This window comes from Streptomyces arenae (genome assembly GCF_022343545.1).
GTDB classification, from domain to species: Bacteria; Actinomycetota; Actinomycetes; order Streptomycetales; family Streptomycetaceae; genus Streptomyces; species Streptomyces humi.
In genome coordinates this window covers 57,672-173,014 of record NZ_JAKQYH010000002.1, presented here as the reverse complement: position 1 = coordinate 173,014, position 115,343 = coordinate 57,672, and the positions used below count along the sequence as shown (strand labels likewise).

General features: G+C 68.3%; 85 protein-coding genes (1 of these 85 only partly in view). 45 read left to right on the top strand and 40 right to left on the bottom strand.

Annotation, left to right across the window (positions count from 1 at the left end):
• The 4 genes from MB828_RS00835 to MB828_RS00820 all read right to left on the bottom strand — a co-directional run.
• Positions 1-692, bottom strand: partial view of a carbohydrate ABC transporter permease gene (locus tag MB828_RS00835; protein WP_133028491.1) — the 5' portion only. 178 nt of this gene lie to the left of the window's left edge; the window shows 692 of its 870 coding nt (coding positions 1-692); the start codon lies at positions 690-692; its stop codon lies beyond the left edge, outside the window.
• A complete protein-coding gene (locus MB828_RS00830; RefSeq protein ID WP_301646681.1) occupies positions 689-1,609 on the bottom strand; it encodes a carbohydrate ABC transporter permease in 921 nt (306 codons plus the stop codon). Before MB828_RS00830 ends, MB828_RS00835 begins: the two co-directional genes overlap by 4 nt.
• Positions 1,610-1,697: 88 nt before the next feature.
• Positions 1,698-2,975 (bottom strand): ABC transporter substrate-binding protein, encoded by a 1,278-nt coding sequence (locus MB828_RS00825; RefSeq protein ID WP_301646481.1) that lies wholly within the window; start codon positions 2,973-2,975, stop codon positions 1,698-1,700.
• 113 nt (positions 2,976-3,088) lie between these two features.
• Positions 3,089-4,141 (bottom strand): carbohydrate kinase family protein, encoded by a 1,053-nt coding sequence (locus MB828_RS00820; protein ID WP_301646480.1) that lies wholly within the window; start codon positions 4,139-4,141, stop codon positions 3,089-3,091.
• 127 nt (positions 4,142-4,268) lie between these two features.
• Here MB828_RS00820 and MB828_RS00815 point away from each other — a divergent pair, with 127 nt between their 5' ends.
• The 4 genes from MB828_RS00815 to MB828_RS00800 are packed head-to-tail and all read left to right on the top strand — an operon-like array spanning position 4,269 to position 10,712.
• A complete protein-coding gene (locus MB828_RS00815; protein ID WP_046728450.1) occupies positions 4,269-5,033 on the top strand; it encodes a DeoR/GlpR family DNA-binding transcription regulator in 765 nt (254 codons plus the stop codon).
• A complete protein-coding gene (locus MB828_RS00810; protein ID WP_301646479.1) occupies positions 5,030-6,367 on the top strand; it encodes a 6-phospho-beta-glucosidase in 1,338 nt (445 codons plus the stop codon). Before MB828_RS00815 ends, MB828_RS00810 begins: the two co-directional genes overlap by 4 nt.
• Positions 6,368-6,412: 45 nt before the next feature.
• Positions 6,413-9,457 carry an alpha-mannosidase gene (locus MB828_RS00805; RefSeq protein WP_301646478.1) on the top strand — a complete coding sequence of 1,015 codons (3,045 nt, stop codon included), beginning with the start codon at positions 6,413-6,415 and terminating at the stop codon, positions 9,455-9,457.
• 4 nt (positions 9,458-9,461) lie between these two features.
• A complete protein-coding gene (locus MB828_RS00800; protein WP_301646477.1) occupies positions 9,462-10,712 on the top strand; it encodes an alpha-L-fucosidase in 1,251 nt (416 codons plus the stop codon).
• 57 nt (positions 10,713-10,769) lie between these two features.
• On the opposite strand, the gene MB828_RS00795 is transcribed toward MB828_RS00800, so the two are convergent.
• The gene (locus tag MB828_RS00795; protein ID WP_301646476.1) at positions 10,770-12,449 is read right to left on the bottom strand and encodes a carbohydrate binding domain-containing protein; all 1,680 of its coding nucleotides are present in this window, start codon (positions 12,447-12,449) and stop codon (positions 10,770-10,772) included.
• 195 nt (positions 12,450-12,644) lie between these two features.
• On the bottom strand, positions 12,645-13,766 hold the full coding sequence (locus tag MB828_RS00790) for an ATP-grasp domain-containing protein (RefSeq protein WP_301646475.1): 1,122 nt from the start codon (positions 13,764-13,766) through the stop codon (positions 12,645-12,647).
• 312 nt (positions 13,767-14,078) lie between these two features.
• Between MB828_RS00790 and MB828_RS00785 the strand changes: the two genes are divergently transcribed.
• Positions 14,079-14,984, top strand: a complete 906-nt coding sequence (locus tag MB828_RS00785; RefSeq protein ID WP_301646680.1) for a metallophosphoesterase family protein — start codon at positions 14,079-14,081, stop codon at positions 14,982-14,984.
• Positions 14,932-15,612 carry a 4'-phosphopantetheinyl transferase family protein gene (locus tag MB828_RS00780; protein WP_165941710.1) on the top strand — a complete coding sequence of 227 codons (681 nt, stop codon included), beginning with the start codon at positions 14,932-14,934 and terminating at the stop codon, positions 15,610-15,612. Before MB828_RS00785 ends, MB828_RS00780 begins: the two co-directional genes overlap by 53 nt.
• 13 nt (positions 15,613-15,625) lie before the next feature.
• Here the strand turns inward: MB828_RS00780 and MB828_RS00775 are convergent, their stop codons facing one another.
• Positions 15,626-15,853: a hypothetical protein gene (locus MB828_RS00775; protein ID WP_133028499.1), complete on the bottom strand. Its 228-nt coding sequence runs from the start codon at positions 15,851-15,853 to the stop codon at positions 15,626-15,628.
• A gap of 271 nt (positions 15,854-16,124) precedes the next feature.
• Positions 16,125-16,778 carry a helix-turn-helix domain-containing protein gene (locus MB828_RS00770; protein ID WP_133028500.1) on the bottom strand — a complete coding sequence of 218 codons (654 nt, stop codon included), beginning with the start codon at positions 16,776-16,778 and terminating at the stop codon, positions 16,125-16,127.
• A gap of 246 nt (positions 16,779-17,024) precedes the next feature.
• Here MB828_RS00770 and MB828_RS00765 point away from each other — a divergent pair, with 246 nt between their 5' ends.
• A complete protein-coding gene (locus tag MB828_RS00765; protein ID WP_133028501.1) occupies positions 17,025-17,693 on the top strand; it encodes a hypothetical protein in 669 nt (222 codons plus the stop codon).
• A gap of 63 nt (positions 17,694-17,756) precedes the next feature.
• Here MB828_RS00765 and MB828_RS00760 read toward each other — a convergent pair whose 3' ends face one another.
• Together MB828_RS00760 and MB828_RS00755 are read right to left on the bottom strand one after the other, a co-directional pair.
• Positions 17,757-18,656 (bottom strand): cache domain-containing protein, encoded by a 900-nt coding sequence (locus MB828_RS00760; protein ID WP_301646474.1) that lies wholly within the window; start codon positions 18,654-18,656, stop codon positions 17,757-17,759.
• A gap of 38 nt (positions 18,657-18,694) precedes the next feature.
• Positions 18,695-19,432: a FadR/GntR family transcriptional regulator gene (locus MB828_RS00755; protein ID WP_301646473.1), complete on the bottom strand. Its 738-nt coding sequence runs from the start codon at positions 19,430-19,432 to the stop codon at positions 18,695-18,697.
• A 122-nt stretch (positions 19,433-19,554) separates the two neighbouring features.
• Between MB828_RS00755 and MB828_RS00750 the strand changes: the two genes are divergently transcribed.
• The 10 genes from MB828_RS00750 (at position 19,555) to MB828_RS00705 (ending at position 31,854) form a co-directional block, all read left to right on the top strand.
• Positions 19,555-20,586 (top strand): ABC transporter ATP-binding protein, encoded by a 1,032-nt coding sequence (locus MB828_RS00750; RefSeq protein WP_301646472.1) that lies wholly within the window; start codon positions 19,555-19,557, stop codon positions 20,584-20,586.
• A gap of 71 nt (positions 20,587-20,657) precedes the next feature.
• A complete protein-coding gene (locus MB828_RS00745; RefSeq protein WP_430381312.1) occupies positions 20,658-21,860 on the top strand; it encodes an ABC transporter substrate-binding protein in 1,203 nt (400 codons plus the stop codon).
• A 3-nt stretch (positions 21,861-21,863) separates the two neighbouring features.
• Complete coding sequence (locus MB828_RS00740; RefSeq protein ID WP_301646470.1) at positions 21,864-22,727, top strand: ABC transporter permease; 864 nt, start codon at positions 21,864-21,866, stop codon at positions 22,725-22,727.
• 17 nt (positions 22,728-22,744) lie between these two features.
• The gene (locus MB828_RS00735; RefSeq protein ID WP_301646469.1) at positions 22,745-23,560 is read left to right on the top strand and encodes an ABC transporter permease; all 816 of its coding nucleotides are present in this window, start codon (positions 22,745-22,747) and stop codon (positions 23,558-23,560) included.
• A 76-nt stretch (positions 23,561-23,636) separates the two neighbouring features.
• On the top strand, positions 23,637-24,632 hold the full coding sequence (locus MB828_RS00730) for a LacI family DNA-binding transcriptional regulator (RefSeq protein WP_301646468.1): 996 nt from the start codon (positions 23,637-23,639) through the stop codon (positions 24,630-24,632).
• A 131-nt stretch (positions 24,633-24,763) separates the two neighbouring features.
• Entirely contained in the window at positions 24,764-26,116 is a 1,353-nt protein-coding gene (locus MB828_RS00725) for an ABC transporter substrate-binding protein (protein WP_301646467.1), read from the top strand.
• 5 nt (positions 26,117-26,121) lie between these two features.
• The gene (locus tag MB828_RS00720) at positions 26,122-27,078 is read left to right on the top strand and encodes a carbohydrate ABC transporter permease (RefSeq protein WP_133028510.1); all 957 of its coding nucleotides are present in this window, start codon (positions 26,122-26,124) and stop codon (positions 27,076-27,078) included.
• Complete coding sequence (locus tag MB828_RS00715; protein ID WP_301646466.1) at positions 27,075-27,956, top strand: carbohydrate ABC transporter permease; 882 nt, start codon at positions 27,075-27,077, stop codon at positions 27,954-27,956. The genes MB828_RS00720 and MB828_RS00715 overlap by 4 nt, the downstream gene beginning before the upstream one ends.
• Positions 27,957-27,986: 30 nt before the next feature.
• Positions 27,987-29,621, top strand: a complete 1,635-nt coding sequence (locus MB828_RS00710) for a glycoside hydrolase family 13 protein (protein ID WP_301646465.1) — start codon at positions 27,987-27,989, stop codon at positions 29,619-29,621.
• An 88-nt stretch (positions 29,622-29,709) separates the two neighbouring features.
• Entirely contained in the window at positions 29,710-31,854 is a 2,145-nt protein-coding gene (locus tag MB828_RS00705; protein ID WP_301646464.1) for a discoidin domain-containing protein, read from the top strand.
• On the opposite strand, the gene MB828_RS00700 is transcribed toward MB828_RS00705, so the two are convergent.
• From MB828_RS00700 to MB828_RS00660, 9 genes are all read right to left on the bottom strand, one after another.
• Positions 31,823-32,641 (bottom strand): ABC transporter ATP-binding protein, encoded by an 819-nt coding sequence (locus MB828_RS00700; protein ID WP_301646463.1) that lies wholly within the window; start codon positions 32,639-32,641, stop codon positions 31,823-31,825. The genes MB828_RS00705 and MB828_RS00700 overlap by 32 nt on opposite strands.
• 25 nt (positions 32,642-32,666) lie before the next feature.
• Positions 32,667-33,443: an ABC transporter permease gene (locus MB828_RS00695; protein ID WP_301646462.1), complete on the bottom strand. Its 777-nt coding sequence runs from the start codon at positions 33,441-33,443 to the stop codon at positions 32,667-32,669.
• On the bottom strand, positions 33,440-34,147 hold the full coding sequence (locus MB828_RS00690; protein WP_301646679.1) for an ABC transporter permease: 708 nt from the start codon (positions 34,145-34,147) through the stop codon (positions 33,440-33,442). The genes MB828_RS00695 and MB828_RS00690 overlap by 4 nt, the downstream gene beginning before the upstream one ends.
• A gap of 152 nt (positions 34,148-34,299) precedes the next feature.
• Positions 34,300-35,265, bottom strand: a complete 966-nt coding sequence (locus tag MB828_RS00685; protein WP_301646461.1) for an ABC transporter substrate-binding protein — start codon at positions 35,263-35,265, stop codon at positions 34,300-34,302.
• Positions 35,266-35,646: 381 nt separating this feature from the next.
• Complete coding sequence (locus MB828_RS00680; RefSeq protein ID WP_301646460.1) at positions 35,647-36,594, bottom strand: PDR/VanB family oxidoreductase; 948 nt, start codon at positions 36,592-36,594, stop codon at positions 35,647-35,649.
• Positions 36,591-36,761: a hypothetical protein gene (locus MB828_RS00675; protein ID WP_165939260.1), complete on the bottom strand. Its 171-nt coding sequence runs from the start codon at positions 36,759-36,761 to the stop codon at positions 36,591-36,593. The genes MB828_RS00680 and MB828_RS00675 overlap by 4 nt, the downstream gene beginning before the upstream one ends.
• A complete protein-coding gene (locus tag MB828_RS00670; RefSeq protein ID WP_301646459.1) occupies positions 36,758-37,822 on the bottom strand; it encodes an aromatic ring-hydroxylating dioxygenase subunit alpha in 1,065 nt (354 codons plus the stop codon). Before MB828_RS00670 ends, MB828_RS00675 begins: the two co-directional genes overlap by 4 nt.
• Before the next feature lie 331 nt (positions 37,823-38,153).
• Complete coding sequence (locus MB828_RS00665; protein WP_301646458.1) at positions 38,154-39,419, bottom strand: site-specific integrase; 1,266 nt, start codon at positions 39,417-39,419, stop codon at positions 38,154-38,156.
• A gap of 48 nt (positions 39,420-39,467) precedes the next feature.
• A complete protein-coding gene (locus tag MB828_RS00660) occupies positions 39,468-39,836 on the bottom strand; it encodes a helix-turn-helix domain-containing protein (RefSeq protein WP_301646457.1) in 369 nt (122 codons plus the stop codon).
• Between the two features lie 1,324 nt (positions 39,837-41,160).
• On the opposite strand from MB828_RS00660, the gene MB828_RS00655 reads away from it, so the two are divergent.
• From MB828_RS00655 to MB828_RS00615, 9 genes are all read left to right on the top strand, one after another.
• Entirely contained in the window at positions 41,161-42,363 is a 1,203-nt protein-coding gene (locus MB828_RS00655) for a helix-turn-helix domain-containing protein (protein ID WP_301646456.1), read from the top strand.
• A 292-nt stretch (positions 42,364-42,655) separates the two neighbouring features.
• Positions 42,656-43,069 (top strand): ATP-binding protein, encoded by a 414-nt coding sequence (locus MB828_RS00650; protein WP_301646455.1) that lies wholly within the window; start codon positions 42,656-42,658, stop codon positions 43,067-43,069.
• Between the two features lie 184 nt (positions 43,070-43,253).
• Positions 43,254-44,237 carry a hypothetical protein gene (locus MB828_RS00645; RefSeq protein WP_301646454.1) on the top strand — a complete coding sequence of 328 codons (984 nt, stop codon included), beginning with the start codon at positions 43,254-43,256 and terminating at the stop codon, positions 44,235-44,237.
• Between the two features lie 78 nt (positions 44,238-44,315).
• On the top strand, positions 44,316-45,830 hold the full coding sequence (locus MB828_RS00640; RefSeq protein ID WP_301646453.1) for an amino acid permease: 1,515 nt from the start codon (positions 44,316-44,318) through the stop codon (positions 45,828-45,830).
• A complete protein-coding gene (locus tag MB828_RS00635; protein WP_301646452.1) occupies positions 45,827-47,248 on the top strand; it encodes a glutamine synthetase family protein in 1,422 nt (473 codons plus the stop codon). Before MB828_RS00640 ends, MB828_RS00635 begins: the two co-directional genes overlap by 4 nt.
• Entirely contained in the window at positions 47,217-47,966 is a 750-nt protein-coding gene (locus tag MB828_RS00630; RefSeq protein WP_301646451.1) for a hypothetical protein, read from the top strand. The genes MB828_RS00635 and MB828_RS00630 overlap by 32 nt, the downstream gene beginning before the upstream one ends.
• 211 nt (positions 47,967-48,177) lie before the next feature.
• The gene (locus MB828_RS00625; protein WP_301646450.1) at positions 48,178-49,095 is read left to right on the top strand and encodes a TauD/TfdA family dioxygenase; all 918 of its coding nucleotides are present in this window, start codon (positions 48,178-48,180) and stop codon (positions 49,093-49,095) included.
• A complete protein-coding gene (locus MB828_RS00620; RefSeq protein WP_301646449.1) occupies positions 49,095-51,281 on the top strand; it encodes a B12-binding domain-containing radical SAM protein in 2,187 nt (728 codons plus the stop codon). Before MB828_RS00625 ends, MB828_RS00620 begins: the two co-directional genes overlap by 1 nt.
• A complete protein-coding gene (locus MB828_RS00615; RefSeq protein WP_301646448.1) occupies positions 51,278-52,489 on the top strand; it encodes a UDP-N-acetylglucosamine--N-acetylmuramyl-(pentapeptide) pyrophosphoryl-undecaprenol N-acetylglucosamine transferase in 1,212 nt (403 codons plus the stop codon). The genes MB828_RS00620 and MB828_RS00615 overlap by 4 nt, the downstream gene beginning before the upstream one ends.
• Before the next feature lie 520 nt (positions 52,490-53,009).
• Here the strand turns inward: MB828_RS00615 and MB828_RS00610 are convergent.
• Positions 53,010-53,723, bottom strand: a complete 714-nt coding sequence (locus tag MB828_RS00610) for a hypothetical protein (protein WP_301646447.1) — start codon at positions 53,721-53,723, stop codon at positions 53,010-53,012.
• Entirely contained in the window at positions 53,720-54,907 is a 1,188-nt protein-coding gene (locus MB828_RS00605) for a hypothetical protein (RefSeq protein WP_301646446.1), read from the bottom strand. Before MB828_RS00605 ends, MB828_RS00610 begins: the two co-directional genes overlap by 4 nt.
• 429 nt (positions 54,908-55,336) lie before the next feature.
• Here MB828_RS00605 and MB828_RS00600 point away from each other — a divergent pair, with 429 nt between their 5' ends.
• The 10 genes from MB828_RS00600 (at position 55,337) to MB828_RS00555 (ending at position 83,305) form a co-directional block, all read left to right on the top strand.
• Positions 55,337-55,660: a hypothetical protein gene (locus MB828_RS00600; RefSeq protein ID WP_301646445.1), complete on the top strand. Its 324-nt coding sequence runs from the start codon at positions 55,337-55,339 to the stop codon at positions 55,658-55,660.
• 92 nt (positions 55,661-55,752) lie between these two features.
• The gene (locus MB828_RS00595; protein ID WP_301646444.1) at positions 55,753-56,460 is read left to right on the top strand and encodes a hypothetical protein; all 708 of its coding nucleotides are present in this window, start codon (positions 55,753-55,755) and stop codon (positions 56,458-56,460) included.
• Positions 56,450-57,997: a hypothetical protein gene (locus MB828_RS00590; protein ID WP_301646443.1), complete on the top strand. Its 1,548-nt coding sequence runs from the start codon at positions 56,450-56,452 to the stop codon at positions 57,995-57,997. The genes MB828_RS00595 and MB828_RS00590 overlap by 11 nt, the downstream gene beginning before the upstream one ends.
• A 31-nt stretch (positions 57,998-58,028) precedes the next feature.
• On the top strand, positions 58,029-59,528 hold the full coding sequence (locus MB828_RS00585) for an SCO6880 family protein (RefSeq protein WP_301646442.1): 1,500 nt from the start codon (positions 58,029-58,031) through the stop codon (positions 59,526-59,528).
• A 2-nt stretch (positions 59,529-59,530) separates the two neighbouring features.
• Entirely contained in the window at positions 59,531-60,910 is a 1,380-nt protein-coding gene (locus tag MB828_RS00580; RefSeq protein ID WP_301646441.1) for an ATP/GTP-binding protein, read from the top strand.
• Positions 60,907-62,727, top strand: a complete 1,821-nt coding sequence (locus MB828_RS00575) for a type IV secretory system conjugative DNA transfer family protein (protein ID WP_301646440.1) — start codon at positions 60,907-60,909, stop codon at positions 62,725-62,727. The genes MB828_RS00580 and MB828_RS00575 overlap by 4 nt, the downstream gene beginning before the upstream one ends.
• The gene (locus MB828_RS00570; protein ID WP_301646439.1) at positions 62,720-63,325 is read left to right on the top strand and encodes a hypothetical protein; all 606 of its coding nucleotides are present in this window, start codon (positions 62,720-62,722) and stop codon (positions 63,323-63,325) included. The genes MB828_RS00575 and MB828_RS00570 overlap by 8 nt, the downstream gene beginning before the upstream one ends.
• Positions 63,326-63,354: 29 nt before the next feature.
• A complete protein-coding gene (locus MB828_RS00565; RefSeq protein WP_301646438.1) occupies positions 63,355-63,684 on the top strand; it encodes a hypothetical protein in 330 nt (109 codons plus the stop codon).
• Positions 63,685-63,947: 263 nt separating this feature from the next.
• On the top strand, positions 63,948-64,220 hold the full coding sequence (locus MB828_RS00560) for a hypothetical protein (RefSeq protein ID WP_301646437.1): 273 nt from the start codon (positions 63,948-63,950) through the stop codon (positions 64,218-64,220).
• A gap of 53 nt (positions 64,221-64,273) precedes the next feature.
• Entirely contained in the window at positions 64,274-83,305 is a 19,032-nt protein-coding gene (locus MB828_RS00555; RefSeq protein ID WP_301646436.1) for a UvrD-helicase domain-containing protein, read from the top strand.
• Positions 83,306-83,341: 36 nt separating this feature from the next.
• Here MB828_RS00555 and MB828_RS00550 read toward each other — a convergent pair whose 3' ends face one another.
• The gene (locus MB828_RS00550; RefSeq protein ID WP_301646435.1) at positions 83,342-84,754 is read right to left on the bottom strand and encodes a hypothetical protein; all 1,413 of its coding nucleotides are present in this window, start codon (positions 84,752-84,754) and stop codon (positions 83,342-83,344) included.
• 330 nt (positions 84,755-85,084) lie between these two features.
• Between MB828_RS00550 and MB828_RS00545 the strand changes: the two genes are divergently transcribed.
• The 3 genes from MB828_RS00545 to MB828_RS00535 are packed head-to-tail and all read left to right on the top strand — an operon-like array spanning position 85,085 to position 87,968.
• The gene (locus MB828_RS00545; RefSeq protein WP_301646434.1) at positions 85,085-85,525 is read left to right on the top strand and encodes a hypothetical protein; all 441 of its coding nucleotides are present in this window, start codon (positions 85,085-85,087) and stop codon (positions 85,523-85,525) included.
• Positions 85,522-86,730, top strand: coding sequence for a hypothetical protein (locus MB828_RS00540; protein ID WP_301646433.1), 1,209 nt, complete (start codon positions 85,522-85,524; stop codon positions 86,728-86,730). The genes MB828_RS00545 and MB828_RS00540 overlap by 4 nt, the downstream gene beginning before the upstream one ends.
• On the top strand, positions 86,727-87,968 hold the full coding sequence (locus MB828_RS00535; protein WP_301646432.1) for a DUF1173 family protein: 1,242 nt from the start codon (positions 86,727-86,729) through the stop codon (positions 87,966-87,968). Before MB828_RS00540 ends, MB828_RS00535 begins: the two co-directional genes overlap by 4 nt.
• Positions 87,969-88,097: 129 nt before the next feature.
• On the opposite strand, the gene MB828_RS00530 is transcribed toward MB828_RS00535, so the two are convergent.
• On the bottom strand, positions 88,098-88,499 hold the full coding sequence (locus tag MB828_RS00530) for a hypothetical protein (RefSeq protein WP_301646431.1): 402 nt from the start codon (positions 88,497-88,499) through the stop codon (positions 88,098-88,100).
• 194 nt (positions 88,500-88,693) lie between these two features.
• On the opposite strand from MB828_RS00530, the gene MB828_RS00525 reads away from it, so the two are divergent.
• Positions 88,694-89,224 carry a hypothetical protein gene (locus MB828_RS00525; RefSeq protein WP_301646430.1) on the top strand — a complete coding sequence of 177 codons (531 nt, stop codon included), beginning with the start codon at positions 88,694-88,696 and terminating at the stop codon, positions 89,222-89,224.
• A 36-nt stretch (positions 89,225-89,260) separates the two neighbouring features.
• Here MB828_RS00525 and MB828_RS00520 read toward each other — a convergent pair whose 3' ends face one another.
• The gene (locus MB828_RS00520) at positions 89,261-89,551 is read right to left on the bottom strand and encodes a hypothetical protein (protein WP_301646429.1); all 291 of its coding nucleotides are present in this window, start codon (positions 89,549-89,551) and stop codon (positions 89,261-89,263) included.
• A 16-nt stretch (positions 89,552-89,567) separates the two neighbouring features.
• Entirely contained in the window at positions 89,568-94,385 is a 4,818-nt protein-coding gene (gene mobF / locus MB828_RS00515; protein WP_301646428.1) for a MobF family relaxase, read from the bottom strand.
• 351 nt (positions 94,386-94,736) lie between these two features.
• Here mobF and MB828_RS00510 point away from each other — a divergent pair, with 351 nt between their 5' ends.
• Together MB828_RS00510 and MB828_RS00505 are read left to right on the top strand one after the other, a co-directional pair.
• Complete coding sequence (locus tag MB828_RS00510; protein ID WP_301646427.1) at positions 94,737-95,264, top strand: hypothetical protein; 528 nt, start codon at positions 94,737-94,739, stop codon at positions 95,262-95,264.
• Positions 95,261-95,641, top strand: coding sequence for a hypothetical protein (locus tag MB828_RS00505; RefSeq protein WP_301646426.1), 381 nt, complete (start codon positions 95,261-95,263; stop codon positions 95,639-95,641). The genes MB828_RS00510 and MB828_RS00505 overlap by 4 nt, the downstream gene beginning before the upstream one ends.
• 142 nt (positions 95,642-95,783) lie before the next feature.
• Here the strand turns inward: MB828_RS00505 and MB828_RS00500 are convergent, their stop codons facing one another.
• The 12 genes from MB828_RS00500 to MB828_RS00445 form a co-directional block, all read right to left on the bottom strand.
• A complete protein-coding gene (locus tag MB828_RS00500; RefSeq protein ID WP_301646425.1) occupies positions 95,784-96,320 on the bottom strand; it encodes a hypothetical protein in 537 nt (178 codons plus the stop codon).
• A gap of 85 nt (positions 96,321-96,405) precedes the next feature.
• Positions 96,406-97,155: a hypothetical protein gene (locus MB828_RS00495; protein WP_301646424.1), complete on the bottom strand. Its 750-nt coding sequence runs from the start codon at positions 97,153-97,155 to the stop codon at positions 96,406-96,408.
• 120 nt (positions 97,156-97,275) lie between these two features.
• Positions 97,276-97,893: a hypothetical protein gene (locus MB828_RS00490; protein WP_301646423.1), complete on the bottom strand. Its 618-nt coding sequence runs from the start codon at positions 97,891-97,893 to the stop codon at positions 97,276-97,278.
• A gap of 215 nt (positions 97,894-98,108) precedes the next feature.
• Complete coding sequence (locus MB828_RS00485; protein WP_301646422.1) at positions 98,109-98,375, bottom strand: hypothetical protein; 267 nt, start codon at positions 98,373-98,375, stop codon at positions 98,109-98,111.
• Positions 98,376-98,765: 390 nt separating this feature from the next.
• Complete coding sequence (locus tag MB828_RS00480) at positions 98,766-99,656, bottom strand: hypothetical protein (RefSeq protein ID WP_301646421.1); 891 nt, start codon at positions 99,654-99,656, stop codon at positions 98,766-98,768.
• 105 nt (positions 99,657-99,761) lie between these two features.
• The gene (locus MB828_RS00475) at positions 99,762-100,199 is read right to left on the bottom strand and encodes a hypothetical protein (RefSeq protein ID WP_301646420.1); all 438 of its coding nucleotides are present in this window, start codon (positions 100,197-100,199) and stop codon (positions 99,762-99,764) included.
• 422 nt (positions 100,200-100,621) lie between these two features.
• A complete protein-coding gene (locus MB828_RS00470) occupies positions 100,622-101,026 on the bottom strand; it encodes a hypothetical protein (protein ID WP_301646419.1) in 405 nt (134 codons plus the stop codon).
• A gap of 428 nt (positions 101,027-101,454) precedes the next feature.
• Positions 101,455-102,879, bottom strand: a complete 1,425-nt coding sequence (locus MB828_RS00465; protein WP_301646418.1) for a DNA cytosine methyltransferase — start codon at positions 102,877-102,879, stop codon at positions 101,455-101,457.
• A 119-nt stretch (positions 102,880-102,998) separates the two neighbouring features.
• The gene (locus tag MB828_RS00460; RefSeq protein ID WP_301646417.1) at positions 102,999-103,814 is read right to left on the bottom strand and encodes a hypothetical protein; all 816 of its coding nucleotides are present in this window, start codon (positions 103,812-103,814) and stop codon (positions 102,999-103,001) included.
• A 586-nt stretch (positions 103,815-104,400) separates the two neighbouring features.
• Positions 104,401-105,804, bottom strand: coding sequence for a hypothetical protein (locus tag MB828_RS00455; protein WP_301646416.1), 1,404 nt, complete (start codon positions 105,802-105,804; stop codon positions 104,401-104,403).
• Positions 105,805-106,288: 484 nt separating this feature from the next.
• Positions 106,289-106,618 (bottom strand): hypothetical protein, encoded by a 330-nt coding sequence (locus MB828_RS00450; RefSeq protein ID WP_301646415.1) that lies wholly within the window; start codon positions 106,616-106,618, stop codon positions 106,289-106,291.
• Between the two features lie 693 nt (positions 106,619-107,311).
• A complete protein-coding gene (locus MB828_RS00445; RefSeq protein ID WP_301646414.1) occupies positions 107,312-108,427 on the bottom strand; it encodes a hypothetical protein in 1,116 nt (371 codons plus the stop codon).
• Between the two features lie 242 nt (positions 108,428-108,669).
• Here MB828_RS00445 and MB828_RS00440 point away from each other — a divergent pair, with 242 nt between their 5' ends.
• On the top strand, positions 108,670-108,894 hold the full coding sequence (locus MB828_RS00440) for a hypothetical protein (RefSeq protein ID WP_301646413.1): 225 nt from the start codon (positions 108,670-108,672) through the stop codon (positions 108,892-108,894).
• Between the two features lie 19 nt (positions 108,895-108,913).
• Here MB828_RS00440 and MB828_RS00435 read toward each other — a convergent pair whose 3' ends face one another.
• Positions 108,914-109,417 carry a hypothetical protein gene (locus tag MB828_RS00435; protein WP_301646412.1) on the bottom strand — a complete coding sequence of 168 codons (504 nt, stop codon included), beginning with the start codon at positions 109,415-109,417 and terminating at the stop codon, positions 108,914-108,916.
• Between the two features lie 1,271 nt (positions 109,418-110,688).
• The gene (locus tag MB828_RS00430; protein WP_301646411.1) at positions 110,689-111,789 is read right to left on the bottom strand and encodes a type III polyketide synthase; all 1,101 of its coding nucleotides are present in this window, start codon (positions 111,787-111,789) and stop codon (positions 110,689-110,691) included.
• A 349-nt stretch (positions 111,790-112,138) separates the two neighbouring features.
• Between MB828_RS00430 and MB828_RS00425 the strand changes: the two genes are divergently transcribed.
• Positions 112,139-112,363 (top strand): hypothetical protein, encoded by a 225-nt coding sequence (locus MB828_RS00425; RefSeq protein WP_301646410.1) that lies wholly within the window; start codon positions 112,139-112,141, stop codon positions 112,361-112,363.
• A gap of 370 nt (positions 112,364-112,733) precedes the next feature.
• Here the strand turns inward: MB828_RS00425 and MB828_RS00420 are convergent, their stop codons facing one another.
• Positions 112,734-113,399 (bottom strand): XRE family transcriptional regulator, encoded by a 666-nt coding sequence (locus MB828_RS00420; protein ID WP_301646409.1) that lies wholly within the window; start codon positions 113,397-113,399, stop codon positions 112,734-112,736.
• A gap of 567 nt (positions 113,400-113,966) precedes the next feature.
• Here MB828_RS00420 and fabG point away from each other — a divergent pair.
• Positions 113,967-114,668, top strand: a complete 702-nt coding sequence (gene fabG, locus MB828_RS00415) for a 3-oxoacyl-ACP reductase FabG (protein WP_301646408.1) — start codon at positions 113,967-113,969, stop codon at positions 114,666-114,668.
• Positions 114,669-115,343 lie beyond the last annotated feature (675 nt).

The following is a 115,343-nucleotide window of genomic DNA, read 5'->3' as shown; positions in this document are numbered from 1 at the left end:
TCGGTGAGCACGATCAGCGGCCAGACGTAGTCGTTCCAGGCGCCGACGAAGGCGTAGATGGCGAGGAAGGACAGCGCCGGCCTGATCATCGGCAGCGCGATGTTCCAGTACTGGCGGAAGAACCCGGCGCCGTCGATGCGGGCGGCGTCGAGGAGTTCGTCGGGTACGCCGTTCTCGATGTACTGGCGCAGCCAGAAGATGCCGAAGGCGTTGGCGAGGGCGGGCGGGACCAGTGCCTGGAGGGTGCCGACCCAGCCGATCTTGGACATCAGGATGAACTGCGGCAGGACCGCCAGTTGCAGCGGCAGCATCATGAACAGCAGCAGCGTGCCGAAGAGCACCTTGCGCCCGGGGAAGTCGAACTTGGCGAAGGCGAAGGCCGCCAGCGAGTCCACGAACAGCACCAGGACGGTGGTGACGCAGGCGACGACGACCGTGTTCAGCATCGACCCGAAGAAGTCGATGGTGTTCAGCACGTGCCGGATGTTCTCCAGCAGATGGGAGCCGAAGGTGAACTTCGGCGGGCTCTTGTAGATGTCCTGCGTGGTGTTGGTCGCCATGACGATCGTCCACAGGAACGGGAAGACCGAGAGGACGACGGCCAGCATGAGCAGGATGTGGGCGGTGAGACCCTTGGGGCGGCGCGGCCCGCGCTTCCCGGCGGCCGGCCGGGTGGTGTCCGCGGTCGTCATGACTTCCTCCCTCGCTGCGTGATGCGCCAGTTGACGGCGACCAGCACGATGATCAGTACGAAGAAGGCCCACACGATGGCCGCGCCGTAGCCGTAGTCGTTGTTGAGGAAGGCCGACTGGTAGAAGTACAGCAAGGTGGTCAGACCGGCCTGGCCCGGACCGCCGAGGTTGGCGTTGGCGGCGTTGTTGGCGAACAGGACCTGGGGTTCGCTGAAGCTCTGCAGGCCGTTGATGGTCGAGATGACGACGGTGAACAGGATGATCGGCCGCAGGATCGGGACGGTGATCTGGAAGAAGGTACGGACGGGTCCGGCGCCGTCCATCTTCGCGGCCTCGTAGATCGACGTCGGGATCGCCTGGAGGCCGGCCAGGTAGATGATCATGTTGTAGCCGGTCCACATCCAGGTCATCAGCAGCGCGATGACCACCTTGATCAGCCACGGGTTGCTCAGCCACGGCACCGGCGAGATCCCGACCGTGCCCAGGATCGCGTTGACCAGACCGAAGTTGTTGCTGAACACCGCGCCGAAGAAGATCGCCACGGCCACGATCGAGGTGACGTTCGGAACGTAGAGGGCGATGCGGTAGAAGCCCTTGAAGCGGCGCACCGAGTGCAGCAGCGTCGCCAGCACCAGGGCGCCGAACAGAGTCGGGACGGTCGACAGCACCCAGATCACCAGGGTGTTGCGGATCGACAGCCAGAAGACCGGGTCCGACCAGAGGAACTTGAACTGCTGGAGGCCCACGAACTGCATGTCGCCCAGGCCGTCCCAGCGCTGGAAGGCCAGGTAGAGCGAGTAGAAGACGGGGAAGAACGAGAACGCTATGAAGATCAGGTAGAACGGCGAGATCGCCAGGTACTGGCGCCAGTACGACAGCGGTCCGCGGCGCCGGGGCCGGGTGTGGCCCGCGGGCACGGCGCGCCGCGGGCGGAACCGGGCCGGGGCCGGCCCGCCGCGGTGTTCGGGCACCGCGGCCGGACCGGTCACCGGAGGGGACGACACCTCAGCTCACCCCCTGCCGCCGGGCGATCTGCTTGGCCTGGCTGACCGCGTCCTTCCAGGCGTCGTCGGGCTTCTTGCCCTTCGCCTCGATGTTGGTCAGCTCCGTCATGTAGGGGGCCATGACGGCGGCGTCCGCGGGTGCCTCGTAGCTGTCCGGGATGGCCTTGGCGGCCGGGCCGAACACGTCGATGATCTTCTGGCCGCCGAAGAAGGCGTCGGGACCCGTCATCGCCGGCATGGCGTAGGCGGCCGGGGCGGCGGGGAAGATGGCGGCGTCGGTGAAGCCGCGGGCGTCGTTGGTGGGGCTGAGGATCCAGCTGATGATCTTGAACGCCTCTTCGGGGTTCCGGCACTGCTGGGGCAGGGCCAGGTAGGAACCGCCCTGGTTGGACGGGCCGACCGGGTTCGCGCAGACCCGCCACTTGCCCTTGGTCCCCGGGGCGGCCTGCTCGATGTCCAGCGCGTGCCAGGCCGCGCCGAGTTCGGTGAGCAGGTTCTTGCCGATGGCCGCGTTCCAGGTGTTGTCGTTGATCTTGGCGTCGATGCCCAGCGTGTACGGGCGGACCGCCGTGGTCCACGCGGCGCGGATGTGGTCCTGGTCGCCGATGAAGTGGTTGTCCTTGTCGATGAACCGCTGGGTGCCCTGACCGACCACGACCGTGAAGACGGCGCCGATGTTGTTGACCAGGTAGGTGCCGGGGTTCTTCTTCTGCAGCTCGGTGCCGAGCGTGAAGTAGTCCTCCCAGGTCTTGACCAGTTCGGCGACCTTGGCGGGGTCGGTGGCCACCCCGGCCTTGGCGAACAGGTCCTCGCGGTAGAAGAGCGCGGTGGGGCCGATGTCGATCGGGAAGCCGATCTGCTTGCCGTCCTTGGTCTGGGCGAGCTTGGTCTTCCAGTCCAGGTACTGCGAGGCGATCTTCTTGAAGCCCAGGTCGTTCAGGTCCAGGAAGCGGGAGGCGTTGGGCAGGAAGGACGCCATGTCCTCGCCCTTGATGCCGGTGATGTCGGGCACCGAGCTGCCCGCGGCGAGGGTGGTGGTGAGCTTCTGCTTGAAGTCGCCGCCGATGGAGGCGGTGGTCAGCTTGACCGAGCTGCTGAAGTGGGTCTTCGCCTCGGCCACCACCTTGTCGCTGAGCGCGCCACCCCAGTACCACAGGGTGAGGTCCTTGCCGTTCTTGGTGCCGCCCGATCCCGACGATCCGCCGCATGCGACGGTGAGACCGGACGCGGCCGCGGTGAGGACGGCGGCCTGGAGGAAGCCTCTACGTGAAAGGTCCACGGGTCACTCCTGTTGTTCCTGTTCGACGTGCCAAGGGGTTCGAGGTGCCAGGCGGTTCGAGGTGCCAAGCGGTTCGAGGTGCCAAGCGGTTGGAGGTGCCAAGGGTTCGGGAGTCAGTGCGGCCGTCCGGAGGCGCGCGGGCCGACGAGCGTGCGGGGGGCGGGCGGGGTCACGGGCGCGTACCGCACCGGCGGGCCGGGGTCGGCCGGCAGCCGGTCGGCCAGGAAGCCGTAGGCGCGCCCGAGGTCGGGGTCGGTCAGCTCGCGCCACCAGCGGTCGACGCCGTACCAGCCGGGGGCCGCCGGCGCCCCGCCGTGGTGGCCGACGGAGAGCCCGGCGGCCAGTACGGCGAACCGCAGCCGCTCCTCCAGGGGCCAGCCGCCGAGGGAGGCGGCCACGAAGCTCGCCCCGAAGACGTCACCGGCGCCCGTCGCGTCGAGCACGTCCACGGCGAGCGCCGGGACCTCGGCGTACTCGCCGGTGTTCTGGTCGACGGCCAGCGCGCCGGCGCCGCCGCGCGTCACCACCGCCACCGGGACGAGTTCGGCGAGCGTGCCGAGCGCGGCCCTGGCGCTGTCGGTCCGGGTGTAGGCCATCGCCTCGGCCTCGTTGGGGAGGAAGGCGTGGCAGAGCGCGAGCTGGTCGAGGAGGTCGCGGGACCACCGCTGGGTGGGGTCCCAGCCGACGTCGGCGTAGATGTGGGTGCCGTTCGCGGCCGCCTTGGCGATCCACTCGCGCGGTTCGGCCTCGATGTGCACCAGGGCCGTACGCGCCTCGGGCGGGTCGCCCATCAGCGCGTCCTGCGAGTACGGCGGTTCCGAGCCATGGGTGACCAGGGCGCGGTCGTCGCCCTGCGCGAGCGAGACGGTGACCGGGGTGGGCCAGTGGTCCGCGATCCGGGAGAGCGAGAGGTCGACGTTCTCCTGGTCGCACAGGATGTCCCGGCAGTACTCGCCGTAGAAGTCGTCGCCGAAGACCGTGGCCAGCGAGGTGCGCAGGCCGAACCGGGACGCGGCCACCGCGAGGTTCGCGATGCCGCCGGGGCCGCAGCCCATGCCGCCCGTCCAGATCTCCTCGCCCGGTGTCGGCGGCTTGCCGAGACCCGTGAGGACGAGGTCGTAGAAGAGCAGCCCGGTCAGCAGCACATCGGGCCTGTCGTCGTCCACGTGCGCAGCCTCTCGTCAAAACTCGTCATTTCGATGACCGGAATCGTGCGCCGCTCCGCGAGATTGGTCAATACCCGAGCAGAACTGAGCATGGATTTGATTGAAGATGACGAGTAGTGTTCGCCGCGTGCTGGCAGAACGACGACATCAACTCATCCTGCGGGCCCTGCGCTCGGGCGGTCCCGCTGCCGTGACCGATCTCTCCGAGCAACTGGGCGTGAGTCCCGCCACGATCCGGCGCGACCTGCTCAAACTGGAAGAGGACGGGCTGCTCACGCGGGTGCACGGCGGCGCCGTGGCGGAGGAGGGCGACCAGCCCTTCGCCGAGGTCGCCGAGGTGCGGGTGGCCGAGAAGGACGCCATCGCGGCGCGCGCGGCGGCCCTGGTCGCCGACGGCCAGTCGGTCCTCCTGGACATCGGCACGACCGCCTACCGGCTGGCCCGCCAGCTGCACGGCCGCCGCCTCACCGTGATCACCAGCAACCTGGTGGTCTACGAGGAGCTCGCCGACGACGAGGGCATAGAGCTGGTCCTGCTCGGCGGCATGCTGCGCCGCGAGTACCGGTCCCTGGTCGGCTTCCTCACCGAGGACAACCTGCGGCAGCTGCACGCCGACTGGCTGTTCCTCGGCACCAGCGGGGTCCGCCCGGGCGGCCAGGTGATGGACACGACGGTCGTGGAGGTACCGGTCAAGCGCGCCATGATCAAGGCGAGCGACAAGGTCGTCCTGCTCGCCGACGCGGCCAAGTTCCCGGGTACGGGCATGGCGAAGGTCTGCGGTCCCGAGGACCTGGACATGGTGGTGACCAACGCGCCGGTCGACCCGGCGACCCGTGCCGCCCTGGAGGAGGCCGGCGTCGAGATGGTCCTGGCAGGAAAGGCTCAAGCGTGAAACTGACGATTCTGGGTGGTGGCGGGTTCCGCGTCCCCCTCGTGTACGGCGCACTGCTCACCGACCGCGCGGAGGGGCGGGTCACCGAGGTCGTCCTGCACGATCTCGACGACCGGCGGCTGTCCGCGGTCGCCCGCGTCCTGGCGGAGCAGGCGGCCGCGGTCCCCGACGCCCCCGCGGTGACCGCCACCACCGACCTGGACGAGGCGCTGCGCGGCGCCGACTTCGTCTTCTCCGCGATCCGGGTGGGCGGTCTGGAGGGCCGCGCCGACGACGAGCGGGTGGCCCTCGGCGAAGGCGTCCTGGGCCAGGAGACGGTGGGCGCCGGCGGCATCGCCTACGGCCTGCGGACCGTCCCCGTCGCCGTGGACATCGCCCGCCGGGTGGCCCGGCTCGCCCCCGACGCCTGGGTCATCAACTTCACCAACCCCGCGGGACTCGTCACCGAGGCCATGTCCCGGCACCTCGGCGACCGCGTCATCGGCATCTGCGACTCCCCGGTCGGCCTCGGCCGCCGGATCGCCCGGGTGCTCGGCGCGAACCCGCGCGAGGCCTGGATCGACTATGTCGGCCTCAACCACCTCGGCTGGGTGCGCGGCCTGCACATCGCCGGCCGTGACGAACTCCCGCGCCTGCTCGCCGACCCCGACCTGCTCGGCTCCTTCGAGGAGGGCAAGCTCTTCGGCGTCGACTGGCTCCAGTCCCTCGGCGCGATCCCCAACGAGTACCTGCACTACTACTACTTCAACCGCGAGGCCGTCCGCGCCTACCAGCAGGCCGAGAAGACCCGCGGCGCCTTCCTGCGCGACCAGCAGGCGCGGTTCTACGAGGCGGTCGCGGCCCCCGGTGCGAACGCCCTGGACGTCTGGGACCGCACCCGCGCCGAGCGCGAGGCCACCTACATGGCCGAGAACCGGGAGACGGCCGGCGCCGGCGAACGCGACGCCGACGACCTCTCTGGCGGCTACGAGAAGGTCGCCCTGGCCCTGATGCGGGCCATCGCCCGCGACGAGCGCACCACCCTGATCCTGAACGTCCGCAACCGCGGCACCCTCTCGGTGCTCGACGGCGAGGCCGTCATCGAGGTGCCCTGCCTGGTCGACGCCAACGGCGCCCACCCGGTCGCCGTCGCCCCGCTGCCCGGCCACGCCACCGGCCTGGTCTGCGCGGTCAAGGCCGTCGAGCGCGAGGTGCTGGCCGCCGCCGAGTCCGGCTCCCGTGCGACGGCCGTGAAGGCGTTCGCCCTGCACCCCCTGGTGGACTCGGTGAACGTGGCCCGCCGGCTGGTCGAGGGGTACTCCGAGGTCCACCCGGGTCTCGCGTATCTTAAGTAGTCAGCCGCCCGGAAAGCGCTTTCCATCCCTCTTCTGGAGACTTCCATGCACGACGAACGCCGCCGGATCGAGGAGCGCGTAGAGCGCCTCCAGAACCAGCGCATCAGGCCCGCGATCTACGCGGCCACCGTCCCCTTCGAGGTGACCGCCTGGCAGGCCCCCGGCGAGCCGGTCTCCTTCGAGGAGGCCGCGGCCGCCCCCTACGAGCCGTTCGCCATGGACACCCCGTGGGGCCCGCCCTGGGGCACCACCTGGTTCCGGATGCGCGGCGAGGTGCCCGCGGAGTTCGCGGGCCGCCGGGTCGAGGCCGTCATCGACCTCGGCTTCGTCGGCGACTGGCCGGGCAACCAGGCCGAGGCCCTGGTCCACCTCGCCGACGGGACCCCGCTGAAGGCGGTCAACCCCCTCAACCAGTACGTGGCGATCGCCAACCCGGCGGCCGGCGGCGAGGTGATCGACTACCTGGTCGAGGCCGCCTCCAACCCGGACATCCTGGCCAACGACTTCCGCGAGCCCACGCCCCTGGGTGACGTGCTGACGGCCGGCGACGAGCCGCTCTACACCTTCAAGCGCGCCGACATCGCCGTCCTGGACGAGGACGTCTGGCACCTCGACCTCGACATCCAGGTGCTGCGCGAGCTGATGCTGGAGCTCGGCGAGCACGACCCGCGCCGGCACGAGATCGCCCACGCCCTCGACCACGCGATGGACCTGCTCGACCTGGACGACATCTCCGGGTCCGCGGCCGCCGTCCGCGAGGCCCTGAAGCCGGCCCTGTCGAAGCCCGCGCACGCCAGCGCGCACATCGTCTCCGGCGTCGGCCACGCGCACATCGACTCGGCCTGGCTGTGGCCGATCCGCGAGACCAAGCGCAAGACCTCCCGGACCTTCTCCAACGTGACGTCGTTGGCGGACGAGTACGAGGAGTTCGTCTTCGCCTGCTCGCAGGCCCAGCAGTACGAGTGGGTCCGCGACAACTACCCGCAGGTCTGGGCCCGGATCCAGGAGTCCGTGAAGAAGGGCCAGTGGGCCCCGGTCGGCGGCATGTGGGTCGAGTCCGACGGCAACCTCCCCGGCGGCGAGGCGATCGCCCGCCAGCTCGTGCACGGCAAGCGGTTCTTCATCGAGCACTTCGGCATCGAGACCAAGGGCGTCTGGCTGCCCGACTCCTTCGGCTACAACGCGGCCTACCCGCAGCTCGCCAAGCTGGCCGGCAACGAGTGGTTCCTCACCCAGAAGATCTCCTGGAACCAGACCAACACGTTCCCCCACCACACCTTCTGGTGGGAGGGCATCGACGGCACCCGCATCTTCACCCACTTCCCGCCCGTCGACACCTACAACGCCCGCTTCAGCGGCGAGGAGATGTCCCGCGCGGTCCGCAACTACGCCGAGAAGGGCGCCGCCACCCGCTCCCTGGCCCCCTTCGGCTGGGGCGACGGCGGTGGCGGCCCCACCCGCGAGATCATGGAGCGGGCCCGCCGCCTGAAGGACCTGGAGGGCTCCCCGCGCGTCGAGGTCGAGCACCCGGACGCCTTCTTCGCCAAGGCCCGCGCCGAGTACGAGGACGCCCCGGTCTGGGTCGGCGAGCTCTACCTGGAGCTGCACCGCGCCACCTACACCTCGCAGGCCCGCACCAAGCAGGGCAACCGGCGCAGCGAGCACAAGCTGCGCGAGGCCGAGCTGTGGGCGACCACGGCCGCGCTGCACGCGCCCGGCTACCGCTACCCGCACGAGAAGCTCGACCGGCTCTGGAAGACGGTCCTGCTGCACCAGTTCCACGACATCCTGCCGGGCTCCTCCATCGCCTGGGTGCACCGCGAGGCCGAGGCCGAGTACGCCCGCGTCGCGGAAGAGCTGGAGGTGCTGACCGCCGAGGCGGTCACCGCGCTGGGCGGCGGCACGGCCCGGGTCTTCAACACCAGCCCCTACGCCCGCGCCGAGGTCGTCCGCGACGCCGCCGGCACCCCGGTGTACGTAGAGGTCCCGGCGAACGGCAGCGCGCCGCTGACGGCCGCCGCCAAGGCCCCGTCGCCGGTCACCGTCGACGGCCGGGTCATCGACAACGGGCTCGTCCGGGTGGAGATCGCCGAGGACGGCACCCTGTCGTCCGTCCGCGACCTCCGCGCGAACCGCGAGGTCCTCGCCGGCCAGGGCAACCTGCTGCGCCTGCACACCGACCTCCCGAACTACTGGGACGCCTGGGACGTCGACAAGCACTACAAGAACCGCTACACCGACCTGCTGGACCCCTCGGAGATCACCGTCGTCGAGGCGGACCCGCTGCTCGGCTCGATCCGTGTCACGCGCCCCTTCGGCAACGGCTCGACGATCGTCCAGACGGTCACCGTGCGCGCCGGCAGCCCCCGCATCGACTTCGAGACGGACATCGACTGGCACGAGGCCGAGAAGTTCCTCAAGGCCGGTTTCCCGGTGGACGTCCGCGCCGCGCACTCCTCCGCCGAGATCCAGTTCGGCCACGTGCAGCGGCCCACGCACACCAACACCAGCTGGGAGGCGGCCCGTTTCGAGGTCTCAGGCCACCGCTGGGTGCACGTCGGCGAGCCCGGCTACGGCGTCGCCGTCATCAACGACTCGACGTACGGCCACGACGTCTCCCGCACGGTCCGCGAGGACGGAGGTACGACCACCACGGTCCGCCTCTCCCTGGTGCGCGCCCCGCGCATCCCGGACCCGGGCGCCGACCAGGGCCGGCACCGCATCACCTACTCCCTGCTGCCCGGCGCGGACATCGAGGACGCGGTCGCGGCCGGCTACGCCCTCAACCTCCCGCTGCGGGTGGCCGACGCGGCGGGTGAGCCGGAGCCGGTCGTCTCGGTGGACGGCGACGGCGTGACCGTCGAGGCGGTCAAGCTCGCCGACGACGCCTCCGGCGACGTGGTGGTCCGGCTGTACGAGTCCCGGGGCGGCCGCGGCCGGGGTGTGCTGCACACCGGTTTCGCGCTGGCCGGCGCCCAGGTCACCGACCTGCTGGAGCGCCCGCTGGAGGACGCGGCCGCCGACGGCGACTCCGTCACGGTGGAGCTGCGCCCCTTCCAGATCCTCACCCTCCGGCTGCGCAGGAGCTGACCGCATGGCCATGCAACCGTGGTTCACCGACGCCAAGTTGGGGATCTTCGTGCACTGGGGCATCTACGCCGTCGACGGGGTCCAGGAGTCCTGGTCCTTCTACGACGACATCGTGCCGCACGAGCAGTACATGTCCCAGCTGGGCCGGTTCACGGGCGCCGCGTACGACCCGAAGGCGTGGGCGGACCTGTTCGCCCGCGCCGGCGCCCGGTACGCCGTGCTGACCAGCCGTCACCATGACGGAGTGGCCCTGTGGGACACGGAGTTCGGCGACCTGAACCTCGGCACGGACTACGTCGGCCCGTACGCCGACGCCCTGCGCGAGAAGGGGCTGAAGGTCGGCCTGTACTACTCGCACTCCGACTGGAACCACCCCGACTACGCGTCCACGCGCAAGCCGGGCCGCCCGCCGGAGCAGGAGGACAACCGCTACTCCGAAGTGGCGGCCGAGGAGGAGGACCTGGCCGCCTGGGAACGCTTCGTCGCCTACCGGAACGGTCAGATCACCGAGTTGGCCTCCCGGTACCGGCCGGACCTGATGTGGTTCGACGGGGAGTGGGACCGCAGCGAGGAGCAGTGGCGGATCCCCGAACTCGCCGCGCTGATCCGCTCGTACGTGCCGCACGTCGTCTTCAACGCGCGCATGCTCAGCGAGGGCGACTACGCCACCCCCGAGCAGGGTGCCCCGGTCGTGCCACCGGACGGCCCCTGGGAGCTGTGCCTGACCATCAACGACTCGTGGGGGTACCAGCACCACGACCACAACCACAAGTCGCTCGCCCAGCTGATCCGCTACTTCACCGAGACCATCGGGGGCGGCGGCAACCTGCTGCTCGACGTCGGCCCCATGGAGGACGGCACCATCCCGCAGCCGCAGGTGGAGCGTCTGGAAGGGCTGGGGGAGTGGATCCGCCGGCACGCGGAGGCGGTGTACGGAACCGGCCGCGGGCTGCCGGCCGGGCACCACTACGGGCCCAGCACCCTCTCCGCCGACCGGCGCACCCTGTACCTCACCCTGTTCGACGCCCCGCGTGCCGAGATCGGCGTCCGCGGCCTCGCCACGAAGGTCAGGAGGGTCAGCGTGGTGGGCAGCGGCACCGAACTCGGCCACCGGGTGGTCGGCGGCCTGCACGAGGCCGTCGGCGTGCTCTGGATCGACCCGCCGGCCGCGGCCGACCTCGACCCGTACGCCACCGTCCTCGCCGTCGAACTGGACGGGGAACTGGAGCTGTACCGCGGATCCGGGCGGTTCTAGTCGGCTGAGGCGTGGGGGTACCCGGTCCAGGTACCCCCACACCACGGCTTTCGCTGCTCAGCCGGTGAAGCCGGCCGTGATCGAGGTGAACTGCCAGTTGCTCTGGCTGATCCCGGAGCAGTTGCTCACCACGCCGCCGCCCGCGCAGCCCCGGTCCCGGTTGACGGCCCAGAACGCGAGCCGGGCGATGTGGTGCGAGTTCCCCCAGTCCCGGATCTGGGTCCAGATCGCCGGGGTCGTGGTCTCCTGCTGGTCCGACAGGCCGTTCATGCCGGAGATCCCGATGTGCGCGTAGGCCGTCGCGTCGTCCCAGCCGAACGTGGACTTCAGCTTGGTCTTCAGACCCTCGGCCGCGGAGACCGTGTTGCCGTACATGTCGGAGCCGCCGCCGAAGTCGAACGGCATGATCGTGAAGACGTCTATGTCGGCGCCGATCGACTGGGCCTGCTCGATCAGCCGGTTGCCGTAGTACGTCGGACCGGTGGTGGACGTCCCGAAGGTGACGATCGTCCTCAGTCCGGGGTTGTTGGCCTTGACCGTCTTCAGCGCGGTGAGGATCCTCGCCTGCACGGCCTCGTTCTCGAACTCGTCCGTGTTCTCGATGTCCATGTCCACGGACTTGAGACCGTAGGCGCTGATCACCTTCTGGATCGCCCCGGCCAGCGCGCTCGCGGAGGAGCAGTTGGCGCCGAGCTTGCTGCCCTGCCAGCCGCCGAACGACGGGGTGATGTCACCGCCGGCCGCCCGGATCTGGTTGATCGCGGTCTGGTCGACACCGCCGGTGAGCGCCCTGCTGCCGTCCCAGGCCGGCGTGCAGCCGCCCGAGTCCAGCACGAAGGCCATGGTGAAGTTCTTGATGCCGGTCGCGCTCATCACGGTGGACGGGCTCGGCGGGTCGCCCCAGCCCTCGAAGAGGTAGGGCGCGGCCTGCTTGAAGCCGGTCCCGCCTCCGCTGCCCGCGTTCGTGGTCACGGACACCGCGTTGGAGGCGGCCGACACGTTCCCGGCCGCGTCCCGCGCCTTCACCGTGAAGGTGTACGCCGTGCTCGCGGCCAGCCCGCTCACCGTGGCGGAGGTCCCGGAGACGCTCGCCACCTGGTTCGACCCGCTGTAGACGTCGTACGCCGTCACGCCGACGTTGTCCGTCGCGGCCGACCACGAAAGGGACACGCTCGACGAGGTCTTCCCCGTCGAGGTGAGGTTCGCCGGCGCGGTGGGCGCCTGGGTGTCGGAGCTGCCGCCGGGTCCGTCGAGGCTGATGTCGTCGGCGTAGTAGGTGCCCTGCCCGTACCACCCGTGGAGGTAGATCTGGGCGCTGGTCTGGGAGGCGCCGGTGGTGAACGAGACGGTCAGCTGGCTGTACTGGGACGCCGACGTCGTCCAGGTGGAGGCACCGCCGGTCACCCCGAGGTAGACGTACGAGCCGCGCACCCAGCCGCTGAGCGAGTACGTCGTGTTGGGCTGCACCGCGACGGTCTGGGTGCATTGCGCGTTGTCGCTCGAACTCACGGCCCCCGCAAGGGCCTTGGAGCCGCCGTGCACCGGTGAGGAGACCACCGAACCGAGGTTCCCGGTGCAGGACCACGGTGACAGACTTCCCGATTCGAAGCCGGGGTTGGACAGGATGTTGGCCGCCTGCGCGGTACCGGGCAGCGCGATGGCCCCGGCGAGCGCGAGAGCGGCGGACCCGAGCAGGGCGAGTATCCGGTGTCTGGAACGTCTGAGTGAGTTGCGCACACGATCTCCCTGAAGGAATGGGGGCGTTCGGGAGTGCACGAAGGTGCGGGCACAGGGGTGCGCAACCAAGTTGGTATGGACCAATCCACCTGTCAAGGAGACAGACATGAATTGGTCCATACCGGTGAGATGATGTACTCAGGGGCGCGAGGAACTGCGCGACCAGCCACAGCGGACCCGCACCCGGCCGACGACCTAGAGCGGCAGCACCGCGGCCGCAGCCTCGACCGGCTCCACCTCCACGGGCAACGCCGGTGCCAGCACCACGTCGGCCTCCTCCCGTGCCACCGGCACGGACGGCAGGACGGGCTTCGGCCCCGAAACCACCGCGTAGTCCTGCCCCAGGAACGGCGGCTCGATCACCCCGGGGTCCTCACCCAGCGCCAGCTGCACAGCCGCCCACGGCGCGTTGACACCGCACAGCGACAGCTGGTGCAGCCCGCCCGCGGGGCGCGTGTTGACGTCGAGCAGCACCGGCTCGTCGCCGAACATGCGGAACTGGATGTTGGACAGGTAGTGCAGCCCGAAACCCTCGGCGATGATCCGGGCCGGCTCCAGCCACCGCTCGTCCAGCGTGAAGCCGCGCCGGCGGCCCTTCTTCGTCCGGCCCACGGCCAGCCGGATCCGGTTGTCCGGTCCGGTGAGGCAGTCCACGGACACCTCCGGCTCCTCCAGCCGAGGCATCACCAGCCAGTTCACCGGCTGCTCGGCCCGCCGCAGCGCGTCCACGACCAGGTCGAGCTGGACGTGCGGCCCGGGGAAGCCGTTGAGGTGAAAGAGCGAGAAGGGGGCGCGTGTGATCACGCGGAAGCCGACGCCACCCGCACCGGTGGCCGGCTTGAAGCACGCCTTGTGGCCGTCGGCCTCCAACTTCTCGACCGCTTCGACCAGTTCGTCGGCCGTGCGGACCCGCGACCACGGCGGCACCGGGACCCCGACCGAGCTGACCGCCTCGTAGGCGGTCGCCTTGTCCTCGAAGACCGCGGTTCCCTCCGGGGTCGGCGCCAGCAGCGCCGTACCGACGGCCTCGAAGTCCGCCCGGTGGGCCACGATCGCCGACTGGTGCAGCCGGGGCACGAAGACATCGATGCCACGGCGCTGGCACTGGTCGAGCGCGTACTCGACGTAGCCGGCCGGGGACAGGCCCTCCGGCTCCAGGTCGGCGGTGTCGGCGGCGGCCAGCACGGGGGAGTCGGCGTCACCGTGCGTCGCATGGATCTCGACCGCCCGGTCGCTGGGATTTCTCCGCAGCTGATCCATGAAGAACACGTTCTCCGCGTACGTGCGGTTGAGCCAGACGCGTACGCGAGAGCGCATTAAAGCCGCCTTTCGGGGTTTTCGGGCAGGGGTCAGCGGGCCCGTGCCCGGGCAGGGTGGTTGGAGGGTCACCAAACCGCCCTGTACGAAGGGAAGTTCGTGGCGGTGGTGTTGGGGGGATCATACGGCTTTCCAGGGGCCCCGCGTGCAACGCGAGTGTTACGGATTTCCCCACCCTGTCCACACGCGTTTCCCTGCGCCGTCCCCGCCGGTTTCCTTGACGGACCGACGGCAGGCCGACAGGGCCTCTTGTTCCCCGGCGCCGTAATGTGCTGTGGTGAGTGCGACAGCATGATCGGAAGGGGGCACGGGGTGGAGTCCACGGCCGGTGCCGGGCAGCTGCTGGCCATCAGCGATCTGCACATCTCGTACCCGGAGAACCGCGAACTCGTCCGCGCGATGCGTCCGGAAACGGACCAGGACTGGCTGATCGTCGCCGGTGACGTCGCGGAGACCGTCGCCGACATCCGCTGGACGCTGGAGACGCTCGCGGGCCGCTTCCGCAAGGTGTTGTGGGCCCCCGGCAACCACGACCTGTGGACCCATCCCAAGGACCCCGTCACCCTGCGCGGCGTCGCCCGCTACGAGCACCTCGTCGAGATGTGCCGGGAGCTGGGCGTGGTCACCCCCGAGGACCCCTACCCGGTCTGGGAGGGCCCCGGCGGACCGGTCGTGGTGGCCCCGCTGTTCCTGCTCTACGACTACTCCTTCCTGCCGGCCGGCAGCGCCACAAAGGAGGAGGGCCTCGCCTACGCGCACGGCACCGGCATCGTCTGCAACGACGAGTACCTGCTGCACCCCGACCCCTATCCGACCCGCGAGGACTGGTGCCGGGCCCGGGTCGAGGCCACCGAACGCCGGCTCGCGGACCTGCCGGAGGACCTGCCGACCGTGCTGGCCGGCCACTACCCGCTGGACCGGCACCCCATGGACGTGCTCTGGTACCCGGAGTTCGCCATGTGGTGCGGCACCACCCGCACCGCCGACTGGCACCGCCGGTTCCGTGTCACGGCCATGGTCTACGGCCACCTGCACATCCCCCGGACCACCTGGCTCGACGGTGTCCGCTTCGAAGAGGTCTCCGTGGGATATCCCCGCGAGTGGCGCAAGCGCTCCCGGCCGCCGGGCGAGCTGCGCCGTATTCTGCCGATGGAGGTCCAGACCGGTGATCGAGGAGCTGCTCCCGGAGTCGGTGGTGGCCGTGGAGATGCTCGGTGACGACGCGATCCGCGAAGCCCCCCTCTACCCGCAGGAGGCGGCGCTCGTCGCGCGTGCCGTGCCCAAGCGGCGCCGCGAGTTCTCCGCCGTACGGGCCTGCGCCCGGCGCGCCATGGAGAAGCTCGGGGTTCCGCCGCAGCCGGTCCTGAGCGGCGAGCGGGGCGCCCCGCGCTGGCCGGACGGGCTGGTCGGCAGCATGACCCACTGCGAGGGCTACTGCGCCGCCGCCCTGGTCCGCGCCACCGACCTGGTCTCCCTGGGCATCGACGCCGAACCGCACGCCGCGCTGCCCGAGGGAGTCGCCGAGGCCGTGCTGCTCCCCGCCGAGAAGGAGCGCCTCGGCCGGCTCGCCGCCGAGCGGCCCGACGTGCACTGGGACCGGCTGCTGTTCAGCGCGAAGGAGTCCGTCTACAAGGCGTGGTTCCCCCTCACCGGGAAGTGGCTGGACTTCATGGAGGCCGACATCGAGCTCGTCCCGGAGCCCGGTGACCGGCCGCGCGGCACTCTGCGCGCGCGCCTCCTGGTCCCCGGGCCGGAGGTAGGCGGGCGGCGGTTGGAGTACTTCGAGGGCCGCTGGAGCGTGGCGCACTCCATGCTGACCTCGGCCGTGGTCGTGCCGCACCCCTGAGGTGCCGGTCGGCTCAGGTGGGCGGGCACCAGTCGTGCAGCAGCCGGAAGAACTCCTCCTCGTTGCCCACCAGTCCGGCGTCGGCCAGGGCCGCCTCGGCCTCGGCGAGCACGGCAGGTGGGACCAGGAAGGGGCGTCCGCCGTCCGGTGGGCCGTCGAAGGCGGCGCGGACGGTGTGCATGAGCCGCAGATAGGCCTGGACGGCGGTGCGCTCACGGTCGGTCAGTACGGCGGTGGGCATCGGTCGGTCTCCCCGTCGGTCGTCTCGGCCGCGGACCCGGAGGGCGCGGGCGCACCGCCGGTGCGGTGCGCACCCTCCAGCTTGCCGCCCGCCACTGACAACGCCCCCGGACCACCGCTCGGTTCGCCCGCTCAGCGGACGTGCGACCACCCCGGCCGGCCTCCGGAGCCGACGCCGCGGGGCGCTGAGAGAACGTCTTCCCGGTGCGCCGCCCAGCCGCCGCATCTCCCTGCGGGTGGCCACGGTTCTGCCCCGGCTCGTCCGTAGCGGACTACTCGGGCCGCTTGACGCTCTCCAGGAGCATGTCCAGCCACTCCGCGACCTTGTCCCGGTGCTGGTCGGTCGGCAGCTGGGCGGCCCGCCAGGCGATCCCGCGCACCCCGTGGTCCTGGAGCAGCCGCTCCAGGGGGTCCTGGGCGGCCTCGGCCGCGGCCCGCTCCCGGTCGGCCAGCTTCTGCAACAGCTCCTGCTCGACGCGCTGGAGGGTGCCCGCGAGGGCTTCGGGGTCCTCGGCCGTGAGGAAGCCGGCGTGCACGCGGAAGAAGCGCTGGAGGGCGTCGCAGTGCTCCATGGTCGGCCGCCGGTCGCCGTTGAGCAGGGCGCCGGCCTGCTGCCGGGACATGCCCGCGCCGTCGGCGATCTCCTGCTGGGTGTGTCTGCGCCCGTTGGGCTTGAGCCGGGTGCGGCGCAGCAGGTCTAGGCGTTGCAGGAAGCGTTCCTGGACGTCGGGCTCGCCCGCGGGGCGGCCGCTCAGCAGGGCCTTGACCACGGGCTCCGGGACACCGCTGGCGCTGGAGAGCCGGCCGACGTCGAAGACCTCGGGGTGCGGCACGCCGAGCCGGTCGGCGAGCGCGGTGACGCGGGCGACGACGGCCGGCAGCTGGGCGGTCGCCGTGGCGCCCGGGTCCTGGTAGCCATCCGTCACCGACAGAACTCCTGTGTCTCTCAGAGGAATCAGGGGTTTCTCACAAGGGGGTGCCATGCACCTCCCCGCGTGGACCTCCCGGAGATTAGCGGGTGGTTCGAACTCACATCCAGGTCTCGCCACAACTGTGGCCAATTTCGGCCGTCAACAGGCATGAAATGCCACGATAGTTGACATGACTCTGGATGGGGCAGCAGGATCACATCGCCGCGAGAAGGCCGCATAGGCAAGAGGGGTGACCTCCCGATGGCATATCAGGCAGGTGGGCGGCGACCGGCGCCGCGGCCCGTCCCCGAGAGTCCTGAGGGCCAGGCGTATCTCCAGGACTACGCGTTGCTGCTGGACGCGCTTCCCTTCCCGTCCCTGGTGGTGGACCACCGCTGGGACGTGGTGCTCGCCAACGGCGCGTTCGAGACACTTTTCCAGGCGGTCGCCCCGCATCCCACGGCGATGCCCGGGGACAACTTCCTCCGTTTCGTCCTGTTCCACCCGGATGCCGGCGCGGTGTTCGGCGGGCACGAGGCGGGCTGGTGCCTGCCGATGCTGGCCCAGTTCAAGGCCACCCTGGAGCGGTACGCCCATGATCACGAACTCCAGTCGATCCGGCGGGAGATCGCCCAGGACCCCATCATGGAGGCCGCCTTCCGGCAGGGACTGCCGCACTGGCTGCGCGCGGTCGGTGAGGAGGGCGCGCAACTCGACGGCGCCGTCCGGCCGCTGCGGCACCCGGACCCGCTGCTCGGCGCCACCGAGTGCCGGGTGGTCTGCGAGACCCCCAAGACCCTTCTCGACATGGGCTACGCGCGTTACACCCTGGTGCTGCGCGCCGCCCCGCGCCCGGCCGCCCCGCGCCGCTCCCGCCGGGCCGGCGGCCTGGGCCCGCATCTGAGCGTCGTCCCGGCCCCCGAAGGCTGACCCGGCACCGTCGGCGTTCAGGTCGCCGACGGCGCCGGGCCGGACGCCCTGCCCGCCCGGCCCTCAGCCGCCGTCCACCACCAGTACCAGCGGCACGCCCCGGCACGGGGTCAGCCGCAGGCCGGCGGAGGTGCCGGGGGTGCCGTTCTCCAGCACGGCCGCGAAGTCCGGGCCCTTGGTCAGGGAACCGGCCAGGTGCGCCGGGTCCGCCGAGGCCGCCACCCGGCCGCGGGCGTTGACCAGCCGGGCCGGTCCGGGCAGTTCGCGCAGCAACGGCAGCGCGGCCGCCTCGAAGTGCCGCAGGTACACGTCGGCCGCGGCCACGCCGAGGAAGCGGCCCGCCACCTCGACCGGCGCGGACAGCGTGAGGCTGTACTCGTCCGAGCAGAGGTAGTCGACGTACGGGCCGGCCACCGCCCGCCGCCCGGTGTCCCGGGGCAGCGCGAACCAGTCCCAGTGCGTGTAGTCCGAGTACGCCGAGGTCCGCGGATCTAGGTCGAGGAGCAGCGGCCGTACGTCCCCGGCCGCGTCGCTCTGCCACCACTCCAGCCAGGCCGGCACGTCGGCCAGTACGCCCGGCGCCGCCACGAAGCCGACACCGGACACCAACTCCTGGCGGATCAGCCGGAGATGGAGCCCGGGGCGCAGCGCGGCCAGGTCCGCGGTCACCGGCCGCCGGCCCTCGGCGGCGACGCGTGCCAGCAGCGTGGTGGTGTCGGCGCGGGTCCCTGCGACGGCGTCGAACACCGCCTCCAGAGCCCCACCGACCCGCGCGGCCACGTACGCCTCGGCCTCGTGCCTTTCGGCCTCGTACGCCTCGGCCTTGTACGCCTCGGCCTCGTGCCTTTCGGCCTTGTACGTCTCGGCCTTGTACCGCTCGGTCCCGTGGTCCTCGGCGGTGTGCTTCCCGACGGCGTCGAGTGTGCCGGCCACCGGACCGGAGGGTGCGGTGCTGCGGCTCATGGTGCCCTCCGGCGGACGGGGGAGCGGGCGCGCTGTGCCTACCGGGCCAGCCGCAGGGCGATGAGCCGTGCCGTCGAGTCCCGCACGCACCGCTCGGCCAGCTCCCTGGCCGATGTGTGCGCCCCATCCTGCACGGCCGAGATCACGGACCGGTGACGGTCCGCCACCTCTTCACGATATTCGTCGTCGCCCAGCACAAGGCACAGCAGCGCCCCGATCTCCGTCTGGAGCGCGACCTGCTCCCGGGTGAGCCGGGCCGACTGCGCCGCGGCGGCCAGCTCGACGTGAAAGCGGCCGTACAGCCGGCTGCGGGCCGGCGCGTCCGGCGCCTTGCCCAGCTCTTCGGTGGTGCGCCGGAGCTGGTCCAGGTCCTGGCCCTCGGTGCGCTCGGCGGCCAGGTGCGCGGCGGTGCCGGACAGGGCCGCCCAGTGGTCGCCGAGGTCGCGCAGCTCCTCGGGGCTCCAGCCGCGCAGCCGGTCCCGGAGCCGCTCCTGGTCGGGCACCTCGGGGGAGGCGACGAAGCTGCCGCCGCCGCGGCCCCGCCGGGTGACGACAAGACCCTGCTGGCGCAGCGCCATCAGCGCCTCCCGCAGGGTCACCGTGGACACCCCGAGCTGCCCGGCCAGCTCGGTCTCGCCGGGCAGTTGCTCCCCGTCGGAGAGCAGGCCCAGCTCGATGGCGTCGCCGATCCGGCGCACCACGGCGGTCACCCGGGCCCCGCCGTCCACGGGAGCGAAGACGGCCTTTCGGGCGCCGCCGGTCTGCTGCTGTCTCACGGCCCACCACCCTATGCGTTGACCCAAGCTTTACCTCGGAAGGGTCTTGAGCTTTGAACTATGACTTCATATCTTTCCGTTCACCAGCCTCAACGCAGGAGTACGGCAGAAAGGTTCCCGCCATGGAGGGCAGCGCGATCCGGTTGCGGGATCTGCGGAAGTCGTTCGGCGACACGAGTGCCGTGGCCGGGGTCGACCTGGAGATCCGCGACGGGGAGTTCTTCTCCATGCTCGGCCCCTCCGGGTCCGGCAAGACGACCGTCCTGCGGATGATCGCCGGCTTCGAGACGCCCACCGCCGGTGTGATCGAACTCGCCGGGCAGGACGTCACCGGCCGTGCTCCCTTCGAACGGGACGTGCACACCGTCTTCCAGGACTACGCCCTGTTCCCGCACATGACCGTCGAGCAGAACGTCGCCTACTCCCTGAAGGTCCGCGGCACCCCCAAGGCGGAGCGCCTGGTCCGGGCCCGCAAGGCGCTCGCCGAGGTCCGCCTCGACGGCTACGGCGGCCGCCGCCCCTCCCAGCTCTCCGGCGGCCAGCGGCAGCGCGTCGCCCTGGCCCGCGCCCTGGTCGGACGCCCCCGCGTGCTGCTCCTCGACGAACCCCTCGGCGCCCTCGACCTCAAGCTGCGCGAGCAGATGCAGATCGAGCTCAAGGCACTGCAACGCGAGGTGGGCATCACCTTCGTCTTCGTCACCCACGACCAGGAGGAGGCCCTGACGATGAGCGACCGCGTCGCCGTCTTCCACGAGGGCCGCATCGAGCAGGTCGGCACCCCCGCCGAGATCTACGAGCGTCCCGCCACGGCGTTCGTCGCCTCCTTCGTCGGCACCTCCAACCTGCTCGCCGGGGACACCGCCCGGCGGGTGCTCGGCGAGGACGGCACGCACAGCATCCGGCCCGAGAAGATCCGGGTCCTGAAGGAGGCCGAAGCGGTGGACGACCCGGGCGTGGCCACCGCCGTGGGCACCGTCGCCGAGGTCGTCTACCTCGGTGACGCCACCCGCTTCCTGGTCGACCTTGACGGCGGCGGCCGGCTCACCGCGCTCCAGCAGAACCTCGACACCTCCGCCGAGGACGTCGCCGCCTACCGCGGTACCCGTGTCCGCCTGCGCTGGCAGCGCGGGCACGCGGTCCGCGTCCCCGACTGACCGGCACGCCGCCCGTGTCCCGCCGGCCCGGGCACCGTCCACGTCCCCGACCGTTCCGCCGTCCCTCACGTATGGAGAACGTCGTGCGCCTCTCCCGCCCTCTGACCTCCGCCGCCGTGGCCGCCCTGCTGATGGCCGCCACCGCCTGCGGCTCCTCCGGCTCCGGCTCCTCGGCCGGCCTCAACCCGCCCGACCTCAAGCCCCTGGCCGAGCTCGGCAAGTCCGAGGGCCAGGTCAACCTGATCGCCTGGGCCGGCTACGTCGAGGACGGCTCCGACGACCCCAAGGTGGACTGGGTCACCGACTTCGAGAAGCAGACCGGCTGCCAGGTCAACTCCAAGGTCGCCGCCAGCTCCGACGAGATGGTCAAGCTGATGAAGACCGGCGAGTACGACGCCGTCTCCGCGTCCGGTGACGCCTCCCTGCGCCTGATCGCCTCCGGCGACGCGGCCCCGGTCAACACCAAGCTCGTACCGAACTACAAGGACGTCTTCAGCGGTCTGAAGAACGGCGCCTGGAACTCGGTCAAGGGCCAGATGTACGGCATCCCGCACGGCCGGGGCGCCAACCTGCTGATGTACAACACGCAGAAGGTCAGCCCCGCGCCCACCTCCTGGTCCGCCGTCTTCGACGACGCCGGCACGTACAAGGGCCATGTCACCGCCTACGACTCGCCGATCTACATCGCCGACGCGGCCCTGTACCTCAAGGCCACCAAGCCCGAGTTGAAGATCAAGGACCCCTACGCGCTCGACCAGAAGCAGTTCGACGCGGCCGTGGCCCTGCTGAAGAAGCAGAACGCGGACATCGGCGAGTACTGGAGCGACTACCTCAAGGAGATCTCCGCCTTCAAGAGCGGCGACTCGGTGATCGGCACCAGCTGGCAGGTCATCGCCAACCTGGCCGCCGGCGAGGGCGCCAAGGTCAAGGCCTTCGTGCCCAAGGAGGGTTCGACCGGCTGGTCCGACACCTGGATGGTCTCCGCCAAGGCCAAACACCCCAACTGCGCCTACAAGTGGCTCGACTGGATCGTGTCCCCGAAGGTCAACGCCGAGGTCGCCGAGTACTTCGGCGAGGCCCCGGCCAACGCCAAGTCCTGCGACCTGACCGCCGACAAGAACTTCTGCACGACCTACCACGCGGCCGACGAGGGCTACTGGAAGAACATCGCCTTCTGGAACACGCCCATCGAGCAGTGCCTGGACGGCCGCACCGACGTCAAGTGCGTGCCGTACGCCAAGTGGGTGCAGGCCTGGACCGAGATCAAGGGCTGAGCCATGACCGTGCTCACCCGGACCGCGGGGGCGCTGCACCGGCGCCCCCGGCTCCGCCTCGCGCTGCTGCTGACCGCCCCGCTGCTGTGGCTGGCCGTGCTCTACCTGGGCTCGCTGGCCGTGCTGTTCGTCTCGGCGTTCTGGACGACCGACTCCTTCACCTCGGAGGTCGTCAAGGTCTGGTCGGCCGACAACTTCCACGAGCTGTTCACCACACCGGTGTTCCGGCAGGTGGTGCTGCGCAGCGTCGGCGTCGCCCTCGCGGTGACCGCCCTGTGCGCGGTGATCGCGTTCCCGGTCGCCTTCTACACGGCGCGGGTGGCCCGACCGAGCCGGCGCCCGCTTCTCGTGGTCGCCATCCTCACCCCGCTGTGGGCGAGTTACCTGGTCAAGGTGTACGCGTGGCGGCTGATCCTGTCCGAGGGGGGCCTCGCCGACTGGCTGCTGAAGCCGTTCGGGCTGAGCGGGCCCGGCTTCGGCCTGCCGGCCACCGTGCTCACCCTGACGTACCTGTGGCTGCCGTACATGATCCTGCCGATCCACACCGCCCTGGAGCAACTGCCCGACAACCTGCTGGACGCGTCCGCCGACCTGGGCGCCCGGGCCGGGCGGACCTTCCGCTCGGTGGTCCTGCCGATGGTGCTGCCGTCCGTCGCCGCCGGGTCGGTGTTCACCTTCTCGCTCAGCCTCGGTGACTACATCACCGTGGGGATCGTCGGCGGCAAGACCCAGCTCATCGGCAACCTCGTCTACGCCAACATCGAACTCAACCTGCCCATGGCCGCCGCGCTCGCCACCGTCCCGGTCGTCGTCATCGTGCTGTACCTGCTGGCGATGCGGCGGACGGGTGCGCTGAGCAGCCTCTGACGACGGGTGACATCCCCATGCAACTCTCCCGGCCCGCCCGTATCGCTCTGCGCGTCGCCGCCGCCCTCGGCTTCGCCGTCATCTACGTCCCGCTGCTGCTGGTCCTCGTCAACTCGCTCAGTCCCGACCGCAGCGCGAGCTGGCCGCCGCCCGGTCTGACCACTCGCTGGTGGTCGGCCGCCTGGCACAGCTCCGGCGCCCGGGAAGCGCTCTGGACCTCCGTGAAGGCGGGGCTCGGGGCCACCGCGATCGCCCTCGTGCTGGGCACGCTGGCCGCCTTCGCCGTCGCCCGGTACCGCTTCTTCGGACGCGGCGCCCTGTCCTTCGTGGTGGTCCTGCCGATCGCGCTGCCCGGCATCGTCACCGGCATCGCCCTCAACTCCGCCTTCGGTACGGTGCTCCAGCCGCTGGGCGTCGGCCTCGGCCTGTTCACCGTGGTCGTCGGACACGCCACGTTCTGCGTGGTCATCGTCTTCAACAACGTCGTGGCCCGGCTGCGCCGCACGTCGGGCAGTTACGAGGAGGCCGCCGCCGACCTGGGCGCCGACACCTTCCGGGCCTTCGTCGACGTCACCTTCCCCCTGGTGCGCTCGGCGCTGCTGGCGGGCGGTCTGCTCGCCTTCGCGCTCTCCTTCGACGAGATCGTGGTGACGACGTTCACCGCGGGACCGGGTGTGCAGACCCTGCCGTTGTGGATCTTCGACAACATGACCCGTCCGCAGCAGGCTCCGGTGGTGAACGTGGTGGCGGCCGTGCTGGTCCTGCTGTCCGTCGTGCCGATCTACCTTGCCCAGCGGCTCTCCGCGGACACGGCGACCGGCAGCCGCGTCTGACGCACGGCAGCCGGGTTCTCCCGTTGTCACGCGCATTACGCAAACAGCTTGCGTTACTTGCGCTAGTCTTGCGCTCATGACACGACGACTTGCGGAAGTGGCGAAGAAGGTCGGGGTCAGCGAGGCCACGGTCAGCCGGGTGCTCAACGGCAAGCCCGGCGTCTCCGAGGCCACCCGCCAGGCGGTGCTCTCCGCCCTGGACGTCCTCGGCTACGAGCGCCCCACCCAGCTGCGCGGCGAACGCGCCCGGCTCGTCGGCCTGGTCCTGCCCGAGCTCCAGAACCCGATCTTCCCCGCCTTCGCCGAGGTCATCGGCGGCGCCCTGGCCCAGCTCGGGCTCACCCCGGTGCTCTGCACCCAGACCAAGGGCGGGGTCTCCGAGGCGGACTACGTGGAGCTGCTGCTGCAACAGCAGGTGTCCGGTGTGGTGTTCGCCGGCGGGCTGTACGCGCAGGCCGACGCGCCGCACGACCACTACCGGCTGCTCGCCGACCGCAACATCCCGGTGGTGCTGGTCAACGCGGCCATCGAGCACCTCGGCTTCCCGGCCGTGTCCTGCGACGACGCGGTGGCGGTGGAACAGGCCTGGCGTCACCTCGCCTCCCTCGGCCACGAGCGCATCGGCCTCGTCCTCGGCCCCGCCGACCACATGCCCTCGGCCCGCAAGCTGGCCGCCGCGCGGACCATGGGCGACCTCCCGGAGTCGCGGGTCGCCCGGGCCATGTTCTCCATCGAGGGCGGTCACGCGGCCGCCACCCGGCTCATCGACGACGGTGTCACCGGCATCATCTGCGCCAGCGACCCGCTCGCACTCGGGGCCATCAGGGCGGCCCGCCGCAAGGGCCTGGACGTCCCGTCGCAGGTCTCGGTGGTCGGCTACGACGACTCCGCGTTCATGAACTGCACCGAGCCCCCGCTCACCACCGTCCGCCAGCCCATCGAGGCCATGGGCCGGGCCGCGGTGGAGCTGCTGAACGCACAGGTCAACGGAAGCGCGGTGGCCCGTGACGAGCTGCTCTTCGAACCGGAACTGGTGGTCCGCGGTTCCACCGCGCAAGCACCGCGCGACTGACAACCACATCCCTGTCGAATAATTACAGATTCTGCGCGACATCTTGCGAACTCCTGTCGCCGGTGCTTGAGTGTGCGGCGCCCACCGGTTCCGGTGCGGCGCCCACTGCTCCTGTTCTGGGGGGTCCACCGATGTCCAGCACCGGGTACCGTCGCGCTCTCGTCGCGATCGGCGTCTGCTCGTCCCTAGCGCTCTCCGCCGCGGCCTGCGGGTCGGGCGGCGACGACGCGGGCAGCGGCAAGACGCGGATCACCGTCAACTGCGAGCCGCCGAAGAGCGCCAAGGTCGACCGGTCGTTCTTCGAGCAGGACATCGCCTCCTTCGAGAAGCAGCACCCGGACATCGACGTCGTCGCGCACGACGCGTTCCCCTGCCAGGACCCGAAGACCTTCGACGCCAAGCTGGCCGGCGGCCAGATGGAGGACGTCTTCTACACGTACTTCACCGACGCCAAGCACGTCGTGGACATCAACCAGGCCGCCGACCTCACCCCGTACCTCAAGGACCTGAAGAGCTACGACACCATCCAGAAGCAGCTGCGCGACATCTACACCGTCGACGGCAAGGTCTACGGCATCCCGCGCACCGGCTACTCCATGGGCCTGATCTACAACCGCAAGCTCTTCCAGCAGGCCGGTCTCGACCCCGACAAGCCGCCGGCCACCTGGGACGAGGTCCGCGCGGACGCCAAGAAGATCGCCGCGCTCGGCAACGGGACCGTCGGGTACGCCGACTACAGCGCGCAGAACCAGGGCGGCTGGCACTTCACGGCGGAGCTGTACTCGCAGGGCGGTGACGTGGTCTCCGCCGACGGCAAGTCGGCGACCGTCGACACCCCCGAGGGCCACGCGGTCCTGGAGAACCTGCACGACATGCGCTGGACCGACGACTCGATGGGCAGCAAGCAGCTCCTGATCATCAACGACGTCCAGCAGATGATGGGTTCGGGCAAGCTCGGCATGTACCTCTCCGCTCCGGACAACATCCCGATCCTGGTGAAGGAGAAGGGCGGCAACTACAAGGACCTCGCCCTCGGCCCGATGCCCGGCGGCAAGGGCACGCTCATCGGCGGCGACGGCTACATGTTCAACAAGAAGGACAGCCCGGCCCAGATCCGCGCCGGCCTCAAGTGGCTCGACTCCATGTTCCTCACCCCCGGCGACGGCTTCCTCGGCGACTACGCCCGCGCCAAGAAGAACAACGCGCCCGTCGGCCTGCCCGAGCCGCGCCTGTTCACCGGTGCCGCCGACGCCAAGGACCAGGCGGTCAAGAAGGCCAACGCCAACGTGCCGGTGGAGAACTACCAGGGGTTCCTGGACGGCAACCAGTCCCTCCAGATGAAGATCGAGCCGCCGGACGCCCAGCAGATCTACTCCGTCCTCGACGGCACCGTCTCCGCCGTCCTCACCAAGAAGGACGCCGACATCGACCAGCTCCTCAAGGACGCCAACGACAAGATCGACGGCATCCTGGCCCGGGGCTGACCGCGATGACGAAGACGGCCGCACGACGGCCCGCCCCGGCGGCGGTCGCCGTCCGACAGGTCCCGGCGCCGCCCCCGGCAGGGGACCGGAGGCGGCGCCGCCTCCTCGACCAGGCCCGCGCCTACGGCTTCCTGCTCGGCGGGCTGGTCTGCTTCGCCCTGTTCTCCTGGTACCCGGCGATCCGCGCCGTCGTGATCGCCTTCCAGAAGTACACCCCGGGCTCGTCCCCCGAATGGGTCGGCACCGCCAACTTCACCAGGGTCCTGCACGACCCCGAGTTCTCGGCGGCCTGGCGCAACACCCTCACCTTCACCCTGCTGGCCCTGCTCATCGGCTTCGCGATCCCGTTCGTGCTCGCCCTCGTCCTCAACGAACTCCGGCACGCCAAGGCGTTCTTCCGGGTCGTGGTCTACCTCCCGGTGATGATCCCGCCGGTGGTCAGCGCCCTGCTGTGGAAGTGGTTCTACGACCCCGGAGCCGGCCTCGCCAACGAGACCCTGCGCTTCCTGCACCTGCCCACCTCGAACTGGTCCAACGGCACCGACACCGCACTGGTCTCCCTGGTGATCGTGGCGACCTGGGCGAACATGGGCGGCACCGTCCTGATCTACCTGGCCGCCCTCCAGTCCATCCCCGGCGAGCTGTACGAGGCCGCCGAACTCGACGGCGCGAACCTCCTCCAGCGCGTCCGGCACGTGACGGTCCCCCAGACCAGGTTCGTCATCCTGATGCTGATGCTGCTTCAGATCATCGCCACCATGCAGGTGTTCACGGAACCGTTCGTGATCACGGGCGGCGGCCCGGAGAACGCCACGGTCACCGTCCTCTACCTGATCTACAAGTACGCCTTCCTCTACAACGACTTCGGCGGAGCCTGCGCGCTCAGCGTGATGCTGCTGGTGCTGCTCGGTGTCTTCTCCGCCGGCTACCTGCGGCTGACCCGCTCCGGGGAGGACGTATGAGCAGCGCCACCCGCACCCTGATCTCCCCGGCGACCCTGGCCCGCCCGCGCGGGAAGGCGGTCTACTGGAGCGTCTTCACCGCCGTCGTCCTGCTCTTCGCGCTCGCCTTCCTGTTCCCCGTGTACTGGATGGTGACCGGCGCGATGAAGTCCCCGGACGAGATCGCCCAGACCCCGCCCACCCTGATCCCCAAGCAGTGGCACCTGTCCGGCTACACCGACGCCTGGGACCTGATGCAGCTCCCGGAGCACCTGTGGAACACGGTGGTGCAGGCCGCCGGCGCCTGGGCCTTCCAGCTGGTGTTCTGCACGGCCGCCGCCTACGCCCTGTCCAAGCTGAGGCCGGCGTTCGGGAAGGTGATCCTCGGTGGCATCCTGGCCACCCTGATGGTGCCGGCCCAGGCCCTGGTCGTCCCCAAGTACCTGACCGTCGCCGACCTGCCCCTCCTCCACACCAGCCTGCTCAACGACCCGCTCGGCATCTGGCTCCCGGCCGTCGCCAACGCCTTCAACCTGTACCTGTTGAAGCGGTTCTTCGACCAGCTGCCACGGGACGTCCTGGAGGCCGCGGAGATCGACGGCGCCGGAAAGCTGCGCACCCTGTGGTCGGTCGTGCTGCCCATGTCCCGGCCGGTCCTCGGGGTCGTCTCGATCTTCGCCCTGGTCGCGGTGTGGCAGGACTTCCTGTGGCCGCTGATGGTCTTCTCCGACACGGACAAGCAGCCCATCAGCGTGGCCCTGGTCCAGCTGTCGCAGAACATCCAGCTCACCGTGCTCATCGCCGCGATGGTGATCGCCAGCATTCCGATGGTCGCGCTGTTCCTCGTCTTCCAGCGGCACATCATCGCCGGGATCAGCGCGGGCAGCACCAAGGGCTGACGCCCTTCCTCCGACAGAAAGGCTCGCACCGTGGGACAGCCCAGCCATGCCCCGAAGGACCACGCGGACCACGCTGACCGCGGGGACACCGACTGGTGGCGTTCGGCCGTCATCTACCAGGTCTACGTCCGCAGCTTCGCCGACAGCGACGGCGACGGCACCGGCGACCTCGCGGGCGTTCGTGCCCGGCTGCCGTACCTCGCCGAACTCGGCGTGGACGCCCTGTGGTTCAGCCCCTGGTACCCGTCCCCCATGAAGGACGGCGGCTACGACGTCGCCGACTACCGGGCCATCGACCCGGCCTTCGGCACCCTCGCCGAGGCCGAGAAGCTCATCGCGGAGGCGCGGGAACTGGGCATCCGCACGATCGTCGACATCGTCCCCAACCACGTCTCCGACCAGCACCCCTGGTTCCGGGCCGCGCTGGCGGCCGGCCCCGGCAGCCCCGAGCGGGAGCTGTTCCACTTCCGGCCCGGCCGCGGTCCGGACGGCGAACTCCCGCCCAACGACTGGCCCTCGCAGTTCGTCGGCTCCACCGAACCGGTGTGGACCAGGCTGCCCGACGGCGAGTGGTACCTGCACCTCTTCACCCCCGAACAGCCCGACCTCAACTGGGCGCATCCGGCGGTCCGCCAGGAGCACGAGGACATCCTGCGGTTCTGGTTCGAGCGCGGTGTCGCGGGTGTCCGCATCGACTCGGCGGCGCTGCTCGCCAAGGACCCGGACCTGCCCGACCTGGCCGGCGACCCGCGGCCGCACCCCTTCGTCGACCGCGACGAACTCCACGACGTCTACCGCTCCTGGCGGTCCGTCGCCGACGCCTACGACGGGGTCTTCGTCGGCGAGGTCTGGCTCCCCGACGCCGAACGCTTCGCCCGCTACCTGCGCCCCGACGAACTGCACACCGCCTTCAACTTCTCCTTCCTGTCCTGCCCCTGGGACGCGGCCCGGCTGCGCACGTCGATCGACACCACCCTCGCCGAGCACGCGCCCGTCGGCGCCCCCGCCACCTGGGTGCTGTGCAACCACGACGTGACCCGCACGGTCACGCGGTACGGCCGTGAGGACACCGGGTTCGACTTCGCCGCCAAGGCCTTCGGCGTCCCGACGGACCTCGCCCTGGGCACCCGCCGGGCCCGCGCCGCCGCCCTGCTCTCGCTGGCCCTGCCCGGCGCGGTCTACGTCTACCAGGGGGAGGAGCTGGGGCTGCCGGAGGCGGAGATCCCGGCCGACCGCGTCCAGGACCCGATGTACTTCCGGTCCGGGGGCACCGATCCGGGCCGGGACGGCTGCCGGGTGCCGCTGCCCTGGGCGGCCGGGGCGCCCCACGCGGGGTTCGGGTCCCGCGAGGAGCCGTGGCTGCCGCAGCCGGCCGGCTGGGAGTCGTACGCCGTCGACCGCCAGCAGGACGACCCCGGCTCCATGCTGGCGCTCTACCGCCGTGCCATCGCCCTGCGCCCCCGCTTCGGCGACTCCCCGCTGACCTGGCTGCCCGCCCCCGAGGGCGTCCTCGCCTTCACCCGTGCCGAGGGCGTCACCTGCGTGGTCAACCTCGCCGCGACCCCCGCCGAACTCCCCGCCCACTCCGAACTCCTGCTCAGCAGCGGTCCGTTGGACGACGCGGGCCGGCTGCCGCAGGACACGGCGGTCTGGCTGGCGACCTGAGCCGCCGGTACCGCTCGCGCTGTCCCCGTTCCCCCACCCCCGAAGGGATCAGCACATGCAGCACACCACAGGCCGAGCTGTCAGGAGCATGCCAGCCGCGGTGGCGGCCGTAGCGCTCGCCGCCGGCATGCTCGTCGCCGTCGCGCCCGCCGCCCACGCGGCCGCGGGCGCGAGCCTCCCCTTCACCTCGGTGGAGGCGGAGGCGGCGACCACCACCGGCACGAGGACCGGTCCGGACTACACCCAGGGCACCCTCGCCTCCGAGGCCTCCGGCCGCCAGGCCGTGCGGCTGACCTCCGGGCAGCGGGTCGAGTTCACCGCACCCCGGGCGGCCAACGCCGTGAACCTCTCCTACAGCGTCCCCGACGGCCAGACCGGCACGCTGAACGTGTACGTCAACGGGGTCAGACTGGCGAAGACCCTGGCCGTCACGTCGAAGTACTCCTACGTCGACACCGGTTGGATCGCCGGCGCCAAGCAGCACCACTTCTTCGACGACGCCCGGCTGCTGCTGGGCCAGAACGTCCAGGCGGGCGACAAGGTCGCCCTCGAGTCCACCGGCCCCCAGGTCACCGTCGACGTGGCCGACTTCGAGCAGGTCGCCGCGGCCGCCTCGCAGCCCGCCGGGTCGGTCTCCGTCACCTCCAGGGGCGCCGACCCGAGCGGCAACGGCGACTCCACCCAGGCCTTCCGGGACGCCATCTCGGCCGCCCAGGGCGGAACGGTGTGGATCCCGCCGGGCGACTACAAGCTGACGTCCTCCCTCAGCGGAGTGCAGAACGTGACCCTGCTGGGCGCGGGCAGCTGGTACTCGGTCGTGCACACCTCCCGGTTCATCGACCAGTCCAGCTCCTCGGGAAACGTCCACATCAACAACTTCGCGGTCATCGGCGAGGTCACCGAACGCGTCGACTCCAACCCCGACAACTTCGTCAACGGCTCGCTCGGACCGAACAGTTCGGTCTCCGGCATGTGGATCCAGCACCTCAAGTGCGGGTTCTGGCTGACGGGCAACAACGACAACCTGGTCGTCGAGAACAACCGCGTCCTCGACACCACCGCCGACGGCCTCAACCTCAACGGCAACGCCCACGGCGTCCAGGTCCGCAACAACTTCCTGCGCAACCAGGGCGACGACTCGCTCGCCATGTGGTCGCTGAACTCGCCCGACACCAATTCGACCTTCGCGAACAACACGATCTCCCAGCCGAACCTGGCCAACGGCATCGCGATCTACGGCGGCACGGACCTCTCCGTGAAGAACAACCTGGTCTCCGACACCAACGCCCTCGGCAGCGGCATCGCCATCTCCAACCAGAAGTTCCTCGACCCGTTCTCCCCGCTCTCCGGCACCATCACGGTCGACGGCAACACACTGGTACGCACCGGCGCGATGAACCCCAACTGGAACCACCCGATGGGCGCGCTGCGCGTCGACTCCTACGACAGCGCCATCAACGCGACCGTGAACATCACCAACACAACGATCTCCAACAGCCCCTACAGCGCCTTCGAGTTCGTCTCCGGCGGCGGACAGGGGTACGCCGTCCGGAACGTCAACGTGACCGGCGCGACCGTGCAGAACACCGGCACGGTCGTGGTCCAGGCCGAGGCACCGGGCGCCGCCGCCTTCCGCAACGTCACCGCGACCGGCGTCGGCGCGGCCGGCATCTACAACTGCCCTTACCCGGCCAACTCCGGCGCCTTCGCGCTCACCGACGGCGGCGGCAACTCCGGCTGGTCCAGCACCTGGTCGGACTGCTCCAGCTGGCCGGCACCGGGGCAGGGCAACCCCGACCCGGACCCGAACCGCAACCTCGCCAAGGGCCGCCCGGCGACCGCCACCGGCTCCCAGGACGTCTACACGCCCGGCAAGGCGGTCGACGGCGACGCGAACAGCTACTGGGAGTCCACCAACAACGCCTTCCCGCAGTCGCTGACCGTCGACCTCGGCTCCTCCTACGCGGCCCGGCGGCTGGTGCTGAAGCTGCCCCCGTCCTCGGCCTGGGGCGCACGGACCCAGACCGTCACCGTGCTGGGCAGCACCGACGGCTCCGCCTACTCGACCGTGGTGGGCTCCACGGGCTACCGCTTCGACCCGGCCACCGGCAACACCGTCACCGTGCCGCTGCCCGCCTCGACGAACCTGCGCTACCTGCGGCTCACCGTCACCGCGAACAACGGCTGGCCGGCCGCCCAGTTCAGTGAGGTGGAGGCGTATCTGACGTCGTGACCGGGCCCTCCCCCCGGGATGCGCCGCGCTTCGCCGCCTGGATCTGCTCGTAGACACGGGTCCGCAGTTCGGCGAAGCGCGGGGCGACCCGCGTGTGCAACTGGTCCCGCTCCCGCGGCAGGTCCACCTTCAGCTGCTCCCGCACGACGGTCGGGGAGGCGGACAGGACGATCACCCGCTGCCCCAGGTAGACCGCCTCGTCGATGTCGTGGGTGACGAACAGGATCGTGATCCCGCGCTCCCGCCACAGGCCCCGGACCAGATCCTCCAGATCGGCCCGGGTCTGGGCGTCGACGGCGGCGAACGGCTCGTCCATCAGCAGGACCCGGGGTTCGTACGCGAGGGCACGGGCGATCGCCACCCGCTGCTGCATCCCCCCGGAGAGCTGCCACGGATAGGCGTCGGCGGCATCCGCGAGGCCGACCGAACGCAACGCGTCCGCCACCAGCTCCCTCCGGCGCTCACGCGGCAAGCGCTTCTGCTTGAGCGGGAGTTCCACGTTCTGCGCGACCCGCATCCAGGGGAACAGACTGCGGCCGTACTCCTGGAAGACGAACGCCATCCCGGGCGGCGGGCCGGTGACCTTCCGTCCCTCCAGCAGGACTTCGCCCCCGGACGGGGCGAGCAGTCCGCCCATGCACTTCAGCAGGGTGGTCTTGCCACAGCCCGACGGGCCGACCAGACACACCAGTTCACCCGCCGCCACGGTGAAGGTGAGGTCCCGCACCGCCTCCACCCGGCGCCCGGACCCCTCGTAGACCTTTCTCAGGCCGCGTACGTCGAGCATGCCCCTCCCCTTCCCGAGGTTCGTCTCAGGACCGCCGGGCGGCCGCGCGCAGCCCGTGGTACCAGCCGAGCACGCGTCGCTCGACCACCCGGAAGACCACCGACAGCGCGAAGCCGAGCAGGCCGAGCAGCAGGATCCCGGTCCACATGTCGGGGATCGCGAACCCGCGCTGGAACTGCACGATGGTGAAACCGAGCCCGTTGCTGGCCGCGAACATCTCGCTGATGACCATCAGGATGATCCCGATCGACAGCGCCTGCCGCAGGCCCGCGAAGATCTGCGGACTCGCCGAACGCAGCACCAGCGTACGCAGCCGGGCCACGCCGGTGACGCCGTAGGAACGGGCCGTCTCCGCCAGCACCGGGTCGACCGCCCGGACGCCCTCGACCGTGTTGAGCAGGACCGGCCACACGCAGCCGCCGGCGATCACCACGATCTTCATGCCGTCGCCGATGCCCGCGAACAGCATGATGACCGGGACGAGCACCGGCGGCGGCACCGCCCGCAGGAACTCGAGAACCGGTTCGCACACCGCCCGCACCCACCGGTAGGAGCCGACGACCGTGCCCAGGGCCACCCCCGCCACGGCCGCCACCGCGTATCCGGCGAGCAGCCGCAGCACACTGCGCAGCAGGTCGTCGCGGAGCCGCTGACCGGTCCAGACGTCCGGGAAGGTCCTCAGGATCGTGCGCAGCGGCGGCCAGTAGACGTTCGTGCTGCCGGCGGAGGCCAGCCACCACAGCGCGACCAGGACGGCGGGCAGGGCCAGCGCGTACGCCGCTCTGAGCAGCAGCCGCCTCATACCGTCACCTCCCCGCGCACCGACTGGTGCCAGGCCAGCGCCCGCCGCTCCACCGACCGGGCACCCACGTTGACGACCAGTCCGAGCAGCCCGGTCACCACGATCAGGGCGTACATCTCCGGCACCGCCTGCGAGGTCTGCGCGACCGCGATCAGCTGGCCCAACCCCGGTGCGCCGATGACCAGTTCGGCCGTGATGGTGAGGATCAGGGCGACGGCGGCGGCCAGCCGTACGCCGGTCATCACGTACGGCAGGGCGGTCGGCCACAGCACGTGCCGGACCCGGGCCCAGGTGCCGAGACCGTACGACCGCGCCGTCTCCTCGGCGACCGGGTCGACGTCCTGGACGCCGTACATCACCTGGATCAGCACCTGCCAGAAGGACGCGTAGACGACGAGCAGGAGGACCGAGCGGAGTTCGCTGCCGTAGAGCAGGATCGCCAGCGGGATCAGGGCGACCGAGGGGATCGGGCGGAGGAACTCGATCGTGGAGGCGGTGGCCTCGCGCAGGTGCGGGACGACCGAGATGACCACCCCGGCCACGATGCCGGCGCCGACCGCGACGGCGAGGCCCACCGCCCATCCGGTCAGGGTGTCGCCGAGCGCCGTCCAGAAGGCGCCGTCGGAGAGTTCGGTGCCGAGGGCGCGGGCGATCCGGCTGGTCGGAGGGAAGTAGTCCGCCTTGACCAGACCGAGCCGCGGCACCGCCTCGCCGAGGGCGAGGAAGACCGCGAGTCCGGCCGCACCGAGTGCGGTGTTCCTGACGTGGCCGTTCGCGGGGCCCTTCGCGGAGCCCTTCGCGGGGCCCTTCACATGGCCCTTCGCGAGTTCGGTCGCGGGTTCGGTCGCCGGTTCGGTCACGGCAGCAGCTTGTCCAGGTCGGGCGCCGTCTTGAAGAGGCCGTCCTGCTCGCTCAGCTTCTCCAGCGTCTCGATCGACGAACGGTTCGCCTCGGCGGGCCACTTGGGCAGGGTCACCTTGGCCAGCACGTCCGCCGGGGTCTTCGTGTACGTCGTGACGATCTGCCGGACCTCGTCCGGGTGCGCGTCCGCGTAGGACAGCGACTCGGCGACGGCCTCCTGGAACTTCTTCACGACGGCCGGGTTCTTCCGCGCGTACGACGTCGACGTGAAGTACATGGCGACGGTGAGGTTCTGCGCCACGTCGACCAGCGGCGAGGCGATCTCGCCGGCGCCCTGGAGCCTCATGGTCGCGAGGGCCGGCTCGACGGCCATCGCCGCGTCGATCTGGCCCTTGTCGAGCGCGGCCGGCATCTGGTCGAAGGCGAGCTCGACGAAGTTCACCTTGTCCGGGTCGCCGCCCGCCTTGCGCACCGACTCGCGCACCGCGGTCTCGTTGATGTTCTTCAGCGTGTTGACGGCGACCTTCTTGCCCTCCAGCTGCCGCACCGACGTGATGCTGCTGCCCTTCTTCACGACGAGCCCGCCGAAGTCCTTGCCGGCCACGCCGGTCGAGGCCACGCCGTTGGCGATGGCCTGCACCGGCACACCGTTGGACTGGGCGATCATCAGCGACGTCATGTTGCTGAAGCCGAACTGGAACTGACCGCTCGTCACTCCGGGCACGATGGCGGCACCGCCCTGTGCGAGGGTGGTCGACAGCTTGAGTCCGCGCTTGCTGAAGAAGCCCTCCTTCTGGCCGAGATAGAGGGGGGCCACGTCGACGATGGGGATGATCCCCACCTTGACGGTGGTGGTGCCGCCGGACGAGGACGAGGTGGACGACGAGCCCCCGGAGGAGCCGCAGGCCGCCGTGGCGAGCAGGAAGGTGCCGGCGGCTAGACCGGCGAGCAGACGACGCATGGCTCCTCCTGTGCAGACAACGGTGTTCCGACAGGGTGTGCGCTGTGCGCACCATGGTGCTCGGTTGGTGCTCAGCGGGAAAGTAGAACCGGCCGTACGACCCGGTCAATGGTTTCGGCTGACAAAATTGTTGACAGTTACCGAACCGCACTCTCACCGTGTTCCCGTGACGAACCGGGACGCCTGCGGCCGGCCCCACGGGTGATGGCGGCGACGATCGCGGTGGGGGCGCGTCTGCCGGCGCCCGGGACCGGAGCGGCCGGGCGGTGGCCGGGGTGAACCTGGCGGCGCACTCCGGCCGGACCTCCGCCGGACAGGCCCGCCGCGAGCTGCTGCCGCACCTGCTCGCGGCGGCGGCGCGGATCGAGGCGGACCTGCGGATCACAGATCGAGCACCAGACGTTCCCCCCGGCACCTCGAGACGCAGATGAGCATGGTCTCCCCGGCCGCCCGCTCCTGCTCGGTGAGCACCGAGTCCCGGTGGTCGGGGGTGCCCTCCAGGACGTCGGTCTCACACGTGCCGCAGGTGCCCTCGGTGCAGGAGAAGAGCACCTCGACGCCGGCGGCCCGGACGGTGTCGAGCACCGACACCCCCGGCGGGACGGTGACCGTACGACCGCTCTGCGCGAGGACGACCTCGAACTCCCGTTCCCCGCCCGCTTCGTGCCCGCTTTGCTCCTTCGGCCGGAACCGCTCGACCCGCAGCACCCCGGCCGGGCAGCGCTCCTCGACCGCGTCCAGCAACGGTCCCGGACCGCAGCAGTACACGAGGGTGCCGTCCGGGACGTCGTCCAGCACCGCGCCGAGGTCCAGGAGCCCCGTCTCGTCCTGCGGGGCGACGGTGACCCGGGCGTCGCCGTACCGGGCCAACTCACCCGCGAACGCCATCGACTGCCGGGTCCGGCCGCCGTACAGCAGCGTCCACTCGGCGCCGGCGGCCTCCGCGGCGGCCAGCATCGGCAGGATCGGGGTGATGCCGATGCCGCCCGCGACGAACCGGTAGCGGGCGGCCGGCTCCAGCCGGAAGTGGTTGCGCGGCCCGCGCACCCGCACCTTGTCGCCCACCCCCAACTGTTCGTGGACGAAAGCCGATCCGCCTCGGCCGTCCGGCTCCCGGAGCACCGCGATCCGCCAGCCGGTCCGGTCGCCGGGATCCCCGCAGAGCGAGAACTGCCGCTCCAGCCCCGGTCCGAGCAGCACGTCGAGATGGGCTCCCGGCTCCCAGCCGGGCAGCTCCTCGCCGAGGGGATGCCGAAGGGTGAGGGCGACCACCCCGTCGGCCGCCGACTCCCGCTCGCCGACGACCAGTTCGGCTTCGTACAGGCTCATGCGGTGCGCTCCGGGGGCTGGTGTCCTTCGGGATGGCCGAGCATCCACTCCCACATCTCTACCGGGTCCTGGGCGGTGTGCTCGGCGCCGCAGTGGCAGGTGCCGTGCAGCACGTCGGTGCCCGGCAGCCAGTCGATGCGGTAGACCTCGCCGGTCGGGGTGCTCACAGGACCTTCTCCACGGGCTTGTCGCCCTCCTCGACCAGCCGGGCGAGGATCCGGCGGGCCGCCAGGCCACCGGTGTCGATGTTGATGCTCAGCTCCTGGTATCCCGCCCGCTCCGAACCCAGCGTCCGCTGGAGCAGGTTGAGGGCGTCGACGTCCTGCATGACCACCGTGTGGTTGTTGCTCCGCAGGAACTCGGTGACCTCGGCGTCCTCGGTCGCCCAGTCCCGGGAGACCATCCAGAAGTCGTACACCTTGCCGTCCGAGGACGGGGTGATCGCGTAGGTGATCTCGGTGTGGAAGCCGTGCGGATCACTGCCGTCGGCCTCCGGCACCACGCCGACCGGGGCGATCCGGCTGTGCAGCAGATACAGGCACGGCGCGTGGTACTCGATGTCCTGCCAGCGCGTGATCCGGCCCTCGATCCCGGTGGAACGGGCGTAGAACGGCGGGCACTCGGCGTCGTCCATGCGCCGGCTGACCCGCACGATCCCCGCGCCCTCGTCCACCTCGGTCGTGATGGGCGTCTCGGCGACTTCCGGGGTGCCGATGTACCCGCCGTGCAGATACGTCTCATGGGAGAGGTCGAGAAGGTTGTCGACGAGCAGGCCGTGGTCGGCGTCGATGGGCTCCATGCCGCGGACGGTCGTCCAGCCGGGGGAGTCGAGGTGACGCGCCCGCGGTATCGACCGCGGGTCGGCGAGCGCCGGGTCACCGATCCACACCCACACCAGCGAGTCCTGCTCGACCACCGGGTAGGAGGCGACCCGGGCGGTGCGCGGGACGCGTTTCTGCCCCGGCACGTACACACACGCCCCGGTCCGGTCGTAGGTGAACCCGTGGTACCCGCACACGATCCGGTCCCCGTCGAGCCCGCTCTCCGACAGCGGGTAACGCCGGTGCACGCAGCGGTCGCTGAGGGCGACCGGCGCACCGTCCTCCTCGGCCCGGTAGAACACCAGCGGTTCCCCCAGGACCGTCCGCCCGAACAACTCCCGGCCGACCTCGTGACTGTAGGCGGCGACGTACCACTGGTTCCTGGCGAAAGCGGTGATGTGCGGCATGAGAGGGATCCCGTCATCCTCGACGTCGTGTCGAGAACACCATGACGATGGCGCCTCCACCCCGGCAATAGGACTTCCGTCGGACGGAAACTCCCTGGTCAGCCGCTTGCTGCCTGCCACGTGGTATTCAGTTCGCTTCACCGCTCCCGTCGAGACCGGGAGAGGTGCACTTCCTGGTCCTGCACGCGCGGGGTCGAATCGGGGTCGAATCGAGCACTTCGACCGTTCCACGGGTCGATGAGCTCTCTTGCCGCGATGGTTAGCCTCGCTTCGTCGTCGAGTCTTTCACATTAGGGGCGCACTGGGTCAAGTCCCCTTCTCGGACTCGCCATCAGGCGGCTTGTTCCCCGGACGGGTCCAACGGGGTGAACAAGCCGCTGAAGGTCGTGACGGCCACACCCTCCACGGCCCGCGGTGGGTGGGCATAGGTCTCCCATGTCTCGGCGAACCGTGCATGTCTGCTGAGAGCCTGAACCGTCTTCGGGTCGTGCTGACCGGACGCGCCAAGCTGAGATGTGTAGAAGTGCTTGAGGTCATGGAACCGGGTCTCTGGCGGCAGGCCGGCCAGCCTGACGGCGGCACGCCACTTCTCGTTGAAGTCTCGGCCCGAAACTGGCCGGCCGTATCGATTGGTGACGATCAACCCCTCGTCTGGAGGCGAAACCCAGCCGCGGCGTCGGCGGTCACCTTCCGCGCGGTGACTCACCGGCGCGAATTGGGGAAAGCGTTCGATGTGCTTCCTCAGCTTGTCGATGAGGAAGGCGTCAACAGGCAAAGTTGCCGCGCTGGCCTTGGTCTTGAGCTTCGCCGACTTGCCTCCCTGCCGCTGTTCCTCGATGTACAGGAGGCCCTCAGACCAGTCGACGGATGTCTTCCTGAGGCCGATGGCTTCTCCTTCACGGAGACCTGCGCATGCGGCGATCCACACGAAGACCTCGAAACGTGGCTCGACTTCCCGCATCGCGGCAGCGAGGCGGGTAACCTGCTCTGCGCTGAGGGAGACTTTGACACGTCCCTCCACTTCCGGCAGCTCGATCCGTGACACGACGTTCGCCGGCAGAGGAACGTCCTCGTCGATCATGTAGTTGACGAGGATGCGCCAGGTTTTGAAGATCTGAACACCGTAGACGCCGCCAACGGTAGGTTGGTCGATCAGGTAATCTACGAGGGCCATGCTGTCCTTGCGGCGCAGCGTCCGGGCGATGTACTTCCCGAGGAACGGAATAATGTGGACCCGGATGTGCGTGTCGTACGTATCAGTCGTGTTCTTGTTCTTGTTCTTCTTCCTTCTGCGCTCAAGGAATTCTTTGGCGTAGAACTCGACTGTTTCGTTACCTAGGTCTGGATCGACCCAACTGCCGTTTCGGATCTGGAGTCGGACCTCGTCTAGATGGTCACGTGCTGCCTCCCACGTCTCGAACGCTGGACGGCGAACCTTGCCGTTCGGGTCCGTGTAACGAGCCTGCCATTGCTGCCCCCGCCCATGGTCGGCTGAAGGGTGGAGGGGGTTCTTCTTTGTGCCGCATTTGCACGGTATGTCAGCAGGTTTCGGATGCCTTTTATGCCATCGATCAAATGGGGCATCAGACTCGGCCACTGTTCCCCTTTCGTTGGTGTGTTCCGGTTTTTCCAGAGTCCTTGGTGCCTAGGGATCCTGGAGCTTAGGTGGCTCGGCAAGCGCGCCGTTTTTGATGCGCTCGAAAAGGTCGTTGACCTCATGCTCGCTGTAGCGTACACGGCTGCCATTCCTGTTACCTTCAGGGTTGTCTCCCGGTCCTGGTCGATAGTACGGGCCAAGAGGGTAGGCGTGCAGAAGGCCGCGGTTGGTCCAGCGGCGCCGTGTTGAAGGTGAAATGCCAAGACGCTCTTCTACCTCGCGGGGCATCATATAGCGATCGGTGGAATCCGTTGTGGTGCTTTCGGGTGCCTGTTTTGATTTGCTTATCGAGGCGTCCGTGTTTGCATTTTCGGTTTGACTCGAAGTGGAAGGCTTTCTGAACATGGCATCCGGCAAGATCCAGCCTCCTCTGGCCACGTCTCCTCACTCGCGGCGGGTTGACCTGGTGTCAATCTCCTGGTGGGAGCGGGCCAGAGTCTTCCGTCTACAAGTGTTTATGTGCGAAGCCGACGCTAGCTCAACCGCTCCGGATGTGACAGATCTAGTGTGTGCGATATCGGCGATTTGCGGCATTTCGTCGTAAACAACTGTAGATGAAAATATGTAGCGTCGTCGCCGTGCGCCGCTCCTGGAGCGCGTGAGGGTGGACCGCTGGCCTACGGAGGCGAGGCCACGGGATGAGAGTCGGCCCATGACAGCGGTCCTTGTGGACTCGCGCGGCAAGTAGGCGTCCCCGTACCTCCTTCGCGGCGTTGCCAAAGGCGACCGACGCCCATGTATCCGGCAATTTCATGACGATCCGTCGGTTCTGATGGCGGCGCATTCCGGGTGTTCGAGCTGGCGATGAACATGCCTGTGGCCCAGCTGCTGCGTCGGGCGGTGCCGGATTCCACTGCTCCGACCGGAGGGTGACTCATCAGGACAGGGCGTCGTTGCTGGTCAGCCGAGGTTTGGGCAGGGCGGTGATCGTCTGGGGTCGAGAGTCAGTGACGGGACGGAGCCAGCGGCGCCGATCGGTAGTCCCGAACAGGGCGATGTCGCGAGAACACCCGGGTGAACAGGGACTCCACCGTGCGCACCTTTCAGGCGTTGGTGCGCCGAGCAGAAGCCGCAGCGGGTGTCGCGCACCCGTGCACGACTACCACCTACTCCGCGTACGGACTGCACCTCATTCGGGGCGGCCGCGCGGGGGAGTTCGTCCCGACACCGTCCGCCAGCACATGATCGCATCTGGAACTGGCAGCCCGCGGGAATACGCCTCGATTCCTCGAAGGTGCAGGGCAAGCTAGGCACTTGACGCAAGGAGCGACGGCAGGCCGGCGGGGAGGTCGACCCGGGCGGCCGCGCTCACCATGCCCTACCTGCTCGGACTGCCGACACGGTCTACGACCGGCCACACCAGGTCAGGCAGGAGCCCCCTATGGACCTGGCGCCGATCGGCGGGTTCATAGACAGGCCGGACTCGGAGGAGCTCGGAGCACCGCGTTCGAGGGACTTGATCCCTCAAACTCAGCTTCGCCCAGTCAGCTGTGATCCGGCTGGCCCGGGACGCCTAGTTCGTTGCGTTCGCCAAGGTTTCTGTGCACAACCCTGCTACGAAGACGCTCAAGTGGCGGGCCAGAAACGGAAACCCCCGCTCCACCTGGAAGCGGGGATCGTCCGTCCCCACGTAGCCGATCGCGGGGTACCGTTCTGGTGTCGAAGCAGAACAGGAGCCAGTATGCACGCTCTGCCCGAAGACCACACCGGCGTGCGCATGCGGCGGCTACGCCGCGAGCGCCACCTCACCCAAACGGCAGTCTCGGAACTGACCGGAATCCCATACAGCACGTACACGAAGACGGAGCAGGGTGTCATCGCTGCCACTCCGCACGTCGTCGCAGCTTTCGCCCGTGGCCTGCGAATCGAGGTCTCCACCGTCGTCGGGCAGCCCTACGCAGACGAACTGCGGGCCGACGAGCTCGACGTTCTGATAAGGCCAATTCGGGAGGCCCTGGACATCTATGACCTGGGGGCGGATCCCGACATCCGTCCGCGTCGACTCGAAGAGCTCAACGAGGACGCTGAGGCCCTCCTGGTGGCCGTCCGTGCCGGCGAGATCAAGCAGGCAGCCAGCAATGTCGCCGGACTCATCGAAGAGGGCACCACTGCCGCTCACGCGCTGAACAGCACGGAAGGGTGGCTGACGCTCGCGTCGTTCTATCGCACGGCCTACGACGTCGCCGCCAAACTCGGGTTCTCGGACCTTGCCCAATTGTCCCTCGCCCGTATGGACTGGGCGGCCCAGCGCGGTTCCGACGCTGTACTCGGCGGTATGTTCCAGTATCTGCGTGCGCTCACGTACCTGCGCGAGGGCAAGTACGCGATCGGACAGCGTCTCGTCGCCAGAGGACTGTCGACTCTTCAGCAGGCGGACGGATCTCGCGATCGCGAGGTCGTCACGGGGCAGCTCCATCTCGGGGGCGCGGTGATGGCAGGTCGGGCACACGATCAGAACGAGGCCCTGTCTCACCTTGAAGAAGCGGAGCGAATCGCAGCAGCGACTGGGGAAGCGGTCAAGGTGCACTATCTGACGTTCGGTCCGACGAACGTTCAGGTGCACCGTGTGTCCGTCCTCGCAGAACTCGATCAGTATGGCGAGGCGGTCGAGGCCACCCGAGGCTTGTCCATCCCGCAGGACTGGCCGAAGTCCCGCACCAGCCATCATTTCGCCGAGGTCGCTCGTGCGCAGATGTGGACCAACCGCCTTGAGGACTCGTTCCAGAACCTCCTCAAGGCTCGTAAGGCGGCACCGCAACAGGCTAAGTACCACCCGACGGTACGCGAGACGTACGCCGGTCTGGAGGCGGCCCACCGCCGACTTCCTGAGACCTTCTTGTCGTACGGGTCGTGGTTGAGTTCGGCAACCGGGCAGGTCATCTGACGAGCTGTCACCCTGCGTCAGGCTCTGGCCCCAACTATCATCAACTGATGATAGTTGGGGCCTAGTTGTGGGACCACCATGTCGGCACTGGCCATTTCGACATGGAGCCGACCATGACGATCAACCTTGCGGGCCAGGAGCGCACCCGTCGACGCGCTCCTGCTGAAGCCCGTTCCGATGCATCTCCACGTTCTCCCAAGGTGCGGCTTCGCCCGCGCTCCGCCAAGAGGGCGTGATGGCGACGCCAGCCGTACAAAGGCCGGCTGTGGTGCTCAGCACCTACCAGCCCGTGATGGACGAGCAGTTCTCCATCGGCCCGCTGGAGCCGCTCACAGATGCGGCCCAGGTGGGCGTCATGCGCCGCATCGCGAAAGCCGCGCTCCAACGCCATGGACTGGCCGCCCTGGTCGACGCCGCTGCCCTGGTCGTCTCCGAACTCGTCGGCAACGCGGTTCTGCACAGCGGGACGGCCGAAGTCCGGACGATCATGGTTGTCCGCTCAGGGATCCTGCACATCGTCGTGGTCGACGGCATGCCGGGACAGGCGGTGCTCAGAACCGCTGACGATGTTGCAGAGTCCGGGCGCGGCTTGTTCCTGGTCGAAGCCGTCGCGGCCGAGTGCGGCGGTTCCTGGGGCACGTCCTGTGCCGGCGCCTGTACCTGGTGCCGCCTCCCCGTGCCCGATCACCCCGTCAACCAGGCGTAGCACGGTCCTTCCTCATCGCCTGGCGCCGCGACCGCGCGCTCGGCCCTCTCGCCACCAGCTAGCGCCCCAACGCCGGCTGCATGCCGATTCCTATATCCACGAAGGCCCCCCATGTCCTTACAGCCGCTCCGCATAGCCTCTGTTCCTAGCTCCGCCCTCCCGAGCCTGTCCGGGAGGCACTCCGATGACCGGTAGTGGCATGGTCCTGTCACCGCATCCTGCCGGGTGGGACGAGGCGCTACGGCTCGCGCTCGGAGATCTCCAGCTCGACCGATGGCGCTCCACCAAGGAAGTGCTCGCCAGAGCGGACTCCTGGGGACAATTGACCTCCCAGAGTCAGGTCCTCGCGTCGGCTGCCGCCAAAGGTCGAGCCATCGAAGCCTGGTGCGCGGAGGAACCGGGCGACGCCTACGCGCTGATGATGCTGGCCCGGGTCTTGACCCAGCGGGCCCTTACCGCCGGCCGTGCCGGAGTCGACCGGCATTCTTTGCTCGGCGTCTGCACGAGAGCCCTCGAAGCGTGCGTCAGCGCCGAGGCCGTGTGGCCGCAGTGCCCGATTCCTGGCGTGTGCCGGCTGGCGGTCGCGACGCTGGACCTCGACCCGTACCGCCCGCTTGCCCGAACGGCCTGGGCCGCTCCGCCGGAGAAGCTGCTCCTCCCCGGCCCGTGGCCTCTGCTGGACGCCGTCGACCAACTGGACCCGTGCAACCGCGAGGCCTACCACCGCATGCTCCAGACCTTCACGGCCCGTCGGAGCGGAGCGCTGAACTTCGCCCGCTATGTGTCCGACCGGGCGCCCCTGGGATCGCCGCTGCGCGTACTTCCGATCTACGGATTCGTCGAGGACTACGCGCTTCAGCTCAGGTCGGGCAGAGGCGGGGCCATCAGCTACTGGTCGACCGAGCTGTGCCGCTACCACGTCACACGGGCCAGAGACGGGTGGTTCGCCCGCCTGAAAGACCCCCGCAGCGCCTCGCTCCTGGACCTGAACTACCTGGCCTACGGCCTCGGGGTCACAGGGCTGCCCGGAGCAGCTGCTGTGTTCGAGGCGATCGGCCCCTTCGCAACCCCCGCTCCGTGGGAGCAAGCGCAGTCGGCGAAGTGGTGGGAGGACAGCTTTGCCGCCGCCCACCGGAACGCGATGAGGGAGACCCGTCGCCGCCGATGAACTGCCGGTCCCCGCCCCCCTGCGTACTGCAGAGCATTCTCTCCTGAACTTACCCACCCATCAGAGAAGGATCACCCGGTGTCAAGACACCTACGTGCTGGCCAGCAGCCGCTGCGTCCCGACAAAGAAGTCCTCGCCAGTCTCGGCTACAAGAGCGTCCTGGCCCGCAGGATGACGGGCTTCGGCAACATGTCGATCTCCTTCACCGTGATCAGCATCCTGTCGGGCTGCATGACCCTGTACGGGTTCGGGCTGCTCACAGGCGGGCCGGCCGTAATCATGTGGGGCTGGCTCGGCGTCGGCCTGATGGTGCTGCTGCTCGGCATCGCACTGGCCGAAGTCACCTCCGCGTTCCCCACCTCGGGCGGCCTGTACTACATGGCCGATCGCCTGGGCGGGCGTACCTGGGCCTGGTACACAGGCTGGTTCAACCTTCTCGGCCTGGTCGGCGGGATCGCCGGCATCGACTACGGCGCCGCTACGTTCGTCGGCGCATTCGCCAACCTGCAATTCGGGTTCACCCCCACACCGAAGTCGATCATGGTCATCTTCGTGGTGATCCTGGTGGCTCACGCCCTGCTGAACATGCTCGACATCAAGGTCATGTCGCTGCTGAACAGCGTCTCGGTGTGGTGGCACATCGGCGGTGTCGCGCTCATCGCCGGCCTCCTCTTACTCGCCCCCGCTCAGCACCAGTCCGCTCAGTTCGTGTTCACGCACTTCAACAACGGCACCGGATGGCACAACGGCCTCTACGTGGCCGCCCTCGGGCTGCTGATGCCGCAGTACACGTTCTGCGGATACGACGCCTCTGCGCACCTGTCGGAGGAGACCGCCCAGGCTCAAATATCCGCCCCCCAGGGGATGGTCCGAGCCATCTACCTGTCACTGATCTGTGGCTTCGTCCTGCTGTACGGACTGACGTCAGCGATCCAGAACTACGCCGGAACCCTGGCTACCAGCACGGGCGTTCCGCCGGCGCAGATCTTCATCGACGTCGTCGGTGTCGGTGTGGCCAAGCTGCTCCTGCTCATCGTGATCGGGGCGCAACTGTTCTGCGGCAGCGCAGAGACCACGGCGGCCAGCCGAATGGTATTCGCGTTCTCCCGGGACGGCGCCGTGCCCTTCGCCAACGTGTGGCAGCGCGTCAATTCTCGTCAGGCGCCTGTTGCCGCGGTGTGGCTGTCCGTCGGCCTGGCCTTCCTCATCGCGCTGCCGTCGCTGTACTCGCCGACCGCCTACGCCGCGGTCACCGCCATCAACGTCCTCGGGATCACCCCGGCCTACGCGATCCCCGTGTTCCTACGGCTCAGGGCGGGCAAGCGCTTCCAGGCGGGCCCATGGAACCTCGGCCGGTTCTCGAAGGTGGTCGGCTGGACGGCTGTGCTGTGGGTGGGCTTCGTCACCGTCCTGTTCTGCCTGCCGCAGGTCTCCCCCGTCACCATCCACTCGTTCAACTACTCCGTGGTCGTGTTCGTCGGGATGCTGCTGGCGGCGTGGGTGCTGTGGGTCACCAAGGGGCGCCGGACGTACACGATCCCCCAGGTGGGCAACACCGCCACCCACGAGCGCGTCATGGGAGACATGGTATGAACAGCCAGCACTTCACCCGCACCGTTGAGATGGCCGGCTTTATCACCCCAGAGACCCTGGCGAAGGGCGCGACCACAGGGGACATCCGCACGGTGATGGCAGCCGTCCCGGACTTGCAGGGCCGTCTCCAGGGCAAGCGGCTCGCTGCGTTCCCGCTCGTACGCCGCATCGAGCAGAACCCCCAGTCCCGGGCACCGCTGATGGAGGCCTGCGCGTACATCCTGGCCACCAACATCGAGATGGACCCGATGCCGACCGCTCTCACGAGCTGGGCGGACGGGTACAGCGATATGCAGTTCGTTCCGGACTGGGACACCTTGCGGATCATCCCCTACAGCCCGGACACGGCACTGGTCATCTGCGATGCCGTCCACCACGACGGGACCCCCCTGTCAGTCGCGCCCCGCCAGATGCTGCGCACCCAACTGGCCAAGCTCACCGAGGCCGGCTACGAGGCTCGGATCGGCCTGGAGAGCGAATTCATGCTCTACGACGCAGATGGTCAGCCGGTCGTCCCGCACAACATGGACTACGCGCTCGACCATCCCCCCGAGCTGGTCGACTTCCTCCGCCACCTGGAAGACATGCTGACCGACTCCGACATCCCTCTGGAGGCGATCAAGACGGAGGGGGCGGCCGGCCAGATCGAGGCCACCTGCCGCTACGGGGAGGCGATGCAGGCCTGCGATAACTACACCATCTACAAGCAGATCGTGAAGCACCTGGCCCGACGGCGGGGCTTGACGGCCTCGTTCATGGCCGCACCCGCCACCGGGGTAGGCAGCGGACTGCACCTGCACCTGTCCCTGTGGCGTGACGGCAAGCCAGCCTTCAGCGCAAGCGCCCAGCAGGACATGCCCACCGAGACGATGCGGCACAGCCTGGGTGCCGTCACTGCGGGCCTGCCCAGCGACGTCCTCCAGCACAGTGTCGGCGGGCTGATCGAGGTGATGCCCCAGCTCGGACCGCTGTACGCGCCATACCCCAACTCGTACCACCGATACGCAACCGCCTACGCGTTCGCTCCTCAACGGATGAGCTGGGGGTTCGACAATCGAGGCTGCGCCATTCGCGTGGTCGGGCACGGAGAGGGCATCCACCTTGAGGTCCGGCTCGGCGGGGCTGACACCAACCCCTACCTCTACGTGGCGGCCACGCTTGCCGCGATCATCCGCGGGATTACCGAGAAGAGGACACCGACCGAGCCATGCATCGGAGACGCCTACAGCGACCGCAAGTCCCTGCCCCTGCGGAAAGACCTTGCCGCGGCAACCGACGCCTTCGAGACCAGCACCCTTGCACACGTCCTGCTGGGTACCGACGTCGTTCAGCACTACACGACGGTAGCCACAGCCGATATCGACAGACACCGCGGCGAAGTCACCGATGTCGAACGGCGTCGCTTCACCACCGCCTGACGGCGCGATGGACTCGGCCCGGACAACGAGGGACGCCGCCCTCGAACACGGTGTGGTCACAGAACGGATGTACTGGCGTGGCAAGCCCGTGCCGTACATCACCCGATGGACGGCCGAGTCCGTACCTCAGCCGCGCGTGGTCCGTCGCATCACGCCAGCCGGCGAAGGCATCGGGTTCGAGGGCGAAGACCCCCGAGCCGATCGCCGCTACGGGGTACTGTCCATCCGGTCTGCTCTCGCACGAGGCTGTGGCGAGCCAAACTTCCGCCTGGTCCACCCCCACCGGCAGCGGCGGGCGATGGAACACAGCCTGTGCCAGGTGTGCAGCGGCCCGGCCGACACCCGAGCCGACGGCCGCACTCTGTACCTCCTCGGCGCCGCGAAACCAATCGCCGAGGTGGAGACGACGACTGCTCCACCAGTGCATCCGCCCTGCGCCATCGAGGCGGTGGAGCACTGCCCGCCGCTGGGGCGCGGGCATGCAGTCGCGCTTGTGGAGAGGGCCACGTTGTACGGCGTCGCCGGGGTCATCTATGACCCCGAGACGCTGGCGCCGCTTCCTCACGTCGGGACGCGGCCCGGTGAACTCGCTCACGTCGACATCGCCGCGGCCGCCAGCCGCTGGACGCTTGCCAGCTTCACGGTCGTCAGCCTCCACGGTGTGACAGCGGTCAGCTCCGAGGAACTGCACGCCATGGCCAACGCCACCGCGAGTTGAAATGCGCCCCCTATCCCACCTTTCGGCATAACCCCGGATCCCGCCCCCCGCGCCTTCGCTCGTCAAGTAACAGGTACGGGAGGCGGGCCCCAACTTCCCGGCGCTCCTGGGGAGACAAGCGGCTCCACCCGCTTCCTCCCCTGGGGCTTGCCCCTAGCGCGCCGGGCCTCCATCCACTCCGCGAGCACAGAAGGCATTGGAGACAACCAGTATGGCTACAGCGACCGACGCATTTCGCGTCACCCTTCCCGACCCGCTCATCGACCTCTTCGGCAAGCGCATCGGCGATCTGCCGGCGGCCGAGCTGAAAGACGGACTCCTGGACTCCTCAGTAGCCGAGCAGTACGACGGAGTGCGCGCCGATTCGGGCGAGGCGCAGGCCGTCTTGAAGCGCCTGCGTGACCTTCTCGACAACGAGCACGGAGATGGCTTCGCCGTCCTCGAAATCGCCCCCCTCTTCGACTACTACGGGATCGACGACGCGCAGAAGGCCGCGACCGTCATCCTGTCCTGGCTCGCGACGCCGCTGCGGGCCTTCGACAAGTGGCCGCTGTGGAAACCCATCGGCACGAACCTGGCCATCGACCCGATGCGCGCCACCGGGTCCGGCTACAACCCGCTGCACATCGACGTGGTCAACGCCACTCAGCCGCCGGACTACAGCGCCCTGCTGTGTGTGCGCCCCGACCCGCGCGGCCAGGGGTACAGCCTCGTCTCCCAGCTCCGCCGAGCCGTGGAGCGACTCAGCGACGACGAGCGAGCGCTGCTCGCCGAAGCGGTCTACGCCGACGGCGCGTTCTATGCGCTCACCGGTGTTGGAGACGACTACAACCCGTTCCCCGTCCTGGACGGGCTCCCGCTGGCCGAGGGGTTCGTGCGGTTCACCGCGAAAATGCTGCCGGACATGGACCTGTCCGACCCGCACACCAGCGCCGCCCGTGCCCTGGAGCGCGAGCTGATCGCCGAACAGCAGCGGTTCCGTCTCGACAGCGGCGACCTGATCATCGTGAACCAGCACCTGTGTGTGCACGGCCGCGAGCCCCTCGGACCCGAACAGGAGTACGTACCCGAGGAATACCGGCGTCTGCTCTGGCAGATGTTCCTGCGCTCCGCGAAGGCTGCCTGCTGATGACGGCCATCGACCTGGGGATGCCGCTCGCCGCGGCGGCGTCCCCGCGCGTCCCCGAGAAGCGGCCGGCATTCAAGCTCAGGGTCTGGCTGTGCGACCTGACGTACACGCAGCAGGCTGTGTCGGCCGAGACGATGCCCCAGGCGGTCGCCGGGCTGGCGACCCACGTGGGCACCGTCATGGACGTCCAGCACACCCCGCGGATCTTCAAGTTCCCCGAGGACCTGGCCACGGCGCTGGAGAACGAGGGCGCCCCGGACGTTATCGGGTTCTCGCACTACATCTGGAACGCCCATGTCTCGATCGCGTTCGCCCGGGTCATCAAGGAGCAGTGCCCGCGTACGGTCGTCGTCATGGGCGGCCCGCACTACCCGATCCTGCGGGCCGACCAGGTGACCTTCTGGCACCAGCGGCTGGCCGGCGCCACGGACTTCTACATCGACGGCGAGGGCGAGATCGCGTTCGCCGACCTGCTGCTGCACCTGAACAGCAAGCCGGCGGCCACGGTGCGGGACACCATCCCCGGCGTGCACTCCCTGACCGCGGACCGGCGCGAGGTCTTCACGCCCCGCCCACGCAAGCGCATCCACGATCTGGCCGAAGTGCCCTCGCCCTACCTGGCCGGCCTCCTGGACACCTTCTTCGAACGCGGAGGCGTCCCAACCATCACCACCACCCGCGGCTGCCCGTTCGCCTGCGACTTCTGCACCGAGGGACAGGGCTACTTCAGCAAGGTCGCCAAACGGCCGCGCGACGAGGTCGAAGCCGAACTGCACTACATCGGCGCCAAGATGGCGCCCCTCGTCCGCGCAGGCACGTCCCGCAACGAACTGCTGATCACTGACAGCAACTTCGGGATGTTCCCGGAGGACAAGCACACCTGCCAGGTCATCGCCGAGTGCCAGAAGCGGTACGGCTGGCCACGCGTCGTCAACGTGACCACCGGCAAGAACCAGCGCGAGCGCGTGCTGGACGCCGTCGCCCAGGTTCCCGGCACGATCAGCCTGTCCGGGTCAGTGCAGTCTCTCGACCCCAACGTCCTGGCTGCCGTTCACCGTAAGAACATCAGCACCGAAAAGATGATGGAGATCGCTCTCCAATCGGCACAGGCCGGCACCCCCTCGTATAGCGAAGTCATCCTGGCGCTGCCCAACGACTCCAAAAAGAAGCACTTCGACAGCCTCCGGGGGCTGATGGCCGCCCGCTTCGACCGGCTGAACATGTTCCAGCTCACGCTGCTGCCCAGCAGCGAGATGTACGCCCGCGCCTACCGCGAGAAGTGGGGCCTGGGCACGAAGTGGCGGGTCATGCCTCGCTGCTTCGGCAAGTACACCGTCCTCGGCAAGGAGGTCCGCACTGCCGAGCTCGACGAGGTGTGCGTCGAGCTGCCGAACCTGTCTTACGACGAGTACCGCGAGTGCCGGGTCATGGACCTGCTCGTCTCCTCCCTGTACAACGGCGGCGTGTTCGGCACGATCGTGGCGGTACTGCGTGCACACAGAATCGAGCCGATGACGTGGCTGGAGGAGTGCCTGTCCCAGTGGCACGGCCCACAGATGGAGACGGTCCTCGACGACTTCCTATGGGAGACCGACGAGCAGCTGTGGGACAACCGCGAGGACCTCATGCGCTACGCCGCGGCCAACGTGGACCGGTACATCAGCGGGGACCTGGGCAACAACCTGCTCTATACCTACCGCATGCGGATGATCTCCGAGGCCCTGGAAGACCTGGCGGACGTCGCCGAACGGGCGGCTCTGGCCGTGCTGCGGCGTGCCGGCGTCGCCAAGGGAGGTGCCTCGCTCGTCGCGCGGGTGGTGCGCGAGGGCGCGGCCTACCACCGGTTGAAGCTGTCGCAGGTGTTCATGGCCGACCCGCCCGCCGAACTATCGCAGGTCGCTGCCTTCGACATCGACCTCCTGCTGGACGACGCCCGCGCCGGAGCGGAGTCACCGGACATGCGCCGGTATCGCCTGTCCGCGCGGATCGACCGGCACTTCGTCCTCACCGACCGGCAGCGGTCCACGCTGCGCACCTACGTGGGCCAGATGGGCGCCACGGCGGCCGGAATCGGATGGCTTCTGACCAAGGTCAGAATGCCTGATATCGTCCGGGAGGTTCGTACGTCCGCCGGCTACGGCTCGTCGGACGCGGAGCCCTCACGATCGGATGCTGTCACCCCGTGACCGTCAATGAGCTCGCCGCCCGTTTCGCCACCTTTCGCCGCCCCTTCAAGCTGATGGTGACAGGTGGTGGAACGGGCGGGCACACCTACCCGGCTCTCACCGCGATCCGCGAGTTGCAGTCCGTCCTCCACCGTCACGGGGCGGTCGCCGAGGTGCTGTGGGTCGGCACCGCCGAAGGCCTGGAAGCCCGGGTAGCGCCCGCCGAGGGCATTCCGTTCGAGGCGGTACCCACCGGCAAGCTCCGCCGGGCCAGCAACCCGCTGAAGATGATCAACGCAGAGAACATGCGCGATATGGGGCGCGTCCCCAAGGGAGTGATCGAAGCCCGCACGATCGCCAAGCGCTTCAATGCGGACGTGATCCTTTCGACGGGCGGATACGTTGCCGTGCCGGTCGGCTTCGCCGCCCGCGCCACGAAGACACCGCTCGTGATCCACGAACAGACGGTGCGCCTTGGACTGGCCAATCGGGCGCTCGCCCGGTTCGCGACCGCCGTCGCAGTCTCCTCCGAGTCCACCCTGAAGCTGCTCCCGGACAACGTGGCAGCGTCCGCTGTCGTCACCGGCAACCCGGTCCGTCCCGCCGTCTTCACCGGCGACGCGACCAAGGCCGTTCCAGCACTCGGGATGCCCGGCTACAACCCGAACCTGCCGACTGTGTACGTGACCGGCGGTGCACAGGGCAGCGAGCAGATCAACAACATGGTGCGCGAGAACCTGCCGTGGCTGTTGTCGGTGGCGAACGTCGTCCACCAGTGCGGACCGAACTGGGTGGAGAAGTCGAGGCAGTACGCCGAGACCCTGCATCCCGAGGCGCAGCTCCGCTACTGGGTCGACGGCTTCGTGGGCCGTGAGCTGCCCGATGTGCTGGCCCTGGCATCGGTGGTCGTCGCGCGCAGCGGGGCGGGAACGATCTCGGAGCTGACTGCGCTGGGCAAGCCGTCCGTCCTGGTGCCCCTGGTTCCGTCAGCCGGTGACGAGCAGGAGCACAACGCACTGCACCTGGAACGGGCCGGGGCTGCCGTGGCGCTGGTGAAGGAGCGGGCCAACGCGGCAGAGCTGCGGCAGGCCTTGGAACCGATCCTGCTGTCCCCGGAGCGACGGTTCGAGATGGCCCAGGCCGCCGCTGGTCTCGGCAAGCCCGACGCTGCCATGCGGCTCGTAGAAGTGCTGCTGAGCGTCGGGCTCGGCGAGACCTCACACCGCTGACAGATCTGGCGACAGCCTCCGTCTCACCCAGTACCGGCCGCTCCGTGATCCCCGCCCCGGCGGGGATCACTGCGTTCATCCGCACTACAGCCTGACCCATGTGTAACGATCCGCGCTGTTGCCGTGTCCATATGGCACTGAGGCATTGACGCAGGGGGCCACTGAGGTAGCGGAAGGCTGTACCTGACGACGGCGGCAGTGCGCGATCAACTGGAACTGAGGAAGGGCCGCTTTCCCAGGCTCCACAACCTGAGCTTTCAGAAGCCGTTCCGTCGGCCACGGCGCCAGGCCCAGAGTGCGCCCACGGCTGCTACGCCAAGGGACTCGCACGCAACGCTGGGGGCGCCGCCGGCCTTAGAGGCTGCCAAGACGCCGGCGACGATGAGCACGTACGGGAGGGAGAAGAGAACGATGCGGCCGAGGTGTGTGGGGTTCATGCATCAAGTGTGGGCACATAGAGCACCGTTGGCCATCCGAAATTGCCTGTATCCGCCAGCTGATACAACGGATCCCCGCTTCGCTATGTGGAGGCAGATAGGTCTCGGACAAACGCAATCATGTACGCGGCTGTCTCCTCTGCTTCGGCGGGTTGAAGCCGACGCCAGCAGCCGAGTGCGTTGCCGACGGCGCGAAGGGTGCTGCTGTGCTGTGGTCCGAGGTGGCGGTGCCAGGCCCGAGCCATGAAGACCCAACTCTGCAGGCCGTATCGGAAGTCCTGGTCCAGCCAAGCGATGTCACCACGGACGAGGCCGACTGCCAAGGTGAAGACATGGCTTGGACCGAACTTCGCGGAAAGGTCTGCGAGTAGTTGATCTGCATCGCGTGCGGCTTCGGCGAAAAGGTTCTGGTTGGCGGTTGCGCAGATCGAAAGGAGCCGTCCGCGGTAGGGCTCGGGTAGTGGCTCGTACGGCCGGTCCGGCGGCACGGGGTCCAGGGAATTGGGCTGCGGCGGCATCGGCGGATATGTTGGCGAGGCAGGGGGATGAGCCTCGCCGGCCACGGGATTGCTGGTGCCGTCGGTCTCGACCCGGATCGTAGTCGTGTACTGCGCCTGCTCGTCCTGGATCACCGCCCGGACCGACATCTCCAAGGCTGCAGCCTCTAGTTGGAGATGCGCCAGGACGGCGTCGTTAAGCGGGACGCCGGGAGGCGGCGTGAAGTATTCCTCGTCTATGAAGCAGGTCCCGTCGGGTGTGATCCGGATCTGCACCGGGTCTGGAGAGATGTCGCTCACTGCGATTCCACCTGCTTGCCCGGGAGGAGGGGGATAGTGCTGATTCCGGCAGCGCTTGGGAAGTTCGGCTCGGCCCATCCGCGGTACCGCAGGCGCCAAGCGCCGTCGGTGAGCTCCTTCCGCGAGACGATGGCGATCTTGCCTTGGTGTGGGTAGTCGTCGCCTACATCGTTGCTGGCCACCTGATCGTTGCCCAGGTTGAGGGCGACGTGCCCAGCCGGGCTGCCTGTGTCATAGAACAGCAGTGCCCCCGCGGGCGGCGACGCGTCTCCCGGGTGTGCGAGTCCGGCGTCAACGAGGCTGTTCCAGTGAACGTTGGCCGTTGCCGATCCGGATGAGCCCCAACCGTAGGCCTGCGCTACGAAGTTGTCGCACATCCGGTACCAGCCCGTCTTACCTGCTTCATTCCGGGCGCTCGCGATGGCCTGGGCGGCGGTGCGAGGGTTCTTGACATTGAATGTTGCCTTGGGGTCCTTGCCGCCGGTGGCGGCTGGGTCGTTGCAGCCCGTGCTGATTGACGTTACGGCGTGGGTTCCCCAGGTCTTGGCGACCAGCGAGCCGGCTGCGGACTCCCACTTGGCGTACTCGTTGCGGTACTTCTCGGCGGGGCGCTGGATCGTGGCGGCGACATTGGCGAGGGAGTTCTGCTGCCAGTTGTCGACCTTGACAAGCCGGTCGTAGAACTGCCCGGATGCGTAGACCGGGTCGGTTAGCTCGCTGACCGTCCCCCAGCCCTGTGAGGGCCGCTGCTGAAAGAGCCCCACGCTGTCCGCGTGGCCGTGGTGCAGGTTGTTGAGGGTGCTTTCCTGCATGGCGACCGCCACGGCGATGACGGCGGCGCGAGGTGAAAAGTTCCTGGTCCGGGCGACGTTGGTGATGGAGGCCGCGTTGCGCACCTGCCGATCGGACCACTTGGCGCTGTTCTGCGCGCCCTCCGGATGCAGGGGAACCGTCACCTGGGTACCGCTTGCTTCCTGCTCGCCGCTGAACTTGGGATTCTCGCCTCCTGCACCGGCACCGCTTTCCCCGTTTCCGATCGACTCAAGGCCGTTCTGGCAGGTGTTGGCGTTGGCCTGGGTCGTGGCACCGCTGACTGCGAGGACGCAGAGCGAGAGCACCGAGACGCCTGCCGCAGCAACGCCGATGGCGGCCGTGCCGAGACCATTCATCCCCACCTCGGACATAAACGAGTGTTTATGAAACAAGGTCAGTGAACCTCACTCGCCGCAGAACGGCTACCCACTTCAGCTGTCTCAGGCTGTCAAGCGACCGCATCCGCGCAGAGGGCTCGTGTCGGGGAATCGCTGCAGGCCACGGGGCGACAGGCAGGGGCGGCGTGCTGTCTATCCATCCCGAGGCGTCGCATGTGTGGAGAGAAGTGGCTCCTGAACAGTGCATACGTGCTTCGGTGCGAGTTTGGGACGCCTTTCGGCGAACCATATGGCCACGCCGTCGCCCGGGGGTGGCTGCGCTCTCAGAGCTTGCCCGCGGAACGGGGCACTTTGGTCTGTCTAGTAATAAACGCTTGTTGTCAAGTTTGCGTGTATGTACCTTTCACTGTCGCGGCCGGTTTCGGGTCGACCTGCGCAACGAGGGGGGAAGGGAGTCGGGGGATGCCCGTTTCACAACACCTAGTGGAGCTTGCGGCGAGTGGTGACATCGGCACCCTCGTGAACGGGCTGTCCCCGGATTGGGGCCCGTTCGGGAAGCTGGGTACAACGGGGCGAACGGTGATCCAGGCCCTCATGGCCGGAGTCGTTCTCGTCCTGGTGGGACGCGCGATTCTCGGCGCCGCGCATCTCAAGGTCGGTGAGGGGCAGCACGATGTCGCCCAAGTCAGCAAAGGTAAGAAGGAGATCGCAGGCAGTCTTGTCGGGGCCTTCGTCGTCGCTTCAATAGGAACGATCTTCACGATCGTGTACGGGATGGGCATCTAATGGCCGGCCAGAGCCCCCGTAGCAGGGGTACCCGAGTCCTCATCGATGAGGCGCCGACCGAAGTGCAGGGCGGCAAGCCCTGGTGGTGGGGAATGGCCATCACTGGAGTGGTATTCCTCGCGCTGGTCATCCTCGCGGTGTTCATGAGCCTTTCCGGGGGTGGCGGCGCCGGATCCGACGGCTCATCCGATGGCCAGGGCCAGAATGCACCAGCGGAGAAAGGCGCCACGGGAGGGGACACCAAGAGCACAGCGAAGAAGTTGGTCAACGGTGTCCCGGTCGGCTACACCCACAACCAGGCCGGCGCGGTACAGGCCGCGGTGAATTACCAGGTGGCGCGCTCATCAGCCGCCTACTTCACCGACGAGAAGGCCCGACACGCGACGCTCACCGCGATGATGACCAGCCAGGCGCTGGAGCGGCAGATCCGCAACGACGACATCGGTATGCAGCAGGTCCTCACCTCGCTGGGCATCATCGCCGGGAGCGCCGACGAGCTGGTCGCACGTGGCGCGGCGATGGGCACCCGGGTTACCACTTATACCGATCAGGTGGCCACAGTCGACGTGTGGATGGCCGGACTCGTGGGCGTCACGGACAAGAACGCTCCGATGCCGGTATCCGCGTCGTGGACCACGTACACGCTGACCCTGCAGTGGCAGTCCGGTGACTGGAAGCTGTCCGCGATCACTTCCGTCAACGGCCCGACGCCCCTGGATGCAGGCAGCGACAGCCCCACCAGCGTGGATGAGTTCCGCGCGGCAGATCGGGAGTTCAATGCGCCCCCGTATGTCGGCTGAGACTCATTATCGGGTACGGACCCGCCTCGTCTGGATAACCGGCCTGACCGCCACCCTCAGCATCATGCTCGCCCCGGGCCAGGCCCAGGCGAACGACTTCTCCGACTGGTCCTGCAAGAACATTCCGTTCGCCGACAAGGTCTGCAATGTCGTCGAGAAGACGAACGAGGCCATCGACTTCGCGAGCGACCCCCTGGGGTACATCGCCCAGTTCTTCAACAACGCCGTGACCAGCATCTTCACCCAGATGATGAAGGCACTCGGATCGACCACGCGCATCGACTGGCAGGATCCGGGGTTCCTTCGGACCTACACCATGGCCTTTGCCGCTTCCACCGTGCTGACGGTCATCCTGTGGCTGATCGCCGTGGCTAAGAGGGCGATTCAAGGAGTTCAGCCACTCCAGGCGCTGGGAGAATCCATCGGCTTTCTGCTGATGTCGGTCCTGGTTTCCGCCTTCGCACCGCTAGCGGTCGCGTACACCGTACGACTCTTCGACGAGGCCGCCGAGGCCATGTTCAAGCCCGTGGCCGGAGACGCCGCCGACATGGTGCTCACCGTCACGACAGCGATGCTCGCGCTGATGCAGATCCCCGGCGGCGCCATCATCGTCATCTTCTTCAGCCTGTCACTACTGGCGGCGGTGGCCGGCGTATGGCTGGAGCTCATCGTCCGCAACGCCTTGATCCTCTCCGGACTCGTCTTCGGACCGACGGTGTTCAGCGGCCTGGTGGACCGAGACCTGTGGGGACACACCAAGCGCTGGTGCGGTGTCATGGTCGCGGTCATCGCCTCAAAGTACGTGACGTTCACGGTCATCGCTCTCGCCACCGGAACGCTCGCTTCCGAAAACCCCAACATGAGTCTGGCCCAGTCCTTCGCGGCCGTCTTCACCGCCCTGGCGCTGCTGTTTCTCGCCTTTTACATGCCCTTCCAGCTCTCGAAGTTCCTTCCGGCGTTCGGCGACGAGGTGCGCGACATGTACGCCGCCCGTGACGACCTCAAGGGCCGGGCGAAGAACGCCGGTGACCAGGTGGGCGACTCCTACAAGGAACTCAAGTCGCGTATGGGCGGTGGCGACGGCGGCGGATCCGGTGACGACGGCGATGAGGGAGAGGCCGACGCCGCGGACGGCGAGGCCTTGAGCGGGGACGGCGCGACCGAGGCCGGAGCGGCTGAGGGAGCGGCTGCAGCGACCGGTGTCGGGGCGGTGGCCGGGGCCGCAGAGACGGGAGTTGACAAGACCAACGACGAGGCGGAAGCGGCCGTTGAACGCGGAGTCGATGGGGCAACCGCCGGTCTCGACTCCGGCGTTTCGTCCGCGGCGTCGACGGCGGGCGTCGCTTCCGACGGCGGCGGTGGTCACGCCTCCGGCGGGGACGCGCCGTCTGCCGGAAGCGCTCCTGACTCCGCTGTCCCGGACAGTGAGGAGGGGGGCGGGGAGCCGGTGGATCCGACGGGCCCGCAGCCCTGGCCGCCGCCTGAGCCTCCGGAGGAGCCGGAGCCGGAGCCGCCGCCGGCGGAGGAGATGCGCTGATGCCCGTCCCGACGCACGTCCAGGAGTAATTGTGGCTCGCACCTTCACCTACCCGCGGCCGCGGCCGCGCGGCCTGCTTGGCCGCAAGTTCGAAGCCGATGAACAGCTCGTCTTGGGAAGCGGGTTCGTCGGCGGGCTCATCGCTGCCTGGACCCTCGGCGGCATCCTGCTGAAGATCGTCGGCTTCGTGCTGATCGCCGGCGCCTGTGCCTGGGCCACTCTGGCGCCGCACCGTGGGCGCACCTACGTCCGGTGGTTCGAGATCAACCGGACCTACAAGAAGCTGCTGCGGGACGGCTCGCTGCTCTACCGGTCCAGGGCACCGTACGCCGGCCGGTACGCTGACGGCCGCCGCGTCCCCATCGACGTCCCGGTCGGCGTGCCGCGGAACATGCAGTGGATCACTGCCCGAACCGCGTTCGGTGAGATCGCGATCGTGCTGCAGCCAGACGAGCTGATGTTCACCGCTGTGGTCGAGGTGGAAGGACAGCGCGACTTCGGCAGCCTGGACACCGCCGACAAGGAGGCCCTGATCCGGGCCTACGAGCACCTGCTGAAAGCCACGGCCGACAGCGGCGGGCGGATCTGCCGCCTCCAGTGGATCAGCCGGGTCATTCCCACCGACCCCAACGCCCACGCCCGAGACGCCGCAGACCGCCGTGACAGAAACAGTCCGACGTGGCTACAGCAGTCGTACGACGACCTGATCCGGCGCGTCGCAGTCACCGCAGAAGACCGCCGGCTGCTGCTCGTGATGGGCATCCCCTACACCGCTGACCTGGTTGCCGAGGCCCGCCGCTACAACACCCTCCACGAGGGCTACGCGATCACGCTCGGGCAGGAGATCGAGAGCTTCATACGAACGCTCGGACGCGGACAACTGCGCCACGTCCGCAATCTCGACGAAGCCGGGCTGGCCTCCTACCTGCACCACGCCTACGACCCCAGCCACTGGATCGACGACACCGCCGGCATGGACAGAATCACGTGCTGGCCCGCCGTCCTCGACGCCCGCAACAAGAAGTACATGGCCTCCCGCAGTTGGGAGGCCACCGAGGACAACTGGTACTCGATGACCGCCTGGGTGAGGGAACTTCCCGTCCTCCCAGTCGGCATCAACTTCCTAGCGCCCGTCCTGCTCTACCTCCAGGACATCATCCTGTCGGTGTCCGTGGTCATGGACCTCGTCAGCACGGATCAGGCCATCACCGAAGCCATGGCAGACGCCACGAACGAGCTGGGCCAGGCGGACAAGAAGGCCGGACGCATCGAGGACCCGCGGGAACAGAAGGCCCAGAGCGCTTCCATACGCACCATGCGTGACATCGCCGACGGTGCGGCGGGCACGCGGCTCGCGGCCTGGATCACCGTCACCTCACCCACGCTGGACGCCCTGCGCCGGGACGCCGACACGGTCCGCGCCGGCGCCACCCGCGCCGGACTGCGGCTGGAGTGGTGCGACACCGAGCACCACCGGGCCTTCGCCAACACCCTGCCCTTCACCGCCGGACTGCTGAAGGAAGGGCGGTAGCGATGCTGGAGATGCTGCGGTGCCAGACACAGACCCGGCGACGGGCCGTCCGCTCGACCACCAGCCACGCCTGCGGCCTTTACCCGGCGGTCGGCGCGGCCAGCATGGACCCCCGTGGCGTGATCATCGGCCGGGAGGCCTACAGCGGCAAGGCCTACATCTACGACCCCTTCATCTTGTACAACCCGCAGGCGCGCGTCCGGCTCGCCAGCGGGCACGCGTTGATCTTGGGCAAGTCCGGCTACGGCAAGTCCGCGCTGGAGAAGACCTACGTGTTGCGGCAACTGCGTTTCCGTGACCGTAGCTTCGCGATTCTGGACGCGCAGGGCGAGGACGGCGCCGGCGAATGGGACGGTATCGCCCGGCAGCTGGGCATCACGCCGATCCGGCTCGTCTACGGTGCGGGCGACGTCGGCGAGGGAGTGCGGATCAACCCGCTGGACGGCCGCATCCCTGCCGAGCATCAGTTCAAGGTGCTCGTGTCCATGATGGAGATCCTCACCGGCGCCCTCACCTCGCAGACCAAGTTCGCCCTGGCCGAGGCCCACAAGACGGCCATCGCCGCAGCCCGCGAGCAGCAGCGCGTGGCGATCCTCTCCGACGTCCTGGACGGTCTGACCGCCCCGCAGGGGACTCTTCTCGGACAACAGCCGGTTACACCAGGGGAGTTGGTGGAGTGGGGCCAGCCGGCCGCGCTTGCCCTGGACTCACTGTGCAACCCCAGCCGTGACTTGGCGGGCATGTTCGACGGTCCGACGACCGAGGGCATCGACCTCGATGCCCGGTTGATCATCTTCGATCTGACGAAGTTGCCGCGCGAGGGCGAAGCCATGCCGCTGCTGATGGCGGTCATTGGGCCCTGGCTACGGTTCGGATGGATCAAGCCGATTGACCGGATCAAGAGGACTTTGATCGTCGAGGAGGCCTGGCACATCCTCTCCCACCGCCCGGTCGCGAGGTTGTTCGAGGAGCTGGTCAGGTACGGCAGGCGCCTGGGGTTGTCCTTCTGGGCGGTCCTGCACCACCTCGGGGATCTGCTCCTGGAGCAGGCCCCGGAGGCGGCGGCCATCCTGAAGCTGACGGCGACCAGGGTCGTCTATCACATGGACCGGGACGAGGCCGAGACCACCGCCAACTACCTGGGGCTTCCCGACTGGGCGCGCAAGGCGCTGGCGGACGGCTCCAACGTGTGCGCGCCAGGGCGTGCCATATGGCAGGTGGGTTCGCGGATCAACCTGGTGGAACATATCCGGACCCCGCTGGAGATCCGGCTGACGGATACGAACCGCAGGATGACTGAGCGGCAGCGAGAGCCTGGGAACCGCCAGGGCGCGCAAGTGTCGGCTCCGATGATACGCCTCCACAAGGGGGCTGCGGCATGATGCCGAAAGCGGCTACCCCGAAGACCGCGGCTCGCCTGCGCTTGGGTCGCGATGCCGTGTGGATCCTCCCGTTGATCGTGGCGTTCGCGCTCACCGCGCTGCTGTGGTTGACCGCGCTCCTGTCGGGTCTCCTGGCGCACGGCCAGCCGGCGGCCGTCAGCTGGGACTCCGCAGGCCATGCGATCGTTGCTGTATTCCGTCACCCCGGCGACCCTGCAGCTGCCTGGCCGCCGAGTGCGGGCGTAGCCGGCCCGCTCGTGTTCTGGCCCGCTTTCCTCCTGCTGCTTGCCACGGCAACCTCGGGGACTTGGAAGACGTACTGGTGGTGGGAGCACCGCGGCGTTGACGGCGCCGACGGGATGGCGACCCGGGCGCAGCTGGAGAAGGCCATGGGTGAGCAACAGGCCGTGGCTCGTGCCGGATCGCTGCGTCCCACACTCGCCGAGCAGAACCCCAAAGCCATCACCATCCGCGACGTCGCCGTCTACATCGGCAGCGCAGACCCCTCGGAGATCCATCTCTGGATCACGATCGAGGAATCGATGATCCTGGTCGCCCCGCCGCGCGAGGGAAAGACCTCCCAGATCATCCTTCCCGAGACCCTCGAATTCCGCGGAACGGTCCTCGCCACCAGCAGCAAGACAGACGTCCTATACAACACCGCACTTCTGCGGCAGGAACACGGCCCCGTCTGGGTTCTGGACCCGACAGGACTGTCCGGCTGGCCAAATCAGCTGCGCTGGCCGCTGACCGCAGGCTGCGAGGAATACCAGGTAGCGCGCAAGCGTGCCGAAACCCTCGCGGCGACCACAAAAAGCGAAGAGGGGACAAAGAATGGCGGGTATTTCGCGCTCAACGCGAAGACCCTTATTACCTGCTGGCTGCATGCCGCAGCCCTCCACAACCGGCCCGTCCTCGACGTGCTGGCCTGGGCGACGGACCCCGACAACCGCGAGGCCGTCGACCTTCTGGCAGCGAAGGGCAAGCACCTGCTCGCCGCCGCACTCGCCGGCCAGCACGCCGCGGCCGAGGAAGAACGATCCGCCACCTGGAGGACCGCAGAGCAGTCATTCATCGCGCTCTACGACGAGAAGGTCGCCGAGATCTTCGCCCCCCGAGGGGACGTGGACGTCTTCGACATCGAAACCTACCTCCGACAGTCCGGAACGCTGTTCCTGATCGGCGAGGACGAAGAGGGCTCCGCCCTGGCACCGCTGAATGCCGCTTTCGCCAAGGCGATGTTCGACACCGCCAAGAGGGTTGCCGCCCGCAGCCCTAACGGGCGCCTTCCGATTCCGCTCGGCTGCTTCCTGGACGAATTGGCCAACGTGGCGCCACTGCCGGAAATTCCGAGCCTGATGAGTGTCAGCGGCTCGCAGAACATTTTCATCATGGCGGTTCTTCAGGGCTACGCCCAAGCGGAGGAGCGCTGGGGCGCCCTGGGCGTGCGGAAGATGTTCGCCAGCGGCACGGTGAAGGTATTCCTGGGCGGAATCAGCGACCCCGAAGAATTGAAATCCTACAGCTCTCTCGCTGGTGAATTCGACGAGGACGTGGAGACCGTCTCCGATGACGGGGACCGGGTCTCGGTGTCCACGTCGGTGCGCCGCCGTGCGGTGGTGGAGCCTGCCACGATCCGGATGATCCCGGAGCGCGGCGGGATGGTGTTCCACCGCCGCACCCCCGCCACGCTCGTCACGTTCATTCGTGCCCACGAAGGGCCGCGGGCGGCTGAGATCAAGGAAGCCACCCGCAAGGCGCACGAGATGGTCGCTGACCGCGTCCGGCTGGAGAAGGCGGGCGGCGGCCATGGCTAGCGGCTTCGATGACATCTTCGCCGAACTCACCAACATCAACGCCGAGCAGGTGCTCCTCAGCGAGCGCGTCAAGCTGCTGGAGGAGCAGCTGGAAGCCGGAGGATTCGGCAGCGGGGACGCCGACGGCGAACAGAAACGCCCGGTCGGTGCCCCGGTGCGGTGGCACGAACTCGACGCCGAGGAACGCGCCGCGCTCTGGCCTCAATTCGTCCACTGGGTGATCTGGGCCGCCGACCGGTACGAGATGACCACGGACCAGCTGCCCAGGCAGTGCTGGTGGAAGCACGGCGCGGTCGTCGAGGAACTCACAGCGCTGTGGACCTCCCACGAGTCGGCCTACGCCGGCGGGGAGGACGGGGGGTCGGCGCCGTACCTGTGGCAAGACGCCCTCGCCCGGGCCGTGGAGCGGATGGGCCGGTTCTGGCTCGGCGCGTGCCGCAACGGCCAGCACCGGGCCCGCCACCGCGATGCCCCCTGGGGCGGAGACGCGGACTACCTCGCGCTGCTCCTGGCCGCCGAAGGCCCCGAGCCCGACGGCGAAGCAGCAGGCCCGGGCGGCGACGACCCGCCCGATCCGGACGAGGACGGCAGCGGATGACGACACAAGCCGGGAGCCAGGAGCCAGACATGATCACGAACAGGTACGGGCGGGCTGCCCTGGCCCACTTGCGTGAACATCTGCCCGGCCGGTACGGGATGCTGCCGGACCCGCTGGCGTATTTCACCCGACTCGGGGAGAAGGCCGAGCGGCAGGCCGGGGAAGTGACGGACGCGATGGTCCTAGCGGGCACGCCCGTCGGCGGTGAGACCAGTGAACAGCGCTCCCGAAGGCTCCTTGCGGTCCAGGACGAGGCCGAACAGGTCGTGCTCCGCGAGCTGATCCGCTCGCCCGCCGCTCCTTCCCCGGACGACGCCCCCTCCGCCCGAGATCTCACCGTGCCGTCATCCCCTATCTGACCCAGCCCACCCGCAGCCCGTTGGACACAACTGGCCTTTTCGACGTTGGGAGCAGGCGTTGAGTACACCGCAGCAGCCCGCCGACGACAATTCGATCAACGACAGCGGCTTCCTGCCCGGCCTGGACTTCGGTGACCAGGAACCTCCGGCGCGTGAAGGGGCTGCGGCACGCCCGGACGGCCCGGCGGCGGGAGAGGATGAGACGGGGCACCCGGTCCCGTCCACCAGGTCCAACCGTGCAGAGCAGTCAGGGGAGTTCGTTGATGAACCGGTACGGCGCACAGGCGATGACGCACTGGAAGGAGCACAAACCCCAGGCGTTCGGGGAGCTGGAGAACCCGGAGGAGTTCTTCACGGAACTCGGGGAGGAGATCTCGACGGAGATCGAGACCCGGGCCCGGGACCTGGCGGGCCAGGAGCCGGATGGGGAGGGATACCTGCAGCGCCTGCAGCGGCTGAACACCTCCCGTTTGACAGCGGAGGGCGAAGTTCTGAGGGAGAGAGTGCTCCTGGACGTGGAGCCGGACCAGGAGTAGCACGGCCCCGGCACCGTACGGAGCGGGAGCGGGTCGCCGCGAACATCGAGGCCGTGCACGTCGTGCTTCGGCTGCGGGCGGAGGACCGGCCGGCCACCGATGCCGAGCGGCAGATGCTCCAGCAGTGGACGGGCTGGGGCGCCACCCCGTACCTGTTCGACGAGCGCAAGAAGTTCGCCGCCACGTTCGCGGCCGAACGCGCCCATCTGCGGGACATCCTGTCCGACGACGAGTACGCCAAGGCCCGCTCCTCGACCCTGAACGCCCACTACACCGACMMTGCCTACGCCCGCGTCGTCTGGCAGGCCCTGCAACGGTTCGGGGTGCCTGCCGGAACACCACTGCGGGTGCTGGAGCCCGGCGTGGGCGCAGGGCGTTTCCTCGCCGATGCCCCCACAGACGCCGAGATCGTCGGCGTCGAGGTCGACCCCATCACCGCGGCCGTCGCCCGCGCCCTCTACCCAAACGCGCAGATCCTCACCGAGTCCTTCGCCGACACTCGGCCACCCGAGGAGGACTTCGACGTCGTCGTCGGCAATGTCCCGTTCGGCAAGTACAAGGTCACGGACCGCAAGTACAACCCCGGGCGACGCCACTCGATCCACAACCACTTCATCCTCAAAAGCCTGGCGCTCACCCGGCCCGGCGGCATCGTCGCCCTGATCACTTCCCGCTACACCTTGGACGGGACCGACGAGGCGCGCCAAGCCCGGGAACAGATGGCCGCCGTCGCTGACCTCCTGGGCGCCGTCCGGCTGCCCAGCAACTCCCACCAGGATGCTGCCGGCACGAATGTGGTGATGGACCTCCTCGTCTTCCGGCGTCGCGGGGAAGGCGAGACGCCCGCAGAAGCCGACTGGCTGACTGTTGAGCCGACGGTTTTGCCCGGAGCCCGAACCGGCGTTGCCTCCCAGCCCATCGAAATCAACAACTACTTCGTGCAGCACCCGGAGATGGTGCTCGGCACACCCAAAGTCGACATCGTTCGACACGGCCCCAAACTGGTCGTCCAAGGGAACCCGCAGGCCGAAGCCGCTCTCGGCGCGGCCCTGGACCAAGTCGCGCAGCGCGCCCATGAATCGGGCCGTACCTTCACCGAGCGCATGGTCTTCCACGGAACCCTGGAGAAGTACGACGGTCTTCTGGAGCTCGGCCCCGAGGGCACCTTCACCGAGATCCGCAACGGCCGGCCCGTCCCGCACGTCCCCGCCAAGACTCAGGTCCGGGAGCTGCGCGAGCTGATCGGCCTGCGCGACATCGCGGTGGCCCTGCTGGACGAGGAGTCCGAGCACCACCTCATCACCCCGCGCATGACGCAGCTGCGGGCCGAACTCAACCGCCGTTACGACGCGTACGTGGCACGGTTCGGCCCGATCAACCGCTTCAAGGTCAACAACCCGCCGTCCGGCGAAGCGGATCAGGACGACAGCGCGCCCGAGCGCCGGACCTACCCACGCATGGGCGGGTTCCGCAACGACCCTTTCGCCCCGTACGTCTTCGCGCTGGAGAAGTTCGACGAGGACCACCAGAGCGCGGCGAAGGCCGACCTGTTCGCCAAACGGGTCGTTGCCCCGCCCGAGCCGCTGACCCGGGCGGACAGTGCGGAAGACGCGGCGCTGATCTGCTGGGATCAGTACAACGAGATCCGCCTCGATGTCGTGGCCGCCCTACTAGGCCTGGACAGTGAACGCGCAGCACGTGAGGCGCTGGGCACCCTCGTCTACGACGATCCGGCCGGCGGCCTGGTGCGCCGCATGGAGTACATCTCGGGCAACGTCCGCCGCAAGCTCGCCGCGGCCGAGAAGGCCGCGGCCAAGGACCCCGCGTTCGCGGTCAACGTCGAGGCCCTGCGCGAGGTCATCCCCCGGGACCTGCAACCCGCAGAGATCCAGAGTCGGCTCGGGGCCGCCTGGGTCAGCGCCAAGTACGTACAGCAGTTCCTGCGCGAAATCCTGGAAGACGACGACATCAAGGTCAGCAACCTTGGTGCCCGCTGGAGCGTGAAGGGCGGAGAAACCGGCAGCCTGCTGGCCCGCACCGTCTGGGGTACTCAGGCCCGCTCCGCCCAAGCCCTTGCCAGCAACCTGCTCAACAACCAGGAAATCCTGGTCACCAGGAAAATACCGCCCGACGGCCAGATTGTGACGGACCGGCAGGCGACGGCATTCGCCCTGGCGAAGTCCAAGCAGCTGGACGACCGCTTCCGGATGTGGCTGTGGGAAGACCCCGACCGGGCCGAGACCCTGTTGCGGTACTACAACGACCGCTACAACGCCATCGTCCCCCCGACCTACAACGGCGTGCAGATCACGGCCCCAGGACTGTCCAAGGCCTACACACTGCACCCCCACCAGAAGGCCGCGGTCGCCCGGATCCGCGCCTCCAGGCACGGCGTCGGGCTCTACCACGGCACCGGTGCAGGGAAGACCCTCGAAATGATCGTCGGCGGGATGGAACTGACCCGCCTCGGCCTCGCCAAAAAGCCGGTCTACGCCGTACCCAAGGGGGTTCTGGGCCAGTTCCAGCGCGAGTTCCTCCAGGCCTACCCACGGGCCCGGATCCTGGTCGCCGACTCTTCCGACCTCACAGGAGAACGCCGGCACAAGTTCGTCGCCCGCTGGTCAACCGGCAACTGGGACGCGGTCATCATCAGCCACACCGCGTTCAAGAAGATCCCGATGTCCAAACCGGCCCGCCTGGACTACATCAACCGGGAAGTCAAGCGCCTGGAGGCGCACCTGGACAACGCTGATGGCGACGACAAGTACACCGTCAAGGACATCGAGAACCAGATCGCGACCCTGAAGGGGCGGATCGAGGACGAGCTCAAGACGCCGGGCGATTCGGGCGTCGAATTCGAGCGGACCGGCTCGACCTACATCTTCTATGACGAAGCGCACACCCTCAAAAACCTCCGGGTGATCTCCTCCATCCGCGAACTCGCCCTCGAAGGCAACCAGATCACCGCAGACATGGATATGAAACTGTCCTACCTGCGCAAGAACTATGGCGGCCGGGTGACGACCCACGCTACCGCCACGCCGGTGGACAACTCCCCGATGGAGATCCTGACCGCCATCAAATACCTCGGTCCCGACCTGCTGCGCGACGAGTGGGGCATCGAGGAGGACGACCAGTTCGTCTCCACCTTCATCCAGCCCGTCAACCGGGTCGAGATGAGCCCAGACGGCAACAGTTTCTCCACCCGGGCCCGTTACGCCCGTTACGTCAACCAGACCGAGCTCAAACGCGTGTTGTTCACCATCGCCGACGTCAAACTCAAACGGGATCTCCAGCTCGGTGAACCCGCCATCATCGGCGGCGAGATGCGGATCCTGGAGGCCGAGGCCTCCCCGGAACTGCGCCAGCTCATGCAGTCGCTGGGCCGGCGGATGATGGGCATCCGCCTCGGCAGCCCGGACCTGAAGTACAACCGCAAGGGCAAGCTGGTCGAGGACAACACTCTGTGGATTTCCACGGACGGGCGTCTGGCCTCGCTCGACGTACGGCTGGTCAACAAGAGCACCGACGAAGCCCAGAAGGTCGACGTCGCCGCCGACGAGCTGTTCCGTATCTGGCAGCTGCACAAGGACGACGTCTACTACGACGACGACGGCAATGAGGAACCCAACCGCGGCAGCCTGCAACTCGCCTTCTGTGACCTCGGTGTGCCCGGACCGGACAAGGAGTTCGTGTTCTACGAGGCGCTGCGCGAGGCACTGACCGCTCGCGGCATGCCGGGCAGCCTCATCCGCTTCGATCAAGAGGCGAAGAACCCTCAGCAGAAGGCCCGGCTTGACAAGGACGCCCGCGAGGGGCGGATCGCCGTGCTGGTCGGCAGCCGCTCCGGCCTGGGGACCGGCCGGAACCTGCAAAAACGCGTCATCCACGTGATGCAGATCGACCCCACCTGGAAGGCCACCCCGATCATCCAGAGCCTGGGGCGAGGCAAACGTCAGGGCAACCAGAACAAGGAGATCCACCACACCGCGATCATCACCAAGAAGTCGTACGACCCGTTCCTGTGGCAGAAGGTCGCCACCAAGCAGGCATTCGCCGAGGCCATCCTCGACATCAACGACACCAGCCGCATCCTGGAAGCCGCTGAGGATGGTGACGACGGACGCATCCCCGCCGGTGTGATGTTCGCCGTCGCTGCGGACAAGCCCGAGCTGGAACAGCTTGAGCGCGTCGAAGGCATGCTCGCCAAACTGCGCCTGGAGCAGCAGATGTGGCACGACGAGCAATTCGCCTACGAAGTCACCGGCGAGCAGGGGCGACGTCGCGTCCAGGACCTCAAGGCTCACATGCAGGAGGCCCGTGCCGCCATGGAGCGGCGCACCGCCACCCGAGGCGACGCCTTCACGATGACGGTCGACGGCCGCGCCTACGACGAGCGCCGGGAGGCCGGCGAGGCGCTGGCCCAGCGACTCGAACGGCTGGTCCGCGTCTCGGTCAACAGCGGCGGCCAGTCGCAGGACGCCTCCGTCGGGGAACTCGGCGGCATCCCGGTCCATGCCCTCGTACAGCGCAGCTTCGAGGGCCTGATCGTGGGGGTGTACTTCCAGAATGTTCCCGTCGACACCATCTGGCTGTCGGCGAGCGGCCTGGCCAAACAAGATCGCGTCGGCCTGATCCGCAAGCTGGAGAACGCCCTGGACGGCTTGGAGACCGTTCACGCCAAGGCAGAGCAGCACATCGCCCGGATCGAGGCGAACATCGAGCGGGCCAAAGCCCTGGTCGGCAAGCCCTTCCCGCAGCAAGCCGAACTCGACAAGATCGAAGCCCAGCACCGCAAGCTGACCAAAGCCCTCGGCGTGCAGGGAGCCGCGGAAACGAGCGAGCCAGAAGTCCACGACGCGGCGGTCACCGAAGCAGGCGCCGACCTGGTCGACGCAGCGGTCCACGACGCCATGGTCATGGCTGGTGGCTCCGCCGACGGCTGGGTGGAGGTCGATCCGGTAACCCTCACGCCCGACGACCTGAGCGAGACCACTCGCGGATTCCTGGAAGCGTTGGCCGACGGCACGCGTACCCGGGCTATACCAGATGCCGCGCCCGTCGGCTCGGATGCCCGTCCGACGACGGGGCGCGCTGCGGTCGGCGCGGGCGGAGAACCTGGCCCCGTGGCCTCGGCCCCGTGGCCGTACCCGGATGAGGCTGCCGCCGTTGCGGGTGAAGACGCCGTCTTGGCGGACTTCGCCGCCTGGCAGAACTTGGACGTCGTTGACGGGATGTCCGGCGGCGCCCAGGAACTGGCCGGTCACATGGAGCAGGCCGGGCTTGCGCTGGCTGAGGCCTTGCATCATGCGCGGGAGTCCGCCGACGAGACCCCTGTGCCCGGCGGCGATCCGTGGGCTCTGGATCTCTTCCATGGCCTTGCTCGCGCCTGCGAGGACTTCCTGTCCCACCTGGACTCCCCACGCTTCAAGCCCAACGCGACCGGGCGCGCGATGAAAAACCTCACCGAGCAGGTAGCCCGCTCCGCCCGCGAGCACATCACTTACGTTGCACCACTGGAAGGCCGCCAGCGCTCCGTACAGCCGACCACAGCTCCAGCGCATCCTTCCCCCTCACGTCAACCGGTCCCCGGCGCCCCTCCCCCCGACACAGGCCGACCTTTCGATCCGGACCGCTGGTACCAGCACACCATGCTCGGCGGAACCCTCAGCGACTCCCGCGGCACATTCCTCAACGACATCGTGCAACAGCTCGGCCATGACGGGTCGGACGTCGCGATCGAACCGGACGCCACCGGCACCGTCGTGATCACTGGCCCGATGGGGTCGGTGAAGGTCACACCGCTCACCGAGGAGCTTCCTGCCAGCGTCGCCCAGGCGTACGAGGCGGCCATCGACCAACTCCTTCAGGACGCCCAACGTGCTCTTCGTGGCAACGGCAGCCAGGCCGGTGACCTGTTCGATGCCTGGCTGACCGACCAACTCGGGAGCCGGGCCACGTCGTTGAAAGCCGCCCTCGCAGGTGACGGCGACGAAACCGCCTTCCGACAGGCGATGCGGGTGCACTTCTACGAGATCGCGCCATGGGCCCACCCGGACACGGCCGACCGTCCCCAGCCGGGACCCCGAACACAGCACGAAGCCGCAGCCGACGCCGAACTGGCCGATGTCCCACCTCCGTCGCGCGCCCGCGCACCGGAACAGGCACCAGGTGACGCGGCCTCCGCGTCAGCAGGCACGCCAGCCGCGAGCCCGCCCGCCGCAGGAGATCACCGTCAGGACAGCCCGCCCACGGCAGACACCGCCCGGACAGCACAGGAACACCCAGGCTCCGCAGCCGAACCGGAGCCTGCCCCAGCGACGACACCACACGCGACCACCCAGCGACCCGGGCACGTACCGAACACCGCCTATACAGACCGCTCCGAGTCCTGGACCGCGGAGCAAGCGGCACTGACCGCCTACCGACGATGGGCGTCCGACCATGCCGGGCGCCTGGCCACAGGTGAGCGGGCAGAAGGCCTGATGGCGGCGGCCGAGACCGCGATGACCTCCAGCCGCAAGGGCCGGATCGCCCGCCTGCTCGGCGTGGAGCTGCCAACTGATTGGGCGCACCTGCTGCGCTTGGCCGACCAATGCCGTTCCGTGGTCGAACAGTGGGAGCGGGAAGACGGACGGAGCACCGAGGGGAACTGGGCGATCTACACGGCCCTGCGCGACCACGCGTCCCGGCACCGCAGCACCGTGGAGGACCGCAGCAGCGACGCCTACCAGCAGTGGGTCCGCTCCCCGGAACCCCTCACGCTCGACGAAGACGCCGTGGAATTCATCCCCGGCATCCTCCCGTGGGACCAATACACCGTCGCCGGTCCCCGGGGCCTGCGCGCCGGCCCGGTCAGCGGCCGTGACCTCGCGGCAGGCCTGGCGCAACTCTCCGCCGACGGCACGGACCTGGAAGAGACCGAAGACGGACTCGTGGTCTCCGGCCCCGACGATTTCCGGTTCTCTGTTCAGCTCGCCACGGCACAACCGGCCACCCCCGCCCCGCCGTCCGCCACGACGCCCACACCAGCACCGCAACCGGCGACGAGCGACGTCCCCTCACCGGAGCCGGATGGGACAACCGATGCGCAGGCTGAGACTCCAATAGCCACAGCCTCCGCCCCTCCTGCGAACGCGGCGGGCACCAGGGCAGAGGGCTTCGGCTCGGCACTGCCCCAGGTGGCGAACCTCGCGATCGTCCTCGAAGGCTACGCGGACCCCGCGGAACTGGTTGGTGGACGCCGCTACGTCGGTATGGCCGCCGAGCAGCTCCGGCGGGCCCTCGCGCGACAGGAGAGCGACCCCCCGAGCCCGGCGCACCAGGATGCCGACGCGGCAGCCGCCGGGGTCATCGAGAGTGAACCGCGCACGCCCTCCGACGTGTTCAGCATCTACGACCGCCTCGCCGGGACCGCCGTACAGCTCGCGGACGACCCCCGACACGACGTGCGCACGGCCGCCCAGAAGGCCGTCCAGTACACGGAGCGCCACCTGGCGCGCATGCAGGCGCGACCAAACGACCTCGCCGAGATGCTCCTGGACGCGGCCGACCTCGACGAGGATCACACCTCCGTCCTCGACCACCCCGACCCACTCCGGCTGACAGCTCCCTGGTACCAGGACAGCGCCGAGATCGGGCGGGCTCTGTCTGACATCTTCGACAGCTTCCCGAAGTGGCCGCACGCCTATGACGACCACGGCGGGCCGTCCTCGGACCGGCTGCGCGGAGCCATGCTCATGCTGCGTCGGCCACACGACACGGTCGCCTCAGCCCTGACTGACTGGATGGAGGTCACTTCCCATGCCCTCGGCGCCGCGCAGGAGGCCGAGGCCGCCGGAGACGGAGTCAGCCGGTACGCGCTGCGCGATCTCGCGCGCAAGGCATTCCAGCACCACCAGCGCCTCGCGGCCCACGAGCTGGGCATGGAGGAGATTCCGTACGAGGCGGCCGATGACTTCGTCGGCGGCGCCAACAAGGCGGAGTCCGCGTGGAACTGGTGGATGGCGACCGATACCGCCAAGGCGCTACTCGACATCAGGCCAGACGCATCCGGCGCCCGCCAGGCCCTCGACGCTGCCGGGGACACCCGGTATGCCGCCGATTTCGTCCCGCTAGCCTCCGAGAGCCTGGACGAGGTCAACCGGCACGTGACGGCGATGGCGCACGCAGCGTACGACCTGGTGCTGAGCCTGCCCGCCAGCTTCTACCGGCATCCCGACGACGCCAAGCGGCTGGGCGACCTCGTCCGCCGCTCCTACGAACACGCGGTTGCCTGCCGGGCCTCCACCGCACGCCCGGAGACGGTGGCCGCAGTGCAGGCAGGCGTTGCCCAGCGCCGTCAGCGGCTCGAAGCCGAAAACAGCTCCGTTCCCGAGCCGCAACAGACCCAGCCGTCCACCGGCACCGTTCTGAAGATCGAGCACCACTACCGAGGCACCGTGGTCCGCGGCACCACCAGCGAGGACTCCGACGCGCCTATCCGTGCTGCTCTGGACCGCCACAAGTTCCGGTGGAGCCGCAACCAGGGATTCTGGTACCTGAAGCGGAACATGAGCCGCCCCACGCGGGACCTTCATGTACGGAATCTCACCGGCGAGCTGACCCGCATGGGACGCCCGTTCCGCATGGTCGAGGAACCCGAGCAGGACTCGGCCACCGAGATCGTCATCCCCGTGGGGGAGCCGTACACGTCGAAAGAGGATGCCCAGAACGACTTCTGGGAGATGTACGGCGCGCTGTCGGGACTGAAAGACACCCCGGCGGGCCGACGTCTGATCGGACGGGGCATCACCGACCAAGGAGTGCAGACCCGCCCGGACGGTCAAGCGGTCTGGCTGGCCATGGAGGAGCTGTGCGACGGGCCCGTGGGACGCGTGAGTGATCCATTCACGCATCCGGCCGACACCGTGGTCGAGCGCTGCACCAAGCTCGCCCGCACCGTGCTGGTCCTCGCCCGGAATCTGGAGGAGGAGCGCTACAGGGCCCCCAAGGCGATGGGCCACTTCCGCAAGATGAACAAGTTCGCCGTGCAGTTGGCCTCGCGCATCACCGCGACCGCCCAGCACGGAAACGACTGGCAGGAGATCTTCGGGACTCCTGCCCTCCCGGCAGCACCGACCGAGAGCGAACACCCGGAACCGGTCGGACAAGAAACCGCCCCCACCCCAGACAGCCCCCGTCACCCCGACGTGCGTGAGGACGAGCAGGCCTCCGTGCCGACTGGCCAGATGGCTGGGAACGAGCCGGCAAAGGTGCAGCAGCGGCGCATCGAGATCACCGTGGCAGCCAGGAGCGCCGCGGGACACCTGCTGGTCAACGTCGCCATCCCCGCAGAACGCACCGGCGCCGCCCAAGAGGTTCCCGACCTGCGCGGCGCCGACATACCGGGCCTGACCCTGCCCGCACATGCCGCGCTGCCCCTCCTGCAGCGGCCGGCAAGGCTTGCCGAATCACTCGTATCCGACGAGGAGGTCGACGCCTGGCTCAGCGAGCACTTGCCCGACAGCCCGGTAGCACTGGCTTGGACCGCTCCCGCCGCGCGCGTGGTGATCCAGCAAACGGTCCGCGATCTGCTGCGCGACTCCATGGCCCCCGACCACGAGGACGTCGCGGCGTGGCTGGTGAACGTGGCGAGCGAGAACCCTGCCCTGGTCCAGGCCGCGCACGCCAACGAACAGGCCGACTTCCGCGCCGTCTTCGCCACCGCCGCCGACGAACTGATCACGGACGGCGGCTCGGAACACCTGCTGTGGACCTACCTCAAGGAGGACGGACGCCAACAGATCCTCGATCTGGCATGCCCCCGTTCACACCGGGAACTGCGAGCGCAACCCGTGGCGCCCGTGCCGCAGGAGCCCGGCCCGCCCGTGCCCGATGAACAGGCGGCGGCTTCGCCCGCTACCGACGAGAACGACCGCGAGCGCAAGCGTGCCGAGTTTCAGGCCGAGAGCGCACGCTGGGCCGATGGGATGCGCGACGACGCCCAGAAGCGCGCCGTACGGGTCGCCCTCGCCGATGACCATCTCCGGGCACTGCTGGCCGACGGGCGCCCACGCGAGGAAGCCCGTGAGTTGTTCATGGCCTGGCTCGGCAGCGCCGATCTGTCGGCGACCGGCGCAGGGGGTGACAGGTTCCGGGACTGGTTCCGCCATGACCAGCAGGAAGTGCAGGAGCAGTACGCGAAAGGTGCCTTCGAGCAGGTGTACTACGCGGCCCTAGCCGCGGCACCGAATGATCAGACAGCCGAAGCAGGCGTGGCACGCCAAGCCGGCGCAACAACGGCCGACATGACGGCACCATCTCCCACGAGCAAGAGCCGACAGACCACTGCTCCGCGCAACAGCGATACCGCCGAGCCCTCGGCCCAGGCGGTCAGTGGGGCCTCGACCGGTACGCCCACCGGGCCTTCCCTGACCGAAGAGCACCTGCATTCACTGCCCCTCCGCGACAGGCACCGACCTGGTGAAGACGTCCGTCTCGCCGTGCTGGCGACTCTGCCTTTCCGTGATGGGCGAGTTCGAGACGCGCTCCTGCTGCTCCAGCAGGTGGAGGATGACGGCGACGATCTCCTCGTGTACGGGGCGCAGATCCTGCCAGCGAACGATCACGTCGGCAGCAGCGCGGATGGCCGCTGGGCCCCTGCGGACCTTCTGGTCCTGCCCGACACCCGCGTACTGCCGCTCGCCCGCCCGATCTCCTGGGCAGACGTCGAGTCCTTGGTCGCAATGCCGTACGTGGAGGCAGTGCGGCGCCTTCCCCTGACTGGTGCAGAGGACGGCAACGGGCACCCGCGGGAGACGCTCGCGCCGACGGAGAGCCCCGCTTCTGCGGATGAGGCGGACCCGGCCGTGGAAGCGACCACCGCGGCGATGACCGCAGCCCCGGAACATGCCACCCCTCATACTCCCCAGCAAGTCGCCCCCGCTGGGCCCGAACCCGCTGGCACTCAGCAGCTGTTGAGCGGTGCCGTCGAACCACTTACCCAGGAGCACCTTCAGGCGCTGCCCCGCTACTACGACGGAGGCCCTCCGAACGACGCGGAGATCCAGTTCGCAGTCGTAGCCACCCTCACCTATCCCAACGGCGTGGTCCCCGACGCCGTGATCCTGCTTCAGGCCGCTGAGAGGGACGTGCAGTACGGCGACGTGCTGCACGGTGTCCTGATCGCCCCGAAGAGCAAACTCGCACTCACCTCCAAGGCGGGGTACACGGTGTTCCCCCGCGACCTGCTTCATGGAACCAACGCCCGGCTGCTGCCACTTGAGGACGGGCTGACCTGGGAGCAGGTGGAGGAACTCGTCCGGCTGCCCTATGCGCAAGCCCTGGGACGGCTGCCGCTCGCCGCCCAGAACGCCCCCTCGACAGGCGCACCCGCTCGGAATGCCCAGCCGCAGGCCGACGAGCCCGAACAAGGGACCGCGCCACTTAAGGAACTGATCGGCGCCCTCGGAGACCGCGTCGCCATCGGTCACATCGGCCCCAGCAACCCCGCGCAGGCGGGGAAGGCCGCACCGGCTACGGCGCCGGAGCCCGCACCTGGACCGGTGTCCCCGGCCGACGAGCAACAGGAGGAGAGCGTGACGTCGCCCGAGCCGGAGACTGCGGCCGAAGGACCCTGGACGAGCCGGTTCAAGATCGTCAGCGACAGGACCGGTACCTACGTCACGGGCACGACGGGCGCCCCCGCGGAGGATGGTCTTCGTGAGCTGTTGAAGCGGGATCGAAACTTCAAGTATGAGAAGGGCCGTTGGCGCTACAACGGCATGCGCGGGCAGAAGGAGCAGGTCCTGGAGGAAGTCCGGGCCTTCCTCACGGCCCGGGACGCCCAGGAGGGCGCGGTCGCGGCCGTGGCCAGCGGGAAGTACCCGCCAACCGCTCAGCAACAGGCGATCATCGACGCGGCCGTTGAGGGCAAGCACGTTGCTGTGCAGGCGCTCGCGGGCACCGGGAAGACCTCCACGTTGGTGATGATCGCTGCGCAGATGCTGGAGCGGCGCATCGGCTACATCGCCTTCAACCGGTCCATAGCTGACGAAGCTGGCCAGAAGTTCGGTCGCAACGTCACCGCCCGCACCAGCCACTCCTTCGCTCTGCAGGATCTGCGCAACACCCCGTACCGGCAGAAGGTATCCATCGCCGGCTCGCGCAACAGCGGGGCCCGGCGTCCCAAGGACGTCGCGGCAGCGCTCGGCATCACCGCTGAGATACGGGTCGGCGACCGCGACGGCAACCTTCAGCACGTCGGGCCCGAGGACATTGCCAAGATCGTGATGGGCGCGCTCCGCCGCTATCGGCAGAGCGCTGATCCCGAACTCGGGCGCCAGCACCTCGGGGAGAAGTGGGCGCACGTCCCCGCCGCGCGCACGCTGCTGGGGTACGCCCGCCGGGCCTGGGCGGACATCGCGGATCCGAACAGCAACAAGATCTTCTTCGACCACGACGACTATCTCAAGATCTGGGCCCTGTCAGACCCGCGCCTGAACTTCGACACGATCTTCTTCGACGAGGCCCAGGACATCAATCCCGTGCTGAAGAAGGTGATCCAGGACCAGGACGCCCAGATCATCGTCGTCGGCGACAGCAATCAAGCGATCTACGAATTCCGCGGAGCCGTCGATGCCCTGCGGGACTGGCCGGCCGACGTCGTCCTGCCCTTGACACAGAGTTGGCGGTTCGGCCCCGCCGTCGCCGAGGTGGGCAACGCCTACCTCGCCCTCCTCGAATCCGACCTCCGGCTGGAAGGCGCACCCACCCTCGACACCGTCCTGGGCACCGTCGAAGAGCCCGATGCGATCCTGACCTACAGCAACGTTGGCGCCATCTCCGCCGTCTTCGCGGGATTCGAGGCCGGCAAGCGCGTGGCGCTCGTCGGCGGCGGCCGGGACATCGAAGACATCGCCCGGGCTGCCCGAGATCTGCAGCAGGGCCGCCGCACCAAGCACCCTGAGTTGTCGGCCTTCGAGAACTGGAACGAGGTCAAGGAGTACGCCGAGTCCGACGAGGACGCGAGCACCCTGCAGACGTTCGTACGGCTCGTCGACCGCTACACACCCCAGGGCCTGATCAACATGATCCGCGACCTGGTCCCGGAGGAAGCCCGCGACGAGGAAACCCGCCCCGAACTGGTCGTCTCCACCGCCCACAAGTCCAAGGGCCGTGAATGGGACCAGGTCCAGGTCTGGAGCGACTTCCCCCAGCCCAAGGAGGACACCAAAACCGGCGAACTCATCCTGCCCGCACAGGACAAGCTGCGCCTGGCCTACGTGACGGTGACCCGGGCCAGGAAGCGACTCGACATCGGCTCCCTCGGCTGGATCCACTCCATCGGCGCACTCGCGGACACTTCCCCGACCGGGGTCGCTGCCACTGCGGCACCCGAGCAGGCAGCCCCCGCCCCCGTCGCCGCTGACGAGTCTGCCGCCGTTGAACCGCCGCTGCCCGCAACGTCCCTTGAGAGCGGGACGCCGGACGCCGTCCGCGAAGAGGAACCGGATCCTGCGGTCAGCGAGGCGTCAGACGATGAGCGCGCCGCCTCGGTTCACGAGGACGCTGCGGCCTCCGCGGAGCCTGCCGCCCCTGAGCCGACCGACGACAGCGAAGCCGCGACGTGGGACACGGCACGGCCCGAGGAGACGGAACCCGGCCCTGAGTGGCAGCCCGAGCTAGCCGCCCCCATCTGGGAGGATGCCGGCGAACCACTCAACGGCGCCGACCAGCCGTCCATGTTCGCCGGCCAGGCAGACGATCTGCCCGCCGACGAGCAGACGACCGACCCTGCCGCACAGGACGCCGAAGCGGGCATCGCGCCCTTGCCCTGGGACGACCAAAAGATCAAAAAGCGCGGTACAGCAGGAATCCGCCGTGGACAGAAGAACGAGATCCCCAACCTCGCCCGTGAACTGCGTGAGGCTCTCGGCGACAACCAGGTCCGCGACATCTGGGAACAGGACAACCCCTGGGCCCAGTTCGAGGAGAACCTCCGGCACACCCAGAACGAACTCGCGCAGCCCGACTCCGCCCTGAACACCCTGGTGACCCAGGCTGCGGAACAACTGCGCGCCCAGATCGACCAGCTCGCAGTTGAGGCCTTCAACAGCTTCGAGACCCTGATCCAGGCCCGCGCCAGCAACCCGGACCAGCTGACCGAACTCGACGCCCAGCTCGCTGAAGCGCACCGTCTGCCGGAACTCACCGACCCGCTGGTGCGCCAGGCCCTGATCCTCTGCCTGGAGGCCGTGGACGACATCGAGCGCGCGGCGCGCAGCCGCAAGGCCAGGGCCGCCGTCGCGCGGGATGCCCTGGAACAGGTCATGGGGCTCGCCGGAACCTCGTACAGCCCCGACGGCCAGCAGGTGTGGCCGAACGTCGACGCGGCTCTGGCCCCGGTCAAGGTCCAGGTGGACCGGGCCCGCGAACGCATGGCCGAGTTGTCCAACTCGACGGTCACCGAGCAGTACGCCCGCCTGCGCGCCCTCATCGCCACTCACGAGGCGCAGCCGGCTGCGGAGCCCCAGACCGAGGACGCCCCGGCATCTGTCACCGAGGCCGCCGAGAACACCGGCGAGCCTCCGGCCCCCGCCGAGCAGGAGGAGCACGCACCCGAGCCGCTGGGTGACCGGGATATCGCCGAGGCGCTGGGCAAGATCAGCCCGTGGGACTTCGGAAAACTGATCTTCGAAATGGACCAGAAGAGGAGGGCTACGCCACAACTGTATGAGGGCTGGTTCGGACTGCCGTCGGAGCCTGGTTACAACGAGGCAGGCAACGAGTTCGGCAGTGTCTACTCCCGAAGCGGCGCCATCGAGATCGAGGTCAAGACCTCTGGCGACGCCGTGACGACAGTCCGCGCCGGACGGTTGACCATGGCCAAGGTCCTTGCGTGGCTCCGTCCGGCCCTGCCGCCGGAACGGCGTCAACTGCTCGCGGCAGCATGGCGGACCAGGAACGCCATGTCCCGCAGCGAGCAGGGTTTCGAGGTCATCGGTGAGTCGGGCCGCTGGAAGGCAGCCGACAACGAGCTCTGGCGCATCAGCGTCGCCACCAGGGCGACCGTGATCAAGGAAGCCCTCGAAGCTCACCTCACGGGTACTGCGGACGAACGAGTCGCACGGATCGGGGCCGCCGAAAACTGGGACCAGGGGCAGATGCTGCCGATCGACTTCGGCGGCATGGAGGCCTCGTTCGCCGACATCGCCACGTTGGAGCGGGTGACCGCGCTCCGGGCCGTACTGCCTGACCGGTTCAAAGGCGCCTGCCGCCTCCGTGAGCTCACACCGGGTGACTGCATCACCGGCGTGTCCGAGGAGCGGCTGCCGTTCATCGTGCGAGAGCGTCCCGTCGTGAGCCCAGACACCGAAGTGTTCGTCGTCGGAAACCTCGTCGTCGGGCCGGGCGATCTGCGTTCGTACACGTGGGAGACCGGCGGCTACCCGGACGACCATGTCGAGCCCCTTCTTCTTCCGCAGTCGCTGGCCGGGCTCGTCGACCTGCCCGCAGACGCACCACACCCGCTCGCCCCCGCGCCCGCTACCTCTGCGACGGCCCGCGACGCGCTCGTGGTGGCGGAGCCCGTGCAGGAGGAGGCGCCCCCCGCCGCCGGATCACCCACCACCACGCCGGACTCCGCCATCGCGCCCGACGAGGCTCCCCGCGCCGACAAGCACCAGCCCGCCGTTCCCGTGGCGGCCGAGGCCACCGGCCCGGCACCCGATGCCACCACCGTGCCCCCGCACCTGCCGTACGAGAACCAGAACGAATTCCTGGACGATCTGTGGGCCACGGAAAGCGCCTACGACGCCTGGGCCAACTCGGCCACGGGCCGGCTGCTGCTGTCCGAAGCCCGGGAACTGCAGGAAGAAACCGGGGTCAGGGACGCCAACGAAGCGGCTCGTGTCCAGACGGCCTTCCGCGGCGCGATCCTCGCAGCCGACACCCCCCACTCCTCGGCAGACGATCTACTCAGCGCCTGCCGGGCCCTGCACGCGACCGTCGCCGAAGCGGGGCGCTCGCTGGCGACACGTACGGCGTTCGCGTCCGAGGACGATCGACGGCTGCTCCTCGCGGTGTACACCCAGGCACAAGAACAGTTGGGCCGTCTGGAAGCGACCCCGGACGTGCAGGTCCTGCTCGACAGCGAACACGGCGGGGCTCGGCTGCTCTCCCGCTTCAAGGAGACGCGTCTGGCCGAACGCTCCAACGCTCCCAAGGGCCCTGAAACCGCGCCGAAGCAAGCACAAGAACTTGGTCAGGAACCGCCGAACGTGGAACCGGCACCGCTCCGGGAGGCCGATGCCGCCACCACAAGCACGGGACCGGAACCGGCTTCGTCCGATCCGGCCGAGCCGGAGTCGACCACCGTGGTCGCCGAGCTGCCGACGGAGCAGGAGGAGAGCACCCCGGAGTCCGCACCGACTCCCGCGCCTCAGGAAGCGCAGACATCTGCGCCGACCGATCCGGTCGCCGACGACTTCGACTTCTTCAGGGACGTCATCGGCGATGACCTGGTCGTGGGCGGGGTCGTCTACAGCAGCGCGGAGTGGGAGCCGGACCCGGAAGAAGGCGTTCGTCGCCGCACCGATGACCAAGACGAGCCGGTTTCCGCCGAAGAACTGGCCGCGATGGAAGTGGACCGGGAGTACGAGGCCCTGATCGAGGAGGAACGCATGGCTGCGGCCGAAGCAGTCACCGGGAAACCGGAAGTTCCGGGGCAGGACGACTTCGACTGGCACTTCGAGGATATCGTCGCCCTCTTGCGCGGCGCAGAAGCCCCGGCGGAGACACAAACGCTCACGGCCCGGCCCCGATTCAGCGCCGAGGACGAACAGCGGCTGCGGGAACAGTACGCCGCCACTCGGCAGGCACTGTCCCAGATCCTCACCAGCATCGACGCCGACCCGATCCTGCCGGCGGCCGAGGACGCAGCGGTCGAGGCCGGTGACGCCAATGCCCTCGAAGCGGCGATGGGCAACGCCGCGTCCGAGGCAGGCGCCTACTGGGGCACCCCTGAATGGACGATGATCCGCTCGATCGGCCAGGCAGGGCAGCAACTCCGTGGAGCCGTGCGGGAGGCATTGCTGACCTACGCCGAGACGACGCTGCGCGACATCCGCGCGTACGGCATCAACCGGACGATCGAAGCCCGTACGGCCCGGGCCATCTCCCATGGGGCGATGCACCTGGCGCGGCGCCTGGAACGGTCGGGCCAGCGTGACTCGCGTGGCTGGCGGGCGGTATGGGGACTCCATCGGGCCGCCGCGACCCGCGCGGACCGGTTGACCGGGCTGCTGCCCGCCGGCCAGCGTATCGACCTTTCCGACCAGCTAGGCCGCGCCTGGCACTGGTTCACCGAGACGCTCGCCGCCCGCCGCCGGGATGCGGGCAACAGCACGGGCGGCGCCGACCAGGGGCGTATGCGCGCGATGCTGTCGAACAGTGTCGAGTCGATCCGCGGTATCTACGGTGCCGTCTCGGAGCGGCTCGGGCCCCTGACACAGCATCCGGCGTGGCGCCGGATCGCATCCGTGTGGTCCGCAGTACGCGAAGCCGTCAACAACGGCTGGCTCGGCGTGGGCCGCTTCATGGCCGACCGCCAAACCCTGGGCACCGGGCGGGCGTTGTGGGTCCGCACCCTGGAGATCATCTCGTCCGGGGCACAGGCACTGATCAACCGGCTGGCAGCGAACGGCGGCGAGAGCGGTCTGCGGTGGAACCTGCTGCGCGTCCTGCGCCACGCTGCCGAAGACCACATCGCCCACCTCCACGGTCACCTGCCCGAGGACGTGAGCACTCCACTGGGCACCTACGAATCCGCCGTCGGCGAGGCGGCCGAGGAGACGCCCGCAGCGGGCGAAGAGACCGCGCCGGGAGGACCCTTCATAGCCGAAGCCGAGCCCGCTCCGGCGGGCGAGAGCCTGGCACAAGAGCCGGACCGGTTCCGGGCGATCGTGCTCCAGGTGGCAGCGAAGGAGTACACCCTGGCGCTGGACCTGAGCTACGACCACGGCATCCCGGCAGCCGACGCCGACGCCCTGCTGACGCGCATGGAGGAACTCGGCATCGTCGGGCCCCAGGGGGAGGGAGGCGTCCGGGACGTTCTGGTCACGCCCGGCGACGCAGAGAGCCTCCTGGACGAGAGTCCGGCGCCCGTCACTCCCGCGCCCCGATGGCAGCCAGCCAGCGAACCACTCACCCCGGCCTGGTTCGACGAAGTCAGGACCGCCGTACGACGCGACGTCCAACCCGACCGCGGACTGTCCCGCCGGGACTTGATGAGCCTGCTCAACCACGAGAGCGCGCGCCCGGGCAACAGGACGGACGCCGGCCGCCGGGCGAACGAGTCCGTCGACCTCTTCCTACAAGGCCGAGGCAACGAGGTACCGCAGCACCTGGCGGGCGAGGGCTTCGTCTACGTGCAAGGCGGGGCGAACAGGGACTGGGCGCTCAGGTGGACGATGCCTGCCTCGGCGTCGGATGCGCCTGCCGGCGGGCAGACGCAGACAGGAGAACAGGAGGCCGCTACGGGGCCGGAACTGCCGCGTCGGCGTCGGCCGACGCCGGCCGACGGTCCGTCGAAGATCGAGCAGGCAGCCGCCGGACGACGACGCCAGCCGTCCCCCACAAAGGCCAACAAGTCGGCGGTCACCGCGAACACCTTCGCAGCACAGGCTCAACGGATGCAGGACCGCGCCGACTTCGCGAAGGCTGCCGCGACCAGCCCGGCCGAGGAAAGGGCCGCGGGCGTCTTGCAAACGATCGCAGAGAACTCGCGGGTCACCGCCGACAAGGTCGCCGGAGCGGCACCCGCCGGGGGATCACCGGCTTCCCCGCAGTCCGGGCTGACCGCCGAGGCCTTCCTAGCGGCGCTGCGGACCACGGCTCAGGCGCGGGGGGCGCAGATCCCTGATGATCTGCTGGCCAGTGCCATGGAGGCGGCCCAGGAGGCGGTCGCCGCGGTGCCGCAGCGTTCGGCGAGCTCTGCCGGAGCAACGCCACGCCCGTCACGCCGGGGGCAGGCCGAGCGGGAGCAGGCCGATCACCGGCTTCAGGGGCAGAAAAACGCCTCGAGCGGCGTCGGCCGTAGGTAGGGCGAGACGGTGCTCGGGGATCAGCGCGGGAGGAGGTCAGGAAGCGGGATAGACCGCGACCAGGTCGCGGGTGCGGAACACGCCGTGCCCGTCAGACGCCACGTAGACCGGGACTTCGGACGCTGCGGGCAGAGCCTTGGCCGTCCCGCTGCGCAGGCTGGCGCGAGCCGAGTCGTGCTCGGGTGTGTCCGTCCCGTCCTGGGCGATCGGCAGCCGCCCGTACAGGGAGGTGGCTTCCGTGTCGTCGACGACGTGCCCGATGCCGTACGCCGTGCCGTCGTCGGCCACAGTGGTGAGATCGATGCCCTTGGTGCTGGCCGTGCTGGTGAAGCAGCGCCCGCGGCCGGTGGCAAGGTCGAACCCGGCCTGCCCGGAGACGAGGAAGTCACCGTTCGGCGAAAGGTGGGTGGAGGACTGCGCGGACCCGGGCTCAAGCGTGAGCGCGACGGCGGACGTACAGCTCACCTGCGCCCTGATCTTCCCTGTCGAGAGATCGTGCACCGCCAGGATGGTCTTCTCCGTGTCGGAGAGCGCGGGCGGGTCGGTCTGGGTGTCGCTGGTGTGCCAGGCGGCCACCAAGTACGGTCCGGTGACCGCGAGCGGGATGCCGACGTGCATGCCGCTGGGGGCCACGCTGATGCTGGTCCAGGCGTCACCGACCTGAAATCCGTACGTGCACGGGGTGCCGCCCTCGGCCCACTGGTCGCAGCTGTCCTGCTGCTGGAAGGCGGAGACGACGCCCTGGGAGGTGGCGAAGGCTGGAGAGGCCTGTACGGCGCAGGACCCCGAGGCGCAGCCGGAAACCGTCACCGATGTCTTCTGCACGGTGCGCTCGGCGCCCGTGGCCGCGTCGATCGCGACGGCCTTCTCGTGCAGGCCGTCGGTCACCGGGCCGACCAGGATGCCGGAGTCGGTGGCTGTGACGGAGGCGGCGGTGTCGTCGGGCGCCGCCAGGTCGAGGTGATGGGCGGCGGTCGCTTTGCTGACCGAGTCCGCCGCGATGACATCGATCGTGGTCGTACGGCGCGACGTGCTCAGGCCGCTTCCGCTGGTCTTGCCCTGGCGGGCCAGCACCACCTTCTCTCCGGCCTTGCTCTCCTGAACGAAGACACCGGCACGCACGCCCGTGAGGGCCTTGGAGGTGAAGGTCCACACGGTCTTGCCGCTGGCGAGAGCGAAGGCACGCACGTGCGAGCCATCGGCGGCTGCCTGAATCACCAGACCGCTCTTGGGAGCGACGGCGACCAGAGGGAAGCCGCTGGATCCCGCCTCGATATCGGTGGCCTCGGGGCTCGCCGACGTGCTCCAGCCGGTCTCCGTGGCAAAACCGTCCGGGACCGGGAGCCGGACCGGCGCTGCGGCCTTGTGGGTCGCCCCGGCGGTCGGATCGGCCTTGCTGCCCGAATCGCTGCTGCAGCCGGCCAGCGCGCCGAGGACAAGTGCAGCCATTCCCGCAGCGAGGGCCCGGTGTGGTGCGCGGCTCGATCTTGTTGCCGAGGACGCGCTACCCGCACCGGTCGGCACGGGTATGGAGCAGTCAGTCATCAAGTCCTCCGTTCTGGGACGTGCATCGGGCGGTCGAAGCCACACTCTCACACTTTCAGATACCCCCAGGGGGTATTTTGCGCCGGGGTTGGCGCGACAGTCGGCCGACATCTCCATAAGGGGGAGTCGCCGTTCGGTGACGTTAGAGGTGAACAACGCGGACGACGGGCGGCTTCGCCACAACTAGTGAATCAATACGGGTACTTGACGCATCACAAAAGGAGAGCGGACCACATGGCCAGCACCCCCCGGCCTGATTTCGCGCGAGTGGCGCGCCTGCGGGGCGCCGAGCAAGGAGTGATTGACGAAGCCTCCCGTCAGGGACTGATACCCGAGGACATCGCTCACGCGCTCACCGCGCCGGGCGTGAGTGACTTTCTCCTGTTCCAGGGGTTCGAGGTAGTAGCGGATCTCGACGTTCTCGCGGGACCCGGATCGGGCGGCGTGGACGTACCCCGTCATCTGGTCGACGGCAACGTGCCCGCACTCGTGGACGTGGCGGACGCGGCACTGTGTGCCGTGCTGTATCGCAGACTCCTGGTACGAGGAACCGCGACCGAGCAGGCAGCGCTGATCAACCGCGATGTTCTGCTGAGGCTGTGGCCACGACGGCTCGCACCGCAGACCGTCGCGCAGGTGTGGGAGCGACGCTTCCCGGAGCTGACCGCAGCGTGAACACCGACGCAATGATCACGGTCGCCCGGATCGTCCTCGCCGCCTGCGGCCGGAAGGGCTACCACCTCTCCGGCTCGCTGGCACTCCATGTCCTGGGTATCGCTGGGGCCCGCCCCGCCCACGACATCGACGTGTTCACGGACCAGGTCCAAGACTCTCCGGCAGTGAGGGCGGCCGTACTCGCCGCACTGACCGCTCAGGGGTACCGAGTTGAGGAAACGCGGACCTGGGCGTATCATCCGGTCGCGCAATGCGACCAGAACAGCGATCTGCTGGCCACACACGCCCTCCACGGCAGCGTCACCATTCAACTCGCCCGCATGACCCGCTACTTCGACACCACCATCGTCGACGGCATACCGGTCGCTGCTGTCGGAGAGCTTCTCTACGCCAAGATCGAGGCACCGGAACATCGCCTCAACGCCAAGGACTTCGTGGACCTCTCTGTGCTGACCCGACACATTCGGTTCGGCGACGTCGCCTCCTACCTGGTCGACTACGTAAGGGGCATGGCGGGGCTCCACCAGGTCCCCGAGGCGCAGATGCGCGAAGAGCTGTACGTGCGCCTGGCCCAGGTTGCTGACATCCCGGACGCGGCGTTCACCGCATACGGAGTAGAGCCGCAGGCCGTGACGCGCCTGCGTGCCGACCTGCTGGCCTGGGCAGACCGGATCGCGACGGCCGAGCTGAACGCGAGCCGCCTGGACCCGGGCGTGGCCGCCGGTATGGAGGTCCTGAACCAGGCGGACAGCCTGGCCGCCCTCGTGCGTTTGGCACGCGCGGAGTCCCTGGCGTTGCTGAGCCCGCCGCAGCTGAGCAGCCGGCGCGGCGAGGCAATGGTCCGAGCGATGACGGCCTCCCACAGACTCCGGCAGCTGACCGAGCAACTCCCCGAAGGAACGCCTGTTCCCGCAGAAGCCGCTGATGCGGCGCAACGGGTCGAGGAGCTCGTAGAAGAGGTGCAACGCATCACGCTGGAGATTCAGCGGCGCTTGCGGCTCACCGAACGCCAGCGGGCGGAGGAGGCCGTCCTGCGGCGTGCTCTGGCCGAGGAACTCGATTCCGACGAGGCCCCAGACCTCCACCAGACGGCAATTCAGATGATGATCAGAATCGTCCGGCGGCGTCGTCACAGCGAGGCAGAGGAAGAACTGCAGCATCACCGGCCCGCGACCGGACCCAGTTACGGAGGAGTGCAGAGATGACCACGCCCTCCAAAACTGACCGAGCCGATCGCGTACGCCTCGCGGACAAGTCACTGCCGTTGACCGTGCTTCGAGAACATTCCACCGAGTACGGCCCCCTCTTCGCCCGCGCGAGGGCCGAGGTGGGCCACGGCCAATGTCTCTGCCAGACACCAGCACTCCGCCTGGTCATACGGTGCAGTCGGGCTGGCCGTTACCACCTGGCCGGCTGGCCAGGCGAAGGCGAACTCCACGACCCCAGCTGCGGCTTCCACAAACTTGTCTCAGAACTGACCGGACGCGACAGCTACAGCACGGAAGCCATCAACGAGTCCGACGACGGCGTCGCTATCCGCTTTTCCGCCGCACTCGCCCGCAAGCTCAGCGCTCCGGAGCCGGTCCCAAACGCCACCGAACAACGAGAAGGCCGTGCCCGCCGCACCGTCGGCCTGCTCGGCCTTCTCCACTGGCTCTGGGAGGAATCCCAACTCAACGCCTGGCACCCTCGCTGGCGACGACGCACCTGGTGGGCGTGCCACGCCCGGCTGAGCGAGCAGATCGCCGGATGCTCCATCAACCACGAGGAGTTGACCGAAGCTCTGTACGTCGTGCCTCCCTTCCGGGAACAGTACGCCCGCCGCAACATCGCCGCCTTCGAGACGTTCCGCATCGCCCGCCTGAAGCGTCGGGGAGACACACAGCGCCGCGGACTCATCCTCGGCGAGATCCGAGACGTCAAACCGACCCGCTACGGGATCCGATACGCGCTGGCTCACCATCACGGCGCCCTGTTCGCTACCACGGCGCTCGACGAACGGCTTCGCCGCTCATACCGCCCTGCCTTCTCCTCAGCCGCGGAGCAACACGGAGCCCGCCGGATCGGCTTGTTCCTGGTCGAACTCAGCCCGAAGGGCAACGTCAGGGTGGTGGACATGGCTGCCATGCTGGTCAGCAAGCTCTATGTACCGGCCGACTCCAGCCACGAAGTAGTCATGGCCAACGCTCTCACCGACGCCGGACGCGCCTACGTCAAACCGGTGCGATACGACGGAAGCGATCTCGTCCTTCCCGACTTCGTCCTCACCGATGACCATCCCCACTCCTACGTCGAGGTGTACGGCATCCACGGCAGAGAGTCGTACGACCAGCGCAAGCGCGTGAAACAGGCTCACTACCGGTGCCAAGACGCTGCGTTGATCGAATGGGACGTTGCCCAGTCACTTCCTGACGTTCGCCGGCGCTGGTCTGCGAGTGAATGAAGGGGAACTCTGACCTACCTCGCGGGGGAACCGACGGCATTCGGTGTCTTGTTGGAGGGCGACTCTGGGCGTGCCAGGCTCCCGCGTTGGCACGTCAACAATCCCGGCGAACTTCCGCTGCCACCCGCTCTATGGGACGGGATACGGCTGAGTGCCTGGATGCATCGCGTGGAGCAGGGTGCCAAAAATCGTGGCACGCTCCCCTCCAGCGGATGGCAGCCCAGCCTCCAACGTCACGATCCAGTCGCGGGGGACATTGGCAGCGTGATCTTTCAGGACCTGTGCAGGACACGGGTCCTCAGGGTTCATTGCCCAGTTCAAGATCTGAGATGAGTCGGCGCCGCTGAGCGCCGCCGCCAGCAAGTAGCTCCGCAGAACTGCGTAGGCGTACCACTCCCAGTAAGCTCCTGCCGACCCGGCAACCGTGTCGCGCACCAGCGCAGCAGCACGCTCGTCCGCGACCTGCGGAATGCAACACTCCGAGATAGCGTTTCCGCCGAACAGTCCTTCGAGCCGACTCGTTGCTGTCATGGAGCCAGTCTCTCCCTGAGACAAGGCACCCGACAATGTATTCCGACACCTGGTCACCCCCACTTCGTCGGTTGCCCTCGCGGGCGACGAAGTGACTTCGTTACCAGGCCCCGTGCCGAACCGTGCTCGGGCTCGTAGGGCAATGCAATCGGCGTACTGGCGTGCGCTCCACGACTGCGTTCTAATCCGCTGTCATGGACGGAAGCACAGCGACGGTCTTAGGAACATTCATCGGTGCCCTGGGGGGTCTGAGCGGCGGGTGGCTCACGGTGCTGGGACAAGGCCGCCAGCAACGTGCCGAACACGCGCGCTGGCGAGACGAGGTCCGACGCGACGCCTACACCACGTGCCTCAGTGCCTCGAAGCAGCTCTCGGCAGCGTGGTGGAAGATGGCCGATATCCTCGCAGATGACAGCAGCACCCCAGAACAGCGGCAAGCCGGCTTCGTCCGAGCGCATGACGCGTGGACGGAGTTCAGCGGGGCTGCGGCTGCGGTGGCAGTCGTCGGGCCCCGATCCGTTGCTGACGCTGCCGACACGTTCAGGCAGGCCCTCTACGAGATGGACATGATTGTCCTCGCTTGGTACGAAGCCGTCCGCGCCCCCAGCCACGATCGCGTTGAGGACGACCTCAACGCTCGCTTCGTGAGCGCCGCGACGGCCAAGCGTCAACCGGACAAGAACTTCCAGATGGCCGCACGTGCGGCCTTGAACACCGAGACCTGACTCGACATAGTCGATCTGACCTGCCTGGCCATTGCCTCAGTCTGCGACCAATTCGCCTGCCATCAGGGCGCGTACGGCATCTTCGAGGATCGCGGTGTACCGCCTGAGTTCGTGGTTCTCCTGGACCACCGGGTTGTCTCGGTCTGGGTGCTCAGCGAAGGCCTCGTCCATCTCCCGCAGGCGGGCCTCAAGATCCGACTGTTCCGGTGTTCGTCCGGCGGCTATGGCGAGCCGAGCAGCTCGCCTGGCGGCGAACTGCGTGAGAAGTTCCCGCTGTTCTTCGGTGAGTCCTTCGTTGGTGGTGACGTTCTCGTCTTTCTCGTCCATTCCTTCATCTCCTCCCTCACGTTCCCGGTCCTCTGCGCGGTCCCGGGTTGGGTCCGCGGCGCCGGTGGTGGTTCTGTTCGTCCTGTGTGGTGTCGGCCCGCCGCCGACGGACGGAGTCGTCCGCCAGCGCTCCAGGCGCGACCGGGGCCAGGCCGCGCCGTGCACGTTCGGCGTCTCGGTGAGCCCGGACCTCTTCCAGGCGCTGCTGGATGCGGGAGCGCTGGAAGAGCGTCATGGCCTCGTGCAGTTCCGACCACTGCTCCCGCTCTTCGGCCTCATCAGGAGTCTCTCCCAAAGGCTCGTCGGAGTCGATCTGGTTCAACATCCGATAGGCGGCGAGAGCTGCGACGAGTTGCTGCCACTGCTCCTGCTGAGTGGTGTCGTCCGAGTCTGGCGCAGGTATCTGCTCGACCCATTCCTCGACAGGTTCCTGTCCTTCCAGAGCCCGGCGCAGGGCAAGTTCGGCGAATGCCGCTGCGGCGGCCGACACTGCCTCCCGGTCCTCCGGTTCGGACACGCGAGCGTCGAGCAGTCGATGCTGGAAGTTCTCGGCCGTGCGTGCGGCGATCCGCATCCCGCCGAACGGCTCGTCGGGCCGGTGCCGCGCGGCGGCGGACGCGCGAGCACGGCGGCCGACCTCGGCGATGCGCTGCTGGAAGATCGACCAGGCATGGGCGTCGCGGGGGTCAGCCGGCTGCTCACCAATGCCGGGGACGTCCTCTGCCAAAGCGTGGCGGATGCGCCACACGTCCGCTACCGCCGCCGTGCGCTCCCACTCTTCGCGAAGGTCGGTTCCCTCGACGGGAACCGGCCCGAGGACCCGGGTCCACGGCGGTGGGGACTCGGCCAGAGCAAGTCCCATCTGCTCCAGGCGTTCGGAGAGCACGAAGCGCCGCTCGACCAGGTGCTGACGCCAGCCCTCCGGAGTGTCCATGTCCCTTACGGCGGCTGAGGGAGCGATCCAGTCGGGCAGGTGACTGCTGTTGTCCAGGACCGGCGCTGGACCGTGCGGGAGCGCGTCGCGCAGCCGTTGTTCGGCTCGGATCTTGGCGGCGATGAGCTGGGCGCGCTTGAGTCGTTCCCGGGCCGTGTCCTGACGGTGAAGGTTGGCAGTGCGCTCAGCGCGCGTGACTGCCACGGCCTGGCGGGCGGTTTGGCCGGCGCCACGACCGGGTTCGCGCTGCCAGTCTTCGCGCAGCCGTTCGCGTGCGGGCATCGCCCTGCGCAGCTGCTGCTCGCGCCGCAGAAGGGCGTGTTCCGCGGCAGCGGCGCGTTCGGCTTCGTGGTCCCCTTCGTGTTCCGCGCGGCGGATACGGGCCCGTACCTGGGCAACGGCCGCTGCGAGCTGGGCCCGGGTGAGGTGCCCGTGTACTCGGTCGGGCCAGGCGGGATAGGGAAGTCCGTTTGCCACGATGGGCCGGGGCTGGCTGGCGACGGCGGCGTCCGCACGCAGCAGCTCTTCCAGGGCGGTCCGCCGGTGCTGCTCGGCAAGTTCCAGAAGACGTTGAAGCTGTTCCGTGCTGAGCGTCTTCAGCGGGCGGCTGCCGCCGGGCTGGGCCTCCCTGCGGGCGGTCCGTTCGACTGCCTGCTGTCCCGCTTCGACGCGGTAGTCGATGCGCCAGGCCAGTACGGCGGCCGGGTCGTCCGCATCCGCGAAGTCCCTTTCGTCGAAGGCGACCCGGATGAGTCCACCGAGGTCCCACCCCTCGGCTTCGGCGGCCCGCAGTGAGCGTTCGGCGACCTCCCAGGCGTCCGCGGCGATGAACATCTCGGCCTCGGGTCCAAGGACACGGCGGGTGAGGTTCTGCAGCCGCTGGCTGGTGGCCCGGGCGTAGACGTCGGTGTACTCGGCGACGAGCTGTCCGACGCTGTAGGCGCGTTCCTGTTCGGCCTCGATCATCTCGTGTGCGGAGATGGAGGCCTGGCTGCTGTGGGCCACGGCGTCCAGTACGTCGCGCATGTTCTGGGCATCGTCTGTGACGACATAGATGTGGTTGGACTGGCTCCCCCGGGTCGCCTCGACGTACGCAGCTTCCCGCGAGGTGCGCGCGCTGATGAGGCCGTGGGCGGCTGCCACCGTGATGCCCTGGGCGCGGTGGGTGGTGTACGCGTAGCCGAGTTCAGCGTGCCTGCGCAGGTAGCCGCGCTGCAGAACGATCCGTCCGCCGTGGCCGGTGTGCCGGACCTGGACGTGGCCGCGGCGGTCGATTCCCTCGACCACCCACTGGTCACCGTTCTTGACATAGTCGCGGCCCCCGAGCAGGGAGAGTTTGCGCTGGTTCTTGCGGGTCACGATGACATCGCCGACCGCTGCTTGGAGCTCGTCGCGCAACCGCGCAGTCCGGCTCAAATCGAGTCGGCCGGAGGCGTGTTGGAAGGCCTGAGCCCGCAGGTTCAGTTCGCGGACCATCTCGGCGTCGTCGGCCATCATCAGTGCGTTCAGACCGGTCTCGACGTCGTGTTGCCACCCGGCGAAGACGGCGCCGAGCATCTCCTCGCGGCTGCCGCCCACGATCCGGCCCTGGTCCAGGTACCAGCTCCAGGCATCAGCCGGGTCACCGTCGCGCAGGACAAGGGTGGCCGCCCCCTCGCCCTCAGTCTGGAAGCGGTGGAGCTCTTCCAGCTCGGCTACGCCGACGTCGCGCGCGAGTTGGCGCAGCAGGCCTCCTGACTCGATCGAACCGAGCTGCGCGGGGTCTCCGATGAGCCGGACCAGCGCGCCGGCGGACTCGGCCTCGGCCACCACGCGCGCGAGGTTTCGCGTACCGGCCATGCCCGCCTCGTCCACCACGATCACGTCGCCCGGGCGCAGCGCGTATTCCTCGGAGACGGTCTTCCGGCGCTTGCTGCTGCGACGTTTCAACACGCGATGGACGATGCTGCCTTCGGTCAGCTGATCGCGCTGGGCGAGCCAGCCGTGCAGCGTGTACGCCGTGGTGTCGAGATCGCCTTCGATGACCTTCGCCGCGCGCGAGGAGGGGGCAAGAGGTATGAGCCGTCCGCCCCCGGCCGCCACCGCGTCACGGACGAGCTGGAGGGCGGTGGTCTTGCCCGCGCCGGCGGGACCGACGCCGCCGACGACGAGGCGGTCGGAGCAGGCGAACGCCTTCGCGAGCCGGCGCTGTCCGGCATCCAGCTCATGGCCCTGGAAGTGGTCGGCGACCTCGTCGAACCGGTCCCCGGCGAGCGCGGGGACCACCACGGTGCGCGCCGCGTTCAAGACCCGGTCTTCCGCTGCCAAGACCTCACGCGAGGTGTACAGGAGGGACTCGCGGCGCCGGTAGATGCTCGTACCGTCTGCCCGCAGAAGAGGCGCGAACGGCCGAGGCAGGTCGGGCGGCGTGATGCTCAGCGAACCATGCGCCAGTACGCGTTCGGTGATGCGCTCGGCGAGCCCATCCGCCGCTGAGCTGCGACCTCGGGTGAGCCGCACGACGTGGCGTCGCGACTCGGCCAGCACATGCCGCTCGCCCCACACCGCTCGCGCATCGGACACCACAGCAAGGACGTCCTCAGCGGCCTGCACCACGTCGATCTCCGCCAGGTCACCGGGTTCGGACGCCGCGACGTGCGCCGTACGCAGCAGCGCGTCAACCCGTTCCCGGCCGACGGCGGCGATGGCCTTCCTGCGCCATCCCGCCCGCAACTCCGCCAGAGACCGCCCCTTCTTCTTGGCCGGCCTGGTCTCCAGCGTGGCCTGCTGGATGAGCGCCATCCGAGCCGCAGTCCCCGGCTCCTTGCCGTGCTCCTGACGGTAAGCCTGAAGCAGTTCCTCCAGCCGCCTGCCGATGTCCCGCGTGCGCTTCGAATGCGGCTCCAGCACCCCACGGTCGAAACCCTTGATCCCCATGACCGGCCGCTTGCCCGGGGTGACCTCACGCTCCTCGGCCTCCAGCCCGAGACGCGCGCACACCTTCTCAATCACGACCTGGTTGTAGAACTCCGAGGCGGCGACCCCCATCGCGTACAGCAGCTTCCCGTCGATCGAGCGCCACATTCCGTCGGCCCCGCGGACCTTGTTCGCCACGACCAGGTGATGGTGGAGAAGGGGTTCGCCGAGCCGGTTGTCATAGTGCTTGAAGAGGGAGGCGACCAATCCGCCCCGCACGTCCTCCTGGGCAACGCCATTGATGCCCGTCCGGGTGGCGAGCGCGTGCTCCTCGATCCAGCCGATCGTCTCAAGGACCGCTTCCTCGTCGCACTCCATCGTGATCCGGCAGACGTCCTCGTCCCCCTCACCGAACAGACCCTTGCCGATCTCCTCCGGAGGACGCAGGACCAGGTCGTATCCCACGACCGCCTGCTGCTTCGACGCGGTGTTCGCGGCGATGTAGCGGGCGAGTTCCTCAGCGTCCTTGGGAGAGCGGCCGAAGTCCGCCCGGAAAGCGATGGCGCCGGCCTTGGCGCGCACCTTCTTACGCTCATCAGCGGTGGCCTCCCCTCCCTTGCGGGCTTCGAGGGCATCGATCTCGTCCTGGATCTTCGCTGCGAGGGGGCCGGCGGTTTGGTCGTATCGGTAGAAGCGACGCCCCAGCCGTGCCCGGCGGGTGGCCTCGGCGGGGGAGAGCCCTTCGGCCATGGCCATCTTGATGATCTCGTCCGCGTTCGGGTGCAGTCCCTCGCCGTACAGGGCCTCCATCTGCTCCTCGGACACCGTGCCGAAGACGCCGAGTTCCGCGATTCCACCACCGACCCATACACCCGGCGGATTTCCCTCCGCCGTGTAGTAATCACCCAGGTCACGGTCGGGAGAACGGCGCACATCGCCGGTGACGGTCTCGCTCATGTAATAGCGATAGCCATCCCCAGCTGAGAGCTTGTGGATGGTCATCATGCACTCAGATTACCTTGTGTCATTGTGAATGCAAGAGCTTTGACCGTGAAGAAGGGGGGTGCAGGGAAGGGGAGTTGGCGAGCGAGGGACGAGCCGAGCCAACGAGCCGACCTGCACCATCCTTCTTCACGGTCCGCGAAGCGCTCCCGGTTTTCCGCAGGTCCGCTCTCCTGAGCGGACCTGCGGAAAACCCGCAGTTCGCGTTATCCACAGGCAAGATCAAGTGATTCAGATTGCCTCTGAATGCCTCTGGCTGCGTCATTCGGAGAAGACCTCAAATTCCCCATGCGGGAAGCGTGGATTCATCGGCCACAATGACCCAGAACCCATCGTTCAGGGGAGGCGAGTTGGATGGCTCAACGGAGTCCGCGGAAATCGGCGCGGGAGGTTGACGCCCGCGAGCGAGTGCGCGCACGCCGGGCGGCGCACTGGGAGCGGGAGCGGCTGCTGGAGGACCTGGCCACCGACTACGAACTGGCAGCGCAGGAGATAGAGGGTGTCACCGAAGCGGCCGAGGAGAAGATCGCCGCGTACGCCGCCCGGCTGCGCGGTCAGGCCAGGAACGCGGAGGAGGAGCTGCGAGCCAGGCAGGCCCGGAGCGTCGGACAGATGCTCCAGCTCGACGGCGTCCGTTCCGTCGCCGACCGACTTGGCGAGTCCGTGGAGACCATCCGCAAGGTCGCCGCCGCCGAATCCGCCAGCACGCAGGAAGACCCTGCGCCGGATCAGAGCTCCGCACCGGCCGCGTCTACCGCACGCGAGACACCGACCGGCCAGCCTGTTACCGCCTCGGTCACGCACACGGGTAGGCCGCATGGGCCGACGCTGTCCGGGCCGGCCGAGGAACGCGCGGCCTCGACGCGAGAGGAGAAGGGATGACACCCAACGCGGTGGCCGAACGGCCGATCGAGGACCTCAGCCCCGAGTGGATCGGTCTCGTGATGGAGGTGGAGGACGAAGGAGGAACGACAATCGGCTTCTGCCTCGGCCGCTACGAAAGGACCACGGTCGACGGCAAACCCATGTGGCGCCTCTACAGTGATCAGCCCGCTTGGAGCGTCACCCTGTACGCGGGGACCAAGCTCCGCTGTGTACCCCCGGCACCCGCTCCTGGGAGCCAGAACGGCCCGTACCCGCAGCAGCCGGTACCGGCCGCCCACCCCGCCCCGCAGGTACCCCAGTACCCCGTACCAGCTCCGCCGGGGCCGACTGCGCGAAGCCCGCAGTCCTGGGTGAACCAGCCGCCGCGCCAATAAGCGGCGTCGGCACAGGCAGCGAACGAACAAAGCCGCGGGGCCCCCGTACCGACTCAGAAGACGTCGGTACGGGGGCCCGCGGCTTCGCGCTGCATCCCTGGGCGTGCATGCCCTGGTGCGTGCCCGTGCCGGCTGGCTCGGGTCAGCGGTGGACGCGCAGGGCGCCCTTGGGCGTGCGGGGCATGCGAGCAACGGGGGCGGCGGTTGGGTGGGCTGCTGGTTCGGCTCGGACGGCGGGCGCCTGCTCGGGCCCTTCTGGCGCGCTCCGTCGTGCAGGAGGATCGTCGTAGCGCGTGAGGATGCGGGCGATAACGGCAGCCGCGTCGCGATCCTGGGAGTGCAGGTCTCGCTCCCAGAACTCGTACGGCGTGCCGCGCCGTCGCTCGAACTCGCCCATGTACCCGAGGTCTCCCCACCCGGCGCCGTCCGGGCAGTTCGACACGCACGTCCAGCCGTAGCCGTTCAGGTTCTCCGGGTGTATCTCGGTGACGACCAGGTGGCCCCACGGCGAGTGGTAGACGACGCACGGCGCCTGTTCGGCCGGGTGGCGGGGTTCGCGGGGGGCGAGGGAGCGCAGCACGCTCGCGCTGGGGTAGAAGGCGTGGCCGCGCAGGGTGCGTTGCGACTCGAACAGCGGCATGTCGGAGAGTGGGTGGAACTTGGGGATACGCGGTCGCATGGGATGTGCTCCCTTCGGTCCGGGTTCGGTGCTCCCCGGCCCGACTCGATCGGGCCGCACACCGTCTGTGGCGGGGCTGCGGTGTCTAGAAGGGGGGTTCGTCATGGCGGCGGGCACGGGCGGTGTGAAGCCGGTTGTTCGCCTCGGCCAACCTCTCGCCGTCCGCGACCTCGAACGCGCTCCGGTCGACCGTGTGACCGCACTCCCACGCCGTGCACACGTAGACCGGGCCTGTGCTCGCGTACAGGCCGGGCACGGGCGTGTAACCGCCGTAGTGGCACGCGGAGCAGATGTGCGGCGTGAACACCTCATGCCCGATGAACAGCTCTGCCGTGTGGCGCTGTTCAGTAATCCGGGCCCGCGCTCGGCCGCGCTGGATGCATGCCTTGTCCTCACACGCCCGGCTGCCGATGATCCCGTCGGTGGAACCGTCGTACAGGGTCACGGTGCCGGTGTCCTCGCACGAGCCGCAGAACGGGGCGCCCTCCGTGGCGTGTTCGAGCATCGCGAGCGCCACCCAGTCAGCCGGTGAGGATTCGAGGTAGCGCACCAGGGCGCCCAGGGTGCCCGGCTCGATACCTTCGGGCCGTCCGTGGCACGTGTGGCGGCGGGCCTTGTGGTCGGTGACGACGTACCAGCGGATCCGGTCGCGCACCGGAAGGCCGTTGCCCTCCAGTCGGTGACCGGTCTCGATGAACAGGGACTGTCCGGCGGTCTGGCCGTCCACGCCCTCACGCGCCTTTCCGGCCGACTGGGGGCCGTCGAGTCCGAGGACGTCACCGGCCGCGTTGAATGCGTGCACCGTGTAGCCGTTGGGCTTGGTCTTGCTGGTCATCGTGCGGGTTCCTCTCACTCGGGGGACTGCCCGGTCGGTCTGCGGGCGGGTGGTGGAGCCGGGGTGCGGCGGCCGTGCCCCGGCCGGTTTCGTAGCCGGGGCACGGCCGCGCAGGGCGGGTCAGTCGCCCTTGCGGAGTTCGCGGATGGTGTCGGCGACGCGGGCGGCGATGTCCCCGAGACGGTCGCTGGACCACACGTCGGTGATGTCGGTGCGGCGTGCCTCGGGGAGGGTCTCGACGTAGAGGACTCCGCTGTCGGAAACGGCGACGGTGTAGCCGCCGCTCTCGTCGTCTGCCTGGAGGTAGCCGCGCACGCCCCACGAACCGGAGTCTGCGAACCACTCTTCGCCGAGGAGATCGGCGGCGGCGCGGCCGATGTCGGAGACGGAGAACGGGTATTCGGTGCCGGGCTCGGGGTGGTAGTGGCCCGCTTCGTCGTGCGAGAGGGTGACGACGTACGCCTTCTCGTACGCCACGATGGCGTCCAGTACGACACGGCTCGCGATCCGGCGGTACTTGCGGCGACGGGCGACCTGGGCGAAGCACACGGCGGCGATGGCCTCGTGAACCTGCTTGGTGGTGTCGGCCCAGACCGCGACGTGGTTGCGGTTCGCCGCATACTCCCGCATCACGGTGAGGCGCATCGCGAGCAGAGGGGCCACCCGTCTGGGGAAGGCGGAGTAACCGCCGAACGCGGCGCGCGCCTCGATGGCGTGCGGGGCGGTGGTGATACGCATGTTGGAGTCCTTTCGAAGCAGGCCGGTTACTCCCCGGCCCGAAGCAGTGGGGCGTGTGACGGACGCCCTGAAGAGCGGAAGAGGGGGATGGGCGCCGGGCGCGTGGCGTTCCCGGCCGGCTCGTGCGTCGACGACGTTCACGAGCGAGCTCGCGCGTGGGAGCAGCCGCGCATCCCGGCGATTTGAGGGATCCCGGCTCGCTGGCCGGGCGCCGCTCAGTCCATGCCCAGCGGCTTGTGCGGCTCGTTCCGCTCCCAGTCCTCCGTGACGTCACGGCCGTCACGCATGACGGTGATCGACCTGCCGTACGGGTGGATCACACCCTCGCGGGCTGTCTCCTCGCCGTACTTCTCGACGTCACGCTTGACGGCGGCGGTCAGCGCCTCGTAGGCGTCGTGGTAGTCATCGAACGGCTCGATGTCGCCGTTCTCGCACACCAACAGGAACTCGGTCTGCTCGGTGTCTTCGGTTTCCTCGGCCAAGGTGATCTCCTCGGTGATCATGGGTTCCGGGGGCCTTGCCCTGCCCCCTTTCGACATAGGTAAATCTATCTTTCCTGGGTGGAGTGGTCAACGTAAAATCCCGGCCCAGCAGGGGTCATTCTCTGCGGATTTCGTACCGGGGGCGCAGTGCCTTTGGGGTGTGCGGAAGCACGTGTTGCCGCACACGGCTACGGCGCCGAGCCGCCTCCGGTCCGGTGCCGGTGGATGCCCCCTCCCATCCCGGCAAAGAAGAAACGGGGCCCGAACGGGAGGGGTGCAAGGACGCGGCGAAGCCCGTCCTTGCACCCCTCCCGCCGAGGGCCCCACACTCGATCGCCGGGATGCGAAGGTGGGAATGTCGACCGCGGCCTGTCCGATCGGTCGGCGGGGTCACACGGGAGGGGCCACGAACTCGGCGATGGCCATCTCGCTGTAGTAGGGCGTATCGGCCACTGTGGTGACAGGGGCGGGGGCGCTCTTGCGCTTGAGAAGGGTCTTTACTCTCTCCCGACGCTGCTCGGGCGTGAGCGTGGCGGACGCCGGGGGCAGCCGTTCGGCGATCTGGCTGCGGGAGATCAGGCCGCGCTTCGGGAGAACCTCCTCAGCGGCCTGCCGCAGGTAGCGGGCCGCGACGTCGATGCTCACCCGGAGTTCCTCGGCCAGGGCCCTGCTGGTCAGGGATTCGCCGTTGTCAAGCGCGGCGTGCAGGCGCCGGACGACCTCCTTGTGGCGGGTGTCCTTGGTGCCGGACTCGGCCGCGATCTCGGCGGGCCGGGGGCCGGTGTATCCCGGACGGGTGGTGTCGTACCACAGGAACCAGGCGGAGACTTCATCGGCGTCACACATGCGGTCGAACTCGTCGCGCGGCGGAAACGGGCGCTCAGGGTGGTCCCGGTAGTCGGCGGCCAGCAGCCGCACGGCGGTCGGCGTCACACCGCGAAGACGTGCGATGTCAACCCAGCGCCACCGCTCGCCGGGCGTGTGGGGCATGCGCTGGGGCTCCGCGGCGAGCCGTGGCCCCCGGCTCACTTCCGGCGCCCGTTCGTCGGCGCCGAAGAGCTGCTTGCGCACCCACTTCGCGCCCTCGTCAAAGGGGAAGAGCTGGACTCGCCGCGCACCGGTCCGGGCGGTGCCAGCGAACTCCGGGTCGGCGTCCAGCCAGTTCCGGACCGTCTTCTCGGCAACGCCAGCGAGGTGCGCGAAGTCCTTGCGCGTGAGCTCCGGCGCCTCGCGCCGCAGCTGCGCGAGGCGCTGCTCGAACTGTTCTCTGGTCGTGGTCATCGTGGCTCATCCTGCCTGATACAAGGCCCTACACTGTCGGATACCTCAGGAGTGGTGCCTTGGTGCTGCGCTTGTGGGTTCCAGGGGCCGGCGGCTTTGCCCAAGTCAGCACACTTCGGTGGTGCTGGTACGGACCTCGTCCGTGTCGTCGGCCCCGCTTTCGTCTCCGGAGGCCTCGGCGGTTGTCCGGCGCGAGGCGAACCAGTCGGCGACAGCCTTCGCGCACGCGGCGGCGTCGGCCATGAGGTCTCCTTCGGGCTGTGCCTCATAGACAGTCTCTATGTCGCAGTAGTCCGAGCCGTCGTAACCCTCATAGGCCCTTGCGGACAAGCCGCCCGTGTACTGGGAGGCCGGGCTGCTGATGGCGACCTCCCACTGGGTGTTGACGATGACGTGTTCGCTGTCCAGAGCCTTGTCCTGGGCAAGGTGCGGCGGGTGGGCGATGATGCAGTCCTCTTCGAGTTCCAGGAAGCCGGGGACTTCATGGATGGCCAGGGCGTGCAGCAGCACGGCGGCGACGGGAATGGCGGCAAGCTTGTTCATGGGAGGGATGCCTTTCGAGGCGTTGGGAATTGCATGCCGAGGGGGAAGCCGATGGTCAAGTCGTACGGCTTGACCGGTCGGGGCCGGTCAGTGGTGCTCGGCAGAAACGGGGTTGGGAATGCCGATGCTGATCGCGAGAGCCTCCAGGTCGGCGTCCGTAGAGGGACCTGCCTTGGCTGGGGGCCTGGGCCGGGAAGCGACCAGGCGGAAACTGGCCGGGGCGACCAGGCGAATGGCGGTGGGTGCGGGTTTTGATGCGGGATCTGGTGTCCATGACCGGTTGCCTTTCGGGTGTGGCCGGACGGCAGCTCGCCGGCTGAGGCGGGGGCGCGCAGGTGTCCGCGCCCCGGAGTCATGAGGTGGTTCCAACTTCAGTGCGCGGCTGGCCCTGCCGCGCACTGAAGAGGGTTGTGTTCGGTCCGTCAGTCGATGACGTCAGCCACCGAGCTGAGGAGGCGGCGCAGTGTCTGCCTCTGGTCCTCGTCCTCAAGGGCCTCAAGCTCCTCGGTCAGCTGACCGCGAAGCTGTTGCAGCGTGCGCCGAAGGCCGTCACTCCCGGCAGCTTCCAGCATGTATGTGAGGAGATCGGCACAGATGTCTCCAGCCAGATCAGAGGCGAAGGAGGCGTTGAACCTTGCCCAGCCGTCGGGCGTGTCAGCCCACCCGGGTGCGGTGATGTTGCCCGCGCCGTCGATTCTGGTGCCGTCCGTCTGGACCCAACGGAGGGCGTACATGAGCTGGGCATGCCCGCGCTCAGCCGCTGTCGACACAACCAAGACGGAGTAGTCGGTGGGTGCCTCGATCCGGAGGGGCCCCTTGAAGTCCATATCTGATGGCCTTTCGTGTGGTGGTTCGGTGCCGGTGCCTGGTCGTCCTCTGTCGGGCGCCGGCCGGGAGTCGAGACTGTCGCCCGTCAACGGATGAGGGCCGGGAGGTACCGCCAGGAAGGCATTGCACCAATCTGACGTAGGTAAATCTATGTTCGCGTGGAAGTGGGGTCAATGGTGTTTCGGCTCGCTGGGCCCCCGATGTGCGGGTGCCGCCGATGTCAGGGCCGCCGACCAGGACCCGTTCTCCAGGCGCTGGATCGCCATGTGGGCCGGGCGGCCGGTATAGGCGATGCGCTCGCGGGCGTCGTACCGGGAGTCCGGGACGACGACGCGGCGCTCCTTCGGCTTGTGGGCGCCGGGCCCGGTTTGCCCTCCGGGCCCGGCGGAAAGGGGAGGGTGGGGCCGCCGGGGCGGCCCCACGGGGTCTACAGAACGGCGGCCACGCGCTCGCCGAGCCACTGGGCGACATTGCAGCTCACCGCGTTTCCGGCCTGGACCGTCTTAGCGGCGTCGCTGGTTCCCGTGACGATGTACCCGGGCGGGAACCTTTGCGCGCTCATCTGCTCGCGCCACTTCAGCATCCGGAAGAAGCAGTCCTCGATCCGTGCCGCCTGCCGTAGCAGACCGGCCGAACCGTGAGTGGAGAGGGTGTGCAGCGGCTCGGACGTCGGCTTGGCCTTTGCGCCCTTGCGGTACGGGATGACCAGCCCATGGTGATTGCCACCCGCCATGACCGCGGACAGCGGCCGGTCGATCTTCCGCGCCTTGCCGTGGTTGCGGAGCTCGATGACGAACGGCGGAGCCGCCAGATCCGGCGACGACGTGGCGTACGGAAAGGTTCCGGGCGGGACGAGCAGTCCTTCCCCGATCTTCGCGCACCTGGACGGCAGCGGGGCCAGGTCCGGCCGCAATGCGCGGCCATCGTGGCCCCCATGATTGACGGTCACGAGCGAGGGGGTTTCGGGGAACATCTCTAGCCCCGCCTCGATGCGAGCGATGGTGCTCTCGGCCAGAGGGTCAAGCCCGTGCTCGTGGCGCTCCGCGATGCGAACGCCTTCGTCCTCCCAGTTGATGATGGAGGACGCGGGCTGGACGTACGGCTCCACGACCCCGTGGCCGCAGGGGCACGTGTAGTCGTACTGCACACCGTACTTGCCCACTCCGTCCTTCCGGGGCTTCTGGCCCTTGCGGGGCTTGCGAGGCGGGCGCCAGGTCTGCACCGCGTGCACGTCCTCGTCGCAGACCTCGCAGAACGCCAGCGGTGTCGGCTTCACGTCCGGGAGACGGATTCCAACCTTCGTGAAAACGATGTACAACCTGTCGCGCCACTGCGGAGCGGGGAGATTGAACGCGTCCCCGATGTGCGCCGACGAGACACAGACGATCTGGTAGTTGTAGCCCAGCTGCGCCATTCCGGCCAGCCACCAGTCGAACAATTCCCAGTCGGTCGCGAACTCGATGACGTTCTCAACCAGAACGGCTTTGTAGCGGTGGAGTTGGACGGCGCGGATGACTTCGAAAGCGGTAGCCCGTGTTCGCTGGAATGCCTTGTCCGGGAGGGCTCTCCACTCTTCGTCATCGACTTGACCCTTGGTCCGGGGACGCCCCCCGGCGGGGCTTATCTCTGTACAGATGGGGCTCGCCCAAAGAATGTCCGTCTTCGGGAGACGCCTCATGTCGTAATACTCCATCTCGGCGCACAGGTGCTCGGCGTCGGGATGGTTGGCGGTGTGTGTATCTACCGCGACTTGCCAGTGATTTGCGGCGAGCAGGAGTTCGAGTCCTGCATTGACCAGGCCTGTACTGGATCCGCCCGCGCCCGCGTACATATCAGTGAATGTGAGGCTCAAGTGTTCTTCCTGCTTGTGGGTTCCTGAGCGCTTCGGACTCGGTTTGCCCTCCGGGCCCGAAGCGCTGGGCGCCGGGCCCGGTTGCCTTCCGGGCCCGGCAGGTTGGGGTGCGTCGGCTGCTAGCCGCCGTAGGTCTCGATGACCCGCTTCTCGATGGTGAGGAGGCGGCAGAGGCGGGTCACGACCTCGGCCGGGACCTCGATGGTTGAGCCGTTGTGGCCGTCGGCGTCCATGACGGTCAGGAGGGCCCCGCCCGGAACCGAGTAACGGGTGCGGCGCAGTTCGGACAGGTCGGAGATGAGGCCGTACAACTTGTCCGGGCCGTCCGGTGCCTCGCCGTCCACCGGGGCGCCGAGCGGATGGTGGCTGCCGTAGCGGGTGGCCGTCGCCTGGAGGTAGCGCTGCGTCGCGCCGATCATCCTGAGGAGTTCGGAGCCGTGGTAGATGACCCCGATGTGCTCGTCGGGACCCTCGTGTTGCACGTGCCAGTTTTTGACCTGATCGGCACGGCTGGGCAGGCCCTCGTCACCTCCGATGGTCAGGTAGGTAGAGTCCGGGAGCCGGACGTGGATGAGGTGGCCGACCCCCTGGACGGGAACGATGTCGCCGATCACGTTGTGTTCGCGCAGGGTGGCGAGGACGGGCGCGTACTGCGGGGCGATCTCGTCGGTCGAGTAGGCCATCGTGATCGCCCAGTGCACGAGCGGCGTCGGGTCGCTGGACCACGGCAGTGTGCCCCGTGCGATGTTCGCGCCCTGCGGCGACCGGCGCTGCCAGAGCAGGACGAGAGGCGCCGAGGGCTGGTGCTTGTCGGGTCCGGGCCACACCGTCACCTCGTCTCCGGAGCTGGGCAGGGTGAACACGACGGATTTGCCGAAGATGTTGTTCGATTCGACCTGTGCGCCTTGGCGGATAGCAATGGCAAGGTCGGTCATCGAAATGGGAATCTCGGGATTCTTCACCTGAGTGACTCCATTCAGAAGTGTGGGTTCCTGGGGGCTTTGCCCTGCCCCATTTGGAATTCTGGTCTTTGATGTCACGTCAACGTTCTGCGGATCTCAATGAAGCGCTCTGTGGAGTTTTAAAGGATCGGTGACCGTACTGGTCAATTCGCTGCTGATGCTCCAAGCGGGCGGCCATTCACTTTTCGGGTCCGCCCCCTTTCGACATAGGTAAATCTATGTTTTATTGGAGGGTGGGTCAACCTTGCAATCGGGGTTTCAGGAGGGGAGTTGGAAGAAAGTTTTCGTGCTGGCGGTCCTCGTGACGGCCGTCTTTAAATGCGTGAGGCCCGCAGTCGGCTGTCGGGCGGGACCGAGCGCGGGCTGTGCCGTGGAGTGGCCCCCGCCCTCTTCCCGGCAAAAAGAAATAGGGGCCCGAACGGGCTGGGCGCAAGAATGCGGCGAAGCCCGTTCTTGCGCCCCTCCCGTTCGGGCCCCACGCTCGGAAAGCCGGGAAGACGAGGTGTGCTGACTCGCCGCGTCGCCGAGCGGTAAAGCGTGGGACGCGGTATCTGCACGATCAGGCCGGGAGCCTAAGTTGTCGGCAGGTCTCCTGCCACAGCTCCTCGAAGTTCTTCCTCTCCTTCTCGATCACCCCGCTGGGTGCGACGACATGGAACTCCTCTACGGCAGGAAAGCGCGCACCGCGCGAGAGTGTCTGGCTGCGGATGTGGCCGAGCGGGTGCTGAAAGTCTTCCTCGACATGCTCGCTGGCATCCGCGGCGCGACGGCGTATCAGGTGGGTGACCTGCGCTCGTGTTCCGGTGGTCACAACCTTGACAGACCGGCTCACCTGCCCCTTACGGGAGGAGTCCCGACATGCAGGCTGCGGCTTGGGGCAGACGGGTCCGTGCCACTGTGCGCATGGGGGAGTCCGCTCGCCCGTGTTCGGATCGATGCAGCCGGGCCACGGGGAACGGCAAGAGTTGCCGTGCCGTTCCTTGCAGCTGCCGGTGCGGGCCGGAGGGAGTACTCGGCGTATGCGGTAGAGCGCCCACTCCACGGAGGCGAGACGGTCCTCCAGTGCCCCCAGTGCCGCGGTGTTGCCGTCATCGGCGACGCGCGTGTACAGCGTCTCCTTCGGGTAGAACGAGCCATTCTCGTTCAGTGCCATCGACGTGTATTCCAGGGCCAGTACCTCGACGGCCTGCTCAAGGTGGCCGCGCAAACGTGCCATATGTGCGGGCCGGGCGGAACAAGAACCCGAATAGACGCAGAACGTGCAGTAGGACTTGGGCCATAGAAGGCCGAATTCGGTGAACAATCGAGCTTCCACGATATCGCGGTCCCAGCTCTGCTCAAGAAGTGGATATTCCACTGTGCAGATGATCCGGCGCGCCTTGAGATTGTCCTTTTGCTGGCATTCGTCGTAAGTGCGGGCGCGCTTTCGTTCGCGGGCGTGGTAGCCGACGACCTTCCGGAATGGCCTGTCGGGGAACTCGGCCAGCCCCCACTGGTCCAGTGGCCAGCCCTTGTATTTCAGCGAGCACGAATTCCCGCCGGCGGCCTGGACGACCGTGCCGTTCAGGGTGAGCTCGTCCATTAGGGTCCAGCGGCCTCGCGGAATGAAGTGCTGTGGGTTACGGGAATCAGCGAGGACTTCCCAGCCGTCTGATTCGTACGGGCCGCACCGCGCGACCTGAATATATCTGACCCGGTGACGGCGGAGAAGGGGGAAGATATGGTTCTCGACAAGCCTGACGGTGTCCCTCCACTCCGAACCGACCGTCGCCGTGATCACGATCAGGTCGGAGAGGTCTGGTTCCAGGCCGTAGCCGGCCGGGTCGCGCAGCATTTCTATCAGGACGAGGGTCGAATCCGCCCCCAATCCATACGAAAGCACTGTCACCGGTTTCACGCTGACTGCGGCGGGGGGTTGTTCCTGCCAAAGATCGAGTTGTAGTTGCGGGCTGTGGGCACCCATGTGTAGACCTCTTGCCGTGGTGGGTTCCAGGGGGCCTTGCCCTGCCCCCTGCTGCGACGTAGGTGGATCCGCGCCCTGCCGAGCGCGGATCCAGCGGGGTCGACGGGCATCTTCGCGGGATGAGGACGAACTGCTCCCCGAGGAAGCGATGTTGCGCCCGGGAGGCGCCGCCCGCGCGTTAGGCGGGCGGCGTCGTGGAGACCCGGTGGCGTCGGAACGGGGCCGCTGAGATCTTCCCGGCCGATGTCCGTGAGGAATGGAAGCTCAGGCCTTCGGCGGGTGATCTGCGAGTTGTACGCTGCGGATCTCGACGGCGTTCCAGGCGTCGACGTTGTCGCGGGACTAGTTCCTTCATTGGGCAGGAACGTGGGGTGAGAAAGCGCCGTCGGCGCGCGCGTCTCGAAGGCGGTGCGAGCCGACGGCCAGGCTCAGCAGCCGAGGGCAGGGAGAGGTCGACACCCCTGGCCCTGGCCAGAGCGGTGGATCAGAAGAGCGGGAGGACGGTATGGGGCGCCTTCACGGCCATCTGGAGCATCGCGGCGTCAGGGCCCCCCTTCGCCATGATCAACATGCCGCCGAAGCGCCCCATCTGCTGTTCCGTCAGTGGGCTCTCGCTCTTCTCGATGAGAAATTCGTCGACCGCGTCCAGCACGTCGTCGGGGTGGGTGAACTGGCCGACCTGGCCGAGCAGTCCGGCTGGCTCGCAGTCCTTCCACAGCTGCGCGGAGAAGCACCGCAGAGCCGGATCGAAGACCGCCTTGAGCTGGGTGGTGTCGTTGAGCTGGAGAGGCTTCCTCAAGTCATTGAGCGTCATGGGATCTCCTGATCCAGAGTGGGTTCCCGGGGCTTGCCCCGCCCCGTCTTGACGTTGGTAAATCTATACTTTCTTCGCGGGCCGGTCAATGAGGAAATGGCCTCTGAGCTGGGCAAATTCGCTTTTTTGTGGGGTCGCCTGAGGTGGGTATGCCCCGAGTGCTGCCGCCGGGTGGCGGGCTTGGCCCCGGGGCTGCGTTGCCGTGGAGATCGGCCCCCGGCCCCTCCCGGCGAAGAGAGATTTGGGAGGCCGTCGAACGGAGTGCAGGGGAGGACGGACGGTTTCTCTCCGTGACGCAGGAGCGGAGAAAAACCGTGCGGCCGACCTTGCGCGGAGTTCGCCGCGGCCTCCCATACTCGATAGCCGGGAGGGACACCGCCCGCGCCCGACCGTGCACATCAGCCCCGGCTCCCCACCCGGCCTGTGCGAAACGGTGCGGCGGACGACACTGCTTTCCGACTGCTGCCCGGGGATGGCCGAGTCGGCCCAGTCGCAGAACGGGCTGGCACCTAGTGTGCGGCGAAACGGCGTACCCGCGGCGGAGGTGAGTTGAGGGCGTGGCGGGGCCAGCAGGCCGGACCGGCTGCCGCTTCTCGGCGCCCAACCGTTGACTGCTGCGGGTGCGGCTCCAGCTTCAGCTGGTGTTGGTCGCCGCAGCCGATGCTGCGCCGGAGCCGACGACCTTGCTGAGAATCAGGTCGCGGGCAGGCGGCGGCGCAAACCCCGGGATATTGAGGAGGTGCCATTGGCAGCCTGGGAGCAGGCTGTCGAGGTCGCGAGTGCCTGGCACTGGAACAGCCACATCAGTGCCGAGGATGCACCCCGCGACGGCGTCCAGCGGGGTTCGCGCAGGGTCGCGATGATGGAGAGCCCTGACATCAACTGCCTTCCGTGCAGCCACTCCTCGACAGCTGGGCCGAGCTGCCCAGCCTCCAACTCGCCTTCGACGCGCCGGCACAGATTGAGTGCCCACTTTCGCACCTGCACCGCCGTATGCCAGCCGGCGGCCAGGTCTTCCAGCGGAGCCGTGCCAGCCAGCACGCGCAGGACATCACGGGGGTCGCCGCCAGGGAGGAAGGCCAGGGAGCCGTCCTCGGCGAGGATGCTGGCAGCGGCCTCCGGAACGTCGGCCTGGGTGGTCTCGACGTGAGAGGCCATCGGATTTGCTGCCATGGTGGGGCTCATCGCGCGCAGCATGGCGCCGATGTCCTGGAGGGGGACGGAACCGCCGATGGCCGCGGTCACGGCGGTCAGCGTGGCGTCCGTAGGGGTGAGCGGCTGCGGCTCGGAGTTCTGGTCCAATTCCATCAGCTCGGGCGGGAGTTGCCCGAGGGCGCGGGTGATGCGCTCGTCAATACGGCGGGCGCGGGCCGGGACGAGCGTGAGGACCTGGCCACGGTCGGTGAGCCGTTGGGAAATCTGATCCAGCCGTTCATCCGGGTGACGGCCGTCGGCTGAGGTGTCGTCCTCGCCAGGAAGCGGGTCCCTGTCCACGGCGGCACGGAACGCGGCACGGACCGTCGTCTCTGGAACCGGGAGTCCCTCGGCGAACAGAAGAAGCGCCAGGTCCGCCGGCCGCTTACCCCGCCCGGCAAGGCGTGCGAGGGCGACGACCAGATCAAAGCTCTCGGGCGGTGGTGCCGATGTGCTGCCCCGGCCCCGGCCGAGGCCTCCGCCAGAGACATTCCCCGGCAGGAGCCCGGCCCGCCGCCAGCTGGCGAACTGCTTGACGGTGACGGACAAGTCGTGACGCGCCGCGTGATCGATGAGGCGCTGGTCGGCGGCACTGGGCACTTTGCTGGAAGCCACAAAAGGACGCTACCGGAACACACTGGGAGAGCCGGCGCCTTTGGAGACCCCCCACCTTCGTCCAGTCGTCTCGGCCGCAGCCCTGCAAAGTGGCGGAGAAACGGCAGTGGAACGGCAGCGTTATGGCGTAGCTACGCCGTCGCGCAGCAGCCACCGTGGATGCCATTCACCAGCCGCGTCTGCGGCGCCGCCCGTGCATGGCCGGCGCCGCGGACGCCCGACGTGCAGAGGACGTACTGCTCATGACCGCGGACACGGACACGCCACACCGGCTGGACGACGGCCACCGGGAGCTACGCCTGGCGGTCCTGCTCCTCGCCCTGGTGATGGGGCTCCTGATCACCGGTGCCGCCGTCTATCTCGCCCGCGAGCACCCGGCGCTCGCCGAGCCGCTCGGGGTGGGGGCTGCCGTTATGAGTGCGCTCGCTGCCGTGGCTGGTGTGGTGGTCCGTGCTCTGCGACGGTGACAGGGGGCTGTGATGTCGGCTACCGCTGCTCATCAGGCGGAGCGGGGCTGCCAGCCGTGTGCTCGGTCAGGTGGGTCTGCAGTTCGTCCAGGAGGACGACGGCGTCCTCTACGGTCACGTACGACATGCAGATCGAGGCGGTGGCGTCGGCCGCAACCTTGATCTCGAATTCCGCGTACGTGGCTTCGTCGTCCCAGTTGTAGGTGCCAGGCGGCGCGGCTGCGATCCCCTCAGGGCCCTCCTCGAACCAGCCGCACCCGAAGATCACTTCGAGGGTTCTGCCGAGGGTGGTCTGCGGAATCCCGGCGAAATCCACGGTGGCACGGCCGTGATCGTCGAAGCACACGAAGCCGGTTGACTCTCCGGGCCGATCGACTTTCATACGCGGATCGCAGCAGCCTGTTGGGCGATCCATGCGTGCCAGGCCGGGGAAGGCTGCGTCAAAGGCGGCCAGGGCGGCGTCCTGCTGGTCGGTCCAGGCTGTGCGCCAGTTCTCAAGGGCACGGCGGGTATGCGGCCGCATGGGCTCTCCGATCCGTCACGATCGCGAAGGCCAGGATTTGAAGTGGTACAACGCGGTGCAAGCGGGGCCCGAGCGGCTGTCTCGCCACAGGGCTGGCGGCTTGTGCGGGCCAGGGCCTCTACGCGGAGGGGTACAGCGAGCCGGCGGGTGCTTCCCGCGCCCAAACTCGGAGGGGCGATGGGAGGGCTGAAGGAGTGTCGGTGCCGACAGAGGCGCCCGGTCGGCTCGGCGATGAACCGCAGCGTCATGGTGGTGTCCGGGGCGAGCCGGATGGCCAAACGCGTTCACCTCAGGGACGCTGTGGAAGCGGGGCGCGGAGTGCCTCCTTGGCCATCCGGTTGCGGACACGGGTCACAGCGGCGTGGCCGGCCCTGTCCGTGGGCAGTCGGTGCCCGGCGCCTATGACTGGCTCATGCATACGTGCGTTAGACAGCTGCCGGGCCGCTCATGGGTCTGGGACAGGGGAATCCAGTCGTCCAACTCTCCCGTGACGATTTCAACACGGCCGACGAGTGCGTGGAGTATGCCGGCTGTGGTGTCGGTGCGCGAGATTTCCACAGCTGGGCGATCTGCGCCGTGGGCGTACGGTGGATGGCTTGTCGGCCCGGAGGAGAGCGGCCGCCGTAGTGCTGCGACTCGGGGCCAAGGGTCCACGGGTGACGGCTCGCCAGGCTGCGCCATGTGACGTCGGCGGTGGGCGGAGGCCAGGAGGGAGAGGATGGGAGTAACCCGCCACGTCCGCTATCAGCCACGGCGGCGGTTCGACGGAGCACGGTCATGATCCAGGACTCCTCGGTTGAGACATCAGGACCTTGACAGCGAGAAGCCCGGTTCATCTATAGCCGTTTATTGTAGGCGACACTGTTCGCGCGGGCCGACCCTTTGGGAGGGGCAAGTCTGTCAACATGTGTTTATTTCGGTCGGTGGAGTCGGAGGTCTGCTTCGGTGGCTTGCCATCGGCTCGCGCAGGGGGCTGCGCATCGGCGCGTGCATTTCGGCCGCGCGTGCATCTCTGCGCGTTCTGGACGCACGACGAGTCCTTCGAGATGGGCCCCGTTCTCGTTCCGATCACCATTGCGTCGGCTCCGACAGAGGACTCAGCAAGCGCTGAGCTGGCAGTAAGCCGTCTTGTCCGCCTTGATCACTGATTCCGTAACCTCATGGATGGCGGTATATAGGAGCGTGGCTCCCAGGGCCGCTTCCTCAGACGAGGGACGCATCGCTGCCCCGGGGCAGACATCCAGGATGCGACACCTGGAGAATGCGACCGATTACAGCGGGGTGGCGCTGGATGGGCCGGTCTCCCACCGAGCCGTTGCCGCTGCAACCGCGAAGCCTGGTCCGAAGCCGAGCAGGATCCCCCTGGCCCCGTCGGCGGGGGGATCGTCGTGGGTGCGGGCGAGGACGGAAAGGACAGCGACGCCGCCCAGATTGCCTTCCTCGCGCAGGCTCGCCCAGCTGTGGCGGGTCTTTTTGGCCTTGCCGTCCAGTCCGGGTTCCTGATCGATGCCCAGTCCCGCTTCGGCGTCGAGGATGATGCGAGGGCCGCCGGGGTGGAGCACGGTGAACTCGACGTCCCGTAGCTCCTGCTGAGCGAGAAACCGGTGGAGTGCTGGCATCAGGTCGACGATGGCCGCGGTCGCGGATTTCTCGGAGTCGAAGTGGAGTCCGTTCTGATCGAGGCGGCCGGCATAGCGGGTGCGGCTATCTGGAAGTAGGTACTCCCAGGTGCTCTCAAGGCACAAGCCTGGGCCGAGCGGTGCGCCTGTGACCAGGCACGCTCCGGCACCATCTCCAAAAAGCGTCTTGTAGATCATGGACGCCGTGGTGGTGTCGTGGTGGCTGTAGACCGTGCTGAGCATTTCCGCAACGACCACGAGCACGATGCTGCCGGGGTGCGCTGCGATATGGTCCCTCGCTCGTACCAAGGCGTGGGCGCCGCCGGCGCAACCCAGCGTGCTCATCGGTATGCGCCGGACGTCCGCCCGTAGGCCGAGTGCCTCGACGAGGTGTACGTCGAGGCCGGGGACGGTCCATGAGGTGGTGTGGGAGGTGATGATGCAGTCGATGTCCCTGGGAGTCGTTCCCGTTTCCTGCAAGGTCTGCTGCGCTGCTCGGACGGCGAGGATGGATGCCTCAGTGAAGGCAGCCCGGTTGCGTTCGGTGATGGCCGCGTCACCGCCAATGGCGGGATCCTGCAACGGACGGGTGAAGTAGCGGGAGGTGACTTGGGTGCTCCGGGCGATGCGCAGGCTGGCCGCGAGATGGGGCAGTTGCGGATGAGCCTGGGCGATGTCAGCGCAGATCTCGTCCGCGGTAACGAGGTGCTGCGGCAGGGCGATAGTGGGCCTCGTTACGTGTGCGGCGGGCATGGGCAGCTCCGATGCTTGAAGGGGTAGAACGAGAGTCACGGCGTTGAATCAGCTGCGTGGGATGCGCCGCGCGGGAAACGTGCACCGCGGAAGGTCGGTGTGGGGAACGCCCTGGGGGGTGAGTCGGTGGTGCTGCTCGACAGGTGAAGGAGCTGTGGTGCCTCGCTGGATCCGTCGAGGTATCGGTATTCGGTGGCGGTGAGAACGGCCAGGTGTTCTGCAGCCCCACATCGGGACGGCGCTCGCGCGGCAGGGCACGGGAGGCCTCATCGACGTCCAGACCGCCCTTGTGCAGCTCGTGGATGGGATCGCGCAGTGCAGCGAAGTACCGCATGCGGGAGCTGACTTCGTGTTGCTCAACGAGTGGGCCGTCTCCGGGAAAGACCGCGTCAGGGTCGAGGTCCAGGATCTGCTGAGCGGACGCGACATGGCTGGCGAGCGGGAACTGGACCGGATGTCGCCGATGAACAGGACATCGTCGGCATGCGCGACGACGCTCGGAGACGTGCACGACGAGAGCGCTGAGGGTGTGCGCCGGACCGACCTCGATCGGTTCGACCGTCCGGTCGTTTAAGCGCACTTCCAGCCGACCCGTGGTGGTCTTCGTCGGCGGAGCAAAGCGCAGACCTCGGAGGCCGAGGCGATCGAAATGAGACACATAGCGCCCGGAGGGATCCTCTTGCTGACACTGATTCAGCAGTGGCGGGAATCGGGCGGGTGAAAGCTCGATGCAGAGGTGCTGAATGCTCGCCTCGGTGAGGAGGAGCTCAGCTCCGGGGAAATCGGGTAACCAGGCATGAATCCTTGACTCGATTTCGGTCAGGCGAGTCGATATGCGCATAACCGCATTCTGCGAACCCACTGTGCGAAATCTAAGATTCCGGACACATCGTCACCGAACCGCAATCTCGGAGATCAGATACGGGAGGTTGGCGTGGCCACGGTCAGGCGTCGTCGTCCGCCTCGAAGATGACGATGATCGCGCGTGCGCCTGGGGATGAGAAAGGGGCTGAAGCCACCATCTTCACTCTGCCGGACCCGTACAGCGGGTGGTGGAACGGTCGAACGACGCCGTCCGGAGCTATCGAGCCCACGTCCGGTCGGCTGTAGATGGGGCCGGCGACAGGGTCGGCGCGTACTTCATCGTCGATCTGCTGCAGGACCGCGTTGTCCGGGTACTCGACGAGGGCGGCCTGAATCTGAGCGGAGACCGAGGGTGCCCAGATTCCCCGCCATCCCTTGAGGGTGTGTCGAGCCTCCTCGGTGAGCAGCATCCAGGTTGCCGTGTTCGCTGGGACCTGGCGGCTGTTGAACATGTCGGCAAACGCTGTGTTGTAGGCGACGACGGTCCAGGCGAGGTCGGTCACGTACATCATGTGTCGCTGCCCGTCGCAAGCTTCCTGCCACATGGCCGACACCGGCGTGACGTCTTCCTCCAGGGTTCTCGTCGGCTTGTGTCCTCGGGCCAGGAGCCACATGGTGGTGTACTCGTCCGAAGTCATACGCAACAGTCGGCCCACGTCGGAGAGGAAATCCTCTGGGGGGTGAGTGAGCTTCGCGCGCTCGAAGCGGCCGTACGTCTTGTCGGCCCGGTTCAGGAGCTTGTCCATCTGGCTTTGGGTCAAGCCGTCCTGCTTGGGGCCCGGCGCGTCGGACGGGCGCGTTGGTAAGCCCACATCTTCTGGCCGGATTGCGGTGCGCTTCCGCCGGAGCAGATGTGTCAGCGGGTGAAGGCTCTGACCGCTCATCGTTTATCCCCTGTTCGGGTTCTGTGGTGCGCATGAAGCCGGTTGATCAGTGGGACGCGATTAGGTGCAAAATCTTTCCCGTAGATCGAACCGCGGTTGTTCGATAGATCTTTGTCCGCAGGGCAGCAGGTCGTGAACAAGCGGGAGGTGGCGCGGCCGGTGGGCGCCCGATGGTGCGAGGTGAAGAGAGAGGCGACTGTGGCCACCGTGCATGCTGGCGCACTCCTCTCAATCGAAGCCTTGCCGCCGAGCGACGTCTGTTGGCTGAGGCGAGCTGGGTACGTCCGCTCTGTGCCCGTTCGCGTACGAACGGGCACAGTACGTGGTCGTACGGATGTTCAACTTACGCGCACGGCCGTCCTTCAACCAAAGATTTGCCACTGGCAGTTGCCAACTCAACGTGCAACCGCGAATGAGGAGTGACAAAGAATGAGTCGATCCGTGCTGGTCACGGGCGGTAATCGGGGTATCGGGAGGACGGTCGCGGAAGCCTTTCTCGCCCAGGGTGACAAGGTCGCGGTCACGTCGCGCCGCGGCGGAGGCCCGGAGGGGGCGCTAGCGCTGGAGTGTGACGTCACCGACCCCGAGCAGGTGGACGCCGCGTTCAAGCAGATCGAGGAGAGTTTCGGTCCCGTTGAGGTGCTTGTCTCCAACGCCGGCATCGTCCGTGACCAACTACTGGTCCGGATGGACCTGGAGGACTTCCGGGAAGTCGTCGACACCAACCTCGTCGGAGCTGCCGTCGTGGCCAAGCGGGCACTGCGTAACATGATGAAAGCCCGTAGCGGGCGCATCATTCTCATCTCTTCCGCAGTTGCCCTAGGCGGTGCGGTGGGCCAGAGCAACTACGCCGCCTCCAAGGCCGGCCTGATCGGCTTCGCCCGCTCTCTGGCGCGCGAGTACGGCCGTCGCGGCATCACCGCCAACGTTGTCGCACCCGGACTGTGCGACACCGACATGGCACGTTCCCTCAGTGACGCCAAGCAGGCCGAACTCCTGCAGCAGGTCCCGCTGGAACGGATGGGCACCCCGCAGGAGGTGGCGGCAGCCGTGGCCTTCCTCAGTTCGTCCCACGCGTCCTACATCACCGGCGCCGTGCTGCCGGTCGACGGCGGGGCCAGTATGCGCTGACCCGTGGTAGCGGGAGATCTCGCACTCCACCGTGTTATGTCGCACGTATGTGCGGCACCGTCCGACCCCCGAGGGGACGCTCACCTCGTCGGTCATCCTTACGTCTGAGAAACAAACCGCACGTGCGGTTTATATGGAGGGGTAGAGGTGAACGCTTCAAGAAGCCAGTCACAGCGTCCGAACGCGCCACCTGTGGTGCTGGCGCGAGTGTGGCGCCAGCAGGGGCGACGGCATCAGCAAGTGACGCTCGGGCGGAGAAGCTGTGCGCTCGCCCGTCCGGGCGAGCGCCATCGAGAGCGAGCCTCTTCAGCTAACAGGCGAAGCCTTGAGGAGACCGGTGGTCGGCGGAGGGACTGGCCTCAGACCGTGCTGCAGCAACCTTCGCGGCGTCGCACGACCGTGCAGGAGTGCAGAAGTGCCGGGGAGCGCCGTGTTCCACGCGCCCTGCGCCCGCCCGTTCCTGCCTTGCCCGGTCTGTCCGGCCGCGGCTGCGCTCGGAGACGGCTGCTGCGCGACCGTGATTGAGGGGAAGCAAGGAGAATGCCTTGTGCGCCGCTACGACGAGAGTGGGGATGTCGCTCGAAGCGGGGTCTGGCTAGCGGCCGAAGACGGGACCATCCTGTTCCACCCGATCTCCGCAGGTGCGGAGGCGGTGCGGCACTGGCCAGAGCCGGA

Bases quoted from the DNA above. Each gene is read 5' to 3' on its own strand.
- MB828_RS00805 (WP_301646478.1), top strand. From the start codon at position 6,413: ATGCACGACGAACGCCGCCGGATCGAGGAGCGCGTAGAGCGCCTCCAG.
- MB828_RS00800 (WP_301646477.1), top strand. From the start codon at position 9,462: ATGGCCATGCAACCGTGGTTCACCGACGCCAAGTTGGGGATCTTCGTG.
- MB828_RS00790 (WP_301646475.1), bottom strand. From the start codon at position 13,766: ATGCGCTCTCGCGTACGCGTCTGGCTCAACCGCACGTACGCGGAGAAC.
- MB828_RS00775 (WP_133028499.1), bottom strand. From the start codon at position 15,853: ATGCCCACCGCCGTACTGACCGACCGTGAGCGCACCGCCGTCCAGGCC.
- MB828_RS00765 (WP_133028501.1), top strand. From the start codon at position 17,025: ATGGCATATCAGGCAGGTGGGCGGCGACCGGCGCCGCGGCCCGTCCCC.
- MB828_RS00760 (WP_301646474.1), bottom strand. From the start codon at position 18,656: ATGAGCCGCAGCACCGCACCCTCCGGTCCGGTGGCCGGCACACTCGAC.
- MB828_RS00750 (WP_301646472.1), top strand. From the start codon at position 19,555: ATGGAGGGCAGCGCGATCCGGTTGCGGGATCTGCGGAAGTCGTTCGGC.
- MB828_RS00745 (WP_430381312.1), top strand. From the start codon at position 20,658: ATGGAGAACGTCGTGCGCCTCTCCCGCCCTCTGACCTCCGCCGCCGTG.
- MB828_RS00740 (WP_301646470.1), top strand. From the start codon at position 21,864: ATGACCGTGCTCACCCGGACCGCGGGGGCGCTGCACCGGCGCCCCCGG.
- MB828_RS00735 (WP_301646469.1), top strand. From the start codon at position 22,745: ATGCAACTCTCCCGGCCCGCCCGTATCGCTCTGCGCGTCGCCGCCGCC.
- MB828_RS00730 (WP_301646468.1), top strand. From the start codon at position 23,637: ATGACACGACGACTTGCGGAAGTGGCGAAGAAGGTCGGGGTCAGCGAG.
- MB828_RS00725 (WP_301646467.1), top strand. From the start codon at position 24,764: ATGTCCAGCACCGGGTACCGTCGCGCTCTCGTCGCGATCGGCGTCTGC.
- MB828_RS00720 (WP_133028510.1), top strand. From the start codon at position 26,122: ATGACGAAGACGGCCGCACGACGGCCCGCCCCGGCGGCGGTCGCCGTC.
- MB828_RS00715 (WP_301646466.1), top strand. From the start codon at position 27,075: ATGAGCAGCGCCACCCGCACCCTGATCTCCCCGGCGACCCTGGCCCGC.
- MB828_RS00705 (WP_301646464.1), top strand. From the start codon at position 29,710: ATGCCAGCCGCGGTGGCGGCCGTAGCGCTCGCCGCCGGCATGCTCGTC.
- MB828_RS00700 (WP_301646463.1), bottom strand. From the start codon at position 32,641: ATGCTCGACGTACGCGGCCTGAGAAAGGTCTACGAGGGGTCCGGGCGC.
- MB828_RS00695 (WP_301646462.1), bottom strand. From the start codon at position 33,443: ATGAGGCGGCTGCTGCTCAGAGCGGCGTACGCGCTGGCCCTGCCCGCC.
- MB828_RS00685 (WP_301646461.1), bottom strand. From the start codon at position 35,265: ATGCGTCGTCTGCTCGCCGGTCTAGCCGCCGGCACCTTCCTGCTCGCC.
- MB828_RS00680 (WP_301646460.1), bottom strand. From the start codon at position 36,594: ATGAGCCTGTACGAAGCCGAACTGGTCGTCGGCGAGCGGGAGTCGGCG.
- MB828_RS00670 (WP_301646459.1), bottom strand. From the start codon at position 37,822: ATGCCGCACATCACCGCTTTCGCCAGGAACCAGTGGTACGTCGCCGCC.
- MB828_RS00655 (WP_301646456.1), top strand. From the start codon at position 41,161: ATGCACGCTCTGCCCGAAGACCACACCGGCGTGCGCATGCGGCGGCTA.
- MB828_RS00650 (WP_301646455.1), top strand. From the start codon at position 42,656: ATGGACGAGCAGTTCTCCATCGGCCCGCTGGAGCCGCTCACAGATGCG.
- MB828_RS00645 (WP_301646454.1), top strand. From the start codon at position 43,254: ATGACCGGTAGTGGCATGGTCCTGTCACCGCATCCTGCCGGGTGGGAC.
- MB828_RS00635 (WP_301646452.1), top strand. From the start codon at position 45,827: ATGAACAGCCAGCACTTCACCCGCACCGTTGAGATGGCCGGCTTTATC.
- MB828_RS00630 (WP_301646451.1), top strand. From the start codon at position 47,217: ATGTCGAACGGCGTCGCTTCACCACCGCCTGACGGCGCGATGGACTCG.
- MB828_RS00625 (WP_301646450.1), top strand. From the start codon at position 48,178: ATGGCTACAGCGACCGACGCATTTCGCGTCACCCTTCCCGACCCGCTC.
- MB828_RS00620 (WP_301646449.1), top strand. From the start codon at position 49,095: ATGACGGCCATCGACCTGGGGATGCCGCTCGCCGCGGCGGCGTCCCCG.
- MB828_RS00605 (WP_301646446.1), bottom strand. From the start codon at position 54,907: ATGTCCGAGGTGGGGATGAATGGTCTCGGCACGGCCGCCATCGGCGTT.
- MB828_RS00600 (WP_301646445.1), top strand. From the start codon at position 55,337: ATGCCCGTTTCACAACACCTAGTGGAGCTTGCGGCGAGTGGTGACATC.
- MB828_RS00595 (WP_301646444.1), top strand. From the start codon at position 55,753: ATGGCCATCACTGGAGTGGTATTCCTCGCGCTGGTCATCCTCGCGGTG.
- MB828_RS00590 (WP_301646443.1), top strand. From the start codon at position 56,450: ATGTCGGCTGAGACTCATTATCGGGTACGGACCCGCCTCGTCTGGATA.
- MB828_RS00580 (WP_301646441.1), top strand. From the start codon at position 59,531: ATGCTGGAGATGCTGCGGTGCCAGACACAGACCCGGCGACGGGCCGTC.
- MB828_RS00575 (WP_301646440.1), top strand. From the start codon at position 60,907: ATGATGCCGAAAGCGGCTACCCCGAAGACCGCGGCTCGCCTGCGCTTG.
- MB828_RS00570 (WP_301646439.1), top strand. From the start codon at position 62,720: ATGGCTAGCGGCTTCGATGACATCTTCGCCGAACTCACCAACATCAAC.
- MB828_RS00565 (WP_301646438.1), top strand. From the start codon at position 63,355: ATGATCACGAACAGGTACGGGCGGGCTGCCCTGGCCCACTTGCGTGAA.
- MB828_RS00560 (WP_301646437.1), top strand. From the start codon at position 63,948: ATGAACCGGTACGGCGCACAGGCGATGACGCACTGGAAGGAGCACAAA.
- MB828_RS00550 (WP_301646435.1), bottom strand. From the start codon at position 84,754: ATGGCTGCACTTGTCCTCGGCGCGCTGGCCGGCTGCAGCAGCGATTCG.
- MB828_RS00545 (WP_301646434.1), top strand. From the start codon at position 85,085: ATGGCCAGCACCCCCCGGCCTGATTTCGCGCGAGTGGCGCGCCTGCGG.
- MB828_RS00535 (WP_301646432.1), top strand. From the start codon at position 86,727: ATGACCACGCCCTCCAAAACTGACCGAGCCGATCGCGTACGCCTCGCG.
- MB828_RS00530 (WP_301646431.1), bottom strand. From the start codon at position 88,499: ATGACAGCAACGAGTCGGCTCGAAGGACTGTTCGGCGGAAACGCTATC.
- MB828_RS00525 (WP_301646430.1), top strand. From the start codon at position 88,694: ATGGACGGAAGCACAGCGACGGTCTTAGGAACATTCATCGGTGCCCTG.
- MB828_RS00520 (WP_301646429.1), bottom strand. From the start codon at position 89,551: ATGGACGAGAAAGACGAGAACGTCACCACCAACGAAGGACTCACCGAA.
- mobF (WP_301646428.1), bottom strand. From the start codon at position 94,385: ATGATGACCATCCACAAGCTCTCAGCTGGGGATGGCTATCGCTATTAC.
- MB828_RS00510 (WP_301646427.1), top strand. From the start codon at position 94,737: ATGGCTCAACGGAGTCCGCGGAAATCGGCGCGGGAGGTTGACGCCCGC.
- MB828_RS00505 (WP_301646426.1), top strand. From the start codon at position 95,261: ATGACACCCAACGCGGTGGCCGAACGGCCGATCGAGGACCTCAGCCCC.
- MB828_RS00500 (WP_301646425.1), bottom strand. From the start codon at position 96,320: ATGCGACCGCGTATCCCCAAGTTCCACCCACTCTCCGACATGCCGCTG.
- MB828_RS00495 (WP_301646424.1), bottom strand. From the start codon at position 97,155: ATGACCAGCAAGACCAAGCCCAACGGCTACACGGTGCACGCATTCAAC.
- MB828_RS00490 (WP_301646423.1), bottom strand. From the start codon at position 97,893: ATGCGTATCACCACCGCCCCGCACGCCATCGAGGCGCGCGCCGCGTTC.
- MB828_RS00480 (WP_301646421.1), bottom strand. From the start codon at position 99,656: ATGACCACGACCAGAGAACAGTTCGAGCAGCGCCTCGCGCAGCTGCGG.
- MB828_RS00475 (WP_301646420.1), bottom strand. From the start codon at position 100,199: ATGAACAAGCTTGCCGCCATTCCCGTCGCCGCCGTGCTGCTGCACGCC.
- MB828_RS00470 (WP_301646419.1), bottom strand. From the start codon at position 101,026: ATGGACTTCAAGGGGCCCCTCCGGATCGAGGCACCCACCGACTACTCC.
- MB828_RS00460 (WP_301646417.1), bottom strand. From the start codon at position 103,814: ATGACCGACCTTGCCATTGCTATCCGCCAAGGCGCACAGGTCGAATCG.
- MB828_RS00455 (WP_301646416.1), bottom strand. From the start codon at position 105,804: ATGGGTGCCCACAGCCCGCAACTACAACTCGATCTTTGGCAGGAACAA.
- MB828_RS00450 (WP_301646415.1), bottom strand. From the start codon at position 106,618: ATGACGCTCAATGACTTGAGGAAGCCTCTCCAGCTCAACGACACCACC.
- MB828_RS00440 (WP_301646413.1), top strand. From the start codon at position 108,670: ATGACCGCGGACACGGACACGCCACACCGGCTGGACGACGGCCACCGG.
- MB828_RS00435 (WP_301646412.1), bottom strand. From the start codon at position 109,417: ATGCGGCCGCATACCCGCCGTGCCCTTGAGAACTGGCGCACAGCCTGG.
- MB828_RS00430 (WP_301646411.1), bottom strand. From the start codon at position 111,789: ATGCCCGCCGCACACGTAACGAGGCCCACTATCGCCCTGCCGCAGCAC.
- MB828_RS00420 (WP_301646409.1), bottom strand. From the start codon at position 113,399: ATGGACAAGCTCCTGAACCGGGCCGACAAGACGTACGGCCGCTTCGAG.
- fabG (WP_301646408.1), top strand. From the start codon at position 113,967: ATGAGTCGATCCGTGCTGGTCACGGGCGGTAATCGGGGTATCGGGAGG.